This window comes from Bacillus infantis (genome assembly GCF_008180445.1).
GTDB classification, from domain to species: Bacteria; Bacillota; Bacilli; order Bacillales; family Cytobacillaceae; genus Bacillus_AB; species Bacillus_AB infantis_B.
This window is the reverse complement of sequence record NZ_VTER01000005.1, coordinates 57,672-173,014: the sequence shown is the minus strand read 5'-3', so window position 1 is coordinate 173,014 and position 115,343 is coordinate 57,672. Positions and strand designations below refer to the sequence as shown.

Annotated in this window: 107 protein-coding genes and 2 pseudogenes (2 of these 109 cut by a window edge); 78 read left to right on the top strand and 31 right to left on the bottom strand. The window is 47.3% G+C overall.

Going from position 1 to position 115,343, the window contains the following annotated elements; all coding sequences use genetic code 11:
• Both FZD51_RS10455 and FZD51_RS10450 read right to left on the bottom strand, forming a co-directional pair.
• Window positions 1-283: the start of a glycoside hydrolase family 43 protein gene (locus FZD51_RS10455; RefSeq protein ID WP_148974716.1), read on the bottom strand. Its footprint begins 1,328 nt before the window's first position; only the first 283 of its 1,611 coding nucleotides appear in the window; it begins with the start codon at window positions 281-283; its stop codon lies beyond the left edge, outside the window.
• A 27-nt stretch (window positions 284-310) separates the two neighbouring features.
• On the bottom strand, window positions 311-1,510 hold the full coding sequence (locus FZD51_RS10450) for an ROK family transcriptional regulator (protein ID WP_148974715.1): 1,200 nt from the start codon (window positions 1,508-1,510) through the stop codon (window positions 311-313).
• Window positions 1,511-1,652: 142 nt separating this feature from the next.
• On the opposite strand from FZD51_RS10450, the gene FZD51_RS10445 reads away from it, so the two are divergent.
• The 3 genes from FZD51_RS10445 to FZD51_RS10435 all read left to right on the top strand — a co-directional run bounded on the left by FZD51_RS10445 (window position 1,653) and on the right by FZD51_RS10435 (window position 4,759).
• The gene (locus FZD51_RS10445; protein ID WP_148974714.1) at window positions 1,653-2,954 is read left to right on the top strand and encodes an extracellular solute-binding protein; all 1,302 of its coding nucleotides are present in this window, start codon (window positions 1,653-1,655) and stop codon (window positions 2,952-2,954) included.
• 90 nt (window positions 2,955-3,044) lie between these two features.
• Window positions 3,045-3,923 (top strand): carbohydrate ABC transporter permease, encoded by an 879-nt coding sequence (locus FZD51_RS10440; protein WP_148974713.1) that lies wholly within the window; start codon window positions 3,045-3,047, stop codon window positions 3,921-3,923.
• A gap of 14 nt (window positions 3,924-3,937) precedes the next feature.
• Window positions 3,938-4,759: a carbohydrate ABC transporter permease gene (locus FZD51_RS10435; RefSeq protein ID WP_009791896.1), complete on the top strand. Its 822-nt coding sequence runs from the start codon at window positions 3,938-3,940 to the stop codon at window positions 4,757-4,759.
• A 20-nt stretch (window positions 4,760-4,779) separates the two neighbouring features.
• Here the strand turns inward: FZD51_RS10435 and FZD51_RS10430 are convergent, their stop codons facing one another.
• The gene (locus FZD51_RS10430; RefSeq protein ID WP_148974712.1) at window positions 4,780-5,409 is read right to left on the bottom strand and encodes a YesL family protein; all 630 of its coding nucleotides are present in this window, start codon (window positions 5,407-5,409) and stop codon (window positions 4,780-4,782) included.
• A gap of 217 nt (window positions 5,410-5,626) precedes the next feature.
• On the opposite strand from FZD51_RS10430, the gene xylA reads away from it, so the two are divergent.
• The 3 genes from xylA to FZD51_RS10415 all read left to right on the top strand — a co-directional run bounded on the left by xylA (window position 5,627) and on the right by FZD51_RS10415 (window position 9,554).
• Window positions 5,627-6,949 (top strand): xylose isomerase, encoded by a 1,323-nt coding sequence (gene xylA, locus FZD51_RS10425; protein WP_148974711.1) that lies wholly within the window; start codon window positions 5,627-5,629, stop codon window positions 6,947-6,949.
• Window positions 6,950-6,971: 22 nt separating this feature from the next.
• A complete protein-coding gene (gene xylB / locus FZD51_RS10420) occupies window positions 6,972-8,471 on the top strand; it encodes a xylulokinase (RefSeq protein WP_148974710.1) in 1,500 nt (499 codons plus the stop codon).
• Window positions 8,472-8,570: 99 nt separating this feature from the next.
• A complete protein-coding gene (locus tag FZD51_RS10415) occupies window positions 8,571-9,554 on the top strand; it encodes an aldo/keto reductase (RefSeq protein ID WP_148974709.1) in 984 nt (327 codons plus the stop codon).
• A gap of 71 nt (window positions 9,555-9,625) precedes the next feature.
• On the opposite strand, the gene xylE is transcribed toward FZD51_RS10415, so the two are convergent.
• Window positions 9,626-11,047: a D-xylose transporter XylE gene (gene xylE / locus FZD51_RS10410; protein WP_148974708.1), complete on the bottom strand. Its 1,422-nt coding sequence runs from the start codon at window positions 11,045-11,047 to the stop codon at window positions 9,626-9,628.
• A gap of 569 nt (window positions 11,048-11,616) precedes the next feature.
• Here xylE and FZD51_RS10405 point away from each other — a divergent pair.
• Window positions 11,617-13,311: an NAD-dependent malic enzyme gene (locus FZD51_RS10405; RefSeq protein WP_148974707.1), complete on the top strand. Its 1,695-nt coding sequence runs from the start codon at window positions 11,617-11,619 to the stop codon at window positions 13,309-13,311.
• Window positions 13,312-13,501: 190 nt separating this feature from the next.
• On the opposite strand, the gene FZD51_RS10400 is transcribed toward FZD51_RS10405, so the two are convergent.
• Entirely contained in the window at window positions 13,502-14,050 is a 549-nt protein-coding gene (locus FZD51_RS10400) for a hypothetical protein (protein WP_148974706.1), read from the bottom strand.
• Between the two features lie 221 nt (window positions 14,051-14,271).
• Between FZD51_RS10400 and FZD51_RS10395 the strand changes: the two genes are divergently transcribed.
• Window positions 14,272-15,306, top strand: a complete 1,035-nt coding sequence (locus tag FZD51_RS10395) for a GGDEF domain-containing protein (RefSeq protein WP_148974705.1) — start codon at window positions 14,272-14,274, stop codon at window positions 15,304-15,306.
• Window positions 15,307-15,416: 110 nt separating this feature from the next.
• Here the strand turns inward: FZD51_RS10395 and FZD51_RS10390 are convergent, their stop codons facing one another.
• Complete coding sequence (locus FZD51_RS10390) at window positions 15,417-15,917, bottom strand: hypothetical protein (protein ID WP_148974704.1); 501 nt, start codon at window positions 15,915-15,917, stop codon at window positions 15,417-15,419.
• Window positions 15,918-16,097: 180 nt separating this feature from the next.
• Between FZD51_RS10390 and FZD51_RS10385 the strand changes: the two genes are divergently transcribed.
• Both FZD51_RS10385 and FZD51_RS10380 read left to right on the top strand, forming a co-directional pair.
• Window positions 16,098-16,607, top strand: coding sequence for a DinB family protein (locus FZD51_RS10385; RefSeq protein ID WP_148974703.1), 510 nt, complete (start codon window positions 16,098-16,100; stop codon window positions 16,605-16,607).
• A gap of 19 nt (window positions 16,608-16,626) precedes the next feature.
• The gene (locus FZD51_RS10380) at window positions 16,627-17,511 is read left to right on the top strand and encodes an aminoglycoside 6-adenylyltransferase (protein WP_262380857.1); all 885 of its coding nucleotides are present in this window, start codon (window positions 16,627-16,629) and stop codon (window positions 17,509-17,511) included.
• Window positions 17,512-17,518: 7 nt separating this feature from the next.
• Here FZD51_RS10380 and FZD51_RS26125 read toward each other — a convergent pair whose 3' ends face one another.
• Window positions 17,519-17,683 (bottom strand): hypothetical protein, encoded by a 165-nt coding sequence (locus tag FZD51_RS26125; RefSeq protein WP_187445704.1) that lies wholly within the window; start codon window positions 17,681-17,683, stop codon window positions 17,519-17,521.
• 306 nt (window positions 17,684-17,989) lie between these two features.
• Between FZD51_RS26125 and abc-f (FZD51_RS10375) the strand changes: the two genes are divergently transcribed.
• Window positions 17,990-19,651 carry a ribosomal protection-like ABC-F family protein gene (abc-f, locus tag FZD51_RS10375; protein WP_148974702.1) on the top strand — a complete coding sequence of 554 codons (1,662 nt, stop codon included), beginning with the start codon at window positions 17,990-17,992 and terminating at the stop codon, window positions 19,649-19,651.
• 183 nt (window positions 19,652-19,834) lie between these two features.
• Here the strand turns inward: abc-f (FZD51_RS10375) and FZD51_RS10370 are convergent, their stop codons facing one another.
• From FZD51_RS10370 to FZD51_RS10360, 3 genes are all read right to left on the bottom strand, one after another.
• Window positions 19,835-20,563 (bottom strand): amino acid ABC transporter ATP-binding protein, encoded by a 729-nt coding sequence (locus FZD51_RS10370; RefSeq protein ID WP_148974701.1) that lies wholly within the window; start codon window positions 20,561-20,563, stop codon window positions 19,835-19,837.
• Window positions 20,560-21,204: an amino acid ABC transporter permease gene (locus FZD51_RS10365; RefSeq protein WP_420886227.1), complete on the bottom strand. Its 645-nt coding sequence runs from the start codon at window positions 21,202-21,204 to the stop codon at window positions 20,560-20,562. Before FZD51_RS10365 ends, FZD51_RS10370 begins: the two co-directional genes overlap by 4 nt.
• Before the next feature lie 63 nt (window positions 21,205-21,267).
• Window positions 21,268-22,059, bottom strand: coding sequence for a transporter substrate-binding domain-containing protein (locus FZD51_RS10360; protein ID WP_148974700.1), 792 nt, complete (start codon window positions 22,057-22,059; stop codon window positions 21,268-21,270).
• Window positions 22,060-22,441: 382 nt separating this feature from the next.
• On the opposite strand from FZD51_RS10360, the gene FZD51_RS10355 reads away from it, so the two are divergent.
• The 4 genes from FZD51_RS10355 (at window position 22,442) to FZD51_RS10340 (ending at window position 26,977) form a co-directional block, all read left to right on the top strand.
• Window positions 22,442-23,353 (top strand): aminoglycoside phosphotransferase family protein, encoded by a 912-nt coding sequence (locus FZD51_RS10355; protein WP_148974699.1) that lies wholly within the window; start codon window positions 22,442-22,444, stop codon window positions 23,351-23,353.
• Window positions 23,354-23,778: 425 nt separating this feature from the next.
• Window positions 23,779-25,680 carry a ribosomal protection-like ABC-F family protein gene (gene abc-f / locus FZD51_RS10350; protein ID WP_148974698.1) on the top strand — a complete coding sequence of 634 codons (1,902 nt, stop codon included), beginning with the start codon at window positions 23,779-23,781 and terminating at the stop codon, window positions 25,678-25,680.
• 66 nt (window positions 25,681-25,746) lie between these two features.
• Window positions 25,747-26,262, top strand: a complete 516-nt coding sequence (locus FZD51_RS10345) for a YehS family protein (RefSeq protein WP_148974697.1) — start codon at window positions 25,747-25,749, stop codon at window positions 26,260-26,262.
• Between the two features lie 7 nt (window positions 26,263-26,269).
• Window positions 26,270-26,977 carry a M48 family metallopeptidase gene (locus FZD51_RS10340; protein ID WP_148974696.1) on the top strand — a complete coding sequence of 236 codons (708 nt, stop codon included), beginning with the start codon at window positions 26,270-26,272 and terminating at the stop codon, window positions 26,975-26,977.
• A 401-nt stretch (window positions 26,978-27,378) separates the two neighbouring features.
• Here the strand turns inward: FZD51_RS10340 and FZD51_RS10335 are convergent, their stop codons facing one another.
• Window positions 27,379-28,275 (bottom strand): 3-hydroxyacyl-CoA dehydrogenase, encoded by an 897-nt coding sequence (locus FZD51_RS10335; RefSeq protein ID WP_148974695.1) that lies wholly within the window; start codon window positions 28,273-28,275, stop codon window positions 27,379-27,381.
• Window positions 28,276-28,545: 270 nt separating this feature from the next.
• Here FZD51_RS10335 and FZD51_RS10330 point away from each other — a divergent pair, with 270 nt between their 5' ends.
• From FZD51_RS10330 to FZD51_RS10310, 5 genes are all read left to right on the top strand, one after another.
• Window positions 28,546-30,003 carry a protein adenylyltransferase SelO gene (locus FZD51_RS10330; protein ID WP_148974694.1) on the top strand — a complete coding sequence of 486 codons (1,458 nt, stop codon included), beginning with the start codon at window positions 28,546-28,548 and terminating at the stop codon, window positions 30,001-30,003.
• A 72-nt stretch (window positions 30,004-30,075) separates the two neighbouring features.
• Window positions 30,076-31,536, top strand: coding sequence for a carboxylesterase/lipase family protein (locus FZD51_RS10325; protein ID WP_148974693.1), 1,461 nt, complete (start codon window positions 30,076-30,078; stop codon window positions 31,534-31,536).
• A 76-nt stretch (window positions 31,537-31,612) separates the two neighbouring features.
• Entirely contained in the window at window positions 31,613-32,734 is a 1,122-nt protein-coding gene (locus tag FZD51_RS10320; protein ID WP_148974692.1) for a sugar diacid recognition domain-containing protein, read from the top strand.
• An 86-nt stretch (window positions 32,735-32,820) separates the two neighbouring features.
• On the top strand, window positions 32,821-34,128 hold the full coding sequence (locus FZD51_RS10315; RefSeq protein ID WP_148974691.1) for a GntP family permease: 1,308 nt from the start codon (window positions 32,821-32,823) through the stop codon (window positions 34,126-34,128).
• 24 nt (window positions 34,129-34,152) lie between these two features.
• Entirely contained in the window at window positions 34,153-35,298 is a 1,146-nt protein-coding gene (locus FZD51_RS10310; RefSeq protein ID WP_148974690.1) for a glycerate kinase, read from the top strand.
• Window positions 35,299-35,401: 103 nt separating this feature from the next.
• On the opposite strand, the gene FZD51_RS10305 is transcribed toward FZD51_RS10310, so the two are convergent.
• Window positions 35,402-35,845 (bottom strand): anti-sigma regulatory factor, encoded by a 444-nt coding sequence (locus FZD51_RS10305; RefSeq protein ID WP_187445703.1) that lies wholly within the window; start codon window positions 35,843-35,845, stop codon window positions 35,402-35,404.
• Between the two features lie 123 nt (window positions 35,846-35,968).
• Window positions 35,969-36,667, bottom strand: coding sequence for a Na-translocating system protein MpsC family protein (locus FZD51_RS10300; protein ID WP_148974688.1), 699 nt, complete (start codon window positions 36,665-36,667; stop codon window positions 35,969-35,971).
• Window positions 36,668-36,979: 312 nt separating this feature from the next.
• On the opposite strand from FZD51_RS10300, the gene FZD51_RS10295 reads away from it, so the two are divergent.
• Both FZD51_RS10295 and FZD51_RS26120 read left to right on the top strand, forming a co-directional pair.
• Window positions 36,980-37,678 carry a Na-translocating system protein MpsC family protein gene (locus FZD51_RS10295; protein WP_148974687.1) on the top strand — a complete coding sequence of 233 codons (699 nt, stop codon included), beginning with the start codon at window positions 36,980-36,982 and terminating at the stop codon, window positions 37,676-37,678.
• Window positions 37,679-37,816: 138 nt separating this feature from the next.
• Window positions 37,817-37,993, top strand: coding sequence for a hypothetical protein (locus FZD51_RS26120; RefSeq protein WP_187445702.1), 177 nt, complete (start codon window positions 37,817-37,819; stop codon window positions 37,991-37,993).
• A gap of 55 nt (window positions 37,994-38,048) precedes the next feature.
• On the opposite strand, the gene FZD51_RS10290 is transcribed toward FZD51_RS26120, so the two are convergent.
• The 3 genes from FZD51_RS10290 to FZD51_RS10280 form a co-directional block, all read right to left on the bottom strand.
• A complete protein-coding gene (locus tag FZD51_RS10290) occupies window positions 38,049-38,453 on the bottom strand; it encodes a DUF2500 domain-containing protein (RefSeq protein WP_148974686.1) in 405 nt (134 codons plus the stop codon).
• Window positions 38,454-38,605: 152 nt separating this feature from the next.
• A complete protein-coding gene (locus FZD51_RS10285; RefSeq protein ID WP_262380856.1) occupies window positions 38,606-41,935 on the bottom strand; it encodes a GH36-type glycosyl hydrolase domain-containing protein in 3,330 nt (1,109 codons plus the stop codon).
• Window positions 41,936-41,951: 16 nt separating this feature from the next.
• Window positions 41,952-44,114, bottom strand: a complete 2,163-nt coding sequence (locus FZD51_RS10280) for a glycoside hydrolase family 3 N-terminal domain-containing protein (RefSeq protein ID WP_148974685.1) — start codon at window positions 44,112-44,114, stop codon at window positions 41,952-41,954.
• Window positions 44,115-44,474: 360 nt separating this feature from the next.
• On the opposite strand from FZD51_RS10280, the gene FZD51_RS10275 reads away from it, so the two are divergent.
• The 6 genes from FZD51_RS10275 to nhaC all read left to right on the top strand — a co-directional run bounded on the left by FZD51_RS10275 (window position 44,475) and on the right by nhaC (window position 51,277).
• Window positions 44,475-45,722: a sugar ABC transporter substrate-binding protein gene (locus FZD51_RS10275; protein WP_148974684.1), complete on the top strand. Its 1,248-nt coding sequence runs from the start codon at window positions 44,475-44,477 to the stop codon at window positions 45,720-45,722.
• A 78-nt stretch (window positions 45,723-45,800) separates the two neighbouring features.
• Window positions 45,801-46,688, top strand: coding sequence for a carbohydrate ABC transporter permease (locus FZD51_RS10270; protein ID WP_009791845.1), 888 nt, complete (start codon window positions 45,801-45,803; stop codon window positions 46,686-46,688).
• A gap of 11 nt (window positions 46,689-46,699) precedes the next feature.
• A complete protein-coding gene (locus tag FZD51_RS10265; protein WP_148974683.1) occupies window positions 46,700-47,521 on the top strand; it encodes a carbohydrate ABC transporter permease in 822 nt (273 codons plus the stop codon).
• A 72-nt stretch (window positions 47,522-47,593) separates the two neighbouring features.
• A complete protein-coding gene (locus FZD51_RS10260) occupies window positions 47,594-48,388 on the top strand; it encodes an alpha/beta hydrolase (RefSeq protein WP_148974682.1) in 795 nt (264 codons plus the stop codon).
• 14 nt (window positions 48,389-48,402) lie between these two features.
• Window positions 48,403-49,398, top strand: a complete 996-nt coding sequence (locus FZD51_RS10255) for a LacI family DNA-binding transcriptional regulator (RefSeq protein WP_148974681.1) — start codon at window positions 48,403-48,405, stop codon at window positions 49,396-49,398.
• 457 nt (window positions 49,399-49,855) lie between these two features.
• Entirely contained in the window at window positions 49,856-51,277 is a 1,422-nt protein-coding gene (nhaC, locus tag FZD51_RS10250; protein ID WP_148974680.1) for a Na+/H+ antiporter NhaC, read from the top strand.
• Window positions 51,278-51,332: 55 nt separating this feature from the next.
• Here the strand turns inward: nhaC and FZD51_RS10245 are convergent, their stop codons facing one another.
• Window positions 51,333-51,743 carry a potassium channel family protein gene (locus tag FZD51_RS10245; RefSeq protein WP_148974679.1) on the bottom strand — a complete coding sequence of 137 codons (411 nt, stop codon included), beginning with the start codon at window positions 51,741-51,743 and terminating at the stop codon, window positions 51,333-51,335.
• A gap of 263 nt (window positions 51,744-52,006) precedes the next feature.
• On the opposite strand from FZD51_RS10245, the gene FZD51_RS10240 reads away from it, so the two are divergent.
• Both FZD51_RS10240 and FZD51_RS10235 read left to right on the top strand, forming a co-directional pair.
• Window positions 52,007-52,762 carry a GNAT family N-acetyltransferase gene (locus tag FZD51_RS10240; RefSeq protein ID WP_148974678.1) on the top strand — a complete coding sequence of 252 codons (756 nt, stop codon included), beginning with the start codon at window positions 52,007-52,009 and terminating at the stop codon, window positions 52,760-52,762.
• 147 nt (window positions 52,763-52,909) lie between these two features.
• The gene (locus FZD51_RS10235; RefSeq protein ID WP_148974677.1) at window positions 52,910-54,619 is read left to right on the top strand and encodes an ATP-binding protein; all 1,710 of its coding nucleotides are present in this window, start codon (window positions 52,910-52,912) and stop codon (window positions 54,617-54,619) included.
• A gap of 86 nt (window positions 54,620-54,705) precedes the next feature.
• Here the strand turns inward: FZD51_RS10235 and FZD51_RS10230 are convergent.
• Window positions 54,706-55,432: pseudogene (locus FZD51_RS10230) on the bottom strand (MurR/RpiR family transcriptional regulator).
• 210 nt (window positions 55,433-55,642) lie between these two features.
• On the opposite strand from FZD51_RS10230, the gene FZD51_RS10225 reads away from it, so the two are divergent.
• The 9 genes from FZD51_RS10225 to FZD51_RS26760 all read left to right on the top strand — a co-directional run bounded on the left by FZD51_RS10225 (window position 55,643) and on the right by FZD51_RS26760 (window position 67,138).
• On the top strand, window positions 55,643-57,079 hold the full coding sequence (locus tag FZD51_RS10225) for a glycoside hydrolase family 1 protein (RefSeq protein ID WP_148974676.1): 1,437 nt from the start codon (window positions 55,643-55,645) through the stop codon (window positions 57,077-57,079).
• Between the two features lie 91 nt (window positions 57,080-57,170).
• Complete coding sequence (locus tag FZD51_RS10220; protein ID WP_148974675.1) at window positions 57,171-58,031, top strand: EamA family transporter; 861 nt, start codon at window positions 57,171-57,173, stop codon at window positions 58,029-58,031.
• A 270-nt stretch (window positions 58,032-58,301) separates the two neighbouring features.
• Window positions 58,302-60,668 (top strand): polyprenyl synthetase family protein, encoded by a 2,367-nt coding sequence (locus FZD51_RS10215; protein ID WP_148974674.1) that lies wholly within the window; start codon window positions 58,302-58,304, stop codon window positions 60,666-60,668.
• Window positions 60,669-60,818: 150 nt separating this feature from the next.
• Window positions 60,819-61,256 carry a MarR family winged helix-turn-helix transcriptional regulator gene (locus FZD51_RS10210; protein ID WP_148974673.1) on the top strand — a complete coding sequence of 146 codons (438 nt, stop codon included), beginning with the start codon at window positions 60,819-60,821 and terminating at the stop codon, window positions 61,254-61,256.
• A gap of 32 nt (window positions 61,257-61,288) precedes the next feature.
• Entirely contained in the window at window positions 61,289-62,050 is a 762-nt protein-coding gene (locus FZD51_RS10205; protein ID WP_022543473.1) for a TerC family protein, read from the top strand.
• A gap of 210 nt (window positions 62,051-62,260) precedes the next feature.
• Window positions 62,261-63,046, top strand: coding sequence for an SDR family oxidoreductase (locus FZD51_RS10200; protein WP_148974672.1), 786 nt, complete (start codon window positions 62,261-62,263; stop codon window positions 63,044-63,046).
• Window positions 63,047-63,607: 561 nt separating this feature from the next.
• Window positions 63,608-64,819 (top strand): hypothetical protein, encoded by a 1,212-nt coding sequence (locus FZD51_RS10195; RefSeq protein WP_148974671.1) that lies wholly within the window; start codon window positions 63,608-63,610, stop codon window positions 64,817-64,819.
• A 22-nt stretch (window positions 64,820-64,841) separates the two neighbouring features.
• On the top strand, window positions 64,842-66,083 hold the full coding sequence (locus FZD51_RS10190) for a Zn-dependent hydrolase (RefSeq protein WP_148974670.1): 1,242 nt from the start codon (window positions 64,842-64,844) through the stop codon (window positions 66,081-66,083).
• Window positions 66,084-66,307: 224 nt separating this feature from the next.
• Window positions 66,308-67,138 carry a methyl-accepting chemotaxis protein gene (locus tag FZD51_RS26760; RefSeq protein WP_148974669.1) on the top strand — a complete coding sequence of 277 codons (831 nt, stop codon included), beginning with the start codon at window positions 66,308-66,310 and terminating at the stop codon, window positions 67,136-67,138.
• 34 nt (window positions 67,139-67,172) lie between these two features.
• On the opposite strand, the gene FZD51_RS10180 is transcribed toward FZD51_RS26760, so the two are convergent.
• Window positions 67,173-67,685 carry a GNAT family N-acetyltransferase gene (locus tag FZD51_RS10180; protein ID WP_148974668.1) on the bottom strand — a complete coding sequence of 171 codons (513 nt, stop codon included), beginning with the start codon at window positions 67,683-67,685 and terminating at the stop codon, window positions 67,173-67,175.
• The gene (locus tag FZD51_RS10175; protein ID WP_420886234.1) at window positions 67,682-68,614 is read right to left on the bottom strand and encodes a glutathione S-transferase family protein; all 933 of its coding nucleotides are present in this window, start codon (window positions 68,612-68,614) and stop codon (window positions 67,682-67,684) included. Before FZD51_RS10175 ends, FZD51_RS10180 begins: the two co-directional genes overlap by 4 nt.
• Before the next feature lie 345 nt (window positions 68,615-68,959).
• Here FZD51_RS10175 and FZD51_RS10170 point away from each other — a divergent pair, with 345 nt between their 5' ends.
• From FZD51_RS10170 to FZD51_RS10145, 6 genes are all read left to right on the top strand, one after another.
• Window positions 68,960-70,225: a hypothetical protein gene (locus FZD51_RS10170; protein ID WP_148974667.1), complete on the top strand. Its 1,266-nt coding sequence runs from the start codon at window positions 68,960-68,962 to the stop codon at window positions 70,223-70,225.
• Window positions 70,226-70,584: 359 nt separating this feature from the next.
• Complete coding sequence (locus FZD51_RS10165) at window positions 70,585-70,977, top strand: hypothetical protein (RefSeq protein ID WP_187445701.1); 393 nt, start codon at window positions 70,585-70,587, stop codon at window positions 70,975-70,977.
• 157 nt (window positions 70,978-71,134) lie between these two features.
• Window positions 71,135-72,583, top strand: coding sequence for a phytoene desaturase family protein (locus tag FZD51_RS10160; RefSeq protein ID WP_148974666.1), 1,449 nt, complete (start codon window positions 71,135-71,137; stop codon window positions 72,581-72,583).
• A 107-nt stretch (window positions 72,584-72,690) separates the two neighbouring features.
• On the top strand, window positions 72,691-73,116 hold the full coding sequence (locus tag FZD51_RS10155) for a YhfM domain-containing protein (protein WP_187445700.1): 426 nt from the start codon (window positions 72,691-72,693) through the stop codon (window positions 73,114-73,116).
• Window positions 73,117-73,200: 84 nt separating this feature from the next.
• Window positions 73,201-74,085, top strand: coding sequence for a helix-turn-helix transcriptional regulator (locus FZD51_RS10150; protein WP_148974665.1), 885 nt, complete (start codon window positions 73,201-73,203; stop codon window positions 74,083-74,085).
• Window positions 74,086-74,296: 211 nt separating this feature from the next.
• Entirely contained in the window at window positions 74,297-74,911 is a 615-nt protein-coding gene (locus tag FZD51_RS10145) for an acetate uptake transporter (protein ID WP_148974664.1), read from the top strand.
• Window positions 74,912-74,959: 48 nt separating this feature from the next.
• On the opposite strand, the gene FZD51_RS10140 is transcribed toward FZD51_RS10145, so the two are convergent.
• From FZD51_RS10140 to FZD51_RS10130, 3 genes are all read right to left on the bottom strand, one after another.
• Entirely contained in the window at window positions 74,960-77,002 is a 2,043-nt protein-coding gene (locus tag FZD51_RS10140; protein WP_148974663.1) for a molybdopterin-containing oxidoreductase family protein, read from the bottom strand.
• 109 nt (window positions 77,003-77,111) lie between these two features.
• Entirely contained in the window at window positions 77,112-77,738 is a 627-nt protein-coding gene (locus tag FZD51_RS10135; RefSeq protein ID WP_148974662.1) for an FMN-dependent NADH-azoreductase, read from the bottom strand.
• Between the two features lie 123 nt (window positions 77,739-77,861).
• Window positions 77,862-78,287, bottom strand: coding sequence for a MarR family winged helix-turn-helix transcriptional regulator (locus FZD51_RS10130; RefSeq protein WP_009791814.1), 426 nt, complete (start codon window positions 78,285-78,287; stop codon window positions 77,862-77,864).
• Window positions 78,288-78,471: 184 nt separating this feature from the next.
• Here FZD51_RS10130 and FZD51_RS10125 point away from each other — a divergent pair, with 184 nt between their 5' ends.
• Entirely contained in the window at window positions 78,472-80,517 is a 2,046-nt protein-coding gene (locus FZD51_RS10125) for a bifunctional diguanylate cyclase/phosphodiesterase (protein WP_148974661.1), read from the top strand.
• Between the two features lie 49 nt (window positions 80,518-80,566).
• Here FZD51_RS10125 and FZD51_RS10120 read toward each other — a convergent pair whose 3' ends face one another.
• Entirely contained in the window at window positions 80,567-80,869 is a 303-nt protein-coding gene (locus FZD51_RS10120; RefSeq protein WP_148974660.1) for a DUF5634 family protein, read from the bottom strand.
• A 192-nt stretch (window positions 80,870-81,061) separates the two neighbouring features.
• Here FZD51_RS10120 and FZD51_RS10115 point away from each other — a divergent pair, with 192 nt between their 5' ends.
• The 25 genes from FZD51_RS10115 (at window position 81,062) to FZD51_RS09995 (ending at window position 104,008) form a co-directional block, all read left to right on the top strand.
• Window positions 81,062-81,634, top strand: coding sequence for a sigma-70 family RNA polymerase sigma factor (locus FZD51_RS10115; RefSeq protein WP_262380879.1), 573 nt, complete (start codon window positions 81,062-81,064; stop codon window positions 81,632-81,634).
• Window positions 81,619-82,977 carry a DUF4179 domain-containing protein gene (locus FZD51_RS10110; RefSeq protein WP_148974658.1) on the top strand — a complete coding sequence of 453 codons (1,359 nt, stop codon included), beginning with the start codon at window positions 81,619-81,621 and terminating at the stop codon, window positions 82,975-82,977. The genes FZD51_RS10115 and FZD51_RS10110 overlap by 16 nt, the downstream gene beginning before the upstream one ends.
• Window positions 82,978-83,051: 74 nt before the next feature.
• The gene (locus FZD51_RS10105; protein WP_148974657.1) at window positions 83,052-83,477 is read left to right on the top strand and encodes a flavoprotein; all 426 of its coding nucleotides are present in this window, start codon (window positions 83,052-83,054) and stop codon (window positions 83,475-83,477) included.
• 78 nt (window positions 83,478-83,555) lie between these two features.
• Entirely contained in the window at window positions 83,556-84,263 is a 708-nt protein-coding gene (locus tag FZD51_RS10100; RefSeq protein WP_148974656.1) for a hypothetical protein, read from the top strand.
• A gap of 84 nt (window positions 84,264-84,347) precedes the next feature.
• Complete coding sequence (locus tag FZD51_RS10095; RefSeq protein WP_148974655.1) at window positions 84,348-85,067, top strand: FadR/GntR family transcriptional regulator; 720 nt, start codon at window positions 84,348-84,350, stop codon at window positions 85,065-85,067.
• 226 nt (window positions 85,068-85,293) lie between these two features.
• Window positions 85,294-87,078, top strand: coding sequence for an L-lactate permease (locus tag FZD51_RS10090; protein WP_187445699.1), 1,785 nt, complete (start codon window positions 85,294-85,296; stop codon window positions 87,076-87,078).
• A 175-nt stretch (window positions 87,079-87,253) separates the two neighbouring features.
• Window positions 87,254-87,970, top strand: a complete 717-nt coding sequence (locus tag FZD51_RS10085; protein WP_148974653.1) for a (Fe-S)-binding protein — start codon at window positions 87,254-87,256, stop codon at window positions 87,968-87,970.
• A gap of 27 nt (window positions 87,971-87,997) precedes the next feature.
• Window positions 87,998-89,425 carry a LutB/LldF family L-lactate oxidation iron-sulfur protein gene (locus FZD51_RS10080; RefSeq protein ID WP_148974652.1) on the top strand — a complete coding sequence of 476 codons (1,428 nt, stop codon included), beginning with the start codon at window positions 87,998-88,000 and terminating at the stop codon, window positions 89,423-89,425.
• Entirely contained in the window at window positions 89,425-90,141 is a 717-nt protein-coding gene (locus tag FZD51_RS10075; protein ID WP_148974651.1) for a LutC/YkgG family protein, read from the top strand. Before FZD51_RS10080 ends, FZD51_RS10075 begins: the two co-directional genes overlap by 1 nt.
• A gap of 959 nt (window positions 90,142-91,100) precedes the next feature.
• Window positions 91,101-92,165, top strand: coding sequence for a C45 family autoproteolytic acyltransferase/hydrolase (locus FZD51_RS10070; protein WP_148974650.1), 1,065 nt, complete (start codon window positions 91,101-91,103; stop codon window positions 92,163-92,165).
• Between the two features lie 20 nt (window positions 92,166-92,185).
• The gene (locus FZD51_RS10065) at window positions 92,186-92,926 is read left to right on the top strand and encodes a hypothetical protein (RefSeq protein ID WP_148974649.1); all 741 of its coding nucleotides are present in this window, start codon (window positions 92,186-92,188) and stop codon (window positions 92,924-92,926) included.
• Window positions 92,923-93,528: a class I SAM-dependent methyltransferase gene (locus tag FZD51_RS10060; RefSeq protein WP_148974648.1), complete on the top strand. Its 606-nt coding sequence runs from the start codon at window positions 92,923-92,925 to the stop codon at window positions 93,526-93,528. Before FZD51_RS10065 ends, FZD51_RS10060 begins: the two co-directional genes overlap by 4 nt.
• Before the next feature lie 91 nt (window positions 93,529-93,619).
• Window positions 93,620-94,585, top strand: a complete 966-nt coding sequence (locus tag FZD51_RS10055) for an alpha/beta hydrolase (protein ID WP_148974647.1) — start codon at window positions 93,620-93,622, stop codon at window positions 94,583-94,585.
• Window positions 94,586-94,748: 163 nt separating this feature from the next.
• A complete protein-coding gene (nagE, locus tag FZD51_RS10050) occupies window positions 94,749-96,218 on the top strand; it encodes an N-acetylglucosamine-specific PTS transporter subunit IIBC (RefSeq protein WP_148974646.1) in 1,470 nt (489 codons plus the stop codon).
• 73 nt (window positions 96,219-96,291) lie between these two features.
• Window positions 96,292-96,702 carry a hypothetical protein gene (locus FZD51_RS10045; RefSeq protein ID WP_148974645.1) on the top strand — a complete coding sequence of 137 codons (411 nt, stop codon included), beginning with the start codon at window positions 96,292-96,294 and terminating at the stop codon, window positions 96,700-96,702.
• Window positions 96,686-96,997, top strand: a complete 312-nt coding sequence (locus FZD51_RS10040) for a hypothetical protein (protein ID WP_148974644.1) — start codon at window positions 96,686-96,688, stop codon at window positions 96,995-96,997. Before FZD51_RS10045 ends, FZD51_RS10040 begins: the two co-directional genes overlap by 17 nt.
• Window positions 96,998-97,218: 221 nt before the next feature.
• Window positions 97,219-97,650 carry a MarR family winged helix-turn-helix transcriptional regulator gene (locus tag FZD51_RS10035; RefSeq protein WP_262380849.1) on the top strand — a complete coding sequence of 144 codons (432 nt, stop codon included), beginning with the start codon at window positions 97,219-97,221 and terminating at the stop codon, window positions 97,648-97,650.
• Between the two features lie 153 nt (window positions 97,651-97,803).
• Window positions 97,804-99,432: an MFS transporter gene (locus FZD51_RS10030; RefSeq protein WP_262380848.1), complete on the top strand. Its 1,629-nt coding sequence runs from the start codon at window positions 97,804-97,806 to the stop codon at window positions 99,430-99,432.
• Between the two features lie 28 nt (window positions 99,433-99,460).
• Window positions 99,461-100,096: an HlyD family secretion protein gene (locus FZD51_RS10025; RefSeq protein WP_148974643.1), complete on the top strand. Its 636-nt coding sequence runs from the start codon at window positions 99,461-99,463 to the stop codon at window positions 100,094-100,096.
• 39 nt (window positions 100,097-100,135) lie between these two features.
• On the top strand, window positions 100,136-100,681 hold the full coding sequence (locus FZD51_RS10020) for an NAD(P)H-dependent oxidoreductase (protein WP_148974642.1): 546 nt from the start codon (window positions 100,136-100,138) through the stop codon (window positions 100,679-100,681).
• The gene (locus tag FZD51_RS10015) at window positions 100,681-101,043 is read left to right on the top strand and encodes a hypothetical protein (RefSeq protein WP_148974641.1); all 363 of its coding nucleotides are present in this window, start codon (window positions 100,681-100,683) and stop codon (window positions 101,041-101,043) included. The genes FZD51_RS10020 and FZD51_RS10015 overlap by 1 nt, the downstream gene beginning before the upstream one ends.
• Window positions 101,044-101,251: 208 nt before the next feature.
• Window positions 101,252-102,055, top strand: a complete 804-nt coding sequence (locus FZD51_RS10010) for an amino acid ABC transporter substrate-binding protein (RefSeq protein WP_148974640.1) — start codon at window positions 101,252-101,254, stop codon at window positions 102,053-102,055.
• A 14-nt stretch (window positions 102,056-102,069) separates the two neighbouring features.
• On the top strand, window positions 102,070-102,750 hold the full coding sequence (locus tag FZD51_RS10005) for an amino acid ABC transporter permease (protein WP_148974639.1): 681 nt from the start codon (window positions 102,070-102,072) through the stop codon (window positions 102,748-102,750).
• Window positions 102,751-102,763: 13 nt separating this feature from the next.
• Window positions 102,764-103,510: an amino acid ABC transporter ATP-binding protein gene (locus FZD51_RS10000; RefSeq protein ID WP_148974638.1), complete on the top strand. Its 747-nt coding sequence runs from the start codon at window positions 102,764-102,766 to the stop codon at window positions 103,508-103,510.
• 123 nt (window positions 103,511-103,633) lie between these two features.
• Window positions 103,634-104,008, top strand: coding sequence for a YbaN family protein (locus FZD51_RS09995; protein ID WP_148974637.1), 375 nt, complete (start codon window positions 103,634-103,636; stop codon window positions 104,006-104,008).
• 50 nt (window positions 104,009-104,058) lie between these two features.
• On the opposite strand, the gene FZD51_RS09990 is transcribed toward FZD51_RS09995, so the two are convergent.
• The 3 genes from FZD51_RS09990 to FZD51_RS09980 form a co-directional block, all read right to left on the bottom strand.
• Window positions 104,059-104,499, bottom strand: a complete 441-nt coding sequence (locus FZD51_RS09990; protein ID WP_148974636.1) for a hypothetical protein — start codon at window positions 104,497-104,499, stop codon at window positions 104,059-104,061.
• Between the two features lie 6 nt (window positions 104,500-104,505).
• Window positions 104,506-104,850 (bottom strand): ASCH domain-containing protein, encoded by a 345-nt coding sequence (locus FZD51_RS09985; protein ID WP_148974635.1) that lies wholly within the window; start codon window positions 104,848-104,850, stop codon window positions 104,506-104,508.
• A 73-nt stretch (window positions 104,851-104,923) separates the two neighbouring features.
• A complete protein-coding gene (locus FZD51_RS09980; RefSeq protein ID WP_148974634.1) occupies window positions 104,924-106,339 on the bottom strand; it encodes a Na+/H+ antiporter NhaC family protein in 1,416 nt (471 codons plus the stop codon).
• Window positions 106,340-106,420: 81 nt separating this feature from the next.
• On the opposite strand from FZD51_RS09980, the pseudogene FZD51_RS26575 reads away from it, so the two are divergent.
• From FZD51_RS26575 to FZD51_RS09965, 3 genes and pseudogenes are all read left to right on the top strand, one after another.
• A pseudogene (locus FZD51_RS26575) lies at window positions 106,421-106,588 on the top strand (transcriptional regulator); the annotation flags it as partial.
• A 145-nt stretch (window positions 106,589-106,733) separates the two neighbouring features.
• Window positions 106,734-108,062 (top strand): sensor histidine kinase, encoded by a 1,329-nt coding sequence (locus FZD51_RS09970; protein WP_148974633.1) that lies wholly within the window; start codon window positions 106,734-106,736, stop codon window positions 108,060-108,062.
• A 350-nt stretch (window positions 108,063-108,412) separates the two neighbouring features.
• The gene (locus FZD51_RS09965; protein ID WP_187445698.1) at window positions 108,413-109,300 is read left to right on the top strand and encodes a GNAT family N-acetyltransferase; all 888 of its coding nucleotides are present in this window, start codon (window positions 108,413-108,415) and stop codon (window positions 109,298-109,300) included.
• Between the two features lie 57 nt (window positions 109,301-109,357).
• Here the strand turns inward: FZD51_RS09965 and FZD51_RS09960 are convergent, their stop codons facing one another.
• From FZD51_RS09960 to FZD51_RS09955, 4 genes are all read right to left on the bottom strand, one after another.
• Window positions 109,358-110,368, bottom strand: a complete 1,011-nt coding sequence (locus tag FZD51_RS09960; RefSeq protein ID WP_148974631.1) for a hypothetical protein — start codon at window positions 110,366-110,368, stop codon at window positions 109,358-109,360.
• A 506-nt stretch (window positions 110,369-110,874) separates the two neighbouring features.
• Window positions 110,875-111,051 carry an SE1832 family protein gene (locus FZD51_RS26115; RefSeq protein ID WP_187445697.1) on the bottom strand — a complete coding sequence of 59 codons (177 nt, stop codon included), beginning with the start codon at window positions 111,049-111,051 and terminating at the stop codon, window positions 110,875-110,877.
• Between the two features lie 181 nt (window positions 111,052-111,232).
• Entirely contained in the window at window positions 111,233-111,397 is a 165-nt protein-coding gene (locus FZD51_RS26110) for a hypothetical protein (RefSeq protein ID WP_009791565.1), read from the bottom strand.
• A 90-nt stretch (window positions 111,398-111,487) separates the two neighbouring features.
• Window positions 111,488-111,889: a VOC family protein gene (locus FZD51_RS09955; protein WP_148974630.1), complete on the bottom strand. Its 402-nt coding sequence runs from the start codon at window positions 111,887-111,889 to the stop codon at window positions 111,488-111,490.
• A gap of 314 nt (window positions 111,890-112,203) precedes the next feature.
• Between FZD51_RS09955 and FZD51_RS09950 the strand changes: the two genes are divergently transcribed.
• The 4 genes from FZD51_RS09950 to FZD51_RS09935 form a co-directional block, all read left to right on the top strand.
• Window positions 112,204-112,329 (top strand): FbpB family small basic protein, encoded by a 126-nt coding sequence (locus FZD51_RS09950; protein ID WP_083783065.1) that lies wholly within the window; start codon window positions 112,204-112,206, stop codon window positions 112,327-112,329.
• 15 nt (window positions 112,330-112,344) lie between these two features.
• Window positions 112,345-112,620 carry a YkvA family protein gene (locus FZD51_RS09945; protein WP_148974629.1) on the top strand — a complete coding sequence of 92 codons (276 nt, stop codon included), beginning with the start codon at window positions 112,345-112,347 and terminating at the stop codon, window positions 112,618-112,620.
• 23 nt (window positions 112,621-112,643) lie between these two features.
• Window positions 112,644-113,420 (top strand): TerC family protein, encoded by a 777-nt coding sequence (locus tag FZD51_RS09940; protein WP_148974628.1) that lies wholly within the window; start codon window positions 112,644-112,646, stop codon window positions 113,418-113,420.
• 702 nt (window positions 113,421-114,122) lie between these two features.
• Window positions 114,123-115,343, top strand: partial view of an MFS transporter gene (locus FZD51_RS09935; RefSeq protein ID WP_148974627.1) — the 5' portion only. Its footprint extends 9 nt past the window's final position; 1,221 of the gene's 1,230 nt are visible here — the first part of the coding sequence; it begins with the start codon at window positions 114,123-114,125; the stop codon falls past the right edge of the window.

Below are 115,343 nucleotides of genomic sequence, written 5' to 3'. Positions count from 1 at the left end.
CGACTTTGACATCTGTGTAGATCAGCCAGAATTTATCATCATGGTAAGAGAGGGCAGGGGCCCAGATGCCGCCGGAGTCAGGATTGCCCATCATATTCAATTGGCTGAGGCGGTTGAGCGGGCGCGAGATGAGCCGCCAGTTTTTAAGGTCCTTGGAATGATAGATCCCGACGCCAGGGAACCATTCAAACGTAGAAACGGCAATATAATAATCTTCGCCTGCCCGGCAAATGCTTGGATCAGGGTTAAAGCCTGTTAATATCGGATTCTGAATGATTGTCATTGTACAGCACCTCTCCTGGATATAATATTAGACTTCCTGGATATCGATGGTCAGGAAGTTTTCACTTGCATAAGCGGCCGCCCCCAATGCAGCAGCATGGGTGGATAACTGGGAAAAATCAATTCTTAGATCCTTTTTGTGAGTGGAAAGCGCATGGACCAGCTTCTTCTTCAGCGGTTCCTCCAGCCACTTGGAAGAAGAGGCGAGACGGTTGCCGATGATCACCTGCTCAGGGTTGAAGATATTGATGATATTATTGATTCCTACCCCGATGTAGCCGCCGATCCCTTCGAAAATACGGATGACCCCGGCATCCCCGTTTTCAGCCAGTTCATTCAGGCTTTCAAGTGAAAGCTTCTGCCCATCCTCCGGCTGGATTTCATTCCTTGCTGCAGACTCGACCAATGCTTTTTCAGAAGCATAAAGCTCCCAGCAGCCCTGGTTGCCGCATCGGCATACAGGTCCGCCCTTTTCAATTGTCATATGGCCAAGCTCGCCGGAGAATCCATTATTTCCTTTATAAAGCTCTCCGTTTAAAATGAGGCCGACGCCGATACCGATGCCGATGCTTATATAGATGATATTATTGGCTTCCTGGCCGGCACCGAATTTTTTCTCACCATATGCTCCTGCATTGGCTTCGTTTTCAATCAGGATGGGAACATTGTACTTTTCTGTCATCACTGATTTCAGGTCGATATGCCGCCAATTCAGGTTGGGGGCAAGAAGGATTTCGCCTTCCGTGCTGACGGTGCCAGGCACGCCGATGCCGATTCCGACCAGCCCGTAACGGCTTTTAGGCATTGAACCGATCAGGGTATCGACAATGTTGAATAACTCTTCTTTGATTTCGTCATAAGTCAGGTCATTAAACTTAATCAGTTCCTCGCTGCAGACTTTACCCTGAAGGTCGGTCAGGATTCCAAGAATATAGTTGACGCCGATGTCAATGCCGATGGAATAGCCGGCAACCTGGTTGAAGAGCAGCATAACAGGCCTGCGCCCGCCGCTTGAAACACCTGGCCCTGATTCAAGGATCAGGCCTTCACTGAGCAGCTCGCTGACCTGGGAGGAGACGGTCCCTTTATTCAGTCCGGTCAGGTTGGCGATATCCGCCCTTGAAATAGGGGTGCATTCCTGGATGGTCTGCAGAACTAACGACTTATTGCCTTTTTTTACAACATGCTGGTTGTAGGTCTGGGTCAGCCTCATTTTTAAAAGCTCCATTTCGTTTTGTTTTCCTAAGTGTACCATTTTCATTTTATATTATAAACTTAGTTTATCCGCTAGACAAACATTCTTTGAGATGGTAATCTATGTTTAGTAACAAATCTCGGTTTCAAAATAAAGAATATTGGGGGTATTTAGTTTGAGAAAGAAGAAAGCGATTACAACAGTCTTTGCCATTTTTTCCTCCCTTGCCCTGATTACAGGCTGTTCAGGATCCGACGAAAAAGCGAGCGGCGGCTCCGGTGATGAGAAAACAATTGAATTCATGCACCTTTGGCCTGAAGGAAGCTCTAAGCTGCACAACGAAATTGTAAGCGGAATCATTGAGGATTTTGAGAGCGAGCACCCGGATGTGAAAGTGGACCTGGAAGTGCTGAGCAATGAGCAGTATAAAGATAAGCTGAAAGTATTATCCACTTCTAACCAATTGCCTGATGTAGGACTGACATGGGCTGCAGGATTCCTGGACCCTTATGTGAGCGGAAAGAAATTTGCCCCGCTGGATGAACTCCTTGATGGGGATCTGAAGGATAAATTTGTATCCGGCACAGCAGAAGCATATGAAGTTGATGGAAGCACATATGGACTGCCGCTTGAATTGAACATCGCGACAGTATTTTACAATAAAGCTATTTTTGAAGAATATGGGCTGGAAGCGCCTAAAACATATGAAGAGCTTAAGAATGTAGTAGAAACATTGGATAAAAACGGTGTAGCACCGATTGCACTTGGAAACAAAGACCGCTGGACCGGGTCACTATGGTATATGTATCTGGCTGACAGGATCGGCGGGGGAGATGTGCTGACAAAAGCGATCGACCGCAGCGGTTCATTTGAAGACCCTGCCCTGGTTTCAGCTGCTGAAAAGGTGCAGGAGCTCGTTGACATGAATGCGTTTGTTAAAGGATTCAACGGCCTTGCCGATGAAGAAGCGAAGAGCATGTTCATGAACGAACAGGCAGCTATGTACCTGATTGCGACATGGGATCTGCCGAATTACACAACCAATGAAGATGTTCCCCAGGAATTCAGGGATTCTGTCGGCTACTTCAACTTCCCGACCGTTGACGGAAAAGGGGATATGGACAGCTATGTAGGCGGTCCTGGAGTAGGATTATTCGTTGCGGAGGACTCTGATGTGAAGGAAGAAGCGAAAGAATTCGCCTCCTACTTCATTGAGCAGTGGGGAGAAAAGTCAGTGACGGATGCAGGCGTCATCCCGGCAACAAAAGTTGATGCTGCATCCCTTGACCTTCCTGATATGTATGTCGATGTCCTGGAAGACCTGAACTCTGCCAGCAATATCACGCTTTTTGCAGATGTACAGATGAGCGCAGATACCGCTCAGGTGCATTTGGATATGATTCAGTCACTATTTGGAAAAGAAGTGTCTCCTGAAGACTTTGCCAAGGCGCACGAAGAAGCGCTGTCCAAAGAATAAGGTTTCGCAGAACACTAGTAATCAACTAAAGAAAAGGACATACCCTTTGCCGGATTGTCCTTTTCATTTTTAAATATGGGGTTGAATGTGATGAATAAAGTAATGTCAAACAAGTGGATTATCGCATTATACGTTCTCCCTGCACTCCTTCTGATTGGTATCCTCATCTTCATCCCTCTGATCTTGACCGGTTATTACGGCCTGATGGACTGGGATGGCATCGGAGCTATGGAGTTCATAGGGCTGGAAAACTATATCAATGCCATCCAGGATGGAAAGTTCTGGGACAGTGCCTACCATTCTTTCCTGCTTGCCGTATTCTCAACGCTGAGCCTGGTTATTTATCTGGCCATTTCAATGATATTGGCATCCCGGATCAAAGGGGCAGATTTGCTTAGAAAAATCTATCTGATCCCGATGCTGCTGTCATCTGTTGCGATTGCACAGCTGTGGATCAAGGTGTTCAACCCGACCAACGGAATGCTCAACAGTATCCTGATGGCTATCGGGGTGGATGATCCCCCAGCATGGCTGGCAGAACCGTCAATCGTTCTTTATGCGATTTTTATCCCTATTTTGTGGCAATATGCAGGGTTTTACATTTTGATTTACTATGCAGCACTCAAGAACATACCGGAATCATTGGTTGAGGCAGCAAGGATCGATGGGGCCACACCGCTCCAGATCGCCTGGAAAATCAAGCTCCCATTGATCATGGGTGTTGTGAAAGTAACGATTGTGCTTGCTGTAGTCGGGTCACTGAAATACTTTGACCTGATTTATGTAATGACCGGCGGCGGCCCAAATGGCGCCAGCGAGGTTATGGCATCTTATATGTATAAACTGGCATTCGCAAGCAATGACTTCGGATACGGCAGCGCCATCGGCTTCCTGCTCCTGATCATTACGCTGATTGTGACAGTGATTGTGCGGAAGGCAACAGCTACTAAAGAAGAAATTCAATATTAAGCGAGGGTTGTACAATGAAACGAGCAGGTTACTTCATACTCTATCTTTGCCTGGCAATCGTAGCCATCTTTCAGGTCTTCCCGGTCATTTGGCTGTTTCTGTTTTCTTTGAAAAATAACCAGGAAATCTTCTCGAAATCCCCATTTTCGCTGCCAACTGAATTCAGGTGGGAAAATTACAGCAAAGTATGGGAAGGCGGCATTGGAATCTATTTCTGGAACAGCATCTGGATTACAGGCGTGGCCATCCTCTTGACCGTAATCCTGGCGAGCATGGCGACTTTTGCGATTACAAGGATGCAGTGGAAGCTGAGCAAATTGGTGCTTGGGCTATTCATGGTCGGGCTGATGATCCCGATCCATTCAGCGATCATTCCGCTGTTCAGCATGTTCTTAAATGTAAATCTGATCGACAATCCATGGTCCATCGTCATTACGTATACGGCTTATAATCTGCCGATTACGATGATGATCCTTCTCGGCTTTTATTACACTTTGCCAAGGGAAATTGAAGAGGCGGCCATCATGGACGGCTGTTCAGTCCACAGGATGTTTTTCAAAATCATCCTGCCTATGACGATCCCGATCATGTCGACCACTGTGATCATCAATATGATCTATAACTGGAATGAGTTTGTTTTCGTCAATACCTTTATCAGCTCTGATCAGTATAAAACCCTTACGGTCGGAATCCAGAATTTCATCGGCCAGTATATGACTGATTGGGGCGCAATCGGCGCAACACTCATCATCAGTGTGCTGCCGATCCTGCTGGCATTCCTTTTCTTCAGCAATAAAGTTGTTGAAGGAATCTCCTCAAGTGCAGTTAAAGGATAATAGAAAAAACACTTTCTCCCTCAATCAGGAGAAAGTGTTTTTTGTTTGGCCTGCTTCCGCTGGATTCTATTGAAGGCATGGAGGCAGAGCCACATGATGATAAAAGCTGCTGAACTGCCGCCGAATATAAAGGCAAGGGCCGGGGCCAGCTGAATGATAAAATAAAGCGAAGCAAGGCAGAGAATCATCAATACGGTGTGGAGCGGATTGACGAGCATGATCAGCAGGGCCTGTTTGATGAGCTGTCTGACATTCAAATCAAAATGCACAAATGCCGGAAAAAGATAAAGAAGAAACAGCAGAAAAAGCATCATGAACGCGAGCGATGGGATATAGGCCCAGGTGAGCACATCAAAACCGGCCTGGGTGGACCAAAGATTGAAGCTGGCCAGGAAGCCGATGATTATGATGATGAAGCCCAGGCGATTGCCCTTCCAGAAATCCTTTTTATAATATGAAAGGAAGCTGGGGAATAGGGGTGTGTCTGTTTTCCCCCTCAGCCAGTCCCTTGTGATGGCAAACATGGCAAGGGTGGAGGGAAAGAATCCAAAGAGGATGCCTCCTGCAAGAGTGAATAGTATCCATAAGAGATTCATATAAGCAAAACGGGTGATCCATTCAAATATCCGGTATAAAACGCTGCTTACCATGACTGAAGCCTCCAATTATCCTTAAGTAAAACCTATTATACTGGAATAAAAATCATTTCGCAGTATTATCAGTAATCTTTGTTTATTCAATAGACAAACAAATGAAATATTGATATAATTCTTTTGAAAGCATTTACATTTTTAAAAAAGATAATCTGAAAGAATCTGCTCAATAGATTCTAAAAGAACTTTATTATGATTCTGGGAGGAACGAAAAATGGCTTATTTTAACATTGAAAAGATTAAATATGAAGGTTCAGCATCAACCAATCCATTTGCGTTTAAATTTTATAACCCGGAGGAAAAAATAGGCGGTAAAACAATGGAAGAAATCCTGCGTTTTGGTGTAGCTTACTGGCATACCTTTACAATGGACGGCTCCGATCCGTTCGGAACAGGCACAATGCTGCGCTCTTGGGATAAGTACACCGGGATGGATCTGGCAAAAGCGCGCGTTGAAGCAGCCTTTGAATTTTTTGAAAAGCTGGATGTGCCATTCTTCTGCTTCCATGATGTCGATATTGCTCCAGAAGGAAGCAGCCTGAGAGAAACTAACCAAAATTTAGATATCATCGTCAGCATGATTAAAGATTATATGAAGGACAGCAAAACGAAGCTGCTTTGGAATACGGCGAATAACTTCACGAACCCGCGCTTTGTCCATGGCGCTGCAACTTCAAACAGCGCGGATATTTTCGCGTATGCGGCAGCAAAAATCAAGAAAGGCCTTGAGGTCGGAAAAGAACTGGGCGCTGAGAACTATGTGTTCTGGGGCGGCCGTGAAGGTTATGAAACTCTCTTAAACACAGACATGAAGCTTGAAATGGATAATCTTGGCCGCTTCATGCACATGGCCGTGGATTATGCGAAGGAAATCGGCTTTGACGCCCAGTTCCTGATCGAGCCGAAGCCAAAAGAGCCGACAACTCACCAATACGATTTCGATGTGGCGACAGGCTATGCATTCCTGCAGCATTACGGATTGCAGGACCACTTCAAGTTCAATATTGAAGCAAACCATGCAACATTGGCCGGCCATACGTTTGAACATGAGCTTCACTATGCACGTGTGAACAATATGCTTGGCTCTGTCGATGCCAACCAGGGTGATCCATTGCTTGGCTGGGATACAGATGAGTTCCCGACAGACTTGTATTCTACTACACTGGCAATGATCGAAATCCTCAAAAATGGCGGACTTGGCCGCGGCGGGCTCAACTTCGACGCGAAAGTGAGAAGGGGTTCATTCGAGCCTGAAGATCTGTTCCACGCCCATATCGCCGGAATGGACAGCTTCGCGGTTGGACTGAAGGTCGCACAGAAGCTGATTGATGACAAGGTGCTGGACAATGTGGTTGAAAACCGCTATAAGAGCTATACAGAAGGCATCGGCCTTGAGATCGTTGAAGGAAAGACAGACTTCCATAAGCTTGAGGAGCATGCATTGGGCTTGGCTGAAGTGAAGCACCAATCCGGCCGCCTCGAAAGCATCAAGGCAACGATCAATCAATATCTGTTAAGGGCTTATGCCGGCGAGTAACTCTTAGAGGGTAGGTGCACCAATGAAATATGTGATCGGCGTTGACTTAGGAACAAGCGCGGTAAAAATATTGCTGGTCGACCAGGAGGGGAATGTGGTCCAGGAGGTTTCCAAGGACTATTCCCTGATCCAGGAGAAGACCGGCTACAGCGAGCAGGATCCAAAAGAGTGGGTAAATCAGACAGCAGCAGGGCTGTCTGAACTGCTCCAAAAATTCGGCGGAAATCCGGAAGACATTGAGGGACTCAGTTTTTCCGGTCAGATGCACGGCCTTGTCCTTCTGGATGAGAACCGTGAAGTGCTTCGGAATGCCATCCTTTGGAATGATACAAGGACGACGGCACAGTGCCGTGAGATTTACAATCGTGTCGGCGAAGAGAGGCTGCTTGAGATTACGAAGAATCCGGCGCTGGAAGGTTTTACGTTGCCGAAACTGCTTTGGGTGAAAGAGCATGAGCCGGAGATCTATGAAAAGGCGAAAACCTTTGTCCTTCCGAAGGATTATGTAAGGTTCAAGCTGACAGGTGAGCTGCAGATGGAATATTCCGATGCAGCGGGGACTTTGCTATTGGACATTGCGAAAAAAGAATGGAGCAGAGAGATCTGCGATATTCTCGATATTGATGCTGAACTTTGCCCGCCATTGGTAGAATCCCATGAGCAGACAGGGAATATTACTTCCGAATTCGCAGCAGCAACCGGGCTTCCTGCATCTGTGCGGGTATTTGCCGGCGGTGCCGACAATGCCTGCGGAGCGATCGGCTCCGGTATCCTGGAGGATGGGAAAACCCTTTGCAGCATCGGTACCTCTGGTGTGGTCCTGTCTTATGAAAGCAGCAGCGATAAAGATTTCGGTGGAAAAGTCCATTATTTCAATCATGGGGCCGAGGATGTTTTTTACACAATGGGAGTGACTCTTGCAGCAGGCCACAGCCTGAGCTGGTTCCGGAATGTATTTGCCGCGGAAGAAAGCTTTGAGGAACTGCTGGCTGAAGCAGGAACGGTCCCTCCAGGATCGAACGGACTGCTGTTCACGCCTTACATATCCGGGGAGCGCACTCCGCATGCGGACGCAAGCATACGGGCAAGCTTCATCGGGATGGACAGCTCTCATGAACGCAAGGATTTCGTCCGTGCCGTTATGGAAGGGATCACTTTTTCGCTGAACGAATCTTTGGCTATCTTCCGAGGGAATGGCAAGAAGATCGATACCATCGTATCTACCGGCGGCGGCACGAAGAATGAAGACTGGCTGCAGATGCAGGCGGATATTTTCAACAGCAAAATTGTTAAGCTTTCGAGCGAGCAGGGTCCTGGCTTGGGTGCGGCTATGATTGCGGCTTATGGCAGCGGGTGGTTTTCTTCCCTGAAGGAGTGCGGCGATGCATTCCTGAAGGTCGAAAAAGAATTTGTCCCTGATGAAGGAAATGTGGAGATTTACCAAGAATTATTCCTTGTATACCAGGAAGTCTACGGGCAGACAAAAGCACTTAATGAAAAACTGCTGGCCTATCGAAAATAAACATAATGAAACCAGAAGGCTGCCTTGGAAGGATGCATCAATATGCAAAGTCCCGGGGCAGCCTTCAGGGTTTCTGTCTAAAAAGAAGGAGTTGGCGAAATGAAATATAATCAGCTGGGCAATACCGACCTGAAAGTAAGTGAACTGAGTTTCGGCACTTGGGCAATTGGCGGCTCATGGGGTAAGACAGATGACGGAGAAGCGCTTAAAGCCCTGGAACGGGCAATGGACGCGGGCGTCAATTTCTTTGATACAGCTGATGTGTATGGAGACGGGCATAGTGAGGAGCTTTTGGCGAAGGCCGCGAAAGGGAAGGAAGATTCCATCCATATCGCTACAAAATTCTGCCGCAGCGCTGATATTTATGATCCGGCAACCTATTCAATGGATAGTGTCCGTTCTTTTTGTGAAAACAGCTTGAAAAGGCTGGAGAGGGAGGCCATCGACCTTTATCAGATCCATTGTCCGCCTATGGAAATTCTTAAAGATGGCAGTGTTTTTGAAGTGCTTGAGCAGCTGAAGCAGGAAGGGAAGATCCGTTACTATGGCGTCAGTGTGGAAACGGTCGAGGAAGGGATCTTCTGCCTGGAGAATACAAAGGCAAGCGCGCTGCAGGTCATTTTCAACCTGTTAAGGCAAAAGCCGCTGGATGAGCTTTTTCCTATGGCTATGGAAAAGAAGGTGGGAATCCTTGCGCGTGTGCCGCTGGCCAGCGGGCTTCTTACAGGAAAGTTTTCGAAGGATACCACGTTCGAGCAGGATGACCACCGCAGCTTCAACCGCAACGGGGAAGCCTTCAATGTCGGCGAGACGTTCGGCGGACTTGATTTCGGGAAAGGCGTGGAGCTGAGCGAGCAGGTGAGGTGGATTGAAGAAGGCAGGGGAAGCATGGCAGGAGCAGCCATCAAGTGGATTCTTCAGCAGCAGGGGGTCACAACCGTTATTCCTGGCTTCAGGAATGTGAAACAGGTGGAGAGCAACCTCGAAGCACTGGAAGCAAAACCGTTCAGTGAAGAAGAGCTGCAGAGATTGAAGGACTTTTATCAGAAGGAAGTGCATGCCCATATCCGGGGCGTTTATTAATAGGTAAGGCCTCCAGCTCTGGCTGGAGGCCTTTTTTGTTTGGGGACAGGTTTGCTGTCCTGTTTTATAGCTTACATTACTTTAGAACGCTTTGTTTCGGCAGGCGCCTTCCACAGGCTTTCCATCTGCTCTAGGGATTTGCCTTTCGTTTCAGGCACATACTTCCAGACGAAAATGGCGGAAAGGACGCTCATCAGGCCATAAATGCCGTAGGTCATGCCGCCGCTGAATTCCATCATCATCGGGTAGGTGGAGGAGACCAGATAGTTGGCACCCCATTGGGCGGCAACCGCAATCGCCACAGCCTGTCCACGTATGCGGTTCGGGAAGATCTCGGAAATCAGCACCCAGCAGATCGGCCCCCAGGACATCATGAAGGAAGCGGTATACACGATGATGAATAAGAGCGTGCTGATGCCGATGATATTGGCAAAAGCAAGGCCCGCAACACCGAACATGCCGACTGCCATTCCGATCGAGCCGATGATGAGGAGCGGCTTGCGTCCCCATTTATCTACAGTCATGATGGCGATGACTGTGAAGACGACGTTGACCAGTCCCATGACGATTGTCTGCAGCATGGAAGCATCCTTTGCAGCGCCCATGCTTTCAAAAATGCGCGGAGCGTAATAGAGAGCCACATTGATGCCGACAAACTGCTGGAAAACGGATAGCAGGATGCCGATGACAATCACTTTTTTTCCAAAAGCAAAGGTGGACATTTTCTCAGCTGTTGTATTCATGGAACCCTTGATGTCGCTAAGAATCTGTTTGGCGCTTGCCGGGCCGTTGATTTTTGAAAGAATCCTCAATGCGCTTTCGTCCTGATTCTTCAGAGACAGATAGCGGGGTGTCTCCGGCACGAAGAAAAGGAAAATGAAGAACAGCAGGGCCGGGATGGCTTCAGAAAGGAACATAAACCTCCAGCCGGTTTCATTGATCCATTCCACTGATTGCCCACGGGCAATGCCCCAATTGACAAAATAAACAACAAGCATGCCGAAAATGATGGCAAATTGATTGAAAGAAACCAGCCGGCCCCTGATGGCTGCGGGGGCGATTTCCCCTATGTACATCGGCACGATGGCAGAAGCGAGTCCGACCCCGATGCCGCCGATGATGCGATATAGATTGAATGTCAGCAGAAGGCCGATAGTAGGTTCACCTGCTGAGAAGAAGAGAAACTCAGGGTAAGCAGAGCCAAGTGCTGATAAAAGGAATAATACGGCCGCAATGATCAGTGATTTTTTTCGGCCAAATGCAGAAGAAAAATAACCGGAAATAATGCCGCCGATAATGCAGCCGATCAGAGCGCTGGAGATGGTGGCTCCATGAATGAATGAGCTTAAGCCCAGGCTGTCCACCAGATAGGTCTGGATCGATTTTTCAGCCCCTGATATGACAGCTGTATCATAGCCAAAGAGCAGGCCGCCAAGAGTGGCAACGAGTGTGATAGAGAAGATGTAAAGCGAACCATTATGCTGTTTCGTCATGTGTGAAGGCAGTTTTCATTATACTGGAATGATAGTTAAACGCTTACATTGTTAGGGCGACTTTTGAAGCGTTTACATTTACCGGCATAAAATGAAAGGCACTGCCCATTCCCTCCCCTGCTGATAATTTTTTTACAATAATGAATAATTGAATTATAGCAGACTACATTAAGTTTGTCTAACGAATGAACTAAGTTTCGGGCCAAGGGGTCAGACCCCCTGGCCTACTCTCAAAACTGTGCCAAGGAACCAGGCCCCCTGGCCCACTCTCAAAACTGTGCCAAGGGACCTGACCCCCTGGCCCACTCTCAAAACTGTGCCAAGGGACCTGACCCCCTGGCCCACTCTCAAAACTGTGCCAAGGGACCCGACCCCCTGGCCCGTGAATTGACAGAAAAGCTGCAATAGTATTTAATGGATTCTGTGATAGCGGGCGGCATGTGATGCTGCTTGCTTTTTTAAATGACAAAAGGGCTGCATAAGTTAAATAAACTATTGAAATTGGGTAAAGGCTACTAACATGGAATAGTACGGAATTTGACTCCAATTGAAAGGAAGAACTAAGATCTATGACTGCTTCAGATGGTGCAAAAAACGTAATTTATACAGACTTGAGAGGAAAAGAGCTTCTATCGAATCCTTATTTGAATAAAGGCGTCGCTTTTACAAAGGAAGAGAGGGATGATCTGGGGCTTCAGGGCTTGCTGCCGACCCAGGTGCTGACTCTTGATGAACAGGCAACGCGTGCGTATGAGCAGTTCTCCAGAAGGACGAACAATATGTTCAAAAACGGAGTGCTCTATGACTTATATAATCGGAATGTCGTCCTGTTCTACCGTCTCCTCAGGGATCACTTGAACGAGATGCTTCCGATCATCTATACACCGACTGTCGGTGAGGCGATCCAGCGCTATTCCCATGAATACCACCGCCCGGGCGGACTCTATTTGACCATAGAAGATCCGGAGGAAATGGACAAAGCATTCGAAAACCTGAACAAGCCGCATGACGGAATTGATCTTATCGTTGTGACAGATTCTGAGAGCATCTTGGGCATCGGAGATCAGGGTGTCGGCGGCATCAACATCGCGATTGGAAAGCTGGCAGTTTACACAGCGGCAGCCGGTATTGATCCAAGCCGCGTGCTTCCGGTCGTGCTTGATGTAGGGACCAATAATGAGGACCTGATCAATGATCCTTTATATATCGGAAATAAATTTCCGCGCGTCCGCGGCGAACGCTATGAGCAGTTTGTCGACCAGTTTGTTGTAACGGCGCGCAAATTTTTCCCGAATGTCCTTCTTCACTGGGAAGATCTTGGCAATGTGAACGCACGGAACATCATGGAAAAGTACGGCAATGAAATCCTGACTTTCAATGATGATATCCAGGGAACAGGGGCTGTTACACTTGCTGCCGTCATGTCTGCCCTGAAGGTGACAGGCGGATCCTTGAAAGACCAGCGCATCCTTGTTTTTGGGCCTGGGGCGGCAGGCATCGGAAATGCGGACCAGATGGCAGAAACGATGATCCTTGAAGGCCTTGACCGTGAAGAAGCATATGACCGGTTCTGGGCATTTGACTATCGCGGACTGCTGACGGAAGAAACGCCTGATGTCCTGAAATTCCAGAAGCCTTATGTACGCAGTGCAGAGGAAGTCAAGGATTGGGAAAGAGACGGAGCGGACACGATTACATTATTGGAAGTGGTAAAGCGGGTCAAGCCGACGATTCTGATTGGCACCTCCGGCCAGGCCGGCGCCTTCACAGAGGAAATCGTAAGGGAGATGGCCAAGCACGTTGAAAGACCGATCATCATGCCAATGTCCAACCCGACACTCCTAGCTGAAGCAGTGCCTGAGGATCTTTTCAACTGGACAGGCGGCAAGGCGCTCATTGCCACAGGAAGCCCGTTTGCGAATGTAGAGTATAACGGCATCAGCAATGAAATCGGCCAGTCCAATAACGCATTTGTTTTCCCTGGCCTCGGCCTTGGAGCGATTGTCGCCAAAGCTGAAATCATTTCAAAAGGCATGTTCGCCGCTGCAGCCAATGCAGTTGCCGAGAAATCAGACAGCAGCACGCCTGGTGCTTCCCTGCTGCCGGCCATCACCAAACTGGCTGACGTCTCCAGGCATGTTGCCATCGAAGTAGCCAAGGCTGCCGTCCAGGAAGGCATTGCCAAAGCGGAGATCGACGATATTGAACAAGCTGTAGACGATGCTATGTGGAAGCCTGAATATAAACAAATTAAGAGTAAATAGTGGTACAAGGGGGACAGGTTTTGCTGTCCCTCTTTTTGTTTAGGACAGGTTTTTGGACGGAAGCAGGGCTCCCAGGGGCTGGATTGGGAAAGGGACAGGCACCCCTGTCCCTATTTTTAGACGGACAGTAAACCTGTCCCACTGTCCGAAGTGAAGTTGTTTGTAAGCTGCCCGCGGGTTCCTGGAACTCCTATAGATTGGTTGTCTGCTCTTCGTTTCCTGCACTTGCAGAATCCGAACCTTCATCACCGGCAGTGAGCGTGTCCCACGAATGGCTGCTGCCGCCCAGAACCGCCTCGCTGACAGGATGTGTATATCTGTTTCTCACCTCAAGCAGATCATCATGGCGGAAGAACAAGGTCGGTTCACTCATTTCATCAGCCAGTCTCTGTCCTGCAAAGGAAAGCTCAAGTTTTACTGCTTGAAGCTCCACATCACCGACGGCAAAGAAACGCAGAATGTCCCCGACACTTCCTCCAGTGTCTGGATCAAGGAACCCGAATGTCCTATTTCGGCAGCTGCCGGCTGGAATCACAAATACACTGTCTGGAAAAAGGATGGATTCCCCGGCTTCACTATCATCTAAAGAACAGACTTCAGCAAACAGCTGAATTCTGTAATCACGGTTTGTCGGATTAGAAATAGAAACTCTCACTACATCAGGCGGACCGCCGGCAGGATCTCCAGTAATCTGGCCAGGTATTTTCATAGGCCCGGTGGTCAAAATATTAAATCGCATTCATTTCACTCCCTTCATAATCAATATATGAAAAGCAGGAAGAGACGAATGGACAAACCTCCCGGAGCTGCAGACCATTTTGGGGCGGAGGAAAGTTCTTTGCCGGCGGGGCAGAAGCTTTGTTTTGTGCCGAAAAGACTGGACTTTTTTCCATTTGTTTGTAAGATAAAGAAAGAAGTTTATAAAGCAGAACTGCACTGCGACTTAAAGGGGAAGCGTATTTGAGAAAGTTTAATTCATATATGGATTTCAAACGTATGATCTATCTGTATATGATTCCTTTGATTCTGTTGGCGATGGTTAGTTATAATCTTATGGAAAATGACTCGGAAGACAATTTGGAAACATATCTGACAAGGATTTTGATAGCTTGGAATATCATCAGCTGGGCTGCTGTTTATAAAAGAAAGTTTTTGCGTGCTTTTGAGCTCGCCACTTTGGCGATCATCAGTGCTGCACATATAGCCATCATATATGATGGTGTCTTTAATTATATCGGAAAGGGGAAGGAAGGGGCATTTGGGGTCTCTGTCATCTGGGTTCCGGCAGTTATTTTGATTTTCTTCCTGATCTTAAAGGCAAAATGGGGGGCTGTTTATTCGCTTTTCATTTTTGTCATTATTTTCGCTTTTGGACTGATGAATCTCTCAAATGCCTCTGGCGACAGCCTTGAGTCACTGGCTCAGTTTTATGTGGCCTATCTTTTTTATATACTTGTTTTCTATATGGCCCTTCACCTGTTCAAGCTGTTTACAGAGCTCGAAAGCATGAAGAGGGTCGCCTATACTGACTCGCTTACCGGCATTGCAAACCGGCTTCGAATTGATGGGTGGCTTGAAGAATGGATAAAAAAGTCAGAAGGTTTTTCTGTGATCTTCTTTGATATCGACCATTTTAAATGTGTCAACGATACCTATGGCCATGATGCAGGTGATCTTGTCCTCAAACAGCTGGCATCACTCGTCAAACAACCATTGACAGGTGCTGAGCTTTTTGGGCGCTGGGGAGGGGAAGAGTTTATCATTCTTACCCCAAAGACAGGGGAAAGTGCAGCAAACCTGGCTGAGAAACTGAGAAAGGTGATTATGGAAAGCAGCTTCCCCCCGGCAGGGAATCAGACTGCCAGCTTTGGCGTTGCCCAGTATAAAAAAGGCGATACTGTAGATTCCCTTCTCTCAAGAGCTGACCAGGGACTTTATCAATCTAAACATGAGGGGCGGAACCGGGTGACGTTTGGGGATGAGGGACAGATTTAGTGTCCCTTTTTTGCTGCAGGGACAAGGTGCCGGTCTCTTCGTCCGGTGCCTTTTTTTTTATTATCATAGTTAGTAGAACATTGATGAGCAGTACCGTGCTTAAGCTTGGCTTAGATTTCTGTATAAAGACACTCCTCATTTTTTTCAAAAGTAAGAACTGTTTCATCAAACTCATTAAATAGCGCAATATAGCCTTTAGCGGTTTTTAATCCTAATCCTCTTAGTGTGATGGGGTGACCTTCTTGTGCTGCTTCAATCAAGTCTGCCCCCTCGACTGGACTGCCGGTGAAAGCAGAAGTCCCTTTTATCGCATTTTTTCGCCATTCAAGTCTTAAATCCCTGGATCCATACCATATTATACTTTCGTTTAAATCAATTGCATTCCAGCTTACAGCGATTTGATCTTTAAACGAACAAAACTCCAGCTGCTGTCCTCCTATTAGTAAGACGACTGGACAATCACTCCAAAATTCACCGCTCGAAACTTCGTGGACAGTCCACATTTCACATAGATTTTTATTAACCATGGATCTAAGGCGATTGCCGTGATTGTTTATGAATTCCAAAGAGTCTCCGTAGAAAACTGGCTTATAGTTTTTAATGCCAAGCATGAAGAAGCCTCCTGTTTTCAAATAGATGGATCATATTAACTTTAGCAGGAGACTCTGCTTTTTGAAATGCTAATATTTCTTGTTTTTTGGGCCAAGGGACCTGTCCCCCCGGCCTCACAAGGATTTGCCGATTGGAGTGGAGAATAGTAGAGTCAGGGACTTTGGAAAGGAGCGGGAGCGATGGCGGAGCAGAGTGTCATGGAGATTTATAAACAGAGCCTCGGAAAGTATACTTTGGAGCAGCTGAGGCAGATTCCGGCTGAGGGTGTGTGGTCTCTGGCGCAGATGTATGATCATGTGATTGTGGTGGCCGATGAGTATTTGGATGAAGCGGAAGCGTGCGCTAATGCTGAGCCTGTACAGGGCAGAGGGAAAACGGAATTTGGCGAAAAGCTGTTCAGGGAAGGAGGCTTCCCGCCTGTTAAAATCAGGCTGCCGGATGAGATGAACCAGCCGCCGGACAACTCAGGTACTTCAGCTTCTTTGCTCGAAAGACTTGAAAATCTGGAGAAGAGAATAGAAGTATCGAGGCAAACCCTGCATAAAATCCATCCAAGCCTAAAAAGAGAGCATGGAGGTTTCGGCTGGCTGAGCGCCAAGGAGTGGCACCAGCTGGCTGAAATGCATTTCCGGCATCATCTCCGGCAGAAAGGGGAGCTGGAGGAAAGGCTGGGAATTGAAGAGTATTAGTAGAAAGGAGCTGTCAGCAATGGAGAAACTTACATATGAAACAATAATAGCAAGATTTATAGAGATGGCGGAAAACAATGAAGGAATTCGGGCTGCGGTTATTGTGGGCTCGAGGGCAAGAACAGAGGTGCCGTCTGACGAGTATTCCGACCTTGATCTTGTGGCTATCGTGGAAAACCCGGCTGCTTTTCTTGATGATACAGACTGGCTGGGGAAAATAGGGAAGCATTATCTGACGTTCCTTGAGAATACTGCCGTTGGGGGAGGAAAGGAAAGAAGGGTCCTGTTTGAAGAGGGGCTTGATGTCGACTTTGCTTTTTTCCCGGTTTCCGCACTGCCGGAGCTTGAGCAGGATCCGGAGCCGCTTGGCGTTTTTGCAAAGGGTGTGAGGGTACTGTTCGACAAGGACGGCACCATTACAACCCTGATTCGTCAGGCTCCCCAAAAACTGCCTGCCCCTCAGATGCGTGGTTCAGAGGAGGTAGGGAATGTTATTCATGATTTCTGGTACCATGCTGTATTGGCTGCAAAGAAAATCAGGCGGGGGGAGCTGCTTGACGCAAAATCGATAGGTGACTCTTATATGAAGCATCTGCTCATGGAGCTGGTAAGGACGCAGTCCAGGCTTAATCACGGTCCTGCTTTTGACACCTGGCACGGCAACCGCTTTTTTGAAAAATGGGCCGATCCTGAGACCGTGGCTGCCTATAAAAACCTTTATGGAGTTTATGAAGAAGAGGATGTCTGGAGAGCCCTGCATAATACGATGAGCTTTTTCAGAGAAACTGCCAAAGATGTCTGTGTAATAATGAATCTCCATTATCCTGAAGAAGGGATGCATATGCGGCAGGGCTGGTGGAGTCTCTTTATAGCCAAGAGCAGCGGCCAGTGTGAGGCTCGATAATTATCCTCTATAACTTGTCCGCAATATAGACAGAAGGAGTATTGAAGGCAGTATCCTCCGTACCATCATTGGTTTCCATATAACTGAAAAACAAATTCATCACAACAAACAAAACAATGACCAAAGCCAAAACACCAACAAAGATGAATACGGCTACTTTTTTTCCAGACATCAGGTATCCTCCTTTTCCTTATTTTACGTATTATATCACAATGTTCCGCCATTTTGTGGTATACTGATATCCAACTAAGTGCGAAAGGAATGATGGGTGGACGATGGATAACTGATCTTATTTTTTCTCGATTGAAATAGCATATTTCAATTCACACAAAAAATAGGATTAGTCTGCCCATTTTTCACTTATACATCATTCAGCCATTATGATAATGGTTTATTTGCTGATGCAAAGGTACGGCTAATCCTTCCAATTCAATTGGGAGGATTTTTTTGGTTCTCCCTTAAAGAGAGGGATGAGAGTATGAAGGAAATGTTGAAGCTGAATGGCCTTAGCTATGAAATTATGGATATGAGCCTGTTTGAAGGGGTGAATAGCAGTGTCCGGCAGGGAGAAGTGATCGGCATCATCGGGAAAAATGGAGCCGGAAAATCCACTCTGCTGCAGCTGATTACTGGTGAGAGGCAGCCTTCCAGCGGGCAGATTCAGTGGGTCGGACCAGAAGCGGAGATCCTGATGATAGAGCAGGAAACAGAATCTTATATATCCGGGCAGCAATCTCCATTGGAAATTAAGCTGCTGGAAAAATGGCAGGTTCCTGCTGTGGGCTATGTGCGGATGAGCGGCGGGGAAAAACTGAAGGCCCGTCTCGCAAAAGGCTTTGCGGCAGATGCAGGCCTTCTGCTCCTTGATGAGCCGACCAACCATCTGGATGAGCAGAGCATGGAAATTTTAAAGGAACAGATTGCAGCCTATAAAGGGACAATCATCCTCGTCTCCCATGACCGCCACTTTTTGGATGCTGCGGTTTCTAAAATCTGGTCGATCGAGGATAAGCAGCTGATTGAGCATAAAGGGAATTATTCCAGTTATATGGAGGTCCGGAAGCAGAAAAGGCTAGCACAGCAGCGGGAATATGAAAAGCAGCAGAAAATGGTCGAGCAGATCGAGGGGCAGCTGAATGAGCTAAGCGCATGGGCAAACACCGGCCATGCTAAATCGACAAAAGAGGAAGGCTTCAAGGAATATCACCGCGTGAAGGCGAAGCGCCTTGATTCACAGGTGAAATCCAAACGGAAGCGGCTGGAAAAGGAGCTGGAAAAATCAAAGGCAGCTCCTGTCGCGCCTGAACATGAGGTCTGCTTTTCGATTTCGGCAAACACAAAGCGGGGCAAGCGGTTTTTAGAAGTGAAGGATCTTGCAAAATCATTTGATGGGCGCAGGCTGTTTGAAGGGGCGCATTTTACCGTCCAGCATGGCGAAAGAGTGGCCATAACAGGGCCGAACGGCAGCGGGAAGACGACTTTCCTGAAAATAATCATGGGGAAGGAAACAGCAGAGGGAGAGGTCTGGATGTCGCCGGCCGCCAGTGTCGGCTACTTGACGCAGGAAGTATTCGATCTGCCCCTCGAAAAGGCGCCGGAGGAGATTTTTTACCGGGAAACGTTTGTTGAAAGAGGTAAGGTTCAAACCTTGATGAAGCATCTCGGCTTCTCGGCATCGCAGTGGAAGGAGCCAATCAGAAATATGAGCATGGGCGAGCGCGTCAAGTGCAAGCTGATGGAGTATATACTGGAGGAAAAAGATGTGCTGATTCTCGATGAGCCGACCAACCATCTTGACCTGCCGTCGCGCGAACAGCTTGAAGAAACCCTGTCAGCATATCCAGGGACACTTCTGGCCGTGTCGCACGACCGCTATTTTCTTGAGAAAATAACCAGCAGCAAGCTCGTGATTGCAGGCGGAACTATTCAAAGGCAATTCGGCCAGGAACCGGAAACAAGAGATGACCTGGAGGAGCTAAGGATGAGGCTTGAAACTGAAAGGCAGGAAGTGCTGGGGAAGCTCAGCTTTATGACGCCGAAAGGCAAAGAATATCAGGAGCTGGACCGGAAATTTAATGAACTCAGCAGGCGGATAAGGGAGCTTGGTGGGCTGAGGCAGGCTGCCAGGGACGGATATTAGCAACTTTCCGGATATATTAGCAAGTTTTTGATTTTATTAGCAACTTTTCCCATATATTAGCAACTCTCGTTATTTATTAGCAGCTTCCCAGATATATTAGCAACTCGCCTTTTCAAAAGTTCAAATCAAAAGGAGCCCTGCCGCCGCAGCAGGGCTCCTTCCTGTTGTATTCACACCCCCGGCCTACAGCACTTTACCAAGGAAAGCCTTAGTCCGTTCATGCTTGGGATTGCCGAATAATTCGCCTGGGACATCTTCTTCGACGATATATCCGCCGTCCATAAAGATGACGCGGTCCCCGACTTCACGGGCAAATCCCATTTCGTGAGTGACGACGACCATGGTCATGCCTTCTTGCGCAAGGTCCTTCATAACCTCAAGGACTTCCCCAATCATTTCAGGATCAAGGGCAGAGGTAGGTTCATCGAACAGCATCACCTTTGGTTCCATGGCAAGTGCCCTGGCAATGGCAACACGCTGCTTCTGCCCGCCGGATAATTCGCCGGGATAGCTGTCTGCTTTTTCCTCAAGACCTACTTTTCTAAGAAGCTCGAGGGCTTTCTTTTTTGCAGCTTCTTTGTCGATGCCCTTCGTTTTCATAGGGGCCAGCGTAATATTCTGCAGCACTGTTTTATGAGGGAAGAGGTTGAAGTGCTGAAACACCATCCCGACTTCCTGGCGGATTTTATTAATGTTGATTTTTGGGTCGGTTATGTCATTTCCATTCACAATGACATGGCCATCCGTGATTTCCTCGAGTTTATTCAGGCACCGCAGGAAGGTGCTCTTTCCCGAGCCTGATGGGCCGACGACACAGACCACTTCCTGCTCTTTGACCTCTGTGCTGATATCTTTCAATACTTCGAGTTCGCCGAATGATTTTTTCAGATTATTGACTTGGATTACGCTCATCGCAGCTGATATCTCCTTTCAATAAAGTCACCGAGCTTGGTGAGCAGGTAGATCAGGATGAAATACATGAGCGCGACCATGCCCCATATTTTAAAAGGTTCATAGGTCGCTGATACGACGACTTGCCCTCTTTGAGTCAGTTCGGCGATTCCGATGACCGACAGGAGGGAGGTGTCTTTCAGGCTGATGATCGCCTGGTTCACAAATGTCGGCAGCATCCTTCTCAAAGCCTGGGGCAGGATGATGTAGCGCATGGTCTGCGTACTGGTCAGCCCCAGTGTCCGGGCAGCTTCTGTCTGCCCTTTATCGATGGACTGGATGCCGGCCCGGACGATTTCAGCTATATAGGCGCCTGCATTGATGGCAACGCCGACAATACCTGCCGTAACAGGCTCAAGCGAAATGAACGAAAGTGAATTCAATCCAAAGTAAATAAAAAATAATTGAACGAGGAAAGGTGTTCCCCGTACTAAGTTGATGAACCAAATGGCGATCCACCTTAAAGGCGGTATCGGGGAAAGGCGGAAAAGTGCGGTGATCAGCCCGATGATGAATCCAAACAGCAGACCGAGTACGGTAATATATGCAGTCAGTTTTAGCCCGGCCCATAAGACGGGAAGGGCTTCCATGAAAATGTCCAAATCGCTGCTCCTCTCTTTCTCGAAAAAGACAGCGCGCTTTTGGGGAGCGCGCTGAGCAAATTCTTACTCTTCCAGATAGCGGCCTAAAATCTCATCATATGTGCCGTTATCTTTTATCTTCTGGAGGCCGCTGTTGATTTTTTCAAGCAGCTCCTGGTTCTCGCCTTTTTTTACACCGATGCCGTACTGGTCGCCGGTCAGGCGGTCCCCGACGGTTTTCAGGTCAAGGCCGCTTGTTTTGATGGCATATGCAATAACCGGATAGTCTTCAATCAGCACGTCTGCGTTCCCATTGGCCACTTCTTGGAACATGGACGGGCTGTCATTGAATTGGCGGACTTCTTTTATGCCGGCTTCTTCTTTAATCTCCTCGGCATGCTCCGCGCCTGTTGTCCCATTCTTAACGGCGACCACTTTCCCTTTTAAATCGTCTATACTGGTAATGTCGCTGTTATCTTCTGATACAACAAGGGTCAGCCCGGCATCAAAATACGGGTCTGAAAAATCGACTTTTTCTTTGCGGTCATCTGTGATGCTCATGCCAGCGATGGCTACATCAAGCTGGTCAGCCAGGATGGCCGGGATGATGCCGCCAAAATCCATAGGCTTCAATTCAATTTCAAAGCCTTCTTCCTCTGCAATGGCATTGATGATATCAATATCAATCCCTTTATACTCGCCGCCTTCTTCAAACTCGAACGGAGGATAGGTTGTATCCGTCCCAACCGTGTAGGTTTTGCTTCCGTCATCACCGGAGCCGTCTCCATCACCGCTGCTGTCTGCATCATCTGAGCCGCACGCAGCCAGGATCAGCATCACTATCATTAAAAAGCTGAATAATTGTATTTTTTTCATCTAACCCCTCCGAATCTATTGTTTGATAATTCCCTACATTAACAATGTTAGCAAAAGTTTACAGGTGATTTCAAAGGAAAAGGCTTTCAGCGGGAGTGCTGGGTGGGTAATGTGTCTCAGTATTGCATCGTGCTGGGACAGGAGAAGGGCTTTGTGACGCAGTTATGTGAGAGGAAAAGGCAGGGGCAAAAGGTTCAGTACCTGCGTCTCTTATGCTATAATTGGAAAAAAACGGGAGAGTCTGCTGTGAAGCTTTGATGGTATTTTACGCACGTATTCTGTGGTCTTATTATTATCACCCTAAACGGGTTTCCGTTGTAATGTTTGTGAGGTGGAGAAGTGAGATGAAGATACCTTAAAAAGAGGAAAGCTGGGATTTAATATGCAAAAGAAAGAAGAATATCTTGAGTTCATTTCGGGTGAATATCCAGATTTAAAAATAATAAAGTATCAAGCAAATGATAAGGGCTGGGATAACGATATCGTCATCATTAATGAAAGTCTTGTCTTCAGGTTTCCGAAATCTGAAAATGTGATCTCAAAAGTAGAGGCGGAAGGAGAGCTCTTGCATCTGCTGAAAAAGAAACATCCCATCCTGCAGTTGCCGGATTATGAATATTTGTATCAGAATCAAATGTTAAAATGTGTCCGGTATGATTATCTCGAAGGCAGGATGCTAGGCGATATTAGTACGGACTCCTTCAAGAATAACCAGGAAAATGCAAGGGTGTTAGGCGATTTTTTAACTAAGCTGCACTCTATAGACCCTGCCGAGGCAGACACTATGGATCTTGAAACCCTTCATACATTTGAGTACTGGGAATCCCTGTATTCATCTGTCCAGCAGGAAATTTTCCCTTATTTAAAACGCATGGAAAAAGACCTGATTGATAGCATATTCAGAGATTTTCTGGACGCATTACCCGGCTATTCTATTAAAAAATCTATTATCCATGGTGATTTGACAGCCTCCAATATTATTTACAGCGAAAAGAACGGCCGTATCAGCGGGATCATAGATTTCACCGATGCCCAGCTTGGAGACCCGGCATTCGACTTTGCGGGCATTTACTGGGCATATGGCGAAGACTTTACCAGCGAGGTCCTGTCCTGGTATCAGACGAATGAATCAGCAGATGCCCTCTTTAAAAGGGTTCAAAGCTTTTACGGACTCCAGCCTATTTTTCATAATCTGCTTTATGCGGCCCTTAACGGGAAGAAAATGGACTGGGAGGCCGGGATTGCAAAGCTTAAAAGGCTCTCTTCGGTCATTTACAAAAAAAGGATAACATGAGATAATACAGAAAATTATGAAGGGGTGAAGTAAGTTTATGGAACCAACTAATTGCCAATATTAATTGATTTTAAAATTAATATGAATTTTGTATTGAGTGTTAAAATGCCTAATCTGATTAGGTCTATTTGTTATGGTCTTTATGGAATGATGGCAAATTAGAAGGAAACTTACTTTACTCGACCGGGTTTATAATTTACGGGATCAGTCCGGCAGCTATAGGCTGCTCCAGAGGCTGAAATGGGCTTATTTGTGATGGGCGCATTTCAGGCTGAGATGGCGATAAATTATAATAGCATCCAGGCTGCAGGAAGGGATATCTTCTTGCAGCCTTTTTATATGCGGAAAATTGAATAGTTGGAAGATCTTCTTTGCCTTGTCCATAAAAGTGTAGCAGCCAATATGGATGAAAGAAGGAATAAAAGATGCTCGAATTAAAATTGAACGGAATCAAAAAATATATGGAAGCCACACTGATCATGAGGAATGTATCGCTTGAAGCGTTTGAAGGGGAGAAGATTGGGATTGTCGGGGCCAATGGCTGCGGAAAGAGCACCATCCTGAAGCTGATCGCGGGAATTGAAAAGATGCATTATTATCCGGGCTATCCGCAGACATCCAGCCCCGGCTATGATGAAGGGCTGATTCATTTTCCCAGGGGGGCTAGCAAGGCGTATCTGGAGCAGTCGCCGGTTTTCCCGCCGGGCTTGACGGTGAAGGATGTACTGAATCTTGCTTTTGAAGAAATCGATGAGATTGAAGCACGCATGCGTGAACTGGAAAAGCAGATGAAGGTGCTCACAGATAAGGAGCTTGAAAAAGCGTTGAACCAATACAGCGATCTGGTTATGCAGCTTGAGGCGAGGGGAGGCTACGAGCGGGAAGAGAAGCTCGGCAAGGTCTGCACCGGACTTAAATTCAGCGAAAGCTTTTTGAACAATGATTTTGATCAATTGAGCGGCGGGGAAAAAACGACCGTTGTGCTCGGCAAGCTGCTGATCCACAATCCTGATATTCTCCTGCTGGATGAGCCGACGAATCATCTGGATATGGAAGCGATCGAGTGGCTGGAGGGTTATCTGAAAAGCTGTAAGGGCATTGTCCTGATCGTCTCGCATGACCGGTATTTCCTTGACCGCACTGTGACTAAAATAATTGAGATTGAGGACATGGAATCGATCACTTATAAAGGCAATTATTCTTCTTTTATCAGCCAGAAGGAAGAGAATATGCGCATTCAATATGAGCATTTCCGTGAGCAGCAGAAAAAGATCAATGGGATGGAAAAGACGGTGTCCGACCTCCGCGACTGGGCGATGAGGGCGGATAACAATAAATTCTTCCGGCGGGCAGCCAGTATCCAGAAGAAGCTTGATAAAATGGATATCATTGAAAAGCCGGTCTTTAAACGAAGAAATATGCGGCTTGATATTAAAACCGCCCAGCGCTCAGGCAAAGAAGTCATCAAAGCTGACGGGCTGTGCAAAAGCTTTAATGACAAGGTTATTTTTAAAAACAGCGGCCTTTTGGTCCAATATGGGGAAAGAGTCGGTCTGCTTGGTTCGAATGGCAGCGGCAAAACCACCTTCCTGAAGATGCTCCTTGGCGAGGTACTGCCAGATGGAGGCAAGGTGGAGCTTGGCGCCAATGTGCAGGCTGCCTATCTGCCGCAGAAAATCGTATTCAATGATGAAGAGCTGACCGTACTCGAAGCCTTCCGCGAGGGCATTTCGATTGTTGAAGGAAAGGCCCGCGAGTATTTGGCTAAGTTCATGTTTTATAAAAAAAGTGTCTTCACGAAGGTGAAGCAGCTGTCAGGCGGCGAAAGAATCAGGCTAAAGCTGGCGATGCTGCTATACCAGGATATCAATCTGCTGATCCTTGATGAGCCGACCAACCATCTGGATATCCCATCGATCGAAACACTGGAGAATGCGCTGGAAGACTTTGAAGGAACCATCTTCTTCATCTCGCATGACCGCTATTTTATCAACAGAATCAGCGAAAGAGTGATTGCAGTTGAAGATTATTCGCTGAAAAACTATCCAGGCAACTATGATTCCTATAAAATGATAAAAGAGCAAAGAGCCGTCCAGGTGATGCCAGTGCCTGAGGAGAAAAAGAATAATCAGCATTCTTCTGTAAAACAGGAGACGTCAGCTGAGAAGGCTGAAGCAAGAATACAGCGGCTTGAGCAGGAATTAAAAGAGATTGATGCCTGCATGATAGAGGCCGGAAGTGATTATGACAGGCTCAATCTGCTGTATGGCAGGAAAGAGGAAATAAATAAAGAACTGGAGGAAGCCATCGGGCTTTGGCTGGGATGAGAGTTCCTCCGGTTCATCAATAAATTGGGGCAGGTGCCTGCCCTGGTATTACAGGAGTGTGTAAAAGTGGATAATAATGATATTTTGATTCGGTGCAGATATGCAATGGATATTAAGAATAATGATGTTGTAGAAATTTTTAAACTGGGCGGAATGGAATTTACGCGGGAGGAAGTGCTGCTGATTCTGACAAAGTCCCCGGTTTTGGAGGATGATGAAGCTCCAGCTGCAACGGATAGGCATATTCCGTGCACAGATGACATGCTGGAAACGTTTTTGAATGGATATATTGTTTTTAAGCGCGGCCGGCAGGAACCAAGGCCAGGTGAGCCGGAAGCGCCGCAGGTCAAGCTGTCTTACAATGAACATCCGAATAATCTATTGCTGAAAAAGCTGAAAATAGCATTGTCCCTGACAAGTGAAGATATGCTCGATGTATTCAAGCTGGCAGGGCTCACAGTGACTAAAGGCGAGCTGGGCGCTTTTCTCAGGAAAAAAGGCCATAAAAACTATAAAGAATGCGGAGACAATTTTGCCCGTAATTTCTTAAAAGGCTTGACGGTTAAATATAGAGGAGAATGACAGGATCATGCTGCACACCTACCAAGGGGAAACAATCAGTTTTCAGATTGTCCATAAAAACAGGAAAACGGCCGGGATTTATATTGATGTTCTCGGCCACATTGAAATCCGCGTCCCTAAAGGCACAAAGGATGAAAGTGTGCTGAAGCTGGTTGAGGAAAAATGGGAGTGGATCCTGGAGAATACCCAGGAAATGAAGGACCGGCTGGAGGGCCCGAAGGAGCGGAGCTACGACCCGGATGAGAAGTTCCTCTACCTGGGGAAATCTTATCCTATTGAAGTGACCGTGGATGTCGGGGGTGAGCAGGATTATGCTGCAGTGGACGGAGATAAGCTGCGCATTTTTGTGAAAGAGCCAGGGGATGAACAGATTCAGCAGGCCTTGAAGCGGTTTTACTATCAGCAGTGCAAAGCGCTTGTTGAAAAAAACATCCAGGCCAATCAGCAGCATTTCAAAATGAAGCCGCAATCTATTCGCATCTCCGACAGCTCTACTACATGGGGAACCTGCGACTCCAACCGCCGGCTTACGTTCAACTGGAAGCTGGCGATGGCTCCGCCGAAGGTGATCGAATATGTGGTGATCCATGAAATGTGCCATATGATGCACATGAACCATGACCGCTCCTTCTGGCGCCTTGTGGGCAAGCTGATGCCGGATTATAAAGAGCAGGAGAGATGGCTCGCTCTTTCAAGCTGGCAGATGACGGTTTGAGCGGAGTTTGGGGGACACCAGCCTTGTTGGGCTGGTGTTTTTTAGTTGGCGGGGAGGGTGATTTTGGGCTAGTTGCTAATAAAAAGTGAAAGTTGCTAATATATCTGGAAAGTTGCTAATAAAAAGGAAAAGTTGCTAATAAATCCCAAAACTTACTAATATATTGAAAAAGTTGCTAATAAACATTATCCAGTCCGCAAACATACCCTCTATTTAGGAGTGAGAATGTAAAATTGCTGCCGGCAGGCGCTTTCTAAAGCTAAATTCACCAAATACCATCTGCTCAAAGCATCATTTCCCGGTCCGAAACCTGAATCCATCCAAATACTCCACCCCAAACCCACACAAAAAAAGCTGCCCTCCAGCACACTAAGCGCAATCGGGCAGCTTTCTTCAAAGTATCAGCTGTCTAAGAAATCATCTTCCATATAGCTCGGGTTTGGATATTTATAAAATCCTTCGCCTGTTTCTCTTCCAAGCTTGCCTTTGTCGATATAATCTCTCTTCAGCATTTCAGCCAGTTTGGCGGATTCTGCCATGCCGGCCTGGCCTTTGCCGTTTGCGATATTGTAGGCAGTTGTGACGCCGACGATATCAAGGATGGCGAATGGGCCTTTTGGCGCCCCGGTTGCTATCATCCAGGTTTTGTCGATGGTTTCCGGATCGGCGACTCCGTTCAAGAGCAGCTTCTGGCCTGCTTCCAGGAATGGAACAAGCAGTGAATTCAGGATATAGCCGGGCTGTTCTTTGTGAACAGGCAGCGCAACCATGCCGATTGCTTTCGCAAACTCGATGACATTGTCGAATACTTCCTTGCTTGTGCCTGGATGTCCCATTACTTCTGCTGTATTGTTTGTCCAGATTTCGTTCGCAAAGTGCAGTGCCAGGAAATGTTCCGGACGGCCTGTCGCGTCAGCAAACTGGCTTGGCAATAGAGTAGATGAATTAGTGGCAAAGATGGTTTTCTCAGGTGCCACAGACCCGAGCTTTGTGTAAAAATCAATCTTAATCTGCACCACTTCTGGAACTGCTTCAATCACGAGGTCGGCATCAGCAACCGCAGCAGCCAGGTCACTGTGGAAGGAGATGCGCTCATAGGCTGAATTTACTGCTTCTTCACTGGCCCCAAGGTCCTCCTGGTAGCGCGGCTTCAGCTTCCCGATTCTATCTCTTGCACGGTCAAGTGCCTCGTCGTTGATATCATATACAGATACATTGAACCCTTTAAATGCCGTCTGGAATGCGATCTGGCTTCCAAGCACGCCGCTTCCGGCAACGGTTACATTCTTGTAATTCATAGAAAAAACTCCCTTTCTATTTATATCGTTCTTTAGTTGTATTACCACTTTTATTATAGACCTAATCTGAGAAATTATAGAAGTATAATGCTTGGGTAAAAAGGACTATATGCCCGGTTTAAAAAAGATGATGTACAGCAGTTACGCAATTTTCAGACTTTCAAATCATTCCTCCCGTGCATTCTGCGCGTCAACTGAAAACGGAAAGGGTATAATAAAACTATCGACTGTTAATGGGATTTTTATGTCAAAAAACGTAAAGGGGATACAATGACTAACAGCAATAGAACAGGGTGGAAGTTAGATAACAGCTACGCACGCCTGCCGAAGATGTTCTTTACAAGCCAGGATCCCAATCCTGTGGAGGCGCCGGAACTGGCCATTCTAAATGGGCCTTTGGCCGCTTCACTGGGACTGGATGATGAAGAGCTTCAGAGTGCTGAAAGCATCAGCATTCTGGCTGGAAATGAAATGCCTGAAGGAGCGGCGCCGCTTGCACAGGCATATGCGGGGCATCAGTTCGGCCACTTCAATATGCTGGGGGACGGGCGTGCGCTCCTGATCGGCGAGCAGATCACCCCGGAAGGCGACCGCTTTGACATCCAGCTGAAGGGCTCAGGGCGGACACCTTATTCCCGCGGCGGAGACGGCCGGGCGGCACTCGGCCCGATGCTGCGCGAGTATATCATAAGCGAAGCGATGCACAGCCTCGGAATCCCGACGACCAGGAGCCTAGCCGTTGTAACGACAGGGGAAATGATCCGGAGGGAGACCATGCTGCCCGGTGCGATTTTAACAAGGATAGCTGACAGTCATCTCCGTGTCGGGACCTTCCAATTCGCTGCTCAATTCGGGGAGAAGGAAGATGTCAAAGCGCTGGCAGACTATGCCATCAGCCGCCATTACCCGGAAATTGAAGGAGAGGAGCAGCCTTATCTGGAACTCCTTAAAGCAGTCATCAGGCGCCAAGCTTCATTAATCGCCCAATGGCAGCTGGCCGGGTTCATCCATGGAGTCATGAATACCGATAATATGACGATCAGCGGCGAGACGATCGATTACGGTCCATGTGCCTTTATGGACACCTACAATCCTGAAACTGTCTTCAGTTCCATCGATGTGCAGGGCCGCTATGCCTACGGAAATCAGCCGTACATGGCCGGCTGGAATCTGGCCCGTCTGGCGGAGAGCCTCCTGGTCCTTCTGCATGATGATCAGGACCAGGCTGTTGAGATTGCCCAGAAGGAAATTTCCGGTTTTATGGACATTTACCAGGGCAACTGGCTGGAAGGTATGGGAGCAAAGCTCGGGATCTTCTCTGTTGAAAAAGAAGACGGAGCGCTCGTCGATGAACTGCTTTCCCTGATGAAGGATCATCAGGCCGATTTTACGAACACCTTCAGGGCCTTAACGATCGGCAGGGAAACAGCTTTAGAGGGCAAGCCGGGGTTTGCCGGGTGGCATGATAAATGGAAGTCCCGTCTGGCAAAACAGGATAGGGCACCAGAAGACATCAAAACGCTGATGCAAAACAGCAATCCGGCAGTGATCCCGAGAAACCATCGAGTGGAAGAGGCCCTTGAGGCGGCTGTTGAAGGAGACTACAGTCTGATGGGCAGGCTCCTGAACGTGCTGGCAAAGCCATATGCCCATGCGGAGGCTGCAGAGGAATATTGCACCGGTCCAGATGATGATGGAAAAGGCTATGTAACTTACTGCGGAACCTGATCAGCAGGAGCTTGCCCCGATCATGGGGCATGGCTCTTTTTTTGAAAAAATCCAAAGGGAGAGTGTGTGTGAATGGATTCAGCCATCGTGAAAACGAAGCAGGGTTTAGTCAGAGGAACGGAGGGCCGGGCTGCAACAGTATGGAAAGGCATTCCTTTCGCAAAAAAACCGGCCGGCGAGCTGCGCTTTCATCCTCCCGAGCCGCCTGAAGCATGGGAAGGAACCCTCGAGGCGAATGAATTTGGCCCTGTTTGTACGCAAAATAAAGATATAGCAGCCATGCTTGGAGCCCCGACTGAAAATATGTCAGAGGACTGCCTGTATTTGAATATATGGGCACCGGCAGGTCCAAGGGAAGGGCTTCCTGTCATGGTATGGATTCATGGCGGCGCCTTCAGGTCAGGTGCAGGAAGCAGTCCGCTCTATGATGGGACAAGTATGGCGGAGAACGGCGGGGTTATTGTCGTAACCATCAACTACAGGCTGGGCGCATTCGGCTTCCTGCATCTTGCCGGGCTGGACAGCAGTTATACAGCGAACCTTGGATTACTGGACCAGATTGCGGCATTAAGATGGGTCCGGGAAAACATTGAAGCATTCGGCGGGGATCCTGAACAGGTGACGGTGTTCGGGGAGTCGGCAGGTGCAATGAGCATCGCCTCTTTACTGGCCATGCCTGCTGCAAAGGGGCTGTTTCAAAAGGCCATCCTGGAAAGCGGGGCATCGCAGATCATCCCGCCGGAGGAGGCTTCCATGATAGCGAAAGCGGTGCTGCAGCAGCTGGGTATTGATGATCATAACATGGAAAAATTAAAGGAAGTGCCGGCGGAGGATATTTTGAAGGCAGCGGAGCTGGTGACCGCGGGTCAGGGACCGGGAATGATTTTCCAGCCAACGGTTGATGCAGAGACACTGCCGGTTCCTCCATTGCAGGCAATCAGCGGAGGAGCAGCAGAAGGGATCCCTGTCATGATCGGGACCAATCATGATGAAGGGGCCTTTTTCTTCAGGCCGGACTCAGCCCCGATGCCGGGTCCGGCAAGAGATGAAGCGATGGCCAAGCTGATTGGTCCGGAGGCGGCAGAAAAGGTGAAAGGGCACTACCCGGCAACCATTGAAGGGGAATCCCAGTTCATGACCGATTTTGTTTTCTGGAAGCCTGCGATTGAGTATGCTTCCGGGCAAACAAAGCATGCTCCTGTCTGGATGTACCGGTTTGATTGGCATATTCCCGGGCATCCCCATGTCGGCAAGGCAGCACATGGACTGGAGATTGCGTTTGTATTTTCAAACCTTTTCTACTTCAGCCGGCTCGGCGTCCAAGTGGATGAAACCATTCAAAGGCTTTCCCGGCATATGCAGTCAGCCTGGATTTCGTTTGCCAAAGCGGGCAATCCGAATGCGGCAGGAAATGACATGAATTGGCCGGCGTACCAGCCGCTGGATCGCTATACCTATATTTTTGACAGTGAAAGCCGGGTTGAAGCTGACCCTTACAAAGAAAAGCGTGAGCTGATCACCGGACGGGGATAATGGCCGGGTTAGTTGTCCCGCTTCCTCAACAGGCCGGGACAGTAAACCTGGCACCTCCGTCCTTAGGAGGTGCAAAATGAAGTTTCTGGATGGAGCTTTGGCTCAGGAAATCGTGGATCGGACGATGCAGATCATCGGCCGGAATATTAATGTAATGAATGAAAAAGGTGTGATTATCGGTTCCGGTGATAAGGCAAGGATTCAGTCTGTCCATGAAGGGGCGGTCCAGGTGATCGGGGCTGGCCGCGGGTTTGAAATTACTGAAGCAGAGGCCGGGCGGCTGAACGGCGCCAGGGCAGGGATCAATCTTCCGATCACCTTCCAGGATCGTATCATCGGCGTAATCGGGATCACGGGGGAGCCGGAAGAAATCAGAAGCTACGGAGAGCTTGTCAGAATGGCGGCCGAAATGATCCTTCAGCAGGCTGTTTTGGTGGATGAGATGCAGTGGGATGAAAGACTGAAAGAAGAGCTGACAAGCCAGCTGCTGTCTGGAATTGAAAATCTGGATTCGCTCTATTTTGAAAGAGCGGACCGCCTCGGAATTGACTTGGAAATCCCGAGGACGGCAATCGTCATTGCAGCCGATGAGCAGACCAAAAGCTATAAATGGATCCGCGACAGGCTGGAAAAGGATGATTTGTATGTGATGAACCCCGAGTTTATCGTCCTGCTCAAAAAGGTGATCATAAAAGGAGAAAACTGGGATCACGGCCAAACCATGAACCAGGTGGAGGAGTGGCTTTCCGGGCTTGCAGTCAGACAGGGGCTGTCATGTCAGGCGGCCATCGGCCAGTATCATCCCGGTTTGGAGGGGATCTCCATCTCTTACCGGGAGGCTGTACATACGCTGGAGGCGGGAAGGAAGATTGACCCGCACCAGGCACTTTATTACTATGAAGATTATAAGCTGCCAGTCTTTGTTGCCAGGGCAGCCGAGCTCGGAATAGCAGGAGCGTTCCAGCACCATGCCGTAAACTTAAATCAGCATGACAAAAAAGGCGAGCTGCTGGAGACTTTGAGGATTTATATTGAAGAAAATGGGGACAGCAGCTCTGCGGCAAGCCGGCTCTATATACACCGCAACACCCTGAGATACCGCCTGGAGCGGATCAAAGAGCTGACCGGAAAAGATCCGCGCTCCATAAAGGATCTGCTGGAACTCTATCTATCTCTCTTGCAAAACCAGCTTAGCTGAATTGTGCAAGTGCACAAAAAGGTCCGGAAATACCGGGCCTTTATTTTATACTCTGAACAATGTAAACCTTTTCGGAAACGCTTACAATGAAGGTAACATCTTTTAAGGGAGGAATCATCTTGGAAGCCACCATTCAAGTAAGCGCTTTAGGGGCCATAGTCGCTTTAGCCGTTGCCATACTATTGATACTGAAAAAAGTTTCCCCGGCATATGGCATGATTGCCGGTGCCTTAATCGGCGGCCTGGTCGGCGGGGTTAATATAACCGATACAGTCACTTTAATGATGGAGGGTGCCAAAGGCATTATCCCGGCCGTGCTAAGGATTTTGGCTGCCGGCGTCCTGGCCGGTGTGCTGATTGAATCTGGCGCCGCGTCGGTCATTGCAGAAACGATTGTGAAGAAGCTCGGTGAAACGAGGGCATTGCTTGCATTGGCGGCCGCCACGATGATTTTGACAGCGGTAGGCGTGTTTGTCGATGTGGCTGTCATCACGGTTGCACCAATCGCCCTGGCCATTGCGCAAAGAGCTGCTATCAGCAAAACGGCGATATTGCTGGCAATGATTGGCGGAGGAAAGGCCGGCAATATTATGTCGCCGAACCCGAATGCCATTGCAGCATCAGATGCATTCAATATCCCGCTGACCAGCATTATGGCAGCCGGGATCATTCCAGCCGTATTCGGCCTCGCGATGACCTATTTCATCGCGAGAAAGCTTGTGAATAAAGGGACTGCCATTTCTGCAAGCGAAGTTGCCCCGCACACGGGAGGCGCGCTTCCTCCGTTTTGGGCCGCGCTGATCGGACCTGCCGTTACCATCATACTGCTGGCATTGAGGCCATTATTTGATATCAGCATCGATCCGATGATTGCCCTGCCGCTTGGAGGGATTGCGGGAGCAATTGTGATGGGCAAGGCAAGGAAGATTAATGATTTTGCCGTCTCAGGACTCGGAAAAATGACAGGCGTCGCCATCATGCTGCTTGGAACAGGCACATTGGCAGGGATCATTGCCAATTCCGGGCTGAAGGATGTGCTTATAAATGGGCTTGATGCTGTTGGTCTTCCAGCTTATGTGCTAGCGCCGGCATCCGGGATTTTCATGTCGGCTGCCACGGCTTCGACAACGGCAGGTACGGCTGTAGCGAGCCAGGTATTCAGTTCAACCATCCTCGAAATGGGCGTCAGCGCGTTAGCAGGCGCAGCCATGGTCCATGCGGGAGCAACAGTCCTTGACCATCTGCCGCACGGAAGCTTTTTCCATGCAACAGGCGGAAGCGTCAATATGGAAATGAAAGAACGTTTGAAGGTCATGCCGTACGAATCACTGGTCGGCCTCACAATGGCGGTTGTGTCAACTCTCATTTACGGTGTATTTCAGCTGTTCGGATAAGATTCAAAAACAGGAGTGATAGAAATGAAGATTGTCATTGCACCAGATTCCTATAAAGAGAGCTTGTCGGCCATGGAGGCCGCTGACTGTATCGAAAAAGGCTTCAAGCGCATCATTCCCCATGCTGAATATGTGAAAGTGCCGATGGCTGATGGCGGGGAGGGTACGGTCCAGTCACTGGTCGATGCGACCGGCGGCAGCATTATCCCGGCAATGGTGACAGGACCGCTCGGGGAGCCTGTGGAAGCTTTCTTCGGCCTTTTGGGAGATAAAAAAACCGCTGTCATTGAAATGGCGGCGGCATCAGGACTGCACCTGGTGCCAGCTGGAAAAAGAAACCCCCTCGTGACAACTACAAAAGGGACCGGCGAATTAATCAAGAGTGCACTTGATCTTGGAGTCACCCATATCATCATCGGAATCGGCGGCAGCGCGACGAATGACGGAGGAGCAGGTATGGCTCAGGCGCTTGGCGCCCGTTTGCTCGATGCAGAAGGACGGGAAATCGGCGGGGGCGGAGGTGCGCTATCAAGCCTCTCATCGATTGATCTTTCACAGCTCGACGTACGCCTTGCGGGTATAAAGATTGAGGTGGCATGTGATGTCGACAACCCGCTGACCGGGGAAAAAGGGGCTTCCGCCATTTTTGGTCCGCAAAAAGGCGCCGATCCTCAGATGGTCGGAATTCTGGATCGAAACCTGGCGCATTATGCTAGTGTGATTGAAAAGGATCTTGGGAAGAAAATCAAGGATGTGCCTGGTGCAGGAGCTGCAGGCGGCCTTGGCGGGGGACTGCTGGCTTTCCTTCCGGCTGAGCTGAAGCGGGGAGTCGATATTGTCATTGCGGCTGCCGGGCTGGAGCAGATTGTGGCAGATGCTGATCTTGTCATCACAGGAGAAGGCAGGATTGATGGACAGACGATTTTTGGAAAAACCCCGATCGGTGTTGCCGGAACAGCCAAAAAATCGGGCGTTCCGGTGATCGGGCTGGCCGGCAGCATTTCAAGGGACTGTGAGATTGTGCGGGAGCATGGGATTGACGCAGTCTTCAGCATTGTTCCCGGGGCAATCCTCCTTGAGGACGCCTTTAAGAACGCAGCGGAATATGTGGAGCAGGCGGCAGCCAATATTGCAGCGGTCTGGTCACTGGGACGGAAAGGCAGGGTTTGATTTAAGGTATCATAAAAAAGCGCCGTGGCTTTAGAAAGTCCAGGCGCTTTTTGCTGTGTCTTATTTTTTTATACCTTCTAATTTTCCGGATGGTACCTTCCCGTCATGGTCTTATACAGCCGTTATTAAACATATCTTCAAACATTTCCATCTTCCATTTGACCACAGTGATTTTTGTGCCAGCATCTTTGCTGGAATCAATCCGAAATTCATCCATCATCCGTTTTACAGCAGGCAGGCCTGCCCCAAACCCATTGCTGCTGGAATAGCCCTGCTCCAGTGCCTTCGGAATGTCTTTAATCCCTGGTCCATGATCGATGGCAGTAAGGCGAAGCCCTATTTGAGTTCCTGCTGTGAGCTTCTCATACTGAATTTGCCCGCTGCCTGCATACCGGTAGATGTTTCTGGCAAGCTCTGAGATGACCGTCAGGATTCTTGCCTGATCAATGGGATTAAAGTAAAGGGATAGAGCAAGTTCTCTACCCATCTTTCTGGCCAGAATGATATCATTCTCCTTTATTATTTGAACCACTGCTGATTTCTCCATGCCTGACAAACCCCTTACTGCCATTTCTTGCTCTGGCATTTGTTTGGTCAATCGTCTATTAAAAAAAGAGCCAAAAGAAGGAGGCTTCCTTCTTTTGGCTCATGTCCAGTTCTATCGCCTGGGTCATTGCTGCCTGCTGTTATTCGGTTTTAAGATGAAGAGGCACACGCTTTTGTCTTGTTCAAAATCCCATGATGCAAACACATTTTCCAGCTCTGCATCCAAATAGCGCTCGAACTGCGGCCTGTGCTCCATGAACAATCTTTTTTCCAAGTCCCGTTTGGCCAGAGTGAGGACCTCCGGATAGCCCTGCCGGATTAATTCTTTTTCAACAGCTACCAGTATTTCATTCCGGATAATCACCAGAGTCCTGGGATTCAGCAGGGAGGAATGTACTTCACCCGGGGCCTTTTCGGCTTCCAGGCTGACTTGGATGACTTCCTTATGTACAGCTTCCTGGTTCTGGTACGGGCTGTATTCAGGAGCTGCCTCTGTTGAAATGCAGACGAACATCCCTGAATGGCTTTCCAGATTCCAGTCATAATAGAATTCATCAATGGTGACGCCTATATCCATTTGGATATATACCTTAATCTCCTCTATGAGTGCGGGCATCAGCATGTCCCTGATTTTCTCGACATATTTGCTTTGCTCTGTATCTAATAATCTATCTTCTATCTGTGACATAAAGTCTTTCATATATACAGTGATATAAGGGGGAGAAATAGTGGCAAACACTGCCCCCGGCCCCTTGCCGAAAGCGCCGCGCAAAACCCGTCCAATGAAAGATCCCAATTCTTTTTCTTTTTTCTTAATGTCCATTCTCGCCATCCTTTAGATTCAGGCATCATATCCCAAATCCGTTCAGCTGCGGGGACGGGGATCGTGTAGTCTTGAGATAATGCAATTATACCGTAAAAAACTGGATCTACTTATTTATTCTTCCAAAATTAAAATATTCCTCTATATTTTTACAGATTATTCATAAAATATGTTTTTTTTGTGATAAAAAGGGGAAAATTATGTTGTGGAGATTTGCCTTTTAGGAGTTTCCCTTCTGGCAGGCAGATGCTAAAATGGAAAAAAGGAGAGAGGATATGATGCTTCTTTCTAAGTGTAAGGGTAGACGGAAACATGGAAATTAAGGCGCAGCAGACAAAACTGGCAAATAACTTTGGCAAGCTGCTGCGGGAGAAGTTTGGAAAAGGCCCGGAAGCCATTTACGTGACGGTATCAAAGCCATATGTCCTTATTTATATAAGCGGCTTTATATCAGCAACAGAGCAGGTGCTTCTAGACCAGGGCCAGGAATTGACGGTACTGACAACGAGAGAATATCTGATGAAATCGCTGGATCCTGAAATGCGGGGCCAGATCAAAGCAATCACGGATATAGACATTCAGCATATGTATTATGATTGGAATCTTGATAGGCAGACAGGGGTCTTTGTCGGCGTTGGCCCGTCCATTGTGGCTGAAGGCAAAGATTTAGAATCTGACTACAAAGGGAAGAAAAAGGTCCACGAAGAAATCATCAGCATAAGCAGGCAGGCTGAAAAAGCGCCGGACCGGGTTGAGTCTTATATGCTCGGGTCCCGCACATTGGTTGTCATCCGCGAGGGGATATTGGTGCCGATCGAAAAGCAGCTGATCGCCCTTGGTTTTGTTGAAACGCTCCGGGTTGCCAAAAGGCAGCTGGAAGGTGAATTGCTTATCAATGATATTCATTTTTCTGGTATTCTGGAAGCGGAGATACAGGACGTTTTTGTTGATTGGAATTTCGAACTGGATAACAGTGTTATTTCATTTATACTCAAACCCAATGAGACATAAGGCAGTAATGAACCGGACAAATTGTGCCGGACATAAGCCGAAAAGAACAGGAAATCCTGTTCTTTTCGGCTTTTTCTTTTGCTCAGCAGCAGATTTTGCAATAGGTCATTTGCGATCTATTAAAACAGGAGGGTTTCAATGGCACAGAAACAGCCAAAGACCGGCATAATAGAAGAAGAATTAGATCTCTTTATGGAAGAGCTTTTTCGTCTGAAACAGGATTATGAACAATGTGAAGATGAATTTTTTAAAAATGAACTGCAGGCTGATATTCAGATCCTGCTGACCGTCATAAACAGGATACAAAGATACTGACATTTCGAAAGACCGGAGAGGAAGAAATGAAGGAGAGGCAAAACCCCGCCTCTCCTTAAGAGTAACTTTGCCCTCTATTCCTCTCAAACCCCAAATACCGCGTTCCCTGAAACGTCAGCATCCCAAAATCTCCTTCTGCAAGCAAACCATATTCTTTTCCAGATACATGGAATTCAGAGCGGTCGCCGCTGTCAAATTCAAATGTCACATAATAGCGGGTGCTTGAGGAAACATGTTGATGGTTATCATGATGCGCATGTGATCTCCTGGATACATCTGTCCGCTTTGATTTGACGGCCGCCGTCACACTCAGCCTGGGGGACTGCTCATTTTTTTGCCACTGGCCGACTCCTTTGAAGATATTGAATATGAGGCCGCCGATAACGATAATAAATATGATGCCGATAAAAACGGGGGCAGCCTGAAAGATAAAGTCCCCCATGAAAAATGGCTCTGGCATGTCAGCGCTCCTTTCGCAGTGTTTATATAATATTTACGTGCGGAAGGGTATAAAGTTTCGCAAGGCTGATGGTTTTTAAGGCAAATTAAATTTTGCCCGACGAAAAAAGGCAGACCATAATGGCCTGCCTTCTTCATTATTCAATGAGACTCTCACATATATATGTCTATCCGGTTGTTGTCCGATTTTAGCAAATCATCCAGAATACTTTTTGGTATGACTGCTCCGCCTTCACGATAGGGATTGTGACTTGAGTCTGTCCCGGCCTCTGTCCCATTGATGAGGATAGTCCGCTTTCCCTTAGCAAGGTGATAGACAAACGTTATCGGCCTATTCATGAAGTTATAGCGGAATTCCAGGCCATCCAAGCTATCAGGAAGGACGGGATCAAGCTCCAGGCTGCCATTTATCTGGCGGATGCCCAAAACGTTCGTGATGAGCTGGTTCAGGTAGATGCCCGGTCCGCTGGAATAGATCCTCCATCCGCCTTTTACAGGAACGGTGCCGTCTTTCAGTTTATTGAACCCTTTCTGGGCTTCATAGCGGGTATCAAATTTTCCGTCAGAGCTGCTGAAGTATGCGTTGCTTTGGCGGAGGGCAGCATTCGGCACCGCGTCCTGAATCTTGATTGGATTGATAACAGACAGGGCATGCCATATCTCCTCATGAATACCCAGCTTGGCCAGGGCTTCTATAAACCGGATATGGGCATGGACATACTGCAGCCCGATTTCACGGCCAAAATTGGCTGCCTGCTCAGCACGTTTAAAGTGGGTGCTGACTCCGCCGGCATAGTTGGCCGGCCGGTTCATCAGGCGGACGCCATCCGGAAAGGTCAGATGCTCTTTGATCAGCTTATAATGGGCAGCTGCCTGTTCAGGGGTGAAGATTTCGCTGATGATGCCCCGCTGCATAGGCAGCAGGCGATATTGTATGCCGGTATCTGTATCGGTAGGATGAAGCATGAATTCTGCTTTCTCCGGGTCTTCCATATAAATAAAGCCTGGAATGACATTGGAAGATAAGATATACCGGTTGAAATCATTTTTAATCCCTTGAGCAAGTTCCCTCAGCTTTGCTGCTTCAGGAACATCCGCAGCTGAAAGCATATCTGCCAGCTTTTTTATTGATTGGAACATCAATGATACCGTCCAGGAGCTGACCATATATTTTTTCAGCAGCTGATTTGCAGGCTGCAGGGTGTCATCCCAGTCTCCATCATCATAAGAAGGCAGGAAGGTATCGTGCAGAAAATGCCTTTCCATATAAGCGATCTGTTTTTTAATGTGATCGAGCAATGCAGCGTGATTGTCTGTGAATGTAAAAGACTCCTGGTCCATATAGGGGATTTGTTCCTGCAAAATTGAAAAGTCCCCTGTGGCCTCCAGATAATCACTGACCAGCTTTAATGGCCATACGATGATGTCCCCGTGGCTTTCGGGCTGCTGGATTTTCGTATATTGATCAAACATGAACCATTGCGGCCAGCTGCCTGTTCCATCATATTGATGGGTATATATCGTCAGGATGATATCACGGACTGTCTCATACTTCTGGGTCGCCATAAAGTATTCAGCAGGCCCCTGGCTGACATCGCGTGTTCCCCAGGCTGCGCCGCCGTATTGTTCAAGGCCGTGCGGTGTCGAGAAATGGACCAGCATATTATGGGTATACCAGTGAGCCAATGCATTGAATTTTTCGATTTCCCCGGAATCGCCTTCCGGATGGGATAAATGAAAACCATTCAAAACACCCTTATAATATTTCCTGAACTCCGCTGCTTCCTTAGAAAAATCCCTTTTTTCAAACGCAGGAAATTCGCCGGATAAGTCTCCTTGTATCAGCATAGTCCAATCGCTGGCGGAGTCTATATTAAGAACCGCAAGAGACGCTGCAGAGTCTGTGCCTGAGGCAAGTTCACTTTCGTCAAGCAGCTGGAAGTCAGCTCCTCTCACTGTCAGCCGATAGCTGAGATCCGGGTATATACCGCTGCTGTCTGAATTTCCCGCTGCAGTATAGCAGACAGTATCATTGTCCATCGTGCAGTGGAATGGGACCGCGTATTCATTCTGATTCATTGAGATCTGGGCAGTTACCATATAGCGGTAGTATTTTCCGCTCTGTGCTTTAAGGTCAAGCTGGACATCCTTGCTGCCGACTGTGGTGAATACAGTGATGATGAAAGTTTCATCATTTGTCTTGTAATACCATCTTGAATAATTGAATCCCATTTCAAACAGTGAAGGCATCGTTAATAGCCGGTAGCGGTTATCGATTTCAATGTAAATGCGCTGCCCGGATGTTTTCAGCAGGTTAAGCGGATTGCGCACATTGGTCATCATCTTATTCATGGAGCTGTTCCCGACGGCAAGCTGAGAATTAAAGACACCATACATATAAGAGGTAGTAGAGAGTACATCTTCACGGACTCTGTCATTGTTTCCATTCATCAGTATATGGCCATGCGGCCTTTCAACAAGCTCTTCTTTTTCTTTAAGAACGATATGTTCGTAAGAATCTGTAAAGAAGGAGAGAAGCCTATCCCCGTTTTTCTCTTCTAATATTCTGCCCGGAAAATATTGATCAATTTCCTCTTGGGTAAGTCCGATGGTTTCAATTGGAGCTCCCAGTCTGCTTGATATTTTTACCCGCTCAATCTGATCTCCAAAAGTGATCTTTTCCCGGTTTAACTGCTCCCATTCAGATTCAACTTCCTCTTGATATTCCAGACGGGCTACGGCATCAGGATGGTTTTCTTTGAACAGGCCGTAAAACACAAAGCGGTGCCGGCCATTCAGCATGGTTTTTTCTGTTTGCAGTGCCGTGTATGCAAATTCATATTGTGAAACTTTACCTTCCAGAGAGGGCTTTGTCAGTGCAGCGGGCTTGTCCGTTGTTTTATAGGATAAACCGAAAAACTGAAATCCATCGGTGGAAAAACCTGCGGACCTGCCAAGGCTGCCTTGCTGCAAATAAGGAAACTGTCCCTGCTGCGGCTGATTCTGGCGGGAACAGAGAACATATCCTTTTTGTTCATCATTGAAAACCGAATGATCTATATATTGGGAGGTGTATGCCTCGTTGGAGCGGACGGCGGCTTCAGCCGCCAGGCCGATGTCCTGCCCGTAGAGCAGATCGATTTCTTTATGGGAGCCCTCCAAAGTCACGTCCCAGAACCAGATCTTTTTATCCGTTAATGTGAAGGTGACTTCATATGGTATGCCTTCTGCCTCCCCTGTCCATCTGATGGATGATCCTGAGGCAGAAACCGCTGATTCAGAGCGGATCCCGAGCAAGGGGATCGCCGTGATTTCCCCCTCATTGAAAATACGCAGATAAATATTGTTTAAAGAGCCATCAATCGGATTGGAGAGGAGCTGATTAATCATCGTATCTCTATGAGACACCTTGAACACATCGCCGCTCTTCATAAAAGAGAAGCTTAGATCACCTGAATGTATATTTATAGTAGAGCTGTTCATTGTATCTTCTCCTTTTTTATGATTGCAGTTTAAAGGGAACTTCCAATACTTCATCACTGCTTGAGCCGATGTATGCGAAAAATTGTCCATTGTCACTCGTAAAGCTGAGATCTGCGTGATGATAGCGGAGCTGCTCCTCGGTTATAGAAAACTCAGCTCTCTTTGTCTCTCCAGGCTTAAGGGCGATCCTTTTAAAACCTTTCAATTCCTTAAGAGGGCGTACGACTTCCCCGACAGCATCACGGATATAGAATTGGACGATTTCCTCTCCGACTGTGCTGCCAGTGTTTGTAATTTCAGCGGAAACAGTTAAGTTTTCCCCCTTAAACAGCGTGTCAGCAGAGATGTGCATATTCTTGTAGCTGTATGTGGTATAGCTTAATCCGTATCCGAAGGGGAAGAGCGGCTCATTCGGAATGTCCAGATATTGTGATACATATCTTTCCTGCGCATCCGGTGCATCTTTAGGGCGGCCTGTATTATAGTGATTATAATAGACAGGAACCTGTCCGGCTGTATAAGGGAAGGACATGGTCAGCTTGCCAGACGGATTTTCATCCCCGTACAATATATCTGCGATAGCAGCTCCTCCCTCAGTACCGGGCTGCCAGGCTTCCAAAATGGCATCTGCCTCGCCGGCAATGTCTGTAAGGTCAAGCGGACGTCCGTTAAACAGAATGACCACGATCGGCTTGCCGGTTTTTTTGAGCTCCCTGAAAAGTTTCAATTGAGCTTCAGGAAGCTTAATATTTGCTCGGGAGCCTGCTTCACCGCTCATATCCGAACTTTCTCCCATGGCAAGCAATATAATATCAGCTTTTTCTGCGGACTTTACGGCTGCAGCTGCCTCTTCTTGTGATAATGCTTCTATACTGGAGCAGGAAGCCGCGGATAGAAGGGAAGGATCGATTTTCTGCAAGATCCCTTCTTTGAGAGTTACTGTGTCTTCTTTGGATCCCTGCCATGACCAGGCGCCCAGTATGTCGCCGCTGTCGGCCAAAGGACCGGCCAGGGCAATTTTTGAGCCTTTATCCAGCGGGAGTACATTCCCGGAATTTTTTAAAAGCACCGCTGATTTTACTGCAAGCTCACGGGAAACCTTGCGGTGGTTTTCTGACATGACCAGTTCTTTCTCCAGCCGTTCGTCAGCTCCCCGGTACGGGTTATCAAACAATCCCAGCTTCTCCTTGAGCTTTAAGATCCTGAGCACTGCTTCATCAATGATTCCTTCATCCAGATCGCCGCTGTCAACAAAAGATTTTAAGTGATCTGCATAGCAGGTTGTCATCATTTCTATGTCTATGCCTGCCTGTATTGCTTTTAAAGCAGCGGCTGCTTCGTCTTCTGCAATGCCGTGGGGAATCATTTCCTTGACCGCTCCCCAGTCTGATATAAGCACGCCATTAAAGTCCATCTCCCCGCGGAGGATATCGCGCATCAGCTTCTTGTTTCCTGTGGCGGGAATCCCGTCAACAGTGTTGAAGGCAGACATGACCATTTCGCATCCTTCATCCAGGGCAGCTTTATAAGCCGGCAGATATGATTCGCGCATATCGCGTTCAGACATCGTGACGGTATTATAGTCCCGTCCGCCCTCCGGTGCACCGTATGCAGCAAAATGCTTTACGCACGCAGCTACCCGTTCCAGATCATTGGTCAGATCGCTGCCCTGGAAACCGCGCACCTGGGCACGGGCAAACTCGCTGTTCAAATAAGGGTCTTCTCCTGTCGATTCCATCACACGGCCCCACCTGGGATCCCTGACCAGGTCAACCATTGGGGCGAACGTTACGTGGATGCCGGAAACAGATGCCTCCAGAGCTGCAATTTGCGCGCTTTTTTCAGCCAGCCCCAAGTCCCAAGAACACCCTATGGCCAGCGGGATCGGGAAGATCGTTTTGTACCCGTGAACGATATCTGACATGAAAAGCAGCGGGATGCCCAATCGGTTATTCTTCAAATGCTGCTCTTGTATGCTTTTGATGTTTTTAGCACCTGATGCGCCAAGAACAGATCCAGCGTTTTCTATAATCTTTGGAGAGACTCCCATTTCCTTCATAGGTCCCGTTATTTCTCCCTGGTCAGTTGAACCTTTAAAAAATGGTGTCGCTAATTGTATTAACTGAGCAATTTTTTCATTTAAAGTCATGTCCCTGACCAATTGCTGCAAGTCCTTCATATATGAAGATTCCTCCTTTGGCTGCAGACTCGATTGATAATGTTATCTGTCTGTATAATGTGGGAATAGAATGGCTGTTGGTGAAATGTTGTAATCGATTTCACCAATAACTATAAGAGATTTAGAGAAACGTTTCAATAGAAAAGAATGAATATGATTAATTAGCTTTTTATGCCAACTCTCTATAAAGCTATTGTTTAAAGGTTTTTAGGGATAATGTGCAAAAAAACATAAAATATATTGAAAACGATTTCAGTCTGTTTTATAATCTAGTTGTTGAAACGTTTCACTAATTTTCTCGGTGACTTTGGGAGAGGAATCTTCTCCGGAATCATATTTTCTAAAAGGGGTGTTTAGATAATGGTTAAGAGATCGAATTGGAGTAAATGGGCAGCAGCATTACTTGCGGTCAGTCTGGTTGCCATGCTTGGCGCTTGTTCATCTGGTGATGAAGCGGGCGGGGATGGCAAAGGAAGCGATAAGACGCTGGAAGTATGGACAATGTCAGGGGCACTGGATGATTTTGTTACAGAGTTTGAAAATGAAGAGGGCGTTACCGTTAAGGTACAGACGATTCCCTGGGCTAATGCGCATGACAAGCTGCTGACGGCTGTTGCGTCAGGAAAAGGCCCGGATGTACTGCAAATCGGGACTACCTGGGTGGCTGAGTTTGCTGAAGCAGGGACATTCCTTGATTTAACAGAGTATCTGGATGACTATGAAAATCTGGGCAGCGACAATTTCTATGAAGGTGCGATCGGGACCACTACTTTTGAAGATAAGACAATAGCCATTCCCTGGTATGTGGATACACGCCTGGTATTCTATCGGACTGATATCTTAGGTGAAGTCGGCTATCCGGAAGGACCGGAGACATGGGACGATATGATTGATGCTTCAAGGAAACTGGCTGCCCGCGGCGACGGGCAATATGCCATCGATATGCCTAAGAGTGATCCTCAGTTCCCGTTCATGCTGGCATGGCAGCAGGGCTGGGATTATGAAGTGGGCAAAGGGTCTGCTAACTTTGACAGCCCGGCATTCAAAGAAGCTGTGGAATTGCACCATCTATTCTATGATGAAAAATTATCACAGATGGAAAAAGGGAAAGAATTCTTCCAGTCATTCGCGGATGGCTCAAAGCCTATGTTCTTCAGCGGTCCTTGGGATATCGGAACCATTAAAGACAGGGCTCCTGAAATTGAAGGCAAATGGGACGTACATGTGATGCCAAAGGCTGAAAATAATAAATCTATGATGGGCGGAGCACATTTCTCTGTTTTCCATAATTCTGACAAGAAGGATTTGGCGCTTGATTTTATCAACTGGATGGCTGATCCGGAAACGCAGGTAAAGTGGTATGAAACAAACAGTGAACTCCCGGCCAATATGGCTGCCTGGGAAAATCCTGCTTTATCTGATGACCCAATGGTAAGCACGTTCGGCGAACAGCTTGAGTCTACACAGCCGCTCCCGCTTATACCTGAATTTGAAAGGTTAGGACAGGAGCTGATCACTCAATTAGAGGAAATCAATCGCGGAGGCAAAGATATCGACAAGGCAATAGCTGACTATAAGAAGGAAGCGGCCAAGGTTTTATCTGAATGATTGAGAGAAAGATAGAAGGGGCGCGCAGATCTGCTTGCGCCCCTCTTTATTATAAAGGGTAGGAGGAAGGAGACTTCCATGCATAAATACAAATCTAAGCTTACACCGTTCTTCTTTATCGGACCTGCTGTCTTATTGCTGATGTTATTTGCATTCCTGCCAATCATTATAGCTTTTGGCATAAGCTTTACCGATTTGGACCTTGCAGGACTGGCGAACTGGTCCAATATCAATTTCATCGGCATAGACAATTTCGTGGAATTATTCCAAGATGAAGCTTTTTTGCAATCCTTGGGCAATACATTTATCTATGTAATCATCGGAGTTCCGCTCGCTGTGGGAAGCTCGTTCATCATTGCCTTTTTCCTGAATATGCTCGGAAGCTGGCTGTCATCTGCCTTCCGTGTGATTTATTATATGCCATCCATCACAAACATCGTGGCTGTGGCAGTTGTCTGGAGTTTTCTGTACAACCAGGAATACGGGCTGTTCAATTATATATTAGAGTCAGTGAACTTAAGTGCAGTGCCATGGCTGGAAGACCCTTTCGTCGCCAAGCTTTCCCTGATCCTTTTAGCGGTCTGGAAAAGCAATGGGGTCAGCATGCTCATTTTCCTGGCGGCCCTGCAATCGATTCCGCGCACATATTATGAAGCAGCTGAAATTGATGGGGCAAATCGCTGGCAGAAGCTAACGAAGATTACCCTGCCGTCAATGAGCTTCGCTACTTTCTTTGTAACGGTCACGACATTGATTGGCTGGCTTCAATTTTTCGAAGAGCCTTTTGTCATGACAGAGGGCGGCCCTCTGAATGGGACAAATTCTATTGCCCTGTTCATTTATCAGGAAGGCTTCCAATACAGTGAATTTGGATATGGGGCAGCAGCATCATTTGTCCTGTTTGCCATTGTCATTGTTGCTACACTGGTTCAATTTAAGTTTAGAAAATCAGATCAGACTATGTGAGGTGGCATTCGATGACCTTGAAAAATAGATTTGAAAAGTCAATTGTGATCGGAATCATGCTGATCGGCGGATTGCTTGTTGCTCTTCCTTTTATTTGGATGATATTGAGCTCTTTCAAAAATGAAACAGAAGTGCTGGCTATCCCTCCGACAGTGTTTCCAAAGGCACCGACTTTTGAGCATTATCTTGAATTGTTTCAGAATTTGAATTTTGATGTGTATCTTGTAAACACACTGATCATTGTCATCTTTTCAATGTTCGGCTTATTGCTCAATACGATGGCCGGATATGGGTTCGGCAAGTTCAGCTTCAGGGGCAAGGAAGTCTGGTTCATGGTGGTCTTAGTCACCATGATGCTTCCCGGGCAGGTAACCATGATTCCGACCTATTTAATCCTGAATGAAATGGGATTGACGAATACGATGGCAGGGATTATCCTGCCGGGTCTGATTGCTGCCTTTAATATCTTTTTGATAAGGCAGTTCATGGTCACCATTCCTGATGACCTGATTGAGGCGGCCAGGCTTGACGGGGCAGGAGAGTTTTATATTTTTATGCGGATCATCATCCCTCTGGCAAAGCCGATTCTTGCGGTACAGGTGATTTTGACTTTTATCGGCTCATGGAATAGTTTCTTATGGCCGCTGATTGTAGCAAATGATGAATCACTTTATACTTTATCAGTGGGATTATCGCTTCTGCAGGATGAGAATGTAACCAACTATGGTTTGCAGATGGCTGGTTCTGCGCTGATGGTCATCCCTATCATCATTATTTTCACGATTTTCCAGAAGTATATTGTTGAAGGGTTCAATGTTTCAGGAATTAAATAAAGCATACGCAGAAGGCGCTTTTAAATAAATGCAAACTTTTAAAGGAAATATAAATAGACAGGAGTGTTGGAAATGCCGCTGATTGAATGCAGCTTTTCTTCAGAAGTATTGTCGAAAACAGTCTCCATGAAAGTAATTTTGCCTGGAGAAAGTGTTTCCGGCTTAAAAGAGCGGAGCGGAAGGAAAGAATACCCTGTTTTGTTTCTGCTTCACGGATTCAGTGATGATCATACCGCCTGGACAAGGACCTCCTCGCTGGAACGATATGTGGAAGGGCTGGGCCTGGCTGTTGTCATGCCTCAGGCAGACAACAGTTATTATACGGATATGGCCCATGGCGGCAAGTATTGGACCTATCTGACCGAGGAGCTTCCGCTAAAAGCAAGGGCGATGTTCCCCTTATCTTCAAAAAAGGAAGATAACTTTGTTGCGGGACATTCTATGGGAGGCTTTGGTGCGCTGAAATGGGTGCTGAACCGTCCTGATATGTTCAAAGCGGCAGCCTCTATGTCGGGTGTGGCTGATATGGTCTTTCATCTGGAGAATGTCAGAAAAGAGAATAGCGATAAAACAAAGGCTCTGTCTCTTGTTTTTGGAGAAGGAGATATCTCGCGGACGGCGAACGATATAATATGGAAATTAGAGGAACTGGCAGACTCGAATAGAGAAATGCCGCTGCTATACCAAACATGCGGTACAGAAGATTTTCTCTATGAGCATAACATTCGTTTCTTTGAGAAGTGTAAAGAATTAAATATACCGATCACGTCTGAGTTTATGGAGGGCGACCATAATTGGGCGTATTGGGATCAGGCAATACAAAAGATTTTAAGGTGGCTGCCTATTGAAGATGCAAGCAGTTTCTGACGGAGGCAATAAGCATGGCAACAATTAAAGATGTAGCAAAGCTGGCGGGTGTAGCAGTGTCTACAGCTTCTTATGCACTGAATAACAGCAGTAAAATCAGTATGGAAACCAAACAGCGGGTAGAGGAAGCAGCCAGGGAGCTGAACTATCAGAAGAATGGGCTTGCTTCAGACTTGAAAAAGGATAAAACGAATACGATCGCGCTTATCTTGAGCGATTTATCAGGCCCTTATTATTCTGAGTTAATTAAAGGCGTACAAGATTTCGCCACATCAAATGGATATGACTTAATTGCATGCAGTTCAATTGGCGGAGCGAATTCAACTGCAGTCAAATTCCTTAAGGAAAAAAGAGTTGATGGTGCCATTATTCTGGCGCATAATATCAGCGATCAAATTGCCCTGGAGTCTGCCAGAGATTGTTTCCCGCTGGTAGTGCTGGACCGGAAGCTGCCGAATGATAATATTTTCCATGTAGAAGTGGATAATGAGCAGGGCGGATTTATGGCTACCACGCATTTGATTGACAGCGGCCACAAGACTATTGCCTATGTGAGCGGCCCATCTAATTCACTAGATAATAATAAGAGATTCTCGGGCTATATGAGAGCTTTGAAGGAGAATGGGATTGGATTTCAGTCAAAGTGGAAGATCCCCGGCGATTTCACGCGTGAAGGGGGATATCGTGCGACAAAGCTGCTCATTGCCCAGCAGGATCTGCCGCAGGGAATCTTTTATGCTAATGATGAGATGGCGATAGGGGGACTGCAGGCTCTCCAGGAGAATCAGCTGAAAGTGCCTGATGATATTTCGGTAATCGGATTTGATGATATTCAAATCTCAGAATATGTATCCCCGCCGCTGACAACGATTGCCCAGCCTAAATACGAAGCAGGGGCACTGGCTGTACAGCTTATCCTTCAGGTATTGGAGGGCGGCAAGGTGTCACCTTCGTTTTCTTTGCCGACTAAGCTGGTTGAGCGCCAATCAGTCAAGCGTGCTGGCGTGTAATCAGTGTTTGATGATATATGGCAATAGCCCTGGACAAATACGTTTTGTCCAGGGCATTTTTATGGATCTTACATTGAACATGATAAGGAAATCGTTTTGTTTTAAAAGCCTCCCGGACCATACCAGCGCATTACTAAGGATATAGGAGTTAAAAAGCTCTGAAGTAAGCTCACCATATTTCATCATGAAATATGCGGTTATATCGGAATTTACAGAAAAATTACACTATAGTATTATTTTTATATACCTTTTTACAAGGTCAGCGTGAAGGGACCCCTGCATAAGCCTTCCAGGTAAAGCTTGTCACATCAAGCTTTGTACGCTGCTGCCCTTTTTTGGGCCCTCTGTTTTATCCTATAGAAACCTCATACTGCAAAAACACACGATCTTATTTCATTCTTGTCAAAAACAATCCAGGACAGTTGTAAGATCAAAATTTACCGTAAGGAGTGGTTGGTTGGAAACCGATATTAGAAAACCGTCTTTTATTTATGCGCTATTGATGCTATTTGCGGCGATTGCCGTGATTTCGGTCGGCATTCTTGCTTTTGATGCACCGATTCAAATTCTGATGTTTATTAGTATGCTTGTATTGATCCCTTTCATGATGGGGCTGGGATACTCTTATAAGCAAGTGGAGAAATCGATGCTGTCATCGATGAGCAAGGCGCTGCAGCCTTCGCTGATTCTTTTAACCGTCGGCATTTTAATCGGTGCATGGATTGCATCTGGAACCGTGCCTACCCTGATTTATTATGGAATTAAAGCCATATCGCCACAGTTCTTCCTGGTCACGACCCTTTTGTTCTGTTCACTGGTGTCTGTAGCAACAGGGACTTCATGGGGAACCATCGGAACAGCAGGGATTGCCATGATGGGTGTAGGGACCACATTAGGCATACCCGTCGGTGTGACAGCCGGCGCCATTATCAGCGGCGCGTATTTCGGGGATAAAATGTCGCCCTTGTCTGACACGACGAATCTGGCTCCGACCGTCTCAGGCGGAGATTTGTTCAGCCATATCAAGCATATGCTCTGGACGACCGTACCCGCGTATCTGATCACAGCTATTATCTTCACCTTCATTGGCTTTAGATACAGCGGAGCCACTGTAGATGCCGCAAGTGTAAATGAACTGACATCCTATTTGGCTGAAGCATTTAATCTCGGGCTTGTGCCGATGATTCCTGTCATCGTCCTGATCGGGATGCTTATGCTGAAAAAGCCGGCCATCCCGGCCATCTTCATCGGTGCAGCCGTTGGCGGAATCATTGCCATCGTTTATCAGGGCTTCAGTTTTTCAGACACAATCAGCATTTTTTATAATGGCTATGGAGTAGAATCCGGCATTGAAATGGCCGACAGCCTGCTTCAGCGCGGCGGACTGGTCAGCATGCTGGCGCTCATTGCGCTGTTTCTGTTCGCACTCGGCCTTGGCGGGATGCTCGCCGAATCCGGCGTCCTGGAAGCGCTCATTGCGTCTTTTGCCGACAAGATCCAAAGCACTGGTGTTTTAACCCTCGTGACCATTCTTGTCAGCTATGCAACACTTGCCATTGGCGGATCGGTATACTTTTCGACCGTCATGGGCGGCACACTGATGAGGCCTATTTTTGAAAGGCTTAACCTCAAGCCTGAGAATCTGTCGAGGATATTGGAAGACACCGGGACACAAAGCTCTTCACTTGTCCCGTGGACCGGAAGCGGCATTTATACCGCAGGCGCACTTGGCGTTGCAACAGGGGCCTATCTGCCATTCTGTTTCCTTGCCCTGATCACTCCGCTCGTATCCCTGTTCTACGGGTTCACCGGGCTGACCATGACTGAGAAAGAACGTCCAAAAAAGAAAACTTCCATGAAAACGGTGGAAGCATCATAACATAATAAAGAGGCTGCCAGAGAATTTTGTCTGGCAGCCTTTCTTTATTTTTGCGCTAATCCTGCTCTTCTTCCTTCCCTGAAGAACCCATCGCTTTCATAAAATAGGCAGTGGGCAGCAGGACGCCGATGGCAGCTTCAAGCAGGGCAAAAAACCGCAGTGAGCCTACCGGGATCAGGTCTCCGTAGCCGACGGAAAGAATGGTGACTCCGCTGAAATAGAGCAGATTCCTAAACGATTGGTCGGCAGGCTTCCCGTCCAGTGTTCCAACCCTCAGCACCACATCATCGAGTGAAAGGGCGTAAAAAATGACGGCAAAGCCAAGAGTGAGGCCGAGCATCACAAAAAACAACTTCAAAAATAAGACAGAGCTGAAGCGGCTCTTCTTATAGGACTTATTGGCAAAAAAATAATACAGATTAGCCCCGATAAAAACGAGGGCAGCCCCTGTTAAAACAGAACTCAAAACAAAGTGAACCTCCTTATATCCAGCCTATATTATGTATTTGACCTTAATGGGCGGCGGGTAAACGTTAGAATTGCAAGCAAACGCTCCTATCTGGCAAAAGGAGGAAAAACGGCCGGAGTGCAGAATTAATATGCATGGAGGCGGAACGGATGAAAAAAGAAGAGAAAAGCAAGATTGAGGGATGACGGATAAAACCGGCTCTCATCATCCTTATCATATACAGCATCCGGGCAAACTAGAGAAAAAGGAAGGGGAGAAATATGCCTGCTGCAGAACTAAAAGAACTAAATGGAGAATGCCTTGGGGAAGGCTGCTACTGCCTGCGCAGCAAACCGGGTTCCTCAGGCTATCAAAATAAAAATCTATGGCTGGCAGAGAGATTTACTGAGGGCCTGAAGTATTTGAAAGTCCTTGAGAACGGCAGACAGGCAGGGTTCATTGAATATACGCCGATCGAATTTTCCTCAAGAGCTGTCTATGGTGAAAATTATCTTGTCATTCATTGCCTGTGGGTGCATGTGACAGGCAAAGGCTATGCCTCGCAATTGATTGAGCATTGCCTCGAGGATGCCCGGCAGCAGCAGAAAGCCGGTGTCATTGCAGTAACTAATCCGGATACCTCATGGACGCCAAGTTCTGATATCTTCATCAAGCATGGCTTTGTGGAAACAGGCCGTGCCCCCTATGGATTCGAGCTTATGGTCCATAAATTCGGGGATGTCCCTGACCCTTATTTCCCTGATGACTGGGAAGGCCGGCTGGAAACATTCGAGGAACTGACGATACTCCGCATGCCGCAGTGCCCGTTCGTGGAGATTGCAGCAGACAATCTTACAAAGGCAGCAGAGAAGCTGGGCCTCAACACCAATACTATTGAACTGACAAACAGGGAAGAACTGCTGAAACTTTCTCCAACACCCTATGGCATTTATGGGGCTGTATTTAAAAAGACACTGATTTCCTATCACAGGCTGACAGTGCATTCGGCGATGAAGCGGCTGAAGGCTCTGCTTTAAGCTGAAGGGATGTGTGGAATTGCCTAAGTTCGATTCAATGGATATAATTCGATAATTTTGAAAGACAGGTTTTTAGTCACATCTCCCCGTATGTATCGTGATATAATTTTGTGTAATCTAATTTTTTAATAAAGGGGAATTTTCTGTATGAATGGACAAACAGAAAGAGATGGACCGTGGCAAGGATTAAATAAGGGAGCCCATGTGCTCTATGTATATAATGAAAAAGAGAAGTATCTGGCTAATCTCTTAAAGTTTGTTATTGAAAGTATAGAATCGGAAGAGGCCATTCTGCTGATTGAAGAGAAATCGGTCATAGAAAATGTCATCCAGTCACTTGAATCAATGGGAAAGCAGGCCGGCTATCCTAACTTTATTCATGCGGAAATAATAGATTTTTATTTGGCGGATGGCGGATTTGATTTCGGAAGCGCAGAAAAACTGGATCACATGCTGCTTCCTTTTTTTAAAGAGGGTCTGCCTGTAAGGACCTGGGGCGCCCTTCCTATCATAGATTCAAAATCATCATTAGATCATTTAAAGAATTATGAATGTAACTGCGATTCCTATATCTTGAAAAATAAACTCCTGTCCGTTTGCGCATATAATGGCTTAATGCTGCCTGCTTATCTGCAAAATGAACTGTTAAAGGTCCATTCACACCTGATGACGGATACAAGCTTTAGTCTGTCACCGCTTTATGAAAGCAGAACTTCCTCTCCTTTTTCCCTTAAAGAGATCGGCCGGCTGCTGGTATTGGATAAACAAAATAAAAAGAACCTTCAAATGAATGCCCTGCTGATGAAAGAAAAAAGCATAAGAACGGCCAAGCAAGACACAGAGCTCCAAAGTGAAGACAGAATCCGTTCAGTGATCGACCATCTTCCAATCCCCATCATCATCCAAAAAGAATCGCAAATTTTATACCAAAATGAAATCGCTCGAATCCAGTTTTTAGATGCCAAAACTTGTGCCGATGGACAGCTTACGGCATTTTTCAAAATCTATAACAGGAGCGATGATTCCTCCAGCAGCAAAAATCTCAGCCATAAATTTCAATCCGAAGAAAGAGGAGAAAGGAATTTTCTCATTAATTCAGTCACCCTTATAGTCGGGGAAGGAATGGCTACCCTTCATTCGTTCGTTGATATTACCCATGAAAAAGAAAATGAAATGCTGATGATCCGCTCTGAGAAGATGAATATCGTCGGGGAGCTCTCGGCAAGCATTGCCCATGAGCTGCGGAACCCTTTGACTGCTGTTAAGGGATTTTTTCAGATGCTCCAGGACATGTATGAAGGCAGCAGCATGTATTTTGAAGTGATTGAAGAGGAGCTCTCAAGGATCGAACAGATATCGAGCGAGCTGCTGACCCTCGCCAAACCGCATTCGGAAAACAGAGGGATGTATAATGTGGTCCGGCTGATCGAGGATGTCGTAACGCTTCTGACGCCGCAGGCTAACATGAAGAATATAGAACTCATCCAGGAATCTGCGTTAGGGGATCTATGGGCAGAATGTGAAAATACTAAAATTAAGCAGGTGTTCATCAATCTGGTGAAGAATGCAATCGAATCCATGGATCAGTCCGGGAGCATTAAATTGCAGACATCCCGTACAGGGGAAAGCATCCAGGTGCAAATTATTGACGAAGGAAAAGGAATGCCGGAAGAGGCCTTAAAAAAGCTGGGGGAACCTTTTTATACGACAAAAGAAAAAGGGACAGGCCTTGGTTTGATGGTCTGCTTCCAGATTATCGAGTCCCACGGCGGAACGCTGAAAGCTGAAAGCAAGATCGATCAAGGAACGACTTTTACCATCACGCTCCCTGCAAAAGAGGAGCGGATCATCGCTTAGGCATAAGTACTCTTCTGGCCTCCATAAGCTGGCGGGGGCCTGCAAGAGTAATTACTGGCCGGGTATCGAATGGGTGTCCGGCTTTTTCAATCCGCGGGATCATCGCTGCTGCCGATCCGGTGTATTTCCCTGCCCATCGATTCAAGAATATACACAACCGGAACCTGGGTGGTGATATTGGATTCTCCCATAAACTCTTCGCTTACATAATAGGCAATATTTAAATCTGATATCTTGGCAATGGTGGAAGCGCGGTTATTCGTGATGCTGATGATTCTGCTTCCTTCCTGCTTCAGCCTGTTCAGGTGGGCAACGGTAAAAGGCGTTTCACCTGAAACAGAGAGGGCAATGGCGACACTGTTTTTCTGCCACTTCGGATGAATCGGAAAATGAGGGTCTTTGATATAGAGAGAGAAGGCCCCAAGGCTTGAAAAATATCTGGCTCCATATTCAGCGAGGATTCCTGAACTCCCGATCCCGATAAAAATGACACTGTCAGCTCCGGCCACAAGCCTGGCCGCTTCTGTAATATTCTCCTCAAGATTCCCCTTAAGCGCCCTTTCCAGAAACTCGGCTGCCGACTCCCGGGAGCTCTTGATATGCGCTCCCTGCTGTTCTTTCAGCTGCATTTTAAGCTTTACCTTGAATTCCGAAAATCCCTCGCAATTCAGTTTGCGGCAAAAGCGGAGCATGTGTTTCATCTGCCAGCTCGCGGATCCGCATAAAGACCACTTTCTCGCGATTCTGGGAAATATAATTATATAGAGAAATCTCCAGCGGATTGAAGCTGGCAATTGTTTCATTTGTAAACAAGGCTGTTCCGCTCCCATCTAAAGGATGTCATCAATCGTTTTCTTATTTTATCACAAGTGTGTATTCCGTAACACAGTGTTACAGTTATGAAACAAATCTCTTTTTCGGTAAAAACGAACTGAATCAGCAGCCTTTATTTACTCCTCTTGAGATTCGGCGTTAAGATACTTATATCAAATTAAAAAGGACCAGCCAGAGGAGGCAGACATCATGAAAGAATACCAATTTCCAGAAGGCTTTTTATGGGGAGGAGCGACCGCAGCCAACCAAATAGAAGGCGCCTATAATGAAGGGGGCAAGGGGCTGAATATTGCGGACGTCCTTCCAGGCGGAAAAGGCCGCTATGACATTTTAACAAGGCCGGGCTTTGACTTTGAGATCCATCCCGGGGAGCACTATTATCCCAACCATGAAGCGATTGACTTTTACCATCGCTATAAGGAGGATATTGCTTTGTTTGCGGAAATGGGCTTCAAGGCTTTCCGGATGTCGATTGCATGGACGCGGATTTTTCCGAATGGGGATGAAGCAGAAGCAAATGAAGAGGGATTGGCATTCTATGACCGTGTCTTTGATGAGCTTCATAAGCATGGCATTGAGCCGGTCGTAACACTCTCCCACTATGAAATGCCGCTTCACCTGGTGAAGGAATATGGCGGCTGGAGAAGCAGAAAGGCAGTTTCCTTTTTTGAAAAATATGCTAGAACCGTTTTGACCCGTTATAAGGACAAAGTAAAGTATTGGATGACCTTTAATGAAATAAACAGCGGCCTAGTCATGCCGATCCAGGGGCTGGGCTTTTCCATCCAAGAAGAAAAAGACCGTTATCAAGCCACATTCCAGGCGTACCACCACCAATTTGTCGCCAGCGCTCTCGCGGTGAAGCTGTGCCGGGAGATCAGCCCTGAATCCAGGATCGGCTGCATGATCCTGTTTGCTCCTGTATACTCTTTTGACAGCAATCCGGCTAATGTGATGCACAGCTTAAGGGAAGAACAGCTCTTCAACTATTTTTGCGCAGACGTGCAGGTCAGGGGAGCATACCCTGCCTATATGGACAGATACTTTAAAGATCATGGTATCCAGCTTGAAATGGAAGAAGGGGACCTGGAGATCATCAGCGAGGGGACGGTTGATTATATCGGCTTCAGCTATTATATGTCCCGCACCGAGAAGAAGGAGAAGTCTGATGAAGAGGCTTCACAGGGCAATCTGATCGGCGGCGTCCGCAATCCGTTCCTGAAGAGGAGCGATTGGGGCTGGGAGATTGATCCGGAAGGGCTGCGGATCAGTTTGAACCTGCTGCATGACCGCTACCGGAAGCCGCTTTTCGTAGTTGAAAACGGTCTGGGTGCCTATGATGAGCCTGAGGAAGATGGCACAATCAATGATGATTACCGGATCGATTACCTGCGCGGCCATATTGAAGCGATGGGGGAAGCCATTGAAGACGGAGTTGACTTGATGGGCTATACAAGCTGGGGCTGCATCGACATGGTCAGCATGTCGACGGGTGAATTCTCGAAACGCTATGGCTTCATCTATGTGGACAAGCATGACGATGGCAGCGGCACTATGGAGAGAAGCAGGAAGAAATCTTTTTACTGGTATAAGGATGTAATCGGGACAAACGGGCGTACACTATAGGGTACAAGAACCCGGATGTACCCAGCCTAAGGCTGCTGTAACCGGCAGCCTTTTTGCTTTGCTGGAATCCTGACACTAAGGGAGATGTCTAATGAGTATCATCCTCGCATTATTGGCCGCTCTTTTCGCCTCAATGACCAATATCCTGGCGAAAATCGGGATGGAAAATGTAAATACCAATCTGGCAACTGCGGTGAGGACGATCGTTGTCCTGATCCTCGCTTTTCTCATGGTGCTGATTACAGGCAAATTCGGCACGATCGCTGCGATACAGCCGAAAGCCATGCTTTTTATTATTTTGTCAGGCTTCGCCACAGGACTGTCATGGCTGTTTTTCTTCAAAGCATTGGGAATCGGCGAGGTTTCCAAGGTCGTGCCGATTGATAAGTCCAGCATCGTCCTGACGATCATCCTGTCCATTTTGCTGCTTGGCGAGCCCGCAGCTCCCCAGATCCTGGCCGGAGGTGCCCTCATCACCATCGGCACCTTCGTGCTGATCGGCAAAAACGAAGATAAAAAGAGATTCACCGGCTCACAGAGCTATATTGTGTATGCGATATTGGGTGCTGTTTTTGCTGCCCTGACCTCTATTCTCGCCAAAATCGGGATGGAGGGGGTAGACTCCAATGTCGCTACCTTTCTGAGGACCATTGTCATCCTCCTGTTCGCCTGGGCCATTGTCTTTTACCAAAGAACTTACCGGGAAATGAAAACCATCTCCAGCAAAGGCTATCTGTTTCTCATCCTATCGGGAGCGGCAACCGGGCTGTCCTGGCTCTGCTACTTCGGCGCACTCGCGATTGGCAAGGTCTCGGTTGTGGCTCCGATTGACAAATTCAGTGTGGTGATCACTATGATTTTGAGCTTTGTTATTTTAAAAGAAAAAGCGAGAAAGCATACGGTTGTTGGCGGGGCAATCATCACAGTGGGGACGGTTTTTCTTGTTTTCTGATCGAAGCCCGTCTTTCTTTTGGGAAGGATTAATGCAACACCCTTGCTGACTGGCATCCATATCCCTGCTAACTCTTTCCTGCAGAAAAACCAATAGATACAACCAGCAATCCTCTGCGTTCTCATTCAGGGGATTTTTTTCCTTTCTACCCCCGCAAAAGTTCCCAAACATGCTATGTTAAAAGAATGATATAGGAGGATGGCCTCATTAATGATTGCCCGTAAACATGCATACATATAAAACAGACCAAAATGCAAAGGTAGTGTCCAGATGATAAAAGAAACCTTAATCAACCCTGAAGCCTGCTACCGGGAGGCGGAGAAGAAGGCAGCTGCCTATTTTCAGGCTCTATTTGTCCAGGCTGCAGAAAAAAGCTTTATTCCCGTCCTGGAAAGAGACTTTCATTCATGGAAAAAGAATCATCGGCAGACATCGTCTTTTTTGCCATTTTTTTCACGGAAAAATAGAAAGCCGGATTCCAAAGCCAATCATTCTTATATCAAGTGGCTGGAGTACAGGGGCAAACTGGATGATTATCTGGACCGGAGCGTTTCTTATTTATATATGAGGGATCTGGGGAAAACCCTTGATGACCAGGATACGAAGGAAAGCATCGGTCGGGCCGTGGAGAGCCTGAAGGAGCGTCTTACGGCCCCGAAACAGCAGGAGCCCGGGGGTTTTGGCATGGCAGGACTGTACAGATGGGCTGAGAAAGAGGGCCTCCAATCAGCTGTCATCTGGCTGATGGAAAAATTGCAGCAGACTGCACGGAATATCCCTGAAGGCATGGATGCTGCCCATGCCCAGCGAAAGCTGATTAAGATCATTGCAGGCGTACTGTTGCATGAAACTGAAGCTATGAAAGAAGGGATAGAGGCAGGGGAGCGGAAAAGAAGATTGGATCGGGCTATCAGGCTTGGCTATTCCTATGGACTGACTTATCCTTTCATAGACGATCTGCTGGACAGCCGGGTACTGTCTGAAGATGAGAAAAAACAGTTTTCTGAGCTGATCCGCACCACCCTGACAACAGGAAGCGTCCCGCCGCTTGGCAGGTGGCAGCGTGCTATTCTGCCTTTGATCACCTATGTACATAATGAGCTCCGGGAAGCCTTTCATTATATAAAAGCCCAGCAGACGCCTGAAACGCTGGCTGCCTTCCTTGAACAGGCTTATATTTTTTTCCAGTCCCAGGAGATGGACCGGCAGAAGGATCTGAATGATTCCTCATACACAAATGAAGAATTGTATATTCCGGTGATCCTGAAGTCGTCCTCATCGCGCCTGATTGTCCGTTCTGTGCTGAACAGCGGAAAGGATGACGGCTTTGACAGCCGGACCTTTTATTATGGAATCTACAACCAGCTTGCCGATGATTTTGCCGATCTGTTCGCTGACCTGGAGGATGGGGCGGTCACCCCTTATACATACTACCTCACCCACCACAGGACGCGGCAGGATTTGCTGAATCCATTTGAGCTGTACTGGACGGTTATTGCACATCTGATTCATGATGTTTACGACTCGGACCCGAAGGCGAGTGAAGTAATTTTGGACCGGGCCATCAATGGTTTAAAGCGAAGCAAGGAGAGGCTCGGCAAAGAAAAATACAGGGAAGTCATGGTGCTGTTTGCACCCGGCAGCCCTGAGTTCAGCCGGCTGATTCAGCAGATGGCCGCGAAGGCCGCTGATGTCGACTTTTTCGATAAGCTGCTTAGGGACCATATGCTTGACAGCCTGCAAAAGGAGCGGCTGGGGCAGGAGGAATTCCGGGAAAAAGTGGAGGAAGTGCAGCATAGGATTAATGACATGCTTCCGATCAAGGACAAAGATCTGCTGATGGAGGAGCCTGTCCGGGAGGCTGCCAATTACAGCCTGGCAGCCGGGGGAAAAAGACTGCGGCCTGTCATTGCCTGGTTTGTGGGCGTTGAGGCATACGGTATGGAGGAAGCTGTTTTAATGCCGCTTCTCCGGTCATTGGAATATATGCACACAGCTTCTCTGATTTTTGATGATCTCCCGGCCCAGGATAATGCCCCGAGCAGAAGGGGGAAGGCTGCTGTCCATGAGGTATATGGCACGGCAGCTGCTGAGCTTTCCGGTCTTTATTTGACGCTGAAAGCTATGGAAGATCAGGCATCGCTCAACTCTTCCACGCCGGATGCGGTACTGGAACTGATCCGCTATACCGCCCGTTCAACCGCTGAAATGTGCCGCGGACAGGCGATGGACCTTGAGGCGAAAGGAAAAGCATTGACGGCAGGGGAGCTGGATGCTCTCTGTTTTTATAAAACAGGCATTGCCTTTGAGGCGTCCATCATCATGCCGGCCATCCTTGCAGGAGCAGAGCAGGATGAAATCGATATCCTGAAAAAATTTGCCCGGCATGCCGGGATCGCATTTCAGATACGGGATGACCTGCTCGACGTGGAGGGAGATCCGATGCTGCTCGGCAAGCCGGTAGGAACGGACAGCAGAAACAAGAAGGAAACATATGTATCGGCACTTGGGAAGGATGGCGCCAAAAGGTCGATGTGGGAGCATTATTGTTCGGCAGCTGAATTGCTTCAGGAGCTGCGGGGGGAGTTTGCCTTTTTGGGATATCTGCTGGATTATATGGTCCATCGTGAAAAATAAGATAGATTGCACCGGCTGCTGTGAAGCGGCCTTTTTCTTGTTTTAGCCGAACACTATTGGCTTTTCGAAAAACTTGCCAGCAATAATAATATAATTTATAATATATATAGATTATATATAATATAAAACATAATTAATGGAGGCACTATCATGGTTGTTATGGATTTTAAAAATATGCTGTGGAACTATACACGGAAAATCAGTGAAAATACAAATGTGATCATTACTTCCATTTGCGAGCAATATGGGCTGACAAGCCTTCAGATCCGGATACTGGTCGAAGTTCAGCAGCATGGTTACCATACAATCGGCAGCCTTGCATCCCGTCTGAACATGGCCGGCACCAATATTTCAACCATGTGCAAAAAACTCGAAAAGCTGGAATTCCTGAGACGGTTCAGGGATCCGAATGATGAGCGCTCCGTCAAGGTAGCTCTTACCGATAAGGGAGCCCAGACTGTTGAAAAAATCAATAGTGCATTGATTGAGAGAATCTCTTTTTCCATTAAAGACGAGTCACAAGAATCCCTGACTGACATAATCGAAGGTCTCAAAAAGCTGAATGAACTGCTGGAAAAAATGAAATAAATAAGCTCAAGACATCAAAGGAGATATGAAGAATGTGGCAGGAAATATTATCAACGTACGCTTCCATGTTTGATTGGCATATGTGGGCGGAGATGCTGACTTCATCAAAAGCATGGGGGATGATTTTATCGCTGGCCGTCCTGGAATGTATTCTATCAGCCGATAACGCACTGGTCCTGTCGGCCTTCGTCAAGCCGCTGCCTAAAGACCAGCAGAAGAAAGCCCTCATTTTCGGACTGTGGGGAGCTTATCTGTTCCGATTCATCTTCATCGGTCTCGGTACGTTCCTGATTAAATTATGGTTCATCAAATTGATCGGTGCCTTATATCTGCTATGGCTGTCCGTTAAGTTCTTTATGGACAAGCTGAAAAACAAAGAGGAAGGCGAAGAGGATGAGGCCCGCAAGCCAAAAGGCTGGCTTGTTACGACATTCGGACTCTTCTGGGCAACCGTCATCAGTGTCGAACTCATGGACCTGGCGTTCTCAGTCGACAGCATCCTGACCGCCCTTGCTGTATCAGAGGAAGTCTGGGTCATCCTGCTCGGCGGCATGATCGGCATCCTGCTGATGAGGGGAGTTGCAACCTTCTTCATCAGCCTGATGAACAAAGTGCCTGAGCTGGAAACAACCGCTTATGCACTGATTACCTTCATTGCGGTTAAAATGGGACTGACACTGGTCGAAATCCATATACCGAATGAAATCTTCATTGGCGTGATGATCCTTGCGTTCATTGTCACCTTTATCATCCATGCTATCCGCAAAAACAGGACAGAGAAGTTCTCTCACTGATCAAAACGCCCGGCAAAGCTGGAAGCCAGCTTTGAGCCGGGCGTTTTTTTGTATTGAGAAAATGGGATGAAGATTACACAATTTGGCTTTCCCCAGCCATTGGCTAATCTAGCAGCAGGGGAAAAAACGAACCTCTGCCTATTCCTGTGTTTAGGACAGCCTCTGATGGGAAGAGAGAATGGTAGAGCAAATAATAGGAGGAATCAGATTATGAGCAAAACCATTTTCATTACCGGTGCAGGCAGCGGACTTGGAAGAGGGGCTGCCATCGGCCTTGCCAAAAAAGGTCATAAAATCATCGCGACAACAGAAATTACACCGCAAAAGACAGATCTTCTCAGGGAAGTACGCGATCTTGGACTCGATATGGAGGTATTCAAGCTGGATATCACCAATGAGCGTGACCGGGCTCAGATAGAGGAATACGATTTTGATATTTTTGTCGCCAATGCGGCCATCAATGAAGGCGGACCGCTCGGTGAAGTGCCGATGGACCGCTTCAGGGCTTTATTTGAAGTGAATGTGTTTTCCACTTTGGAGACTGTTCAAATCGCTGCCCGTAAATTCGTCAAAAAAGGCAGCGGCAAAATCATTTTCTTGAGCTCGATGGCAGGCATTTCCGCAACTCCTTATGTCGGCCCATACACAGCCACTAAGCATGCTATTGAAGGAATCGCCCAGACATTGAAGAGCGAGCTCGAGGAATTTGGCGTAAAAGTTGCCACGATCAATCCAGGCGCCTACAACACCGGGTTCAATGACCGCAGCGCCGAGGAAATATGGAAATGGTACGATGAAGACAAGAATTTTACCAGGAAAGAAGATATGCTCAAGCAGCAGGAAGGGCTGAAGCATCAATTCGATCCGGAGGACATGATTGAAAAAATGATTGAAATCATCCCGGCGGACCATCACAAATTCCGTACGGTCCATCCGCAGGAAACGGAAGAACAATTAAAGAAAACCCAGCAGGAGCGCTGGGAGATGGAGATATAGGATAAGGGGTGCCAGGCACCTGCTGCGGCGGGAGCGGGCACTTTTTTTGTCGGGTATTGTGGTGTTTAGGCTTATTTCCCCGGAAATGGTCGAATTGGCCTCCTATGCGGGAAGGAATTGAAGATGTCGTGCCAGGCACCGGCCGTGGACAGAATAGGTTGTAGTGTCCATATGGAGTGTCAGGCACGGTCATTACAGGGAATGTATTTTTTGTAGAATTAGGCAATTTTATGTAGAATAACTGAAAAACTTGTTTTATGTAGAATTCTAGGAAACTTATGTAGAATCGAATGATTTTCTCCGCAAATGACTGATAAAATGCCGGTCCGAAGCCAATCGGACGGCATTTTTTTACATTAAAAACTCACTAACTAGCACCAAGCCTTCAAGCAGAAATTTCTTACTTCATCACTTTAAAACGTCCATACATAAAAATGTAAACGGTTACTTAAATATTTAAAATAATTTAAATTGACTGACTAATTTTGCTGTATTATTATACTAATATTAATAATTTTTCGCTCACCGAAATAATAAATTCAGAAAAGGAGGGAGTTTCCTATGTCCCAAATGTTGGCAGTTGTTATTCTTGTTTTAATTTTATTCATCGGAGATTTTGTGGCAGTCCGTACGAAGGCATGGGTGCCTTCCATCTTTGTGTGTGCAGTATTATTCCTTGCGGGCTATTGGACATTTTTCCCGCAGGATATCGTCGCGCTGGCAGGTGTGCCGCCGGTTGTTGCGACACTAATGATGTATCTGCTGATTACAAATATGGGTACGCTCTTATCGGTCAAGGAACTGAAGGATCAATGGAAAACGATCGTTATTGCTATTTCCGGCATCCTTGGCATCATCGCCATACTCTTCGCCGTCGGAACATTTATCTTCGGCTACCAGACGATTGTTGTAGCAATTCCGCCATTGGTCGGAGGTGTAGTCTCTGCCTTGATCATGTCAGAGGGTGCAAAGGAAGCGGGGCTTGCTTCACTGTCTGTATTTGCCATTGTCATCTACGTAATGCAGGGGTTTGCCGGCTATCCGATTACATCCTTTGTTTTGAAAAAAGAAGGAAAGAACCTGCTGGAAGCCTATCGCAAGAATGGCGGTGCCGCACTGAAGGAACAGCAGCTGGCCAAAGCGGAAATGGCAGCGGCGGCTGAGGCTCCAGCCGCGCCGGAGCTCAAGCTGTTCAGGAGTATGCCGGAAAAATACAATACCGATTTCTTCAAGCTGCTGCGCCTTTCGGTCGTCGCTTTCCTGGCCTACCAGGTTTCCGCCTGGCTGGCGCCTGTTGTCAGTGTGAGCCCTTTTGTCATCTGCCTGCTGTTTGGCGTAATCGCCACAAGCTTAGGTTTCCTGGAAAAGCAGGTCCTCCAAAAGGCAAATGCCTTCGGTTTTGCAATTATGGCCTTGATGCTCTTTATCTTTGATGGTCTGAAGCAGGCAACCCCGTCAATGATGCTGCAGATCATCGGGCCGCTGGTCGGCACAATTGTGCTGGGCGTCATCGGGATGTACATCTTCTCCTTTATTGCCGGAAAAATTCTCGGCGTCAGCAAAAATATGGCTTTTGCCGTATCATTGACAGCTTTATACGGATTCCCGGCAGATTACATTATTACGAATGAAGTGATTAAATCGCTGACAGAAGATGAGGAAGAAAGGGAGATGCTGACTAGCCATATGCTTCCGCCAATGCTCGTCGGCGGCTTCATTACCGTCACCATCGTTTCCGTCGTCCTCGCAGGGTTCTTTGTCAGCCTCCTATAAAGAAAGGAAGGATTAATAGAACATGAGTCTAGTAAAAGAGCAGCTTGCTGCCAGAATAGAGAAGCATATAGAAGCGCTGAGTCATTTTACGGCTACGCCTGGAAAGGGTACAACACGGCTCACCTACAGCCCGGAAGACCTTCAGGCCCGCAATTATATTAAGGAAAAAATGAAAGAAATAGGATTGGAAGTCACTGAGGACGGCCTTGGAAATATCTTTGGAAAGCTCGAAGGGACACTGAAGGATGCACCGAGCGTGCTGATCGGCTCGCATTTCGATTCTGTCCCGAATGGCGGCTCTTATGACGGACCGGCAGGCGTTGTGGCAGGTCTAGAAGTGGCTGCACTGTTTGCAGAGAATGATGTAAAGCCGAAATACCCGCTGGAAGTAATCGCAATGGTGGAAGAGGAAGGCTCCCGCTTTGGAGGCGGTCTCATGGGGTCGAGAGGTATCACCGGGCTGATGTCCGAGATAGAATTTTTCAAGCTGGCAGACCGGGATGGCGTGCTGGCGAAGGACGCAATGGAGAAAATCGGGCTTGATCCTTCTCTTCCAAAGCAGAGGGACCCGAAAACGATTAAAGCTTTCCTGGAGCTGCATATCGAACAAGGGCCAATACTCGAGGAAAAAGATATTCCGATTGGCGTGGTAGAAGCGATTGTCGGCCTGACCCAGCTGGAAGTAACAGTCAAGGGGCAGGCAGGCCATGCCGGGACAACTCCGATGGACCGCCGCTCAGATGCACTCGCTGCGGCTGCTGCCATGATTGCAGGGCTTTCGGGGCTGGCTGAAGCAGAAGGGGAAGGAAGCGTTTTGACCGTCGGCCGCCTGAATGTTTTTCCAAATGGAGCCAACGTCATCCCGGATAAAGTGGTGTTCTCAGTGGATATCCGCTCAGGCAAGGAAGAGCATGTACTGAATATGGTTGAAAAAGTGAAAGAACGAATCGGCTCCTACGATGGCGGCGAAATTCAGACCTCCGTCGAACAGCCGCTGTATATGAAGCCTAAAGCAATGAACGAGGAAATCCTGACGCTATTTAAAGAAAAAAGCGCTGAATTGAATATTCCATACTGCCCTATCAACAGCGGAGCCGGGCATGACGCAATGGTCCTTTCCGATTTCACGGACGTAGGCATGCTGTTCATTCCGAGCAGGAACGGCCTGAGCCATTGTCCTGAAGAATGGTCAGATTCCAAGGACATTGCGAAAGCCGTTGAGATTTTTTACGAAGCTGCCAAGAAGCTGACGGAGGCAAATTGAAGAAATAAATCTGGTGTCAGGCACCGCAAATGGACAGTTGAGGTAAAAGTGTCCATAAGCGGTGCCAGGCACTTTTTTATGTCTAATAACCTATTCAGACTATCTATTTATTTGAATTCAAGATAAAATTAGGTATAAATGACTATATTTTAAGAATATTTATATAGAAGTGCAAAAGTCCTTTTAATCCGGACGGCTTGTGCTTTCTTGGAAAGGGCTGAATTATGATTACAACGAAAGAACATCATGAAGTATTGGCCGCCTATGTGAAAGCGATTCCATTAATGCATTCTATGCTTCCGGAAATATCGATAGGGGTGGCTGATACTGAGGAATGGCTCGCCTATTTTCCCGGGAATAAAATTGACCTGGGCATCAAGCCGGGGCTGCGGATCAATCCAAGCGAGCCTTTGGCAGACTGCATTAAAAATAACAAGAGAGTTGAGGAAGAAGTGCCGGAGGAGTTTTTTGGCGTTTCTTTTACAGGAATGGCGGCACCAATCCTTGAAAATAGAGCAGTTATAGGAGCACTCGCCATCCAAATGCAGAAGCAGAATGAAAAAGAATTGCGCAACATCTCTGAGCAGATTGTAGATTCAATTACACAGGCAAACCACCGTGTTGCTGCCATCACAGAAGGAGCCGAGGGATTGGCGGAAATCACCAACCAGCTACTGGAACGGTCTAATCAGGCGACAAAAGAAGTGGACAACACAGATGAAGTGCTTACGTTCATCAAAAAAATCGCCGACCAGACGAATCTGCTAGGACTAAATGCGGCCATTGAAGCAGCAAGAGCAGGCGATAAAGGAGCAGGCTTTGGTGTAGTGGCAAATGAAATACGAAAGCTGTCCCATGACACCATCTCTTCCACCGAAAAAATTTATACGATTCTGAATAATATCCAGAAGTCTGTGAATGATATAACCTCCTCGATTGAAAAGGTCCTGGAGGTCGGCCAGAAGCAGGCAGCATCCACAGAAGAGATCTCTTCATTTATTGATACAATTGAGTCGATGAGCAAGAAGCTTAATCAGTATGCGTCTGAGCTTTGAAAAGGAAAACGGGGGAAGAGTCTTCCCCCGTTTTTTACTTTATTTCTAAAACATAAGCCCTCACAATAATCCCATCACCAGCCGGCTCAAAATCATACTGCGGAAGCCTTTTAAATCCAAACCCCTCGTAAAGTTTCATCGCATTTTTCATAAAATCGCCTGTGTGCAGGCCGATTCTATGGAAGCCCTGTTCTTTTGCGCGGCGGATGCATTCAGAGATCAGAGCTTTCGCCATGCCCTTGCCCTGGAATTCAGGAGCAACGGCAAGCAACCGGATTTCCGGATAGTCCATTTCCTCTACAAAACCTTCATAAGCATCAGTCCTGGCCGGGAATAGGGCGACGCTGCCGGCTAACTTCCCATCCACTTCCGCGATGATCAAGTCCACCCCAGGCTGTCGGTCGGCATCCGATGATATCGCCTTTTTCAATGCTTCCCAATGCGGTCCTGGAATGCTGCCGGTATGGGCCGAATAGGCGGAAACCCTCTGCTCGCGGATGCTTTCTGCCATCTCCTTGTCCGCATTGCGGATGATTATTCCGCTCATCTGCCATCTTCTCCTTTTTTCAAAAACTTCTCTGCCTTACCGCTGAGCTTTTCACGTCCATGCTCTGTGCTCCATACTGACAATTCCGGACCTTTTGGCAGGATAACCGGCTCAGTCTTATCGGTAGAAATGGTGATGGACAAGTGATAGTGCTGCTTAATTGCATCAAAATCAGTGGTATCGCCAAATCCCGGTGTCTGGTAAAGATCGCGGGCGTAGCCCCATAGATGCGTATATTCACGGATCAAATTCCGGTTTGTGTTGAACGCGGTATAATAGGCAGCGTCAAATCGGGCAAGGGTTGTGTAGAGCCTCACATCTGAATCGGTGATATAGTCGCCGAACAGGAATCGCCGGCCGGAAAGCCTTTCCTCCAGAACGTCAAGGCGGCTGAACAGCTTTCCATATGCCTCTTCATAGGCCTCCTGCGAATGCGCAAACCCGCATTTGTAGACGCCATTGTTTACATCATGAAAGATGCTTTCATTCAGTTCGTCGATGTCAGCTCTCAAAGCTTCCGGATAGAGGTCAGGTGCCTCTTCTTTATGAAATGGGGCCCATTCTGTCTCAAAATAGTTTGTGAGCTTAAAATAGTCGTTGTTGACGGCCTTTTTTTCTTTTATATCAACCATGACCGGCACCGTCGGCCTGCCGTCATAATCAGGGTCTGCGTTTTTGTATACTTCGCTCATATACTGAATGCCGAGAACAGGATCACGTCTTCCTTCATCAAGGGAGAATTCCCAGTCAACATGCTGAAGGCGCGGCCGCATCGGGCTGGCTGTGCCAAGGCTGATGCTTTCTTCCAGGCCCAGCACTTTCCGGACAATAACAGAACGGTGCGCCCAAGGGCAGGCGGCCGACCATAAAAGGCGATAGCGCCCCGCTTCAACAGGCAGCATATCCGGCCCCTCGCCAAAAGGAGTCATAAACCGGTTCGTCTGCCGCTTGAAAGAGCCATCAGAGGAAATCTCCTTCGGCTTATTGCTTGAAGACAATTCACAATTTGAACCTTGAGATGATTGTGGCAATGTACAGCATCCTTTCTTATGGGAAAATAGTTAAGTGGTGAAATATCTCAATCTGCTACTAGTTTAGTATAAGGGCAATATTCAGTCAATTTTCAGTGCGGCTTTACAATTGGTGTCAGGCACTGCAAATGAACATTCTACCTTCATTTGACCACGGACGGTGCCAGGCACTGTTGCCACATTCTTTGAAACCAAATTACAGTTTCTTTCGTAAAGAGATTAGGATGAAACAAGGAGGCTGCTATGGATCAAAGAATTAAGAAACTTGCAGATTCAGCTTTTGAAAAGTTCGGGCTGGCAGAATATTATCTCGGAAGAACCGGGTTCTATCATGACTCACCTTTTCAGAATAAGACTGATTATTCTCTCTGTATGGAATGGTTCCCTAACGCTACAGCAGCAGAGGACGATGAGAGCAATCCGGAGGGCACGGCTGTCATAGAAGTGCACATTCCAAGCGGTAAGACAAAGAGCGCTATATTTGCGGGCGGGAAGACATTGGCTGATGGAGTTATTTTCGTTCCCGGGGACCGGGGCAGTATGATTGATTGGATTGAGAAAGAAACTGGCCTGAGCTATGGGCAGCAATTCATGCTGACGAAGGAAGAGGGAAGAAGGCTGCATTTTTCGGCGGCTGTCAATGGCACCGCCCTCTTTCCTGGTGGTTATATAGAGCTGGAAACGGATGAGGAAGGAAGGCTGATTACTTTTTCTTCATATGGAAGTTTTCCAGAGCCAGGTCAGGTACAGGAAGAGAAATATGCTCTCTCGCTTGAAGAGATAGAGGAAGATCTTCTTAGAGAGCAACTGATATTCGCTCAATTCCCGAACCGTGAAAACGAAAAGTGGTTTTCTCTATTTGCGATTGAGGAAATCTTCATCAAGAATGACAGGAAGAAAACAATTGAATTTGACCCAATAGGGATGGAGCCAAAGCTTATGGTCGATCAGGTAATAGAGTGGGACAAGCCTTCAGACGTTCCTTTTGAACGAAAGCCTATCACAGAATCCAAAGACATTGGAGCAGACCGGGCATTTGACGGAGAACTTCATATAGAGTCCTGCCCGATCAGGAAGGAAGAGACTGATAAATGTACGGATGCTGTCAGGCAGTTGCTCAGCCGGGAATATCCTGGCGAGTCCGGCCAGTGGACATTGAAAACACTTCGCAGGAGCCGAGGGTGCATTGATGCGGTATTGAGGAAATCCGGGCAAGATTTCAGTGTTTTTAAGCGAAAGCTGACGGTTGTGATTGATGCCCATAGTTTTGAGCCGAGAAATTATATCGACAACAGGATGATGCTCGACATGTTCGACGGGTACCAGGCACCAGGGGAGATAGCGGTCGTTAAGGACGAAGCCTTTGAAAAATTAAAACCATACTTCTTCTTAAAACCGGTGTATGTCTATGATGTTGAGAAAGAAAAGTATGTTTTATGCGGAAAATTGGACTGCCGGCATGCAGTAGACGCTGAGACCGGCGAAATCGTCCTGCTGGATGATATTTAAAGTGAATTTGTGCCGGAAATGCCCTTCTGATAGATATCAGAGGGGCATTTTTTCATTAAATACTTTGCAGGGGCAAGTGATCCTACAAAAAAATTCTGTTATTCTACCTAAAATTGTTAATATCCTACCAAATTTTCCTGTTATTCTACCTAAAATCAGCGTGATTCTGCACAAAATACATTTATTGGAATTTACAAGCATCGCCCGTGCCTGACACCTCAAAAAGACACTTCCCCCCATTCTGTCCACGGGCAGTGCCTGGCACTGATTTCACCAGGAACATACGTTTTCAAGGGACATGCATAATGCCACCCTCGCCTTAATATGATGAACTATCATCTTAGAAATGGGGCGAGAATTTGGTAAATGCGAATGGCATTGTTACAAAGGAAATCCTTGCGCGCTATGTGGAGTTGAACAAGACAAAGAAAGCTGCGGAAGAGGAGCTTGAGTCGCTGAAAAAGATGTTCAATCTCCATTTTGATCAATCTGTCGGACAAAATGAAAAGGGCGAAATCACAGTGAGCACCTTCAAACTCCAGCGGCAGATCAGGAAAGCCGAGAAATTTGAGCAGGAACCAACCGTAAAAAGGCTGGAAGAGTTAAATCTCCATGAACTGATCCAAAAAAAGCCGGATGAAGGTAAAATTAAATCAGCCATGGACCTTGGCCTGCTAAAAGAAGCAGATCTGGAGGGCTGCCGTACCATCAAAACCAATGCAGCCATATATGTAAAAGAGATAGACTCCTAATCGTGACAGGCACCGTAAATGGACACCCCTGCTGAAATTGTCCACGAGCGGCGCCTGACGCCGTATAGACACCATATTAGAATTTCAATATCGCCGCCAATATTGCTTATAATGGGGTAAACATGTTAGCGCGTACAGCAGGAATGGAGGCGGTGAAATGGCAAAGTCAGTTTGTATAATAGGCGCCGGAATCGGGGGCTTGACAGCCGGTGCCCTTCTGGCCAATGCCGGCTTCAATGTGACTGTCCTGGAAAAGGCATCAACCGTTGGCGGATCGGCTGGCTTTTATATACGAAAAGGACGGATGTTCCCGACCGGTGCAACTGTCGCATTCGGACTGGAAGAAGGAGGACTGCTGAGAGAGCTGCTAAATGAAGCAGGGGTACACCTCCCGGCAGAATGTCTGTCCCATCCTATGGATGTTATATTGCCCGATCGGAAAATTTCCATTTTCCAACGCACAGAATACTGGGAGGAAGAGCTCCAGCGCATATTCTTTGAGCACCCAGGGGATGTTTTGCGGTTCTGGAGAGAGCTTCACAAAATCGGGGAAATGGTACAGGTTGTTTCCGCTTCAGGGATATCTCTTCCGATAAAAAAACTTTATGATCTTGGAAGCTTCCCAAACCTTGCCCTCCGGCGTCCTTTTTCCATGTTAGGGCTCGCCCGCTATGCGGTTTCAACAGTAGAAGATCTATTAAAGAAGCATAAGCTCGAACATTATCTCCCGTTCAGGCAGTTCTTGGATGCCCAGCTGCTGGATGCCGCGCAGACCGATGCTTCTGAGGCTGCTTTGCTGCCTTCAAGCCTGGCCCTGACCATTTATAGGAATGGAAGCTTTGCCATTGAAAAAGGGCTCGGGCAGATCAGTTCTTCTTTAGCAGAGAGGATAGTGGAACTTGGCGGAAGGGTGGAGCTTGTTTCTCCAGTTAAGAAGGTTGAGTACTGCAAAAGTGAAAATAAGTGGAAGGTAGAAAGCAGGAAATGCAGCGGAGCATTTGACCTTATTATCAATAACAGCGGCATTTCCTTTGGAAAAGGGACAAGCCATAGTGAAGGTGATGAGTTTTCGTGGGGAGCTTTTCGTGTTGACAGCATCGTGTCAGGAAAGGACCAAAGAAACCTGCCTTTCGCCTATCAGATCATGCCGCAAGGGGAGCAGGAAGCATTTCATGGCCCCATCTATGCAACTCTGCAGGATTCGAGGGACGCAAGCGGGCTTACAATCGAGGATGAAATGATATTGACGATTTCTGTCCATACAGACAGCTCCGTATGGGCTTCATTTGGGAAAGAAGAATACAGGCAGCGGAAAGAACAATTGGCAGCCAGGCTGCTCCATGAAGTGGATAGGATCACACCAATTAAAACCCGCTTGCAAAAGGCTGAAGCTGGAACCCCTATAACGTATCAAAAGTTTGTAGGTAAATCGGAGGTCGGCGGATTTCCCCTGAACATCCGGAACAGCATCCTCAAGCCAAAAAGCTTCCGGACTTCCTTGCCCGGATTCTATTTAGCCGGAGAGCAGGTCTTCCCAGGACCGGGTACACTCTCATCAGCGCTAAGTGGCCGCAATGCCGCAAGGGCTATCATAAAAGAACATTAACCCTGCGTGCCAGGCACCGCCAATGGACACTTTCCCCAAAAATGTCCACGAGCGGTGCCTGGCACGCATTTTTTGGTATAAAATGAGAAAAACAGGGGAGGACAACCATGAAACAATCTATCATTATACTAATATTATTCGCCATTCTTTCAGCCGGGTGCCAGGCACCGGAGAAGATGGTTCTGCTTGATGAGCCAATATCAGAAGTAAACGTTTCAAAATCTGATGGATTCGGCGGGATGAACGAAGAAATCCTTTATTCTTTTCAGGACAAAGAAAGCCTGGCCGAATTCGAGAAAGCAATCACATCTGCGGTCCGGCAGCCTGGGAAGGCCGATATTCCAGATCCTGAATATGACGTGATGGTGAAATATCAGCCGGAGGGGGAGTTTCCGGCCCATGGGATCCACCTGTGGCTAGGAGGGGAAAATGAGAGAAGTACTTTTATGTATATCGGCGATGATGCTGTTTATCTCACCTCTCCTGCACATACAGAGAAATTAAGGAAATTGATCTTCCAAGAGAAAAAATAATGGCAGCTTGCTCAACTTAGCAATATAGGTCAAAAAAGCCGCCATCTGCTTTTGTTATCTTAAATATGGAAGGGGGTGCCAGGAGTGGCCTACAGTTCCATCATCCAGAAAAGCATAGAGCATATTGAATCAAGCCTTCATGAGGACCTGTCACTGGAAAGCATCGCTCAGACGGCCGGATTTTCAAAGTTTCATTATCACCGGATTTTCCAGAAGGAAGTCGGGGTAACGGTTTCCGAGTATATCCGCTACAGAAGGATTGCCAATAGTGCCCATATGCTGCTTTATACAGATGAGAAAATCCTCGATATTGCTTTATACTTTCAATTCGAATCACAGGAAGCCTTCACAAGATCATTCAAAAAATACTATCAGCTCCCGCCGGGAAAATACAGAAAGCTGATCGGGAAACTGGCGGAGCAGAAGGAGGAAAAAAACATGGACAAAGAACAGAAGCCAAAAGGATGGGTACTGAGCGGAAGCCATCCGTTCAACTATCAGATGGGAATTGATCATGAAGTTTTTCACAAAGGAAAATCATCAGGGTATCTGCAGTCACAGACTGTGGAAGCGCCAGGAGAATTTGCGACCATGATGCAGGAAATCAACGCAAAAAATTATCGCGGGAAGCGGCTTAAGTTCTCCGGTTTCCTGAAATCGAATAATGTGGACGGCTTCTGCAGCTTTTGGATGAGAGTAGATAATGCTTCCGATGAAGTACTGCAGTTCGATAATATGGGCAATCGCCCGATCAAGGGAAGTACAGGCTGGAATTATTATGATATTGTCCTCGATGTGCCGGAAAATAGTGCGGTGATTGCCTTTGGCGTCATACTATCCGGCAGGGGAAAAGTCTGGGTGGATGAATTGAAATTTGAGGAAGTCAGCACCTCCGTCCCTACAACCAATATTGATTTTACAAGAGATCTTCACGAAGAGCCGGTCAATCTCTCTTTTGAAGAGGAGTAGAGGGTGAGGAGAAAAGCAGGCATGATCCTCGGGGCGTGCCTTGTAATCGGGATCACATTGCTGAAGCTTCAGGCAGGCAGCTTTCTGTGGAATCTTATCAGCGGCCTATGGGGCTGACCGGCGTAATAAAGCCCTTCCCATTTATAGGCTGTTGACACTCTTACTTTTATCCTATAAAGTACACAAGTATGTTTTTTATTAGGAGGAAAGTATGGAGACTCAGAATCACACACAAGTTAAAATCACAGCAGCAGATCCATCCGCGTTGGGCTTATTCGGCCTTGCCATGGTCACGTTTGTGGCATCATCACAGAAATTGGGCCTGACAGACGGAGTATCTTATATCCTTCCCTGGGCGTTTTTCCTTGGCGGATTGGCGCAGCTTTTCGCTTCGGTCCAGGATTCGAAGCATAATAATATCTTCGGGACAACGGCCTTCGGGGCTTTTGGATTGTTCTGGTTCGGCGTCGGCATGACCTGGCTGATCCAGCTTGGCTTTTTTGGAGAAGCCCTTGCCTTGGATGGAGATCCGAAACAGCTCGGGTTTGCATTCGTCGGCTATTTGATTTTCAGCCTCTTTATGACGGTAGGGGCCATGGAAACTCATAAGGTGCTGTTTTTCATTTTCGTATTCATCGATTTTCTGTTTATCGGTTTATCTCTGAGCACATTTGGCATTATGCATGAAGCGACACATATGCTGGCAGCTGTTGCGGAAATGTGCATTGCGCTTTTGTCCTTCTATGGATCAGCGGCCATTGTGCTGAATACGCATTTTGGAAAAATCGTGCTGCCAATCGGGAAGCCATTCGGGATTTTTAAATAAAAGGGGGGTGCCAGGCACCGGGAGGGGATCCCGTGCCTGGCACCCTTTTTATATATATTTCTCCACATTCACACATCCGGAAAAGAAGGTCGCGCCTCCGCCCATGTCGGCGATGCGGTCAGGGACAAGTGCGTTGACGAGATGCTTTTTTCCGGGGGAATCTGCCCAGAGGCCTTGGGACACAAGGACCCCTGGCAGGACTCGGTCTCCGGCGTTTGCCTTAAGGACACATTCGCCCCGGTCATTCCAGACTCTCACCATGTCACCATCCAGAATCCCCAATTCCTGTGCATCCTGACTGTTCATGAACAGCTGCGGCTCTTTCTCCAGTTCCTGATGCTTTTGATTATTGGAAAAAGTGGAGTTCAGGAAATTATGGTTCGGCGCCGGGACGAAGAGGAACCGGTGCCCGCTGTCTTTTTCAAGCGGCGTGTAGACAGGCAGCGGCGGATAGCCGTCTTTTTCCATCTGCTCGGAGTACAGCTCAATCTTCCCGCTAGGCGTCAGCAGTTTACCAGGGAAAAGAGGCTCCACCTTACCCTTCACAAAGCTATTTTCCTTCAGCGCTTCGTAAGTGATCCCATTCAGTGCAGGATTACCGGGATGGTCAAGCGCCTGGCTGATCATCTCCGCCTCAGTGTCAGAAAAAGCCTCATCCTCAAAGCCCATGCCTCCCGCAAGAAGCCGGAAAACCTCTACATTTGATTTCGACTCTCCATAAGGTTTGATGACAGGCTCCTGCAGCTGCAGGTAATGATGCCAATATGAGGTGTACAAGTCCGTATTCTCAAAAGAAGAAGTGGCCGGGAGCACGATATCGGCATATTTGGCCGTTTCCGTTAAAAATAAGTCATGAACCACTGTGAAAAGATCTTCTCTCTCGAGGCCTCCCCTGACCAGATTGGCTTCCGGGGCGACAACCGCAGGATTTGTCCCGTAGATGAACAAAGACAGAATCGGGTTTCCTTTTTCATGGAGCGCCTGGCCGAGAAGGTTCATATTGATTGTCCGGGCCCCGCTGTCCTTCCGAAGATCCGGGCGCTGCAGCTTGAAATTATTGAGTGCCAGATACCCGCCATTGCCTTTAATGGCTCCCCCGCCTTTTTTCAGCCATTGGCCAGTGATCGCGGGGAGACAGGAAATGGTGCGGATGCACATGCCGCCATTGTCATGATGCTGGATACCGTTTCCGATCCGGATGAAGGAAGGGGAGACGGTTCCGTACATCCTTGCCAGTTTATAAATATCATCCACAGGGACACCGGTGATGGCGGAAACAGCATTAGGATCATAGGCAGCACATTGAGCCCTCAGCTCCTCATGTCCAATCGTCCAGTTCCTGAGGAATTCTTCATCTGCCAGGTTTTCCGCAAACAGGATATGCATGATGCCAAGAGCCAGGGCCGCATCTGTTCCCGGAAGGATGGGGATGAACCAGTCGGCAGCCCGTCCAGTCTGGTTTTTGTGGACATCAATGACGATCAGCTTTGCACCGTTCTTTCGCGCCTTTTGCGCAAGGGCGATCTGGTGCATATTTGTGCTCGCCGCATTAATGCCCCAGAAAATCATCAGCTTTGAATGGATTGTGTCCTCAGGATCAATGCCAAAGCTTCCGCCCATTGTATAGCGGTAGCCGACAGTGCCGGCCGCCTGGCAAATCGTATAATCCAGCTTTGAAGCGCCAAGCCGGTTGAAGAAGCGCCGGTCCATGCCCTCCGAATTCAGCCTGCCCATATTTCCATAGAAGCTGTAAGGAAGGATGCTCTCGGGTCCATTAGTTTGAAGAAGTTCTTTCCAATGCAAGGTGATTTCCCGAATGGCTTCCTCCCAGCTTATTCTCTCAAATCTGCCTTCGCCTTTTTTGCCGATTCTTCGTAAAGGATGTGTCAGGCGCTTTACATCGTAAATCCGTTCAGCCTTATGCCGCACCTTCTGGCAAATATGGCCCTTTGTGACCGGATGTTCCGGATCCCCTGCAATTTTAACAATTCTCCCGTTCTCTTTATGCAGCAGCAGCCCGCACTGATCCGGGCAGTCCAGCGGGCACACGCTCTTGAATATTCCATTCTCTGTATCTGCAGCTGACATCATATGACCGCCTCTCCTCATTCATATATTAGTATCTTAAAAGAGTTGGACAATTCATGCAATATAAGAAAAAGCCTGCTCCGATTGGAACAGGCTTAATGGTGCCGGCAGATTAAAGTGCCTTCGCTGCCGCTTTTGCTTTTTCAAGGCCTTCATTGATGATTTCCTGTGCACGGTCAGGGAATTGGTTATGTCCTTCAACGATGATGGATTCAACGTCCTGGATGCCCCAGAAATTCAGGATGGTGCTCACATAGTTGACGGCCATTTCAGCGCTTGCCGCAGGGCCTTCAGAATAAATGCCTCCGCGTGCATTAAGAAGGACAACCTTCTTATCTCCCAGCAGACCTACAGGGCCTTCTGCTGTATAGCGGAAAGTTTTTCCTGCCTGTCCGAGATAATCAAGATAGGTGTGCAGTACTGCAGGAACAGTGAAGTTCCACAATGGGAATGCCAGCACAACTTTATCTGCAGCCAGGAACTGGTCCAGATATTTGTTTACCAGGTTTGCTGCTTCCGTTTCAGCTGGCGTAAGCTCCATGCCTTTAGCAAGCTTGAACATGCCGCCCATCATATCATTGCTGTAGTATGGCAGGTTTTCGCTGAATAGGTCCAGCTCAGTGATTTGTTCGCCTGGATGAGCTTCTTTGTAGCTTTCAACAAAAGCATTATAGAGCTGAACGCTTACAGCCTGATCGGCCGGGCGGGAATTGGCTTTGATGAATAATACGTTTGACATAATGATACCTCGCTTTATTTTTCTATGTTGCTATAGCAACTGTAGGTTCTGCTATATAAGACAAACATCACTTTATCACATTCTTGGTTGTTGTAGCAACATTTTTGCAGGCAAATGGAAAGACTATTGGACATTTGCCTGCATTTTACGGAGGATCCTTCTGACTTCGTTCTGCTCTTCCTCTGAGATTCCCTGGCAGACGAGAGAGTTGAACTCCTCGGTCAGGGGAATGATGTGCTCCCCGAGCTCCCGCCCTTTTTCCGTCAGGAACAGCTGGAGGGAACGGCGGTCGCTTTTATGCTGGATCCTTTGAATAAATCCCTTTTTCTCGAGATTGGACACCATGCGCGCAATATTGGTTTTATCTTTCAGCAGCCTTTCCGCCACTTCATTCTGTGTGATCCCATCCTTTTCCCAAAGCAGCATCATGATCAAATTCTGCTCGGGAGCCAGATTATAAGGCGCCAGCCTGTTCTTCACATAGCTGGTCAGCGTCAGGTCGGTCTGATGAATATAGATGCTGATGTAATCGGTAAAAGAAAGCTTCAAAAGGGTTCCTCCGTTCTATAAGTAAACAAGCTGCAGATAATCATATTTTATGGTTATGAGAGCAAAAAAACAATAAGTTGAGCATCAATGTGCCGGAAGGTGATTATTTATTTGAAAAACCAGAAAACAAGCCGATATAACCAGTAGAATCTGCCTATTAAAAAATGAATGAGGTCAAACATCCATGTTTACTGTCCCAGACTCCGAGAATATTCATATCCTGCAAGGCCATTATTCTGTTCCTATCGTTCTTCTTTCCATCATTATTGCCTGCTGTGCGTCGTATACCGCACTATCCATGAACCAGCGGATGCAGCAGCCGAGCTTTTTCCAGCAGAGGTTCTGGCTGCTGCTGTCTTCCATGGCCATGGGGCTCGGCATCTGGTCCATGCACTTTATTGGCATGAGTGCGTTCATGCTGCCGATTCCGATGAAATATGACTTGGCGCAGACAATTGTTTCTGTGCTTCCTGCCTTTTTGGCCTCTTATCTGGCTTTTTATATCAGCAACCGGAAGAATAGCACTCATTGGCCATCTGCTATTTCAGGGGCCATCATGGGGATGGGCATCTCAGCCATGCATTATTTCGGTATGGCTGCCATGAAGATGGAAGCTGAATACAGCTATAAGCCGGGCCTGTTTGCCGCCTCCATCCTCATTGCTGTCGTGGTGTCCTATGTTGCCTTGTATATATTTTCTGTGCTGCAGAAATATATGGGCAGATTTCTGGTAAAAGCAGCCACGGCTCTTATCATGGGCCTTGCGATTACAAGTATGCATTACACCGGAATGGCCGCTGTTGTTTTTTATACAGATGCGCCATTGGGCCATGCTTTGCATGAAATGCATAGTATGGATATGAGGCTCTTGATCGGCGTCATCACGGCGGGAATCTTGATTCTCCTTGCCATTTCCGGCCTGACGAGCCTGCTGGACCGGTATGTTGAATACCGCCTGAGCTATTTTGATCCGCTGACAAAGCTGCCGAACCAGCGCCAGTTTGAACAGGATTTAAAAAATGGGGGTAAAGGAGGCCTGGCCATCATCCATATCCATGACCTGGAAAAATGGAACAGCGGTTTTGGCTATTCATTCGGGGACGAAATCATTAAGTCTGTCCATGGAGGAATCAATGGCCTTCTTCCACAGGAAATGAAGGCATACCGCATTGAAGGAAATCGTTTTGCGCTGTTCGCCTCCGGGGAGCATGATTATGAAAAAATAAAGGCAGCCTTGCATAGAATCATGGCGGTCTTCACCCAGCCGCTGATCATCGGAAAACAGCGGCTTGTGATCGATATGGTGTGTGCCGTTAGTTCAGCCAGTGATAAACAGCCGCATAAAGAATTGTTTTCAAGCACAATGGCCGTACTACAGCACTCGACGACCAAGTATAAGCATGAGGTAATTGAATATAATCCCGTTGTCCATACCTACAGCTTTGAAAAGGAGCTGGCTAAGGATATCACACTTGCTATGGAAAATGGTGACCTTTTTCTTGTCTACCAGCCGAAAATCTCCTCAAGCACGTGGGAAGTTTCAGGCATGGAGGCATTATTGCGCTGGAACCACCCCAGGCATGGCATGATTTCGCCAGGCGTTTTCATTCCCATCCTGGAGGAAAGCGGGAAGCTTTTCGAAGTCACAGACTGGGTGATTGAAAAAGTGTGCATGCAGATGTCATACTGGCGAAAAGAAGGGGCAGCCCTTCACCAGATTTCCATTAACATCCCGGGCCCTTATCTGACTTCAGCCAAACTGCTGAACATATTAAAAGATAATCTTGAGAAATATGCGATCAGCAGCGATTTGCTTGAACTGGAAATCACGGAGACCAGCGTTATCCACGATATCGAGAATGCCGTTCAGGCAGTGGCGCAATTCAGGGAAATGGGGCTTTCTGTCGCCTTGGACGATTTTGGTACAGGCGTATCCTCTCTTTCGTATTTAAAAAGAATACCGATTTCGACCATCAAAATTGATAAATCCTTCGTCGACGGGGTGCCGATGTCAGAAAAGGATTCGGCCATCCTGCGGGCCATCATTTCTCTGTCCTGCTCCCTGAATTTAAAGGTCGTCATCGAGGGAGCAGAATATCAGGACCAGATCGACTTTATTGCTTCTTTAAGCGAATCGCCGCATGTGCAGGGCTATTATTTTTCCCGCCCGCTGAAAGAAGAAGAGCTGCAGGACTGGATACAGAACAGACATGAAGAAGCATTGGTTTAATAAAGAAGGCAGGCCGGACACTTTCAGTCCAGCCTGCCTTTTCTATATGCTAAATTTCTTTGAGTGCACTTTCCAGGTCTCCATAGCCCCTTTTATCCTGGAGCATCGGATCATCCGTCTCAGCCGTCCAGCCGTTTCCAAGAGCCGTAAAGCTTCCATCCTCCTGCTGCGCAAAAGGTGTATGTATATGGTACGTCCGATCATCCTTCTTGACCGTGCAGCCGAAATAATAGCGCCCGCCCTGGCCCGGCTCCTCAAAAGTGCCAATGCTGTCCGCGCCGTATTCATTCAAATAGCCCTCAAAAGACCTCTGCAAATCCGCCAGAATCTGCTCCCGCGTCATTGATTCCATTGTGCTGTCTCCCTTCGTTGTTATCTGCTTTTAATATGGCTTGGTTCTTAGGTTTTATTCTTCACAGTGAAAGGAGTTACTTGTAAAAAAGTGTGAGATATAATGATAATTATTTGTTTTTTTTAAAATTTTGAAACCCTCAGCTGCTGCACCTCGTCAAATCACGAATTTTAAACAAGGAGGTGGGTTTTGGTGTATATAGAAGGTGAGCAGGATTTTAATCCGGATTTGGCAAAGAATGAAAATTTGGAAGAAATATTAGAAGAAATCATGGTTACATACGGAACGGAGCTTGCAACGCTTGCTTTCTCTTATGTAAAGGATGCCGGGCTGGCCAAGGATATTGTACAGAATGTATTTATCAGCTGCAGCTCCAGCCTGCAAAAGTTTAAAGGGGAGTCTTCCCTGAAGACCTGGCTGTACCGGATCACCATTAACCAGTGCAAAGACCATTTAAAGAGTGCGTATTTCAAAAGGATACTTTTACCAGGTAAACAGGAGGACAACTCAACACCTCATGCGGATAGCCCTGAGGCAGAATTACTCGAAAAAGACCATAAAAGGCAAATCAGGGATTGTATCATGTCTTTAAGCCCGAAATATAAAGAGGTCATTTTTCTATACTATTATCAGGAGTTTACAGTTGGAGAGGTAGCCTCCACTCTTCGTATATCAGAGAATACTGTCAAAACGAGACTGAAACGGGGAAGGGAAAAGCTCGGGGCGATATTGAGAAAGGAGGACATGCAATGGGACAGGATATAAAAAGCAAAGATCTATTTAGTGAGGTGGAATTTACTGCAGAGGACAGACAGAAGGTGCAGGACTGCATAAAAAACAGTGAAAAACCACTATTCTTTAAATGGCGGATCAAATCGATTGCAGCAGCTGCAGTTCTCCTTTTTACTTTGGCAGGTTCCTTGGCTTTATACGGATCAGGAACAAAGGCATTTGCTTTTTCAAACTTTCCTTTCTTTGATTCCATCTTCAGCCTTTTTGGCGATGAAGGGCTCCAAAAGGCCTCAAACGACGGAAATGTATCGCTTTTATCTTTAGAAAAGCAGGAAGATGGGATTAAGATGAGCATAAAGGAAGCGGTTTACGACGGACGCAGACTCTCAATCAGTTATGTGATTGAATCAGAAAAGCCGATAAATAATTACTCATATAAACAAATCGATGCTTATATACCCCTTAATCATTCTGAAGAGGGTATCTCCAGGAATGGTGTAAGGGATGAACAGATTTCTGAAAACAAAGTGGCAGGCATCTCAACCTTTACGTACGATTATGATAAAGGCGAAATGCCGGATAAAATAAAGGTGGACTTTCTATATAAAGCTACAACAGACAAATCTTACAAATGGGAAAAGGACTTCTCGTTCCGGTTCCAGTTCCCTGTTGAAAAATCAGAGGATATTAAAACCATCCCCATAAATATGGTTAAACAGTGGGAAAACAAAGTACTAGAACTAAAGAGTATTAAGCTGAGCCCGCTGACTACATCGGTTAATCTCCGATATAAGGAGCCATATAACAATAGGGAGCCCTATCCGTCTCATACAATCAGGCTTATTGATGAAAATGGCAAAGTTTTAAGGAATTTAAACAATTGGACAATGGGAATGGGGACCCAGACAAAAGAAAACGGCCAATGGTACAGTGTGACTGAATACAAAGAGTTTTTCGAGCAAGTGGAAAAAGGTTCGTCAACCGTAACCATACAGGTGATAAATGGGACTTCAAACAGGTTTAAAGAAGATACGCCTGTAAGTAGCACCCCGCTCTCAACTGAAGCAGCCTTCCAGATGGGAGAGATGGGCAGCATTGAAATAGATAAAATTGAAAGGGCAGACCAAACACTTACAATTGCCTATAAATATACAAGCTCACTGGCATTTCTGAATGATTTTCAGTTTATGCTGACAGATAAAAAAGGGGAATTTTATCATGGCATCGAGAAGTCCCGGAACTATTTGGGCGGTGGAGCTTATCTTGTTGAAGAAGTGTTCCCGAATACGCCGGATGAAGGGCTTTCCATCAGATATTTTAATGAAAAGGCTCCCGAGCTTATAGAAGAATTCCAAATGGAAGTACCGATCAAATAATTCCTTTCAGGAAAAGGATATTCTCTTCCCATTGTAGAAGGTTAACTCCACAAGAATATACAGGAGGCTGAGCAATGGAACAGGATTTCAGAGCTTTTCTCAACCATTATCTCCAGGTTTGGAGGAACTCATCGCTTGAAGAAATGAAAGAGCTGATTTCTAAGGATTATCAAGCAAGGGAAATCCGCGGAAATCAAATTGATGATTTTGGCTACGAGGAGTCGGTCAAAGGCTGGGAGCAGGGCTTTCTGTATGTAAAAGAGAATGAAGGGATCTGGGATTTGAAGGAGCTGGCTGTCATTCCGCTGAAGGAGGATGAAGTGATGGCGGTGTTGTCGGCTTCCCTCATTATGAAGGGTGAAAGGCTTGGGACGGCCAATCTCTTTTTCGATACCTTCAAAAAGGACGGAGAAGGAAGCTGGAAGCTGGCCAGAAGCTATGTAGAAACAGGGATTTCCCCGGAGAGAATCGGCAGCCTGCCGCTCCAGCAGCATATCTGAACAGGGCCATGCACAGTGGTCCTTTTTCTTTGTTATCATACATATAACAGTAAATGGAACCAGCAGGAGGGGAACTTCATGATCAATCTGGATTTTACAGGTAACGCAGTAGAATGGGCAGCCACCTTATTGGCTTATGCAGCTGTTGTGATTGCCGCAATCGTTTTATATAAAAAGCAGGATGAAAAGCCAAAGGTTTTAAAAATCATCCTCATTATGTTTATTGGACTCTTTTCTTTTTCAATTAACTGGCAAAGTGACGGCCTGCTCATCCGGCTGCCGATACTGCCTCTCGGGGTATGGATTCTCTATTTTTTCTCCAGGGGCAAAGAAGGAAGATGGGCAAAGTACCGGCGGTTTGCCTGGCTGGGGTTTGCCGCCAATTTTGCTTTGCTTGGGGCTTCACTTGCAGCTGCTATGTTTTACCATGGGGTCTTTGACACAAAGGATCCTGCCGTCTATTTGGCCAGTGTTGAGAATGCAGAAGTGGTCCTGCTGCACCCATCAGCAGAACAGGCCGTTCTCCGCCAGGGAGCACTGCTGGAGACAGGAACATGGACCAGGGAAAATTTTGATAGTGAAGAATGGTACAGGGAAATAACGATGGAAGAGAATCATGATGAAAGATTTCCTTATCTTCTTTCCGGGACAGAGCCTGAATGGGGAAGCGGCCTGGAGTCAGTCATTTATATTGAAAAGGATGGGAAGGGCGTATTAATCTCAGGGCCTGATGCCCAGCTGTATTACCGGGCTGAAAAGCCGCTGATTGAACCCTATGCCAGATAAAAAGAATTTAGCAGGCCTCTCCGCATTGTCCGTTCATCCATTATGCTATAAAATCAGAATCAGAAGGATAATGGGGTGAGCCATGTGAACTATAAACGGATTAAACCGCGTAAGATATATGAAGAAATTGCTGAGGCGCTAATGGATATGATCAAGTCAGGAGAGCTGAAGCCGGGAGATAAGCTTGCTTCGGTCCAGCAGCTGGCTGAAAATTTTCAGGTCGGCAGGTCTGCCGTCCGGGAGGCTTTGAGCGCTTTGCGTGCCATGGGACTTGTGGAAATGCATCAGGGAGAAGGAACCTATATCAGGGAATTTGAATCCAATATGCTGACACTTCCAGTATATACAGCCATGCTGATGAAAAAGACAGATGTAAAAAATCTTCTGGAGGTGCGGAGGATCCTTGAGGTCGGTGCCGTCAGCGCTGCTGCAGAAAGGCGTACGGAAGAGCAGCTGGCTGAAATTGAAACAGCGCTTGAGCAAATGAAAAAGGCAAGCGATGAAGAGCTTGGGGAAGAAGCGGATTTCCAATTTCATATGGCGATTGCTAAGGCGTCGCAAAATGATCTGCTGATCAGCCTGATGAATAATGTCTCTGAAATGATGGTAACCACCATGCGTGAGACAAGGAGAATCTGGCTGTATTCCACAGAAAAAGCTTTGGGCCGACTCACACTCGAGCACCAGAGCATTTATGAAAGCATCCGGAACCAGGATGGGCCCCGCGCCCAGCAGCTGATGCTTGACCACCTGCATAGTGTGGAAGAGGTCCTGATGAAATATATGAACGAAATGGAAGAGTGAGAGCCTGCATCCGAGGGGGGATGCAGGCTTTTTTATTTTCTATGACCCTTTGCTCGGCACATTGGAACCGCCTCCTCCAAACACGAAACTCCCTGCAAAAGTAAATATCTGAAAATTCCCTATTGTAATGTGAAAGCGTTTTACTTATACTGTTTAATAGAATAAAGTCATCTGATGACCTGTTAACATGACGAATGAAGATGCTATTAAAAAGGAGAGAAAAACCATGAGTATTGGAATGCTCGCTCTCATTGCTACCGTACCAATCGTTTCGGTATTTGTTTTTTTAGTCATATTGAGATGGCCGGCGAATAAGGCAATGCCTTTATCTCTGATCGTAACCGTCCTGATGGCCCTGGCTGTCTGGAAGGTGCCAGGCGCCCAGATCGGGGCTGCGGCTGTCAAAGGCCTGGCGACCGCCCTTGAAGTAGGGGTGATTGTCTTCGGAGCAATCCTGCTTCTTAACACTCTGAAAGAAAGCGGTGCCATCTTTACGATACGTAAAGGCTTTATGAGCATCTCGCCTGACAGGCGCGTTCAGACGATCATCGTCTGCTGGCTGTTCGGTTCCTTCCTGGAAGGTGCCGCAGGATGGGGTGCACCGGCGACCATTGTCGGTCCGCTTCTTGTGGCAATCGGATTCCCCGCAATGGGAGCTGTCATGGTTGCCCTGATCCTGCAGTCAACGCCGGTATCATATGGAGCCGTCGGTACACCGATCCTGATCGGGGTCAATACAGGCCTGAAGGATTCGCCGCTTGTCCAGAGCTATGTTGCTGAACAAGGAACAACGATGGAGGCATACATAAACGGAATCGGCGGCCAGGTTGCCCTGATCCACGGAGTGATCGGGATCTTCATCCCGCTCTTTATGGTTACGATGCTGACTTATTTCTTCGGCAAAAATAAATCGATTGCAGAAGGGCTTGCCATCTGGAAGTTTGCTATTTTCGCAGGGCTCGCATTCACGGTGCCTTACGCGCTTGTGGCCAATCTCCTTGGACCGGAATTCCCGTCCATGATCGGCGGTTTGATAGGACTCGCCATTGTGGTGCCGGCAGCAAGGAAGGGATTCCTTGTTCCGAAAAAGTCCTGGGATTTTGATTCAGCAAACAACTGGGATCCTACCTGGACAGGAACCCTCCAGGTTGATAAAGAAGACGCTGCGAAAAAGCCTGTCTCTTTCCTGGCAGCCTGGATGCCTTACATCCTTGTTGCGGTCCTGCTGGTCCTGACAAGACTGAAGACCCTGCCATTTGCCGGCTGGATCCAGTCCTGGGTCATCAGCCTTGAGAATGTATTCGGGACAGTCATCACGGTTGAATCCAAGCCGCTTAATATTCCCGGTGTTGTATTCATTGCTGTATCGCTGATCTCCATCCTTATTTTCAGGATGAATATGAAGGCTTACGGCCGGGCGGTCAAAGATTCTTTCAAGACCGTTGTCAGTGCCATGGCGGCCCTTATTTTCGCGGTGCCGATGGTGCAGGTTTTCATTAATTCCGGCGTCAATGCAGCTGACTATACCAGCATGCCGCTTGCACTCGCAGAAGGCATATCAGAGGTATTCGGCTCCTACTGGCCGCTTGCAGCACCGACAATCGGAGCAATCGGCGCATTTGCGGCCGGAAGCAATACAATCAGCAATATGATGTTTTCGCTCTTCCAGTTCGGGGTGGCAGACAATATCATGGCAGCTCCTGCCACGATAGTTGCCCTGCAGGCAGTTGGCGGTGCAGCCGGCAATATGATCTGTGTGCATAATGTTGTGGCTGCTTCCTCTTCTGCAGGCCTGATCGGAAAAGAAGGGAACTTGATTAGAAAAACACTGATCCCGATGACCTTTTATGTAATTTTTGCCGGAGGGATCGGCTACACAGCCATCAATGGCTTCGGTTTGAATGCAGGGACAGCCATCCTCGCTCTTGCCGCCGGCTTCATCCTTGTGATGCTGTACAAAGGGGAAAAACAGAACCGTACGGAAAGCAAGGAGCTGAAAAAAACAGCGTGATAATCGGCAGGTCCCCTATACGGGGGCCTGTCTTTTTCTTGGGATAGTATTTTAGTATACTAAAGTCATCTGATGACCTGTTGACTATAAACCTATAAAGATTTAAACTATAAAGTAAGAAAAGAGAATCAGCTTTCAGAAAGTTGAAAGCGATAACAAGGAAAAGGTGAAAACGATGAAAGTATCATTATTTGTTACCTGCCTGATCGATATATTCCAGACGGAAGCGGGAAAGGATACCGTGGAGCTGCTCGAAAGGCTCAGCTGCGAGGTCGATTTCCCGGAGCGCCAGACATGCTGCGGACAGCCTGCCTATAACAGCGGCTATGTGGAAAAAGCGAAAGAATCGATGAAACATATGATAAAAGTTTTTGAGCATGCAGACTATGTTGTTTCTCCTTCCGGGTCGTGCAGCACGATGTTCAAAGAATATCCCCATATTTTCAAAGGGGACCCGAAATGGGAAGAGAGGGCCCAGCGTTTGGCTGATAAAACGTTTGAACTGACGCAGTTCATTGTTGATGTGCTCGGCGTTGAGGATGTCGGTGCCAGGCTTGATGGAAAGGCAACCTACCATACTTCCTGCCATATGACGAGGCTGCTCGGAGTGAAGGAAGCACCGATGAAGCTGCTGGGCAATGTGAAGGGGCTTGAGATGAGGCCGCTCCAGAACAGCTATGACTGCTGCGGCTTTGGAGGCACTTTTTCGGTAAAAATGACACCGATTTCAGAGCAGATGGTTGATGAAAAAGTCATGCATATTGATGAATCAGAGGCTGATATTTTAATAGGCGGAGATTGCGGCTGCCTGATGAATATCGGCGGGCGGATCGAGAGGCACGGCAAGCAGATAAAAGTGATGCACATAGCATCCGTCCTGAACAGCAGGTAAAAGTGCAGAGAAAGAGGGGGAATAAACATGGCAATGAAGATTGGGGATAAGCCCTTCAAGGAGCGGGTCGCCGGCGGCATCAATGATACGTTTATGCGCGGAGCTGTTTCCTCTGCACAGGGCCGCTTCCGGACAGGGCGCCTGAATGCAGCGGAAGAGCTTGGGAACTGGGAAGACTGGCGCCAGCTTGGCGAAGAAATCCGCTCCCATACAATAGAAAATCTTGACTACTATCTGAAACAGCTGAGCGAAAATGTCGCAAAACGCGGCGGACATGTTTTTTTCGCGGAAACGGCGGAAGAAGCGAATGACTATATCACGAATGTTGTAAAACAGAAAAAAGGAAAAAAGGTCGTTAAGTCCAAATCCATGGTCACAGAAGAAATTAATATGAATGAGGCGCTTGAAAAGGCCGGCTGTGAAGTCATTGAAACAGACCTTGGTGAATGGATCCTGCAGGTCGATGACCATGATCCGCCTTCCCATATCGTCACGCCCGCACTTCATAAAAACAAAGAACAAATCCGTGACGTGTTCAAAGCGAAGCTCGGCTATGACAAAACGGAAAAGCCGGAAGAGCTGGCCTTGTTTGCACGGGAAAAGCTTCGCAAGGAATTCCTTGAGGCGGACATCGGCATCACCGGCTGTAATTTTGCGATTGCAGAGTCCGGCACGGTATCTCTTGTGACAAATGAAGGAAATGCCAGAATGGTAACGGCAATCCCGAAAACGCAAATCACCGTTATGGGTATGGAGCGGATTGTACCAACCTGGGAAGAAATGGAGGTCCTGGTCAGCCTTTTGACAAGGGCCGCAGTCGGGCAGAAGCTGACAAGCTATGTCACCGGCCTGACGGGGCCAAAGCAGGAGGGCGATGTTGACGGACCAGAGGAATTCCACCTGGTGATCGTCGATAACGGGCGCTCTAAAATATTAGGAACGGCCTTCCAGTCGATCCTGCACTGCATCCGCTGTGCAGCCTGCATCAATGTTTGCCCGGTCTACCGCCATGTAGGCGGACATTCTTACGGCTCCATCTATCCGGGACCGGTCGGGGCGGTCCTGTCGCCATTATTGGGCGGCTATGATGAATTTAAAGAACTTCCTTACGCGTCGACCTTATGCGCTGCGTGCACGGAAGCGTGCCCGGTGAAGATCCCGCTTCACGAGCATCTGCTGCGCCACCGCCAGGAAATCGTCGAGAAAGAGGGCAGGGCTCCCGCTTTTGAGAACCTTTCTATGAAGGCCTTCAGCATGGGTACTGCTTCACCGGCCATGTACAATATCGGTTCAAAGCTGGCACCGGCGGCACTTGGCGTCTTTTCAAAGGATGAGAAAATCTCCAAAGGACCCGGCCCGCTGAAAAATTGGACAGATATCCGCGAATTCCCGGCCCCTAAGAAAGACCGGTTCAGGGACTGGTTCAAAAAGAGAGAAAAAGAGGGTGACAAATAATGCCTGCAGGACAAATCCAAAACCGCTCCTCTTTCCTGGATAACCTGGCGAAGAATCTTGGACGGGAACGGCGCAATCATGTTGAAAAGCCGGTCTGGAAGCATAATCCGCAGTGGGAGGTCCTGAAGGGCTTTTCACAGGATGAGCTTGCCGAAGTCCTCATCAAGCAATGTGAAATCATCCATACAGAAGTGCATCGGACAGTAACAGCAGACCTTCCTTTTCTGATAACAGAACTGATAAAGGGAACAGGCGGAAAATCGGTCGTCACATGGGATGATCCACGTTTTGAAGAATGCGGGCTCGGCAGCATGCAAAGTACTCTTGAATCCGATGGAATTGATATGCATGTATGGGATCCTGAAGCCGGGGAAGAAAACCTCGCCATTTCAGCAACCGCCGATATCGGGATCACCTTCAGTGACACAACCCTGGCAGAATCCGGAACAGTTGTCCTATTCAGCGGCCAAGGAAAAGGGCGGTCCGTCAGCCTCCTGCCAGCCATCTACTTTGCCATCATCCCAAAAAGCACCATCGTACCAAGAATGACCCAGGCAGCCAAAGCCATCCACGAAATCGCAGCCAAAGGAGAAGAAATCCCATCCTGCATCAACTTCATCTCCGGCCCAAGCAACAGCGCCGACATCGAAATGAACCTAATCGTCGGCGTCCATGGACCAGTTAAGGCTGTCTATCTTGTAGTGGATGATTTATAGGTCGAAGGTGACGAAATGAAGCTGTTTAGTAAATAAATAGTTCCCCCAAACATTTATTAGCAGACTAAGAGTTGTTAAGGGCTCACTATTTCTCAACTGCAACCATGCCATAAAATTATAAAAACCCTGCTGATTGGAGTGGAAGGCACGAAGACTCCAGCGGGATTGCAGCGGAAATGTTGAGACCCCACAGCGCGGAGCGCGAGGAGGCTCAACTTCGCCCCGCGGAAAGCGAAGTGCCTGCAGCGCAAATCAGCAGCCCCCATTAGCAATAGGAAAAGAGTAGATGAACCGTATTGAAAAAAGGGTGTAACCACCGAATAAGAGTTTTTTGTGTTAAACAACTTTTCAATAGAAACCATGCCATAAAATTATAAAAACCCTGTTGATTGGAGTGGAAGGCACGAAGACTCCAGCGGGATTGCAGCGGAAATGTTGAGACCCCACAGCGCGCAGCGCGAGGAGGCTCAACTTCGCCCCGCGGAAAGCGAAGTGCCTGCAGCGCAAATCAGCAGCTCCCATTAGCAATAGGAAAAGAGTAGATGAACCGTATTGAAAAAAGGGTGTAACCACCGAATAAGAGTTTTTTGTGTTAAACAACTTTTCGATAGAAACCATGCCATAAAATTATAAAAACCCTGTTGATTGGAGTGGAAGGCACGAAGACTCCAGCGGGATTGCAGCGGAAATGTTGAGACCCCACAGCGCGGAGCGCGAGGAGGCTCAACTTCGCCCCGCGGAAAGCGAAGTGCCTGCAACGCAAATCAGCAGCCCCATCAACAAGTGAAAAATAGTCAAAAAGCTGATCCGGCATGGCTCAGCTTTTTATTCATGCACTTTACATCCTGCCCACCAACTTCCCTACCAATAAGAGTTGCTTTATTTTCAAGATTCCTTCCAGTATCCTTAATAAGAAGCAAGTGTAATCAGGTAATCTAAGAAATAAAAGAGGGATCCCCATGAAACAAATATACAGCGACATCATCCAGTTCCGCGGCACTCACTATGACTTTGGCTATATGCAGGGAGAAAAAATCAAAAACTCGCTTTCTGTAAAAAACCGCGAAGAACAATGGAAAGTAAGAAAACCGCGCTTCATCATCAATGAATCAGAAGCAAAAGATGCAATCAAAAAGTTCGCCCCCGGCATCTGGGACGAACTGCTCGGCTTGCAGGAGGCACTGAAATGGCCGATGCAAAAAGTCCTCCAGGAGTTCGGCGGCTACCGGGTCGATTATACCCGCTCCGGCTGTTCAATCATGACAGGCAGCAGCTATATGATCCGCAACTACGACTATCATCCCAAAACGTATGAAGGCCGCTACACCCTTTTCCACCCTTCAGACCAGGGCTATGCCATCATCGGGCCTAGCCAGCGGGTGACAGGGCGGATGGATGGAATGAACGAAAAAGGCCTCGTCGTAGGCTATAACTTCATGAACCGCAAAAAGCCCGGCGACGGCTTTATCTGCTGCATGATCGGAAGGCTGCTTCTCGAGTCATGCGCCGATGCCGATGAAGCTGTGAGCATGCTAAAAGAAATTCCGCACCGCCATTCGTTCACTTACGTTGTATATGATAAGAGCGGAAAATCCTTTGCGGTGGAAACTTCCCCGCGCCGGGTGGAGGTCCGGCAGACGAATGCCTGCACCAACCATTTTGAAATCATGAAAGATGAAAACCGCCATCATTTGGTTGACTCTCTCCGCAGGCTTGCCGTTATCCAAGAAGCAGGCGGGGAAATGACTGAAGCGATGGAGGCGTTCAGGCTCCTGAATGATACAGATAAAGGCGTTTTCTCTGATTTATACAGCAGCTGGGCGGGCACCATCCATACATCAGGCTATTTGCCGCAGGAAGGTAAAGCCTGGTTTGCCCTTGGAGGCAACCGGAGCCCGGTTGAGTTTGATTTTGACAGCTGGCTGCAGGGGGAGGATTTCAATATGCAGCAGATCACCGGGGAAGTGAATACCAGCATCCCTTTCCTGCATATGGATGAGAATGCAAACTGGTTCAGCAAATAAACATTTTCGGGGGGATGAGCATGAATAAAAAAAGGCTGGGCCTTCTGTCTGGTCTCATTATTATAATGGCAGCCGGCATCGGACTTTATTGGCTCTATTTTTCCAAACCGGACAGTCTGCCTGATGATGAAAAGCTCATCGGCTATATGAACCGCTATCATTCTGACATGCAGGCCATTGATATCAAGGCAATCATCCCAGCCGATGAAGAGCATGTTTTCGCTCCTTATGTGAGGAAAGGCGGAGAATATGGAGCCAGCTTCTGGACATGGAGAAAGCGGGATTGGGAGCTTGATTATATCAGCTCTGCCGGAGAGCCGAAGGTTTGGCGAATAGATCCGGATGACCCTTCTTCATTCCGTATTGCCTGGAGCTTTCCTCCTGACACCGGTTTGAATAGGATTCGCTATTATTTAATGAGAGACAGAGACTTTTTTGTTACAGGGGAAAAACAGACCTATTTTCCAAAAGTCCAGATGGAGCATGAAATTGCGCTTGATGAAGGCAGCTATGGCATGATGGAGCTTCCGGAAGAGTGGAAGTCCGCTGCGGGTTCATTGGCAGAAACAGCAAAGAGCAGCCAGCCGGATGAGTTCTTTTTCCCAATGATTGGCTTTCACTTTGGCTGGATTGGCTATGACGAAAAGGGGCAGGTTTTTTTCCCGGACTTTGGTGACAGCCATGGGTCGGGCGGCTCTAACCTCGAGTATATGCAGATGCTTGGGGAGAATGATATTGAACAATTCGGGAGGAAAGAATGAAAGAACAGGATTATGACAGACTTCTTCATATTAAAACAGAAGGCGGACAGCAGGGGTTTACCCGCTCTTTCCATTATCACCGCTATGAGGCGACACCTTATTCCGCACTGGATATTTTATTCGAGGATTACAAATTGACGGGCACCGACAGGCTTGTTGATTTCGGCTGCGGGAAGGGCCGGCTTGTCTTTTACAGCCATTATCTGTTCCAGGCTTCCGGCACAGGTGTTGAAATGAATGAGGATTTATATGAAGAAGCCCTCCGCAACGCAGAAACTTATGTGAAAAAAAGCAGAAAAAGCAGGGGGATGCTCCAATTTGAATGCAGCCTTGCAGAGGAATACAGGATCAGGCCGGAAGAGAATTGCTTTTACTTCTTCAACCCCTTTTCCATCCAGGTGTTCAGGAATATCATCGCAAATATCCTTTTGTCTGTGGAAGAACACCCGCGCTCTGCAGATATTGTGCTGTATTACCCATCAGAGGATTATATTTTTTTCCTTGAAAATTATACAAGCTTTGAACTGGAAAAAGAGGTAGAGCTCCCGGAAAGCAGCCACGATCATAATGAAAGGTTTTTGATCTACAGGCTAAAGATGTGAAATCGCTTACATTTTATTTGCTGGAGATATAGAATTTATTGGAAATGATAGATATAATGGTTTCAAGATAAATAGTAAATGGGGTAGGAGAATGAATAAGAAAAAGATCCTTCTGATTAGCGGCAGTGTCATCGTGCTTCTGGCTGCGGTTCTGATAGGAGCAGGAAACTATTTTTATAATGTAGCAATCAATCGGAGCAATGAGGACCTAAAGCTTCATGGCGGCAGCGAATCGAGGGCAGCCAGTGCAATGGCTGCCGAGGAAGAAGCGGCCAAGCTTGCTGAAGTGATGGATTGGACGGAAAAACAAAACTTCAAGACTGTTGAAATCACTTCGGACGACGGGCTGAAGCTTAAGGCAGCTTTCCTGAAGAACCCGGATTCCAATGGCAGGGCCGTCATCCTGGCTCATGGATATAAGGGCAGCAGCGAACAGATGCCGGGCGTTACGAAATTCTACTATGAGCAGGGGTTTGACGTCCTGAAGCCGGATGCCAGGGGCCATGGCCTGAGTGAAGGGGATTATATCGGCTATGGATGGCATGAACGGAAGGACTATGTGAAATGGGCCGGCAGCCTGATAGAAGAGGAAGGGGCAACTGATATTTTCCTGCACGGCTTTTCCATGGGGGCAGCGACTGTCCTGATGGCAAGCGGGGAAAAGCTTCCGCCGGAAGTAAAAGGGATCATCGAGGATTCTGGCTACACAAACGTCCATGAAGAGCTTTCCCACCAGCTGAAATATCTGTACCATCTGCCTTCATTCCCTCTCATGCAAGTGACGAGCGCTGTGACGAAGGTAAGAGCAGGCTACACATTCAGCGAAGCTTCAGCAGTTGAACAGGTAAAAAAGAATAAGCTTCCGCTCTTCATCATACACGGCGACCAGGATGAACTGGTGCCTACCGAGATGGCAGACCGCATTTATGATGCGGCCGCAAGCGAGAAGGAAATGTGGATTGTGCCGGGGGCAGGTCATACTGAGGCCTATACGGTCGCCGAAGAAGAATATCAGAAGCGCTTGACGGCTTTTATTAAAAAAGTGCAAAATAAGTAAGGCAGAATTGGAAATTTAATTGAATATTTACAATTTTGTGAACTATAATAGATGCAGGCATGGACTTTTTTCGTTTATCTTATAAAATTCCCGAAAAGGAGGACCGTTCTGCATTAAAATCACAAATTAGACAAACAAGTTTTTCACCTGGGGGGAATTAAAAATGGTCATGAAATACTTACAGAGAATGGGCCGCTCTTTGATGCTGCCTGTAGCCGTGCTGCCGGTCGCTGCAATTTTGATGGGGATCGGGTATTATATCGATCCAGACGGCTGGGGGGCAGGAAACCCGGTTGCCGCTTTCCTGATTAAAGCGGGTGGCTCTATCCTCGATCATATTCCGGTGCTGTTCGCGGTCGGAATTGCCTTGGGAATGGCGAAGGAAAAAGATGGTTCCTCAGCTATTTCCGGATTGGTCGCTTATCTCGTTGTCACAACGCTGCTGTCAACTGACACGGTTGCAATGCTGCAGGGTGTAGACGCGGCCGATGTAAACCCTGCTTTTGGGAAAATCGAGAATGCTTTTGTCGGTATTTTATCAGGGATCGTAGCGTCTATTATGTATAACCGCTTTGCCAAAGTAAAGCTTCCGGATGCCCTGGCATTCTTCAGCGGAAAGCGGCTGGTGCCGATCATGTCCGCTGTGACAATGCTGGCCGTGGCCGCAATCCTGTTCTTTGTCTGGCCGCTCATCTTCTCCGGACTGGTATCCTTCGGGACAGCGATAAGCAAGATGGGCTTTGTGGGAGCAGGGCTTTATGGATTCTTTAACAGGCTCCTGATCCCAACAGGCCTTCACCATGCTTTGAACTCTGTGTTCTGGTTTGATACGGTCGGAATCAATGACATCGGAAAGTTCTGGGCAAGCGAAGGGACTAAAGGGGTTACTGGCATGTACCAGGCAGGCTTCTTCCCTGTCATGATGTTCGGTCTTCCGGCTGCTGCCCTGGCCATGTACCATACGGCGAAATCAAAGCAGAAGAAAATGGCGGCATCCCTGCTGCTTGCTGCAGGATTTGCTTCTTTCTTTACAGGAGTGACTGAGCCGCTCGAGTTCTCATTCATGTTCATTGCGCCTGCTCTTTATGTTGTGCATGCTGCATTAACGGGAATCTCGCTTGCTGTTGCGGCCTTCTTCCATTGGACAGCAGGCTTCGGATTCAGTGCAGGGCTGGTCGACTTTGTATTGAGCCTAAAAATCCCTATTGCCAACCAGCCGTGGATGCTGCTGGTTCAGGGGCTCGTATTTGCAGTGCTGTATTATGTCCTTTTCAGATTCCTGATCACCAAGTTTAACCTATCCACTCCTGGCCGGGTTGAAATGACTGAAGGAGCGGAAGGGACTGAAAGCGGAGAAGCCTCTGCTTCTGCTCCTGCGGCAGGAAATGAAAAATTCGCCATCATGGCTGCTAAAATCTATGACGGCCTCGGCGGAGATGCGAACGTTACATCTGTCGACAACTGTGTAACCCGCCTTCGGATTGAAGTGAAGGACATGGAGCGCGTGGACCAGAAAAAGATTAAAGATACCGGGGTTCCGGGAATCAATATTGTCGGTCCTACAAGCATTCAGGTCATCGTTGGCACATCAGTGCAATTTGTAGCCGATGAAATTGAAAAGATCAGGAAATAATACTGAAAAAGCCGGGCCCTGCCTGGCTTTTTCTTCTTTTACCTCTATATAATGGAAGTGCAGGGGGGATGAGATGAAGGCAAAAAAACATAAAACCAGAAAGCAAAAAAAGGTCTTCCATCCTTTTATTAGTTTTAGTTTACTGATGCTGGCTGCAGCAATGTTTTCCCTATGGGCTATTGAAGGGTACAGCAGCAGCCAGCTGAAAAGCTTCAGTTCACCTGGCCGGATCATATTCCTGTATAGCCGCTGGGCTGTTATACTGGTGGGCGGAGTTATTTTTTTTCTCTCTTTTTGCATTTTTGGCCGGATAATGGAAAAGAAAGCTAGAAAGGTATTTGGTATACATATCTATACCTTTTTATTTGCTGCAGGCGTTCTTGCGGGAAGCATTCTGCTTATGAACGATTACTATACATATGGCAACTTTGGACCATTGGAGATTAAATTCAGGGACGGTCTCTTCAGTGAGGAGAAAATATAGCTGGGAAGAGATCGACCGGGCTGAGGTTTCTTATATTGTTGGCTCTAAAGACAGAATCTCAGTTAGCTATGATCTGTTCTTTGAAGATGGGAGAAAGGTAGATAGCACTGATTCACCAGAGTTTTTCAGGAGGGCCGTTTCCCTTGACCGCTTTCTAGTAAGCTATGGAATTCCGGTCAAAAGAAGCGGAATCGCTCCTGAGGACAGACAAAGGTTTTTTTCTCAATATGGCCATCCGGGAAAGGACCCTGATATTGACCGTCATGCTGTGCTGCTGAGAGTTTTGGAGAATTGACAATACAGTTCTAGCCGGGCGGAGCTGGGCCGGACTTTGTTATTGAATGTTGGGGCCAGCAGTCTGTCGCGGCCGGCAGGATGGAGACTGAAGCATGGCGCGGTGCCATTAGCCTCATGCCCTTATTTTAAATAGTTTCCATCACATTCATCCCTTGATACCTCAAGTAAAATGGTTCATAATCACAAATAGAAGAAAGGCGTTTATTAAGAGGGGGGCAGATGGTGCTGAAGGATACTTTACGGCAGATTGAATATGAAATTGCGATGCTTGTGAGGCTGACGACTGCCCACAGCCCGAAACTGGGGAGCCTTGACCGCTCGGAGTATCTGCTGCTGAGTGAGATTTCTGCGCATGAGCCCCTGGCAATCAATGCCTTGGCAGATAAGCTGATGCTGAATCTCTCTACAGCAAGCAGGCAGATCGCCGTTCTTGAAGGAAAAGCTTATATTGAACGTTTTCCGGATGAACATAACGGCCGGATCAGCCTGGTCCAGCTGACAGATCAAGGACGGGCGGTGCTTCAGAAGGTGAAAGAAGCGCGCCAGACTGTTTATGGGGAAATCTTGAAAGACTGGTCACCGGAAGAGCTGGCAGGGCTGGAAGCCAGCCTGACAAGACTTAATCAGGATTTCAAACTATGGGGAAAATAATACGGATGAGGAGAGAGCCGCCAAGGCTCTTTTTTTTGTTGGAAATTACCTGTTGCAGAATAGTTATAAAGTTGTATAATACAATATATTGCCTATAAGTTGTATTATGCAACTTGCAAAAAGAAATATACAAGATGAAAGGAGGACCTGCTATTGAGCCAACCTATCACTATTTCCGGCTCTGATTCGAAAAAGATGGCCATTCCGCCATATTTGGCCATATCCATCCTGACCATCTTTTCTATCGGGCCGCAGTACTTTTTAAATTTATCTTATATTCTCAATCAGGGCATCATTCAAAACGGGCTGAGCCTCGGTTCAAACGATCTGCTGCTGCCGTCCACATTATCCAATCTCGCATTTGCGTTCGGTGTGCCGCTAGGTCCGGTGCTGGCAAGGAAGATCGGCCTTAAGAGGAACTATCTGACCTTTGTGCTGGTTTTCCTGCTTGGTTCTGTACTGGACGCGCTGTCACTGGGCATCACAACATTAACGGCCGGACGGATCATACAGGGGATCAGCGCCGGCATCCTTTTCCTGACAATTTTGCCGGTCAGCCTGACTTCTTTCCCGAACAAAATACGCAATACCTTCCTGCTGATGGCGATTGGGGGATTATTCGGGTCGAGTGCTGTCGGGGCTTTCTTTGGAAGCATTTCACTCTCATCCGGCATGTGGCGCTGGCTGTTTGTCCTGAACATCATTTCAAGCATTTTATGCCTTGTAATGGGAAGCATCTTCCTTCCATCAGCACAGGATGAGAAAAAGCATAGGGAGCCGCCTGCAGACAAAAAAGGGATATTCCTTTTAGGATTATTTATCCTCAGCCTGGCCTATCCCCTTTGCAATCTGATGGAAGAGGGCTTCTCGTCGATCAGAATCTGGCCGCTGCTCGTTCTCGCCGCCATCATCATGATCCTCTTTATCTATATTGATTTAAAATCGGAAAATCCGCTGGTTCCGTTTGGCTCTCTCAAATCAGCCAAGCCGGTCTCAGGCACAATCATGGCGGTGGCGTCCCATATTTTGCTTATTTTTGCCCTTGCCGGAATCAATGGGTTTCTCCGCAATAATAAGGATCTGTCATTTGAGTATTTATCTCATTTTTATTTCTGGTTTTTCATCGGAATAATGACCACAGCCATTTTGAAAACATTATTATACGACAGGCTTGGAGCAGGCATTCTGGGGACAATCGGCTCACTGGCTGTCATATATGTCAGCTGGAGATGGATGAATATCACTCCTGAAATCTCCCTTCCGGCTCTCTATTTCCAGATTGCCTGCCTTGGAGCAGGAGTCAGCATGGTGCTGGTGGCCGGAGCACTTGGGACGGCGCTGGCCGGGGATATCCATAAAGCCTCCAAGCGGTCTGTTACCCTGCATTCTATCAGGAATTTTGCGGGTGCGGTGGCCGCTCCGGTGCTTGGCTGGTTCATATACAGACAGAATGCGCATCATTATGAAGCAATCAGGAACCACGCAAGTAAATATGACCCGGAAGTGCAGGCGGAAATGGCCAGGATGACAAGGCAGCTGATGGAAAGCGGCTTGCCATTGGCCAAGGCGAAGAGCATGATGTTCTATGAATTGGTCGTTAATGCAAAAAAGTCGGCCATCCTAACGGCATACCATGACCTGTTTACGATCATGCTGGGAATCGGCGTCATCATGTTGCTGGCTTCCATCGGCAAGATTGCGACAGGGAAAGGGCGCTCGCTTGTCCAAAAGCAAAAAAGAATTCTTCTGCCCGCTCCGGACAGCCGGCAGGCACATAAATAATAGAGGTTACCTGAGAGGAGAAAGATGAATGAGTAAAGGACGTTTAATCCTGACAAATATTATTGGCATCCTGGTTGTGTTCGCATTGATTGCAGCAGGTGCTTATTACTATTACCAGAATGAAAACTATGTAACGACGGATGATGCAGTGGTATCAGCCGACATGATGCAGGTAACGGCACCGGCATCAGGGATGCTTGCAGAATGGAAGCTGGAAGAGGGGAAAAGTGTCTCCGAGAATGCAAGCGTCGGAAAAGTAGCGGCAGGAGAAACTTCTGTTCCTGTCAGCAGCTATATGAACGGCACGGTCATCCAGAATCAAGCCTATCCTCATCAGATGGTCCAGGCGGGAAAGGCGCTCGCAGTAGCAGCTGACATGGAGCATCTTTATATCACGGCCAATATTCAGGAAAAAGATTTGAAGGACATTGAAGCCGGGGACAGTGTTGAAATCAAGGTTGATGGAGATGGGAACACATTATTTGATGGAGAAGTAGAGGAAATCGGCTTTGCCACCAATTCATTATTTTCTTTGCTGCCCCAGCAAAGCTCCAATGGCAGCTACACCAAAGTGGCCCAAAAGGTCGCAGTGAAAATTTCCCTGAAAAATGCGTCAGACAAAGTGCTGCCGGGGATGAATGCTGAAGTGAAGATTTCGCTCTAGCAGAAGCGGCCGAAGGAAAAATGGAGGGAGGAAAGGCAGTTGAAGATATATGTGGTATACGACAGCGAAGGCATGCATACGGAAGCACTGGCCAGCTCCATTGCCGAAGGCGCCCGGAAGATAGAGGGAGCAGAGGTATTGATTGATCATGTCAGCCAGGCAGATGTGTATAAGCTCCCGGAAATGGATGCCATCATTTGGGGATGCCCTGGCCATTTTGGAACCATCAGCTCTGGTTTGAAAGCATGGATTGATAAGCTTGGCTATTTATGGGCAGAAGGAAAGCTGGTCAATAAAATCGGCGCGGTTTTCTGTACAACGGCAACCACTCACGGAGGCCTTGAAGCAACGATGCTCAACTTAATTACGCCTATGCTTCATCAAGGGATGATCATTGCGGGTCTGCCTGCGAATATTCCGGCAAATGCTTTATACGGCTCTTATTATGGAGTCGGCATCACCTGCCCGATTGATTCAGACGAGAAGATATCAGCTGAAGGGCTGGAACTCGGGAAAGCCCTCGGTGAACGGGTGTCATTTCTGGCCAGGCGGCTGGATGCCGGCAGAGACGGAGCTGGTCAGTAATGGCCGGCATCATATTTTGCCTTCTGGCTGCGGTTACTGTGGCTGCCATCCTTATTGCTGCCAATATACACTCATCCCGCAGAGACTGGCTGCAGGAGGGAGAACAGAGTGCCGGCCAGGCAGTGCTCCAGGCCCCAGAGGAACATCATGCTGAACCTGTTCAGGATGCAGGGGAAGCAGCAGGCACACCAATAAAGGCTGCGGCGGAAGATGCAGAACGTATGGGGGACCATGTATACCGGCAGGCCCTGCAATCTTTTATGAAGGAAAAAGAGAAAAAGCAGGATTCCTCTGACAGCAGGATGGATGACCAGGCATTCCGCGGTGCCTTAAAATCACTGAACGAGAAAAAAGAAGAGTAAAGTTCAACCCGCATCTGGCATAAAGGATGCGGGTTTGCTGATATTAGGGATTGCCGGCTGAAAGTTTTTATCTGCACATGAAATAAAGGCATTAAGGGGATTCTTTTTAATACCGAGCAATATATGTTGACTTTTTTTCACCGGTGAATTAATCTAAGTAACGTTGTTTAAATTAAACCGATAAAAATACTAGGAGATTGATGCACACATGAAGAAGTACGCACTAATTTTACTCACATTTGCATTAGCGATTTCCCTTGCTGCATGCGGAAGCAGCGGCGATGGAGACAAAGATACAGCGAAAGACCAGAGCCTGTATGACCAGATCAAGGAAAAAGGCGAAATCACTATCGGGACTGAAGGAACCTATGCCCCGTTCACCTACCATGATAAAGAAGGAAAGCTGACCGGCTTTGACATTGAAATTGCAGAAGAAGTGTTCAAGCGCCTTGATATCAAGCCTGTGTTTGTTGAGACTAAATGGGACGGCATGATTGCCGGACTTGATGCAAAACGCTACGACCTGGTTGCGAATGAAGTAGCCGTCCGTGAAGACCGCCTTGAAAAATACGATATGTCAGATCCATATATCGTTTCTAAAGCGGTGCTGATCGTTCATGAAAATAATGATGAAATCAAGACGCTTGATGATTTGGACGGCAAAAAGGTCGGGCAGTCACTGGACAGCAACTACCGTAAAATTGCCGAGGAGCATGGCGCAACAAACACAGTGGTGGAAGGCTTCAATCAATCTATTGACCTGATTACATCAGGCAGGATCGATGCGACAATCAACGACAGCCTATCTTATCTTGACCTTAAGAAGCAGCGTCCGGAGCTTCCGGTAAAAACAGTTTATGAAGAAGAAAATGCAACTAGCAATGCCTTCCTTTTCCGCAAAGGCAGCGATGAGCTTGTCGAGGCAGTGAACGGAGCTCTTGCAGAAATGAAGGAAGACGGCACGTACCTGGAAATCTCTAAAAAATGGTTCAACACAGACGTATCGAAATAAAGGATCTGATATAGATGTTTGATGAACGCTCAGAACGAATTATAGGAATCCTCGCTGATTCCTTTTTTCCTATTCTAAAAGCCGGGATCTATTTTACGATTCCGCTCACATTGATTACATTTGCACTTGGTTTGATTCTTGCGTTTTTTGTGGCACTTGCCCGATTGTCCAGCATCAAGCCGCTTGTCGTGCTGGCTAGGTTTTATGTTTGGATCTTCAGGGGAACCCCGCTGCTGGTCCAGATTTTCATCCTGTTTTTCGGGCTTCCAAGCGTAGGCATCACACTGGATCCGTTCCCGGCAGCTGTGATTGCTTTTACCTTAAACAAGGGTGCTTACAGCTCGGAAATCATCCGGGCGGCAATCCTTTCCATTCCCAAAGGGCAATGGGAAGCGGCTTCTTCTGTCGGGATGACCAGGAGCCAGGCCATGAGGCGCATCATCGTTCCCCAGGCGGTCAGAGTTTCGGTCCCTCCGCTCGGGAATTCTTTTATCAGCCTGGTAAAAGATACTTCGCTGGCCGCGACCATCACGGTTACCGAGATGTTCCAAAAGGGGCAGCAGATTGCCGCGGCCACCTATGAGCCGCTGTGGCTGTATATCGAGGTTGCCTTTATTTATCTGATTTTCAGCACAGTCCTGTCTTATTTCCAGAACAAGCTCGAAGACCGTTTTGGAAGAAGCGTAGCCAAATAATGGAGGTGCCTGAATGATAAAGATTGAAAACCTGTATAAGAAATTCGGCGAACTGGAAGTGCTGAAAGGGATCGACCTGTCCATCCCGACCGGGAAAACGGCTGTTATCATCGGCCCTTCAGGATCGGGGAAGACGACCCTTCTCCGGTGCATGAACCTGCTCGAAACACCAGATGCCGGAAAACTCGAGCTTGGAAACAAAACGCTCCAGTTCGGAGATTCTGTGAAAATTAAAACGGCGGAAATGGTAGCCTTCCGCAAGCAGACCGGCATGGTATTCCAGAACTATAATCTTTTCCCGCATTTGACTGCGGTTGAAAATGTGATGGAAGGCCAGATGGTCGTGCTGAAGCGCTCGAAAGATGAAGCGCGGAAAAAGGCACTGGGCTTACTCGAAAAGGTGGGGCTCAAAGATCGTGCCGATAATTATCCCCACCAGCTGTCCGGCGGCCAGCAGCAGCGGGTCGGCATTGCCCGGGCAATGGCGATGGATCCGCAGGTGCTGCTCTTCGATGAACCGACATCAGCACTTGACCCGGAACTGGTTGGAGAAGTGCTGAAGGTTATGAAGGATCTGGCAAAAGAGGACATCACGATGGTCATCGTGACTCATGAAATGAGCTTTGCCCGCGATGCGGCCGATGAAGTCATCTTTATGGATGGCGGCGTCGTTGTCGAGAGGGGAACACCTGAGGACGTATTTGAAAAATCACAAAACAAGCGGACACAGCAGTTCTTAAACAAAGTGACTGCCCGATAAAGTAGAGGCCCTGCGCGGATGCAGGGCCTTTGTTTATATAGTCTTGCATCACATACATCAGATATATCTTTTTACTATGAAAAATGATAGATTTAAACTCAGAAAGGGAAGGGGGCGGATGTTATCAGAAAATTAACACAGTTTTTATTCGTCACAGCCGGCTTTTTGGCCCTTGGCCTTGGCATTCTTGGCATCATCCTTCCCGTCGTTCCGACCACCCCGCTGCTTCTGCTGGCTTCATTCTGCTTTATGAAAGGATCGGAAAAGTTTGAAGCATGGTTTAAGCAGACAGGCATCTATAAAAAGCATCTGGAAAGCTTTGTGAATAATAAGGCGATGACACTGAGGCAAAAGTTCACGATCCTGCTGTTTGCCGACATTATGATTATCATTGCATTCTTTTTGACAGACATGACAGCAGTCAGGATTATGCTGATCATCATCGTTATGTATAAATACTATTATTTTTTCTATAAAATAAAAACCTTGCCGGAATAAGGCAAGGCTTTAGCATTTTTATCCTGTTTTTCCTCAATAGGCAGACCGTCTTACCAAAGACCAGGCTTGACGACCATGAACCAAAGCATGGCCGATAGAAGGATGATGTAAATCCAGACAGTGCGGTTAAGCTCAGCCGCTGCTTTTTCCTTATCGGTCCCTTCTTCCCGGAATTTCCGCAGCTTCGGCGTGAAAGCGCGCGCCAGAAAGAAGAGGGAGAGAAACAGGATGATCAGGGTCATGACAACCCAGGAGGTTCCCCATGTCCACGGTCCGGCTGCGATCAAAATGACCCCCGATCCTACTAGGACGTGCCCGGAGTGCTTGGAGAGCCTGACAACGGACCGGAAAGTATCCATATATGCATCAAGCTCGGAACCGGCGGCCGTCTTCAGCTTCTTCACGATCGGGAAGAGGATGAAGAATGGCCCGATTGACATAATCGCACTAAGTACATGTATGTATATAACAGCCCTGTAGATTAAATCCATTGAGTCTTACGCTTCAGCCGGTTTGAATTCGTGGACCCATACCTTCATATGCGGAAGCCAAGGCATTCCTTTATGATACGAAAGGATTGTCTGCTTATAATCCTCGACAGAGCCGAAGCCTTCCTGGCGGGCATGTTCGTCGGTAAGCTCACCGAGAGTCTGGCTGTAAACGGAAGTAACGATGAATTCTTTCTCCTTGAGCACCATGATTTCCCCAATATCAGCATACCTGCCATTCCTTCTCGTAGCTGTCTTTTCTCCTTTTAGTACCTTCTCGATATCTGCCGGTACCGTAACGAGTCTTTCAATGCTGCATGTTTTAGCTGGCAATCCACTTTCTTGGTGTGTCATAAGATTCCCCTTTCAGTTTTGTGCCCTTTAACTTTACCACATTTCACCCGGTGCGGTGAGGGCAATTCAGCTGTCAGAAGAAAAATACGGTTCCCGCATACAGTACGGCAGTAATTCCGGCTGCAATCAAAGCAGGCTTCAGCTTATAGCGGGCATATTCAATGACAGACAAATTCAGGATCCGGGCGATCGTATTCGTATCGTCGCTCAGCGGGGAGGCGAATGCGCCAAAGGTCCCGCTGGCAAAGACAGCGCCGATGACGAGCGGAAGATAGATGCCTGAAGCAGCAGCCATTGAAATCCCGAGGGGCATCAGGATGCCCCAGGTGCCCCATGCCGACCCGATGAAATATGAGATGGCTGCTCCGAATAAAAAGAGCAGCGGCACAACGATGGATGAAGGAATCCAGCTCGAATATCGGGTCACAAACGCGGAAAAACCCAGCGCCTCTGTCACGGACGACAGCCCCCAGACAACCGCGAGCAGGACGATGACTGACATAAGATCATTCCCGCCGATCACGAAGCTGTTCAAAAGATCGGACGTCTTCGTCTTTTGGAAACGGAAAAACAAAAATGTAAACAATACAGTAAATACAAGGGCAATCAGCATGGCATCCATCACATCCGCTTTAATGAAGGCAGCGGCAAAGCCCCCTGCCTTCTTATAGCCGTCCCACCATGTGAATATTAAAGTCAGAAGAACAACCAGTGCGAGCGGTACCAATAAATTCCACGGCTTTTCCGGCAAATCCCTTCCAACCGCCGGGTCGCAAGTATGCCAGTCATCCTCATCATCGCCGGATTTTCCGATTCTTTCAGGATCGCTGTCCTGTGTTGATTTTGAATGATGGAAGAAGCTTAAATAAATGCCGAGAAGAATCATCACAAATGAAAAGAAATTAAAAGGGATGCTTCTCAGGAAAAGGTCATAAGGATCTGCATCGATGTTTTCATTGCTTACAGCAATATCCACAATGGAGGTCATATAGCCGACAAAGGCTGTCGCAATCGGAATCAGCACAATGATGGGAGTTGCTGTGGTCTCAATGACAAAGCCAAGCTCCTGTGTCGACATTTTCACTTTTTTCAAAAGGGCCCGCATGATCGGCGCAATCGTGACGAATCGGAAGCTGGGGGCAGAAAAGGTCCCGACTGTGGAAAGGTAGGTGAGAAGGAGTGCCTGCCTTTTATTTTGGATCCTGACTGACGCCTCCTCGACAAACCCCCTGATTCCCCCGGAAATCTTGATCATGCCGACAAGGCCGGAAAAAGCATAAAGAAAAAGGATGATCTTAATATTATTTTCATCAATGAGCCCTTTAACGAGAAAACGGATGAGCGTCTCCAAGCCTCCTGCCAGTGTCGGCTGAAGAAGGAAGGATCCGGCGAGAAGGCCGGCAAAAAGGCCTGGAAGGACCTGTTTGGTTTTTATGGCAATTGGTATCGCAATCAGAAATGGAAGGATAGAAAACCAGTCAGTCTGCACAATCATTCACCCTGTCTTTTGTGATGATATTAGATTGCCGAGGTTGGGAAAAATTTATTCCAATTTTGGGTAAGGTTTCTAAAAGAGGTTAAGGAGAAGCTTTACATCCTACAGCCCGAATCCCTGGCTGAACTGAGAGATTGGCTCGCTTATTTCGACCGGTTCTGGGATAACCGGTTATCGGTGCTCAAGCATCTCATTGAAAATGATGGAAGCACTTATCCGGAGCACAATGAAAAGGAAGATTAGAATGAAATGAAGCAGGCCATTCAGACCGGCCTGCTTTTGAAATTTTCCCAACCTATTTTATGATGTGCTCATCCTCAAAATATAGTAAACTTGAATTTAGGCTATTTTTACTATAAGTGTAATCAAGAAGAGGAAGTTAGAGCAGATGAAAAATGCCAAGCTCAAAGCCATCATTGTAATATCAGCAGGACTGCTGCTATTGTTTACTATTTTCAACATGTATATATCTTATGTAAGCATAAAAGGCTCTACCGTAAGGTCCATCGCCAGCCAGACGCTTGAAACAGCCAAATCTATTGCAGATACCATGCCAGTCATCATTTATGAGGAGTTTCTGGAAAATCCGGAAAAAGGGCCGGAATATGAAGCTATCAAAAGGTATCTGGAGGATGTCAGGAAGAAGACAGGCTCGCTCCATGTGTATACCCTCTTAATTGATAATCCCGAGGTTTCGAGGGCAATGATAGCCGGGCTCCCGCCAGGTGCCGAAGAGTTTCCGATCGGCGGGATTTGCACTGTACCTGAGGAGCAGGTGAAGCTGGCCTATAATGGGAAGCCTTTTAGTACCGGCCTCATCCAGGACCCCGAATATGGAGAGTATTTGACCGCAGGCGCGCCAATCAAAAATTCGGAAGGTGCAACCATTGGTTTCCTGGCCATCGACATCAGCGCGGAAATGATCGGAAGCATCAGCAGCAAGGTGCTGAAAGGCAGTTTATCCAACCTGGTCTTCAACGGAGTCTTTGTACTGTTTCTCCTCACAGCATTCATCTTTATCCAGCGCTGGTACCAGCGTGAGCTGAAAAATGAAGTCGGTGAGACGGAATATACGTACCAGGCAGAGTTTGATTCGCTTCTTTCCTCAGTCAGGTCATTGAGGCATGATTACTCAAACCATATCCAGGTGCTTCACGGCCTGCTGAAGATTGAGAGCTATGATCAGGCCCTTTCCTATCTGACGGCCCTTTCCAAGGAAGTGCATTCCATTGAATCCATCAAGCTCGATACGGTCAACCCCGGGCTGGGGGTACTGCTTGAAACAAAAAGGCTGCTGGCACAAAATTACGGCATCGAAGCCAGATTTACCGTTTCTGAGGATTCTTTTAATACTATTAAAACTACAGACCTGATTAAAATCCTCTCAAATTTGATTGATAATGCCATAGAGGCTTCCCTTGAGCTTCCTGAGGAAGAAAGGAAGCTGTCAGTATCCTGCACGGCAGGTGAAGGACGCTATATGTTTACCGTGACAAACACAGGCCCCCGCATAAATTCATGGGATAAAGAAAAGATTTTTGAAAGCGGATTTTCAACGAAAAAAACCGAAAAAGGAAAAACAAGGGGCCAAGGGCTGTTCATCGTAAAGCAGATCACCAGCCGCTATGGCGGCCAGGTTACCTTAGATTCACAAAACTCGGTTACTTCTGCAAAAGTGGTCATTCCTGCAGCTGCTGGAAAGAGCCCGGCAAAATGAAAAAGGATAAAATCCCATAGGATTTTATCCTTTTTCTTATACAGAAAATCCACCCCCGAAAGGATGGACAGGAAAGGGAAAAGGTTCTTATTTTTGCTTTATCGGATATTGACTTGCCGCTTGGCGCTTCATTTGCTCTTCGCGTTCAGCATCTTTTTTGAACGCTTCCATTGCTTTATAAAAAAGCAGGCTCATCTTTTCCGCCTCCCTGTGTAAAGATTAGATATTCCACTCGTTCCCGGTGTGTTTTCCTGTAAACTTAAATCAGGGATTTTTTAAAAAAAAGATTGGACGCTGATCATTTTCCGGCTTACTATAAAAGCAAAGAAGCTTTGATGGAGGAAAATAATATGGCTGTACTGGAGAAGCTGACGTTTGTCTCAGGCTATGAAAAAAACGGAGTACTGCGCAGGAGCTTTAATGAACTGGCGAAAGAGACTTTCGGCATCCAATTTGAAGACTGGTTTGGCCTCGGATACTGGTCAGATAAATATATACCCTATTCTTTTGCCGACGGAGACAAAGTGGTGGCCAATGCATCTGCAAATCTGATCAGGTTTTCAGGAGAGGGAAAGGATTGGAAGGCTGTCCAGGTGGGCACTGTCATGACGCATAAGGATTACCGCAATCAAGGGCTGGCAAGGCAGTTGATGGAACGCATCCTGGAAGACTATAAAGAAGCGGACTTGATTTATCTTTTTGCCAATTCAACTGTGCTCGATTTTTATCCGAAATTTGGTTTCAGTCCGGTGGAGGAAACTCAATATTTCATAAAAGCCGACGCCGGCAGCAATCAAAGCGAGGTCCGCAAATTGGATGGCAGAAATCCGGATGATCTAAGCTTCATTTATGAGATGGCAGGCAGGAGAACCTTTCCAGGCGGGTTTGATGCCGTCAACACAAGAGAACTGCTCATGTTTTACTGCCTGAATGTGTTCCATGATGACATCTACCACCTCCCGGAAGATGGAACCATTGTAATCGCCAGGCAGGAAGAGGATGTCCTGCATATATATGATGTCATTTCCTCTGAACCTGATTGGAATCCGGCCGACCTTGCCCGAAGGCTCGCAGGAAAGGAAACAAACAGGGCAGCGCTTTATTTCACCCCTTCTCCAAAGACCGCTGTACTGGAAAAGGTGAAGTATCAAGACAGCCATATTTTATTTGTTAAATATAATGGCGAACACAGCAGACTGCCGGCAGAGTTTAAGCATCCGCTGACTGTCCAGGCATGAAGAAGGCGTCTCCTTTTTGGAGACGCCTTCTTCACTGGCTGCGGTGCAGAAACCATCCTATTTCCCAACTTTAAAGCTATAGACCGCCATGTTGGTCCCATTTTCATCTTTGATCAGGCCGCCCTGCAGCTTTTCGCCTTTTTCGCCATAGGTTTCCTGGATATACGATAAGCCGTTGCCATCAGTTGGGTCGAACATGATTTTGACCTGATACGATTTCAGATCCTTGATTTCGGTCATCGGGTTGGAGATGACCAGGCGGAAGGATCCGTCAGGCATGACATCGGCACGGTCATTGAAGCCAGTGATGATATAGCCTTCTGCACTGACGCCTCCCGTAACAGATGCTCCTTCCAGGATATTGCTTTTGCCATTAATGTAAATGAAATCTTCATCTTCGGTCACTTCAGTTTCCATCCGGATTTGAACAGCTCCGTAATCATCAGGCTTTGACCACTCCGGTTCTTCAATCATAACCGTGCTTTCCGGCTGGGACAGATCAATTTCATTCACAGCAGCAATCTGCTTCTGGTGTTCCCCGCCTTCCTCAGCAAGCCTGACGAATGCCCCTTCGAGCTGGCTGCCATCCACGGAATAATGCTCATTGACCTCATCGCTGCTGGCAGAAGGACTGAAAATGATTCTTGTATAAATCACAGGATATTTATAGCCATCCGGGATGCTGTCTTCAAGTGTGAAGCTTCCATCCTCTTCGACAAGGGTGGTGCCGGCGCTTCCGATGATGGCGCCGTCAAGCGGATCGGTATAAAGGAAAAGCTTTGAACCGGGAAGAAGATTGGTGGTGCCTGTGACTGTGATTTTCTGGTCCTTCCGGTGGATTTCGCCTTCAAGCTTCACATCATAATCGCCAGCATCCTCCCGAGCTTTGAGCACCGTAGTTTCAACAGCCTCTTTCTCACTGTCCTCATCCTCAGCAGAATCCTGATCTTCCTTTTGGGCTTCCACTTCCTGCACAGGCTCCTTTTTACCCGCAGCCTCATCCTGACTGTTCCCGCAGGCAGCCAGCAGTACAGCAAGAATGACTAGAATAAGAGAATTGATTTTCATAATATGTTCCTCCGATTATAAGATAACAATCCCTATTGTAAACGGGAGGAAGGAGCTACTGTAAATGATAATATCTAAATATTGGAAAAATAATTCGATTTTCCTATTTTGAAATATGGTTTTTACTACCAAAGTCATATAAAAAACTTCGCTTGTTGAGGCGAGTCGTGCAGAGATAGGTTATTTAGGCATCCTCTGGCATCAAATCGACGAGTCATGCATAGCAAAGCTCTATTCGGTACATGACTAGGCCGGAAGAGGTTGGGTCGTGCATAGAATATCTCTTAATCGGAACATGACTAGGCTGGAAGAGGTGGGGTCGTGCATAGAATAGCATCTAATCGGTACAAGACATGGCTACAAAAGCAGGAGTCATTCATAGAATGGCTCCTTTTTAAATTTAATGCCCGGCCTCAAACCGGCCAGTCACAAATTAAATTGTATATATTAAATATCGGGCCTGTCTAATAAAATAGACAGGCCCGATGATCTTACCCGAAACTACATCATTCCTTTTCCAGTTCTTTATACAAACTTTTCAGCTCTGCCTCGATTGCCTGAATTTGTTTTTCAAGCGGAGACAGGTTCCCGTCGACAGATTCCATTTTCTCCAGATCGTTTTGGAGCCGTACGTAATCAAGCTTAAGATCTTGTATCTTGTATTCTATTTCAGCTTTTTTCATCCTGATCCCTCATTTCTTCCATCTACTCTGAAATATAACGTTTACAGAAGGGATGGGCAACTGATTTGCGTTTATGTATTTAAGCGTAGATAACATTGTTTGAGCGTGCCGCCGGAATTTTCATATCTAATCGTAAAGCAAGCCATAGGCGCCTGCCTTCATGCAGGACACCTATGGCTTTTTATAGAGAAGCTTCTGTCAGCGCACTGGCTTCTTGTTCGGTCAATAGGATAAAAATAGTTTCTTTCCTGTTCATCGCCTCAAAAGTAAAATCGATTTCCAGCAGCAGGTAAAATTGCCGGTTGATCCTTACGACACAATGCTCCCCGATTGACGCAATGTTCATGATTTCACATCCTTTACGGATACATATAATGCGCTTCGGGGAAGAAAGGTGTGGACAAAGCAGAAAAAGGGGCAATGCCGCCTTTAATGCCTACTGTCCAGGATGAAGGACATTGCATGCGCTCAGATTGTTTCCGTCCGGGTCTTTGAAGCCAAACCCGCCCATCCCGTTTTCAGGATGTACATTAAGCGGACCCACTTCTACATTTTTTTCCTGAAGCCAATCTCTGAACTCTTCTAGAGATTCGGTATAAAAATCAATAACGGTGTGGTCGACCCCTGTATATGTATTATGGAAAGACAGATTTCCTTCACTGCCAGTCTCTACAAGAAAGATGGTCGGCACCCCTTTGGCTTCAAATGTCAGCATGGCAGCTTTTTCCCCATGAAAGTGCACAGAGACTCCGAATATATCTCTGTAGAACGCTATGGACCTTTCAAGATCTGAGACAGGGATTTCAATCGTGGCAATATGAGATACAAATTTTTGCATGGTGATCCTCCTTAAAAAATGGTCTGTATAATAATTTGCCATTGGATATGCCATTTCCTTCCCGCAGATGAAAGTTTGACAGCCCAGAAGGTTTATATTATGATAAAGGCAACAGTTAAATAGTCTCCTAAAGGGGAGTAGCTTTTACAGCAAAGTCGTCATTTCGGAGTTTTCTCCCGGCTTTGTTGGCAACCATGACGTTGTTAGCAAGACCTTTACCTGATTCGGGTAAAGGTCTTTATTTGTTTATTGAGCCTTTGCCGGATGTGGCAAAGGCTTTTTTTCTGTTAAAAATTTCTAAAGGGGTGTCAGGCATGAAAAAGAAGAAATTCCAGTTTGAAGAACTGATCAGGAAGAACAAGGAAGAGCTTCTGAAGGACAAGAGAGAGATTGAAAAAATTGAAAAGCGGCTGGATGAGAGGTATGCAAAATCGCAATAAGGAGTGTGAAGCAGCATGAAATTTTTCCGGAGAATCAAGTTTCTGTTTAAATTTTGGAGGGTGATACCCTTTCTGAAGGATTTCTTTTTATCGAAGGAGGTTGAGGCCCACAAAAAGGCGCTCGGCATCCTGCTCGTTTTGACGTATGCGTTTTTCCCATTCGATCTTATTCCCGATTATCTTGCCATCCTTGGTATCGTCGATGATTTGGCAGTGGCTGGATTTGTTGTAGAGCGGATGATCAAGATGGCACCGGATTCACTGAAATTAAAGCATGGAATAGAAAAATAATAGATTAATAGGAGGCACAAAAAATGGATTTTGCATTATTAATGGAATATGGCTGGGTGCTGCTGCTCCTGGTAGCCATAGAAGGACTTTTAGCAGCAGATAATGCGCTCGTACTGGCCATCATGGTCAAGCATCTGCCTGAAGAGGAGCGGAAAAAGGCATTATTCTACGGTCTGGCAGGAGCTTTTGTCTTCAGATTCGGCTCATTATTCGTCATCTCATTCCTGGTCGACGTTTGGCAGGTTCAAGCGATTGGCGCGCTGTATCTGTTATTCATCTGTATCAACCACATTGTCCGCAAGCTTGCCGCCAGAAAATTCGGCGCGAAGGAGGAGGAAGAGGGAGAAGAAAAGAAGAAATCAGGCTTTTGGGTAACTGTTCTTAAGGTAGAACTGGCTGATATCGCCTTTGCTGTCGATTCAATCCTTGCTGCTGTTGCTTTGGCGATAGCATTGCCGGATTCAGGGCTTCCGAATATCGGGGGACTTGACGGAGGAAAATTCCTTGTCATCTTTGCCGGAGGCTTCATCGGGCTGATCATCATGCGCTTTGCAGCAAATCTGTTTGTCGGACTGCTGCATTCAAGGCCTGGCCTCGAAGTTACAGCATTTTTGATTGTCGGCTGGGTAGGCGTGAAGCTATCTGTGTACACACTCTCACATCCGGCGCTTGGGGTACTGGCAGAAGGCTTTGCCAAATCTTCTGAATGGAAAATCACGTTCTATATCGTGCTTATATTAATTGCAGTTGGCGGCTGGTTCTTTTCGAAGCCGAAGGAAGAGGCTGTATCAGAAGGGTAATGGGAAATTGAAGTGGAGCTGGGACCATAATATCTGAAGTAGAGAAAAAGTAGATTCAGAGGCTGGAACCACTATTTCTATGGAAAGCGAAAATAGYGGTTCCAGCGAGAGRAGGTAGAACCACTATTTCTGCGAAAACGGAAAATAGTGGTTCCAGCGAGAGAAGGTAGAACCACTATTTCTATGAAAATCGAAAATAGTGGTTCCAGAGAGAAGAGGTAGAACCACTATTTCTGCGAAAACGGAAAATAGTGGTTCCAGCAAGAGGAGGTAGAACCACTATTTCTGCGAAAACGAAAATAGTGGTTCCAGCGAGAGAAGGTAGAACCACTATTTCTATGAAAAGCGAAAATAGTGGTTCCAGCGAGAAGAGGTAGAACCACTATTTCTGCGAAAACGGAGAATAGTGGTCCCAGCGAGAGGAGGTAGAACCACTATTTCTGCGAAAACGGAAAATAGCGGTTCCAGCGAGAGGAGGTAGAACCACTATTTCTGCGAAAACGGAAAATAGTGGTTCCAGCGAGAGAAGGTAGAACCRCTATTTCWAYGAAAAYCRAAAATAGTGGTTCCAGCAAAAGAGGAGGGCGATGCCTTCCTCTTTTTATACGAGTTTGGCAGTTTGTAACATCTTCCCAAGAGGAAAAAAAAGGTCTCGAATGCTATAATGAATTGATTGACTATTCCTACAAAAAAGGTGAATCTATGACTCAATTCAATTGGAAGCTTGCTTCGCTTCTCCTGACTGGCATCGGCATTTCCAGGCTGGGTGATTTTATTTATCTGATAGCTATCAATCTGCTTGTTTTTGATATGACCGGCTCGGCTGCAGCGGTCGCAGGCTTGTGGATCATCGGGCCGGTTACAGCGGTGCTGATGAATTCCTGGAGCGGAGGGCTTGTTGACCGGAGCAATAAAAAGAAGCTGATGATCGTTACGGATATCATCCGGGCTGCCGGTGTCGCGGTTATCCCGCTGCTTGGCAGTGTGGAACTGATTTATGTATGCTTGTTTGTCATCAGTCTTGCAAAGGCATTTTTTGCTCCGGCATCCACTACATATATAGCCATGCTGGTACCAGCAGCTAGCCGGAAGCGGTTCAACGGGATCAGCAGCCTTGTCTCATCCGGGGCCTTCATTGTCGGCCCTTCCATTGCCGGTGCACTGTTCCTCGTCGGAACCATTGACACGAGCATCTACTTGAACAGCCTCTCATTTCTTGTTTCGGCCCTCATCATCATGTTTCTTCCTGATGCAGATAGGGATGCACCTTTGCCTGAAAAGAGGAACGCGTTCGAGCACCTAAAGGAAGACTGGCGTGAAGTAATCAACTTCAGCAAGAAAGAATCCTTTGTTTTCGCTGTCTACGCAAGCTTTCTTGCATTTGGCCTTTTCTCCCTTGCCCTCGATTCGCAGGAGGTTGTGTTCATCCAGGATACAGTCGGGCTGTCCCAGGCTGACTACAGCTTCCTGGTCAGCATTACGGGGATCGGCTTTGCACTTGGTGCCTTGTTTATTACCGTCATTTCCAAGCTTTTAAGCATCAAGCAGCTCATGGCCATCGGGATGCTCATGGTCTCAGCAGGATATATGATCTATGCTTTATCCTATTCATTTGCGATGGTCACTGCAGGATTTTTGCTCCTTGGCTTTTTTAATGCCTTTATGAGCGCGGGCTTTCAGACGTTTTACCAGAATAATATCCCCATCTCCATCATGGGGAGGATGACAAGTGTGCTGAGCGTCTTTCAAAGCATTGCCCAAATCATTTTCCTGCTCGGCATCGGGATCATCGGCGATATCATTCCGCTGCGCTATTCAACGATCGTCCTTGCCGGGGCAAACCTGCTGCTTTCCTTCTATGTCATCTGGCTGGCTTTGAAGCCTGGGATGAACCAGTATTTTTCGGAGGAAGAAAGAGCGAAA

What these genes read in the sequence shown, in the direction of transcription:
- FZD51_RS10450 (WP_148974715.1), bottom strand. Translation starts at nt 1,510, where the DNA reads ATGGAGCTTTTAAAAATGAGGCTGACCCAGACCTACAACCAGCATGTT.
- FZD51_RS10440 (WP_148974713.1), top strand. Translation starts at nt 3,045, where the DNA reads ATGAATAAAGTAATGTCAAACAAGTGGATTATCGCATTATACGTTCTC.
- FZD51_RS10435 (WP_009791896.1), top strand. Translation starts at nt 3,938, where the DNA reads ATGAAACGAGCAGGTTACTTCATACTCTATCTTTGCCTGGCAATCGTA.
- FZD51_RS10430 (WP_148974712.1), bottom strand. Translation starts at nt 5,409, where the DNA reads ATGGTAAGCAGCGTTTTATACCGGATATTTGAATGGATCACCCGTTTT.
- xylA (WP_148974711.1), top strand. Translation starts at nt 5,627, where the DNA reads ATGGCTTATTTTAACATTGAAAAGATTAAATATGAAGGTTCAGCATCA.
- xylB (WP_148974710.1), top strand. Translation starts at nt 6,972, where the DNA reads ATGAAATATGTGATCGGCGTTGACTTAGGAACAAGCGCGGTAAAAATA.
- FZD51_RS10415 (WP_148974709.1), top strand. Translation starts at nt 8,571, where the DNA reads ATGAAATATAATCAGCTGGGCAATACCGACCTGAAAGTAAGTGAACTG.
- xylE (WP_148974708.1), bottom strand. Translation starts at nt 11,047, where the DNA reads ATGACGAAACAGCATAATGGTTCGCTTTACATCTTCTCTATCACACTC.
- FZD51_RS10405 (WP_148974707.1), top strand. Translation starts at nt 11,617, where the DNA reads ATGACTGCTTCAGATGGTGCAAAAAACGTAATTTATACAGACTTGAGA.
- FZD51_RS10400 (WP_148974706.1), bottom strand. Translation starts at nt 14,050, where the DNA reads ATGCGATTTAATATTTTGACCACCGGGCCTATGAAAATACCTGGCCAG.
- FZD51_RS10390 (WP_148974704.1), bottom strand. Translation starts at nt 15,917, where the DNA reads ATGCTTGGCATTAAAAACTATAAGCCAGTTTTCTACGGAGACTCTTTG.
- FZD51_RS10385 (WP_148974703.1), top strand. Translation starts at nt 16,098, where the DNA reads ATGGCGGAGCAGAGTGTCATGGAGATTTATAAACAGAGCCTCGGAAAG.
- FZD51_RS10380 (WP_262380857.1), top strand. Translation starts at nt 16,627, where the DNA reads ATGGAGAAACTTACATATGAAACAATAATAGCAAGATTTATAGAGATG.
- FZD51_RS26125 (WP_187445704.1), bottom strand. Translation starts at nt 17,683, where the DNA reads ATGTCTGGAAAAAAAGTAGCCGTATTCATCTTTGTTGGTGTTTTGGCT.
- abc-f (WP_148974702.1), top strand. Translation starts at nt 17,990, where the DNA reads ATGAAGGAAATGTTGAAGCTGAATGGCCTTAGCTATGAAATTATGGAT.
- FZD51_RS10370 (WP_148974701.1), bottom strand. Translation starts at nt 20,563, where the DNA reads ATGAGCGTAATCCAAGTCAATAATCTGAAAAAATCATTCGGCGAACTC.
- FZD51_RS10360 (WP_148974700.1), bottom strand. Translation starts at nt 22,059, where the DNA reads ATGAAAAAAATACAATTATTCAGCTTTTTAATGATAGTGATGCTGATC.
- FZD51_RS10355 (WP_148974699.1), top strand. Translation starts at nt 22,442, where the DNA reads ATGCAAAAGAAAGAAGAATATCTTGAGTTCATTTCGGGTGAATATCCA.
- abc-f (WP_148974698.1), top strand. Translation starts at nt 23,779, where the DNA reads ATGCTCGAATTAAAATTGAACGGAATCAAAAAATATATGGAAGCCACA.
- FZD51_RS10340 (WP_148974696.1), top strand. Translation starts at nt 26,270, where the DNA reads ATGCTGCACACCTACCAAGGGGAAACAATCAGTTTTCAGATTGTCCAT.
- FZD51_RS10335 (WP_148974695.1), bottom strand. Translation starts at nt 28,275, where the DNA reads ATGAATTACAAGAATGTAACCGTTGCCGGAAGCGGCGTGCTTGGAAGC.
- FZD51_RS10330 (WP_148974694.1), top strand. Translation starts at nt 28,546, where the DNA reads ATGACTAACAGCAATAGAACAGGGTGGAAGTTAGATAACAGCTACGCA.
- FZD51_RS10325 (WP_148974693.1), top strand. Translation starts at nt 30,076, where the DNA reads ATGGATTCAGCCATCGTGAAAACGAAGCAGGGTTTAGTCAGAGGAACG.
- FZD51_RS10320 (WP_148974692.1), top strand. Translation starts at nt 31,613, where the DNA reads ATGAAGTTTCTGGATGGAGCTTTGGCTCAGGAAATCGTGGATCGGACG.
- FZD51_RS10315 (WP_148974691.1), top strand. Translation starts at nt 32,821, where the DNA reads ATGAAGGTAACATCTTTTAAGGGAGGAATCATCTTGGAAGCCACCATT.
- FZD51_RS10310 (WP_148974690.1), top strand. Translation starts at nt 34,153, where the DNA reads ATGAAGATTGTCATTGCACCAGATTCCTATAAAGAGAGCTTGTCGGCC.
- FZD51_RS10305 (WP_187445703.1), bottom strand. Translation starts at nt 35,845, where the DNA reads ATGGAGAAATCAGCAGTGGTTCAAATAATAAAGGAGAATGATATCATT.
- FZD51_RS10300 (WP_148974688.1), bottom strand. Translation starts at nt 36,667, where the DNA reads ATGGACATTAAGAAAAAAGAAAAAGAATTGGGATCTTTCATTGGACGG.
- FZD51_RS10295 (WP_148974687.1), top strand. Translation starts at nt 36,980, where the DNA reads ATGGAAATTAAGGCGCAGCAGACAAAACTGGCAAATAACTTTGGCAAG.
- FZD51_RS26120 (WP_187445702.1), top strand. Translation starts at nt 37,817, where the DNA reads ATGGCACAGAAACAGCCAAAGACCGGCATAATAGAAGAAGAATTAGAT.
- FZD51_RS10290 (WP_148974686.1), bottom strand. Translation starts at nt 38,453, where the DNA reads ATGCCAGAGCCATTTTTCATGGGGGACTTTATCTTTCAGGCTGCCCCC.
- FZD51_RS10285 (WP_262380856.1), bottom strand. Translation starts at nt 41,935, where the DNA reads ATGAACAGCTCTACTATAAATATACATTCAGGTGATCTAAGCTTCTCT.
- FZD51_RS10280 (WP_148974685.1), bottom strand. Translation starts at nt 44,114, where the DNA reads ATGAAGGACTTGCAGCAATTGGTCAGGGACATGACTTTAAATGAAAAA.
- FZD51_RS10275 (WP_148974684.1), top strand. Translation starts at nt 44,475, where the DNA reads ATGGTTAAGAGATCGAATTGGAGTAAATGGGCAGCAGCATTACTTGCG.
- FZD51_RS10270 (WP_009791845.1), top strand. Translation starts at nt 45,801, where the DNA reads ATGCATAAATACAAATCTAAGCTTACACCGTTCTTCTTTATCGGACCT.
- FZD51_RS10265 (WP_148974683.1), top strand. Translation starts at nt 46,700, where the DNA reads ATGACCTTGAAAAATAGATTTGAAAAGTCAATTGTGATCGGAATCATG.
- FZD51_RS10260 (WP_148974682.1), top strand. Translation starts at nt 47,594, where the DNA reads ATGCCGCTGATTGAATGCAGCTTTTCTTCAGAAGTATTGTCGAAAACA.
- FZD51_RS10255 (WP_148974681.1), top strand. Translation starts at nt 48,403, where the DNA reads ATGGCAACAATTAAAGATGTAGCAAAGCTGGCGGGTGTAGCAGTGTCT.
- FZD51_RS10240 (WP_148974678.1), top strand. Translation starts at nt 52,007, where the DNA reads ATGCCTGCTGCAGAACTAAAAGAACTAAATGGAGAATGCCTTGGGGAA.
- FZD51_RS10235 (WP_148974677.1), top strand. Translation starts at nt 52,910, where the DNA reads ATGAATGGACAAACAGAAAGAGATGGACCGTGGCAAGGATTAAATAAG.
- FZD51_RS10225 (WP_148974676.1), top strand. Translation starts at nt 55,643, where the DNA reads ATGAAAGAATACCAATTTCCAGAAGGCTTTTTATGGGGAGGAGCGACC.
- FZD51_RS10220 (WP_148974675.1), top strand. Translation starts at nt 57,171, where the DNA reads ATGAGTATCATCCTCGCATTATTGGCCGCTCTTTTCGCCTCAATGACC.
- FZD51_RS10215 (WP_148974674.1), top strand. Translation starts at nt 58,302, where the DNA reads ATGATAAAAGAAACCTTAATCAACCCTGAAGCCTGCTACCGGGAGGCG.
- FZD51_RS10210 (WP_148974673.1), top strand. Translation starts at nt 60,819, where the DNA reads ATGGTTGTTATGGATTTTAAAAATATGCTGTGGAACTATACACGGAAA.
- FZD51_RS10205 (WP_022543473.1), top strand. Translation starts at nt 61,289, where the DNA reads ATGTGGCAGGAAATATTATCAACGTACGCTTCCATGTTTGATTGGCAT.
- FZD51_RS10200 (WP_148974672.1), top strand. Translation starts at nt 62,261, where the DNA reads ATGAGCAAAACCATTTTCATTACCGGTGCAGGCAGCGGACTTGGAAGA.
- FZD51_RS10195 (WP_148974671.1), top strand. Translation starts at nt 63,608, where the DNA reads ATGTCCCAAATGTTGGCAGTTGTTATTCTTGTTTTAATTTTATTCATC.
- FZD51_RS10190 (WP_148974670.1), top strand. Translation starts at nt 64,842, where the DNA reads ATGAGTCTAGTAAAAGAGCAGCTTGCTGCCAGAATAGAGAAGCATATA.
- FZD51_RS26760 (WP_148974669.1), top strand. Translation starts at nt 66,308, where the DNA reads ATGATTACAACGAAAGAACATCATGAAGTATTGGCCGCCTATGTGAAA.
- FZD51_RS10180 (WP_148974668.1), bottom strand. Translation starts at nt 67,685, where the DNA reads ATGAGCGGAATAATCATCCGCAATGCGGACAAGGAGATGGCAGAAAGC.
- FZD51_RS10175 (WP_420886234.1), bottom strand. Translation starts at nt 68,614, where the DNA reads ATGACTCCTTTTGGCGAGGGGCCGGATATGCTGCCTGTTGAAGCGGGG.
- FZD51_RS10170 (WP_148974667.1), top strand. Translation starts at nt 68,960, where the DNA reads ATGGATCAAAGAATTAAGAAACTTGCAGATTCAGCTTTTGAAAAGTTC.
- FZD51_RS10160 (WP_148974666.1), top strand. Translation starts at nt 71,135, where the DNA reads ATGGCAAAGTCAGTTTGTATAATAGGCGCCGGAATCGGGGGCTTGACA.
- FZD51_RS10155 (WP_187445700.1), top strand. Translation starts at nt 72,691, where the DNA reads ATGAAACAATCTATCATTATACTAATATTATTCGCCATTCTTTCAGCC.
- FZD51_RS10145 (WP_148974664.1), top strand. Translation starts at nt 74,297, where the DNA reads ATGGAGACTCAGAATCACACACAAGTTAAAATCACAGCAGCAGATCCA.
- FZD51_RS10140 (WP_148974663.1), bottom strand. Translation starts at nt 77,002, where the DNA reads ATGATGTCAGCTGCAGATACAGAGAATGGAATATTCAAGAGCGTGTGC.
- FZD51_RS10135 (WP_148974662.1), bottom strand. Translation starts at nt 77,738, where the DNA reads ATGTCAAACGTATTATTCATCAAAGCCAATTCCCGCCCGGCCGATCAG.
- FZD51_RS10125 (WP_148974661.1), top strand. Translation starts at nt 78,472, where the DNA reads ATGTTTACTGTCCCAGACTCCGAGAATATTCATATCCTGCAAGGCCAT.
- FZD51_RS10120 (WP_148974660.1), bottom strand. Translation starts at nt 80,869, where the DNA reads ATGGAATCAATGACGCGGGAGCAGATTCTGGCGGATTTGCAGAGGTCT.
- FZD51_RS10110 (WP_148974658.1), top strand. Translation starts at nt 81,619, where the DNA reads ATGGGACAGGATATAAAAAGCAAAGATCTATTTAGTGAGGTGGAATTT.
- FZD51_RS10105 (WP_148974657.1), top strand. Translation starts at nt 83,052, where the DNA reads ATGGAACAGGATTTCAGAGCTTTTCTCAACCATTATCTCCAGGTTTGG.
- FZD51_RS10100 (WP_148974656.1), top strand. Translation starts at nt 83,556, where the DNA reads ATGATCAATCTGGATTTTACAGGTAACGCAGTAGAATGGGCAGCCACC.
- FZD51_RS10090 (WP_187445699.1), top strand. Translation starts at nt 85,294, where the DNA reads ATGAGTATTGGAATGCTCGCTCTCATTGCTACCGTACCAATCGTTTCG.
- FZD51_RS10085 (WP_148974653.1), top strand. Translation starts at nt 87,254, where the DNA reads ATGAAAGTATCATTATTTGTTACCTGCCTGATCGATATATTCCAGACG.
- FZD51_RS10080 (WP_148974652.1), top strand. Translation starts at nt 87,998, where the DNA reads ATGGCAATGAAGATTGGGGATAAGCCCTTCAAGGAGCGGGTCGCCGGC.
- FZD51_RS10075 (WP_148974651.1), top strand. Translation starts at nt 89,425, where the DNA reads ATGCCTGCAGGACAAATCCAAAACCGCTCCTCTTTCCTGGATAACCTG.
- FZD51_RS10070 (WP_148974650.1), top strand. Translation starts at nt 91,101, where the DNA reads ATGAAACAAATATACAGCGACATCATCCAGTTCCGCGGCACTCACTAT.
- FZD51_RS10065 (WP_148974649.1), top strand. Translation starts at nt 92,186, where the DNA reads ATGAATAAAAAAAGGCTGGGCCTTCTGTCTGGTCTCATTATTATAATG.
- FZD51_RS10060 (WP_148974648.1), top strand. Translation starts at nt 92,923, where the DNA reads ATGAAAGAACAGGATTATGACAGACTTCTTCATATTAAAACAGAAGGC.
- FZD51_RS10055 (WP_148974647.1), top strand. Translation starts at nt 93,620, where the DNA reads ATGAATAAGAAAAAGATCCTTCTGATTAGCGGCAGTGTCATCGTGCTT.
- nagE (WP_148974646.1), top strand. Translation starts at nt 94,749, where the DNA reads ATGGTCATGAAATACTTACAGAGAATGGGCCGCTCTTTGATGCTGCCT.
- FZD51_RS10045 (WP_148974645.1), top strand. Translation starts at nt 96,292, where the DNA reads ATGAAGGCAAAAAAACATAAAACCAGAAAGCAAAAAAAGGTCTTCCAT.
- FZD51_RS10035 (WP_262380849.1), top strand. Translation starts at nt 97,219, where the DNA reads ATGGTGCTGAAGGATACTTTACGGCAGATTGAATATGAAATTGCGATG.
- FZD51_RS10025 (WP_148974643.1), top strand. Translation starts at nt 99,461, where the DNA reads ATGAGTAAAGGACGTTTAATCCTGACAAATATTATTGGCATCCTGGTT.
- FZD51_RS10015 (WP_148974641.1), top strand. Translation starts at nt 100,681, where the DNA reads ATGGCCGGCATCATATTTTGCCTTCTGGCTGCGGTTACTGTGGCTGCC.
- FZD51_RS10010 (WP_148974640.1), top strand. Translation starts at nt 101,252, where the DNA reads ATGAAGAAGTACGCACTAATTTTACTCACATTTGCATTAGCGATTTCC.
- FZD51_RS10005 (WP_148974639.1), top strand. Translation starts at nt 102,070, where the DNA reads ATGTTTGATGAACGCTCAGAACGAATTATAGGAATCCTCGCTGATTCC.
- FZD51_RS10000 (WP_148974638.1), top strand. Translation starts at nt 102,764, where the DNA reads ATGATAAAGATTGAAAACCTGTATAAGAAATTCGGCGAACTGGAAGTG.
- FZD51_RS09990 (WP_148974636.1), bottom strand. Translation starts at nt 104,499, where the DNA reads ATGGATTTAATCTACAGGGCTGTTATATACATACATGTACTTAGTGCG.
- FZD51_RS09985 (WP_148974635.1), bottom strand. Translation starts at nt 104,850, where the DNA reads ATGACACACCAAGAAAGTGGATTGCCAGCTAAAACATGCAGCATTGAA.
- FZD51_RS09970 (WP_148974633.1), top strand. Translation starts at nt 106,734, where the DNA reads ATGAAAAATGCCAAGCTCAAAGCCATCATTGTAATATCAGCAGGACTG.
- FZD51_RS09965 (WP_187445698.1), top strand. Translation starts at nt 108,413, where the DNA reads ATGGCTGTACTGGAGAAGCTGACGTTTGTCTCAGGCTATGAAAAAAAC.
- FZD51_RS09960 (WP_148974631.1), bottom strand. Translation starts at nt 110,368, where the DNA reads ATGAAAATCAATTCTCTTATTCTAGTCATTCTTGCTGTACTGCTGGCT.
- FZD51_RS26115 (WP_187445697.1), bottom strand. Translation starts at nt 111,051, where the DNA reads ATGAAAAAAGCTGAAATAGAATACAAGATACAAGATCTTAAGCTTGAT.
- FZD51_RS26110 (WP_009791565.1), bottom strand. Translation starts at nt 111,397, where the DNA reads ATGAACATTGCGTCAATCGGGGAGCATTGTGTCGTAAGGATCAACCGG.
- FZD51_RS09955 (WP_148974630.1), bottom strand. Translation starts at nt 111,889, where the DNA reads ATGCAAAAATTTGTATCTCATATTGCCACGATTGAAATCCCTGTCTCA.
- FZD51_RS09950 (WP_083783065.1), top strand. Translation starts at nt 112,204, where the DNA reads ATGAAAAAGAAGAAATTCCAGTTTGAAGAACTGATCAGGAAGAACAAG.
- FZD51_RS09945 (WP_148974629.1), top strand. Translation starts at nt 112,345, where the DNA reads ATGAAATTTTTCCGGAGAATCAAGTTTCTGTTTAAATTTTGGAGGGTG.
- FZD51_RS09940 (WP_148974628.1), top strand. Translation starts at nt 112,644, where the DNA reads ATGGATTTTGCATTATTAATGGAATATGGCTGGGTGCTGCTGCTCCTG.